General features: G+C 62.3%; 122 protein-coding genes (2 of these 122 running past the window's edge). 67 read left to right on the top strand and 55 right to left on the bottom strand.

Annotated elements, in window-relative coordinates:
* Positions 1-387 carry the 5' portion of a methyltransferase family protein gene (locus tag JQK88_RS01150; protein ID WP_192257882.1) on the bottom strand. 162 nt of this gene lie to the left of the window's left edge, so 387 of the gene's 549 nt are visible here — the first part of the coding sequence; the start codon lies at positions 385-387; its stop codon lies beyond the left edge, outside the window.
* A gap of 148 nt (positions 388-535) precedes the next feature.
* On the opposite strand from JQK88_RS01150, the gene JQK88_RS01145 reads away from it, so the two are divergent.
* From JQK88_RS01145 to JQK88_RS01135, 3 genes are all read left to right on the top strand, one after another.
* Positions 536-1,393 carry an alpha/beta fold hydrolase gene (locus JQK88_RS01145; RefSeq protein WP_203277236.1) on the top strand — a complete coding sequence of 286 codons (858 nt, stop codon included), beginning with the start codon at positions 536-538 and terminating at the stop codon, positions 1,391-1,393.
* Between the two features lie 254 nt (positions 1,394-1,647).
* On the top strand, positions 1,648-3,699 hold the full coding sequence (locus JQK88_RS01140; RefSeq protein WP_192257878.1) for an elongation factor G: 2,052 nt from the start codon (positions 1,648-1,650) through the stop codon (positions 3,697-3,699).
* Between the two features lie 729 nt (positions 3,700-4,428).
* Positions 4,429-4,926, top strand: coding sequence for a methyltransferase family protein (locus tag JQK88_RS01135; RefSeq protein WP_192257876.1), 498 nt, complete (start codon positions 4,429-4,431; stop codon positions 4,924-4,926).
* A 19-nt stretch (positions 4,927-4,945) separates the two neighbouring features.
* Here the strand turns inward: JQK88_RS01135 and JQK88_RS01130 are convergent, their stop codons facing one another.
* Together JQK88_RS01130 and trxB are read right to left on the bottom strand one after the other, a co-directional pair.
* Positions 4,946-5,842, bottom strand: a complete 897-nt coding sequence (locus JQK88_RS01130) for a LysR family transcriptional regulator (protein WP_181058731.1) — start codon at positions 5,840-5,842, stop codon at positions 4,946-4,948.
* 80 nt (positions 5,843-5,922) lie between these two features.
* Entirely contained in the window at positions 5,923-6,897 is a 975-nt protein-coding gene (gene trxB, locus JQK88_RS01125; protein ID WP_192257874.1) for a thioredoxin-disulfide reductase, read from the bottom strand.
* A 256-nt stretch (positions 6,898-7,153) separates the two neighbouring features.
* Between trxB and JQK88_RS01120 the strand changes: the two genes are divergently transcribed.
* The gene (locus tag JQK88_RS01120; RefSeq protein WP_192257872.1) at positions 7,154-7,630 is read left to right on the top strand and encodes an Lrp/AsnC family transcriptional regulator; all 477 of its coding nucleotides are present in this window, start codon (positions 7,154-7,156) and stop codon (positions 7,628-7,630) included.
* A gap of 35 nt (positions 7,631-7,665) precedes the next feature.
* Here JQK88_RS01120 and JQK88_RS01115 read toward each other — a convergent pair whose 3' ends face one another.
* From JQK88_RS01115 to JQK88_RS01090, 6 genes are all read right to left on the bottom strand, one after another.
* A complete protein-coding gene (locus JQK88_RS01115; protein ID WP_246749718.1) occupies positions 7,666-8,640 on the bottom strand; it encodes a phosphodiester glycosidase family protein in 975 nt (324 codons plus the stop codon).
* A 157-nt stretch (positions 8,641-8,797) separates the two neighbouring features.
* On the bottom strand, positions 8,798-9,451 hold the full coding sequence (locus JQK88_RS01110) for a D-glycero-alpha-D-manno-heptose-1,7-bisphosphate 7-phosphatase (RefSeq protein WP_203277235.1): 654 nt from the start codon (positions 9,449-9,451) through the stop codon (positions 8,798-8,800).
* Positions 9,444-10,016: a D-sedoheptulose-7-phosphate isomerase gene (locus JQK88_RS01105; RefSeq protein WP_203277234.1), complete on the bottom strand. Its 573-nt coding sequence runs from the start codon at positions 10,014-10,016 to the stop codon at positions 9,444-9,446. Before JQK88_RS01105 ends, JQK88_RS01110 begins: the two co-directional genes overlap by 8 nt.
* An 8-nt stretch (positions 10,017-10,024) precedes the next feature.
* Positions 10,025-11,518 carry a D-glycero-beta-D-manno-heptose-7-phosphate kinase gene (rfaE1, locus tag JQK88_RS01100; RefSeq protein WP_203277233.1) on the bottom strand — a complete coding sequence of 498 codons (1,494 nt, stop codon included), beginning with the start codon at positions 11,516-11,518 and terminating at the stop codon, positions 10,025-10,027.
* Positions 11,519-11,640: 122 nt separating this feature from the next.
* Positions 11,641-12,273, bottom strand: a complete 633-nt coding sequence (locus tag JQK88_RS01095; protein ID WP_203277232.1) for a LysE family translocator — start codon at positions 12,271-12,273, stop codon at positions 11,641-11,643.
* A gap of 359 nt (positions 12,274-12,632) precedes the next feature.
* Positions 12,633-12,869 (bottom strand): type II toxin-antitoxin system Phd/YefM family antitoxin, encoded by a 237-nt coding sequence (locus tag JQK88_RS01090; protein ID WP_192257862.1) that lies wholly within the window; start codon positions 12,867-12,869, stop codon positions 12,633-12,635.
* 143 nt (positions 12,870-13,012) lie between these two features.
* Here JQK88_RS01090 and rfaD point away from each other — a divergent pair, with 143 nt between their 5' ends.
* The 3 genes from rfaD to waaC are packed head-to-tail and all read left to right on the top strand — an operon-like array spanning position 13,013 to position 15,914.
* Entirely contained in the window at positions 13,013-13,963 is a 951-nt protein-coding gene (gene rfaD / locus JQK88_RS01085) for an ADP-glyceromanno-heptose 6-epimerase (RefSeq protein ID WP_192257860.1), read from the top strand.
* Positions 13,936-14,943 carry a lipopolysaccharide heptosyltransferase II gene (gene waaF / locus JQK88_RS01080; RefSeq protein ID WP_203277231.1) on the top strand — a complete coding sequence of 336 codons (1,008 nt, stop codon included), beginning with the start codon at positions 13,936-13,938 and terminating at the stop codon, positions 14,941-14,943. Before rfaD ends, waaF begins: the two co-directional genes overlap by 28 nt.
* A complete protein-coding gene (gene waaC, locus JQK88_RS01075) occupies positions 14,940-15,914 on the top strand; it encodes a lipopolysaccharide heptosyltransferase I (RefSeq protein ID WP_203277230.1) in 975 nt (324 codons plus the stop codon). Before waaF ends, waaC begins: the two co-directional genes overlap by 4 nt.
* Before the next feature lie 31 nt (positions 15,915-15,945).
* Here waaC and greA read toward each other — a convergent pair whose 3' ends face one another.
* Together greA and JQK88_RS01065 are read right to left on the bottom strand one after the other, a co-directional pair.
* Complete coding sequence (greA, locus tag JQK88_RS01070) at positions 15,946-16,419, bottom strand: transcription elongation factor GreA (RefSeq protein WP_112561000.1); 474 nt, start codon at positions 16,417-16,419, stop codon at positions 15,946-15,948.
* 286 nt (positions 16,420-16,705) lie between these two features.
* The gene (locus tag JQK88_RS01065; protein WP_192257854.1) at positions 16,706-17,254 is read right to left on the bottom strand and encodes a tetratricopeptide repeat protein; all 549 of its coding nucleotides are present in this window, start codon (positions 17,252-17,254) and stop codon (positions 16,706-16,708) included.
* Positions 17,255-17,471: 217 nt separating this feature from the next.
* Between JQK88_RS01065 and JQK88_RS01060 the strand changes: the two genes are divergently transcribed.
* From JQK88_RS01060 to JQK88_RS01045, 4 genes are all read left to right on the top strand, one after another.
* Positions 17,472-17,897: a DUF3775 domain-containing protein gene (locus JQK88_RS01060; RefSeq protein ID WP_112561002.1), complete on the top strand. Its 426-nt coding sequence runs from the start codon at positions 17,472-17,474 to the stop codon at positions 17,895-17,897.
* Positions 17,898-18,098: 201 nt separating this feature from the next.
* Positions 18,099-19,178: an extensin-like domain-containing protein gene (locus tag JQK88_RS01055; protein WP_246749749.1), complete on the top strand. Its 1,080-nt coding sequence runs from the start codon at positions 18,099-18,101 to the stop codon at positions 19,176-19,178.
* A 105-nt stretch (positions 19,179-19,283) separates the two neighbouring features.
* Complete coding sequence (locus JQK88_RS01050; protein ID WP_203277228.1) at positions 19,284-20,084, top strand: extensin-like domain-containing protein; 801 nt, start codon at positions 19,284-19,286, stop codon at positions 20,082-20,084.
* Positions 20,085-20,148: 64 nt separating this feature from the next.
* Positions 20,149-20,856, top strand: a complete 708-nt coding sequence (locus tag JQK88_RS01045; RefSeq protein ID WP_203277227.1) for an LssY C-terminal domain-containing protein — start codon at positions 20,149-20,151, stop codon at positions 20,854-20,856.
* An 18-nt stretch (positions 20,857-20,874) separates the two neighbouring features.
* On the opposite strand, the gene JQK88_RS01040 is transcribed toward JQK88_RS01045, so the two are convergent.
* Positions 20,875-21,897: a zinc-dependent alcohol dehydrogenase family protein gene (locus tag JQK88_RS01040; protein ID WP_192257846.1), complete on the bottom strand. Its 1,023-nt coding sequence runs from the start codon at positions 21,895-21,897 to the stop codon at positions 20,875-20,877.
* Positions 21,898-22,026: 129 nt separating this feature from the next.
* On the opposite strand from JQK88_RS01040, the gene JQK88_RS01035 reads away from it, so the two are divergent.
* Entirely contained in the window at positions 22,027-22,941 is a 915-nt protein-coding gene (locus JQK88_RS01035) for a LysR family transcriptional regulator (RefSeq protein WP_192257844.1), read from the top strand.
* A 76-nt stretch (positions 22,942-23,017) separates the two neighbouring features.
* Entirely contained in the window at positions 23,018-24,328 is a 1,311-nt protein-coding gene (locus JQK88_RS01030) for a hemolysin family protein (protein WP_192257842.1), read from the top strand.
* A 13-nt stretch (positions 24,329-24,341) separates the two neighbouring features.
* On the opposite strand, the gene JQK88_RS01025 is transcribed toward JQK88_RS01030, so the two are convergent.
* From JQK88_RS01025 to JQK88_RS01010, 4 genes are all read right to left on the bottom strand, one after another.
* Positions 24,342-25,220 carry a DMT family transporter gene (locus tag JQK88_RS01025; RefSeq protein WP_203277923.1) on the bottom strand — a complete coding sequence of 293 codons (879 nt, stop codon included), beginning with the start codon at positions 25,218-25,220 and terminating at the stop codon, positions 24,342-24,344.
* Between the two features lie 136 nt (positions 25,221-25,356).
* Positions 25,357-26,913, bottom strand: a complete 1,557-nt coding sequence (locus JQK88_RS01020; protein WP_192257909.1) for a DHA2 family efflux MFS transporter permease subunit — start codon at positions 26,911-26,913, stop codon at positions 25,357-25,359.
* A gap of 7 nt (positions 26,914-26,920) precedes the next feature.
* Positions 26,921-28,024 (bottom strand): HlyD family secretion protein, encoded by a 1,104-nt coding sequence (locus JQK88_RS01015; RefSeq protein ID WP_203277226.1) that lies wholly within the window; start codon positions 28,022-28,024, stop codon positions 26,921-26,923.
* Positions 28,021-28,575 carry a winged helix-turn-helix transcriptional regulator gene (locus JQK88_RS01010; RefSeq protein ID WP_203277922.1) on the bottom strand — a complete coding sequence of 185 codons (555 nt, stop codon included), beginning with the start codon at positions 28,573-28,575 and terminating at the stop codon, positions 28,021-28,023. Before JQK88_RS01010 ends, JQK88_RS01015 begins: the two co-directional genes overlap by 4 nt.
* 259 nt (positions 28,576-28,834) lie before the next feature.
* Between JQK88_RS01010 and JQK88_RS01005 the strand changes: the two genes are divergently transcribed.
* A complete protein-coding gene (locus JQK88_RS01005) occupies positions 28,835-30,136 on the top strand; it encodes a glucoamylase family protein (protein ID WP_203277225.1) in 1,302 nt (433 codons plus the stop codon).
* Positions 30,137-30,259: 123 nt separating this feature from the next.
* Here the strand turns inward: JQK88_RS01005 and JQK88_RS01000 are convergent, their stop codons facing one another.
* The gene (locus tag JQK88_RS01000; protein ID WP_192257837.1) at positions 30,260-30,865 is read right to left on the bottom strand and encodes an NADPH-dependent FMN reductase; all 606 of its coding nucleotides are present in this window, start codon (positions 30,863-30,865) and stop codon (positions 30,260-30,262) included.
* Between the two features lie 89 nt (positions 30,866-30,954).
* Between JQK88_RS01000 and JQK88_RS00995 the strand changes: the two genes are divergently transcribed.
* Positions 30,955-31,323, top strand: coding sequence for a winged helix-turn-helix transcriptional regulator (locus tag JQK88_RS00995; RefSeq protein ID WP_192257835.1), 369 nt, complete (start codon positions 30,955-30,957; stop codon positions 31,321-31,323).
* Between the two features lie 160 nt (positions 31,324-31,483).
* Here the strand turns inward: JQK88_RS00995 and JQK88_RS00990 are convergent, their stop codons facing one another.
* From JQK88_RS00990 to JQK88_RS00980, 3 genes are all read right to left on the bottom strand, one after another.
* A complete protein-coding gene (locus JQK88_RS00990; RefSeq protein WP_203277224.1) occupies positions 31,484-31,687 on the bottom strand; it encodes a hypothetical protein in 204 nt (67 codons plus the stop codon).
* A gap of 115 nt (positions 31,688-31,802) precedes the next feature.
* A complete protein-coding gene (locus tag JQK88_RS00985; protein WP_112561014.1) occupies positions 31,803-32,198 on the bottom strand; it encodes an acyl-CoA thioesterase in 396 nt (131 codons plus the stop codon).
* A 57-nt stretch (positions 32,199-32,255) separates the two neighbouring features.
* Entirely contained in the window at positions 32,256-33,494 is a 1,239-nt protein-coding gene (locus JQK88_RS00980) for an MFS transporter (RefSeq protein WP_203277223.1), read from the bottom strand.
* 457 nt (positions 33,495-33,951) lie between these two features.
* On the opposite strand from JQK88_RS00980, the gene JQK88_RS00975 reads away from it, so the two are divergent.
* The 3 genes from JQK88_RS00975 to JQK88_RS00965 are packed head-to-tail and all read left to right on the top strand — an operon-like array spanning position 33,952 to position 37,693.
* Positions 33,952-35,568, top strand: coding sequence for a GMC family oxidoreductase (locus JQK88_RS00975; RefSeq protein ID WP_203277222.1), 1,617 nt, complete (start codon positions 33,952-33,954; stop codon positions 35,566-35,568).
* Positions 35,565-36,779 (top strand): mandelate racemase/muconate lactonizing enzyme family protein, encoded by a 1,215-nt coding sequence (locus tag JQK88_RS00970; protein WP_203277221.1) that lies wholly within the window; start codon positions 35,565-35,567, stop codon positions 36,777-36,779. The genes JQK88_RS00975 and JQK88_RS00970 overlap by 4 nt, the downstream gene beginning before the upstream one ends.
* The gene (locus JQK88_RS00965; protein WP_192257827.1) at positions 36,776-37,693 is read left to right on the top strand and encodes an NAD(P)-dependent oxidoreductase; all 918 of its coding nucleotides are present in this window, start codon (positions 36,776-36,778) and stop codon (positions 37,691-37,693) included. The genes JQK88_RS00970 and JQK88_RS00965 overlap by 4 nt, the downstream gene beginning before the upstream one ends.
* A 72-nt stretch (positions 37,694-37,765) precedes the next feature.
* Here JQK88_RS00965 and JQK88_RS00960 read toward each other — a convergent pair whose 3' ends face one another.
* The 3 genes from JQK88_RS00960 to JQK88_RS00950 form a co-directional block, all read right to left on the bottom strand.
* Positions 37,766-38,704 (bottom strand): diacylglycerol/lipid kinase family protein, encoded by a 939-nt coding sequence (locus tag JQK88_RS00960; RefSeq protein WP_192257825.1) that lies wholly within the window; start codon positions 38,702-38,704, stop codon positions 37,766-37,768.
* A 536-nt stretch (positions 38,705-39,240) separates the two neighbouring features.
* Complete coding sequence (locus JQK88_RS00955) at positions 39,241-39,486, bottom strand: hypothetical protein (protein WP_192257823.1); 246 nt, start codon at positions 39,484-39,486, stop codon at positions 39,241-39,243.
* Between the two features lie 77 nt (positions 39,487-39,563).
* On the bottom strand, positions 39,564-40,241 hold the full coding sequence (locus JQK88_RS00950) for a hypothetical protein (protein WP_192257821.1): 678 nt from the start codon (positions 40,239-40,241) through the stop codon (positions 39,564-39,566).
* Positions 40,242-40,445: 204 nt separating this feature from the next.
* On the opposite strand from JQK88_RS00950, the gene JQK88_RS00945 reads away from it, so the two are divergent.
* Both JQK88_RS00945 and JQK88_RS00940 read left to right on the top strand, forming a co-directional pair.
* The gene (locus JQK88_RS00945) at positions 40,446-40,967 is read left to right on the top strand and encodes a hypothetical protein (RefSeq protein WP_192257819.1); all 522 of its coding nucleotides are present in this window, start codon (positions 40,446-40,448) and stop codon (positions 40,965-40,967) included.
* A gap of 102 nt (positions 40,968-41,069) precedes the next feature.
* Positions 41,070-41,558 carry a YegJ family protein gene (locus JQK88_RS00940; RefSeq protein WP_203277220.1) on the top strand — a complete coding sequence of 163 codons (489 nt, stop codon included), beginning with the start codon at positions 41,070-41,072 and terminating at the stop codon, positions 41,556-41,558.
* Between the two features lie 6 nt (positions 41,559-41,564).
* Here the strand turns inward: JQK88_RS00940 and JQK88_RS00935 are convergent, their stop codons facing one another.
* Positions 41,565-42,542 carry a DUF3137 domain-containing protein gene (locus tag JQK88_RS00935; protein WP_203277219.1) on the bottom strand — a complete coding sequence of 326 codons (978 nt, stop codon included), beginning with the start codon at positions 42,540-42,542 and terminating at the stop codon, positions 41,565-41,567.
* A 53-nt stretch (positions 42,543-42,595) separates the two neighbouring features.
* On the bottom strand, positions 42,596-43,642 hold the full coding sequence (locus tag JQK88_RS00930) for a CapA family protein (protein WP_203277218.1): 1,047 nt from the start codon (positions 43,640-43,642) through the stop codon (positions 42,596-42,598).
* 155 nt (positions 43,643-43,797) lie between these two features.
* Between JQK88_RS00930 and JQK88_RS00925 the strand changes: the two genes are divergently transcribed.
* The 5 genes from JQK88_RS00925 (at position 43,798) to JQK88_RS00905 (ending at position 51,132) form a co-directional block, all read left to right on the top strand.
* Positions 43,798-45,054 (top strand): hypothetical protein, encoded by a 1,257-nt coding sequence (locus tag JQK88_RS00925; protein ID WP_203277217.1) that lies wholly within the window; start codon positions 43,798-43,800, stop codon positions 45,052-45,054.
* A 122-nt stretch (positions 45,055-45,176) separates the two neighbouring features.
* Complete coding sequence (gene uvrB, locus JQK88_RS00920) at positions 45,177-48,350, top strand: excinuclease ABC subunit UvrB (RefSeq protein WP_281434848.1); 3,174 nt, start codon at positions 45,177-45,179, stop codon at positions 48,348-48,350.
* A 466-nt stretch (positions 48,351-48,816) separates the two neighbouring features.
* A complete protein-coding gene (locus JQK88_RS00915) occupies positions 48,817-50,343 on the top strand; it encodes an ABC-F family ATP-binding cassette domain-containing protein (protein WP_203277216.1) in 1,527 nt (508 codons plus the stop codon).
* Between the two features lie 136 nt (positions 50,344-50,479).
* Complete coding sequence (locus tag JQK88_RS00910) at positions 50,480-50,866, top strand: nuclear transport factor 2 family protein (protein WP_203277215.1); 387 nt, start codon at positions 50,480-50,482, stop codon at positions 50,864-50,866.
* Positions 50,867-50,958: 92 nt separating this feature from the next.
* Positions 50,959-51,132, top strand: a complete 174-nt coding sequence (locus JQK88_RS00905) for a hypothetical protein (RefSeq protein ID WP_185970417.1) — start codon at positions 50,959-50,961, stop codon at positions 51,130-51,132.
* Positions 51,133-51,181: 49 nt separating this feature from the next.
* Here JQK88_RS00905 and JQK88_RS00900 read toward each other — a convergent pair whose 3' ends face one another.
* Positions 51,182-51,796 (bottom strand): glutathione S-transferase family protein, encoded by a 615-nt coding sequence (locus JQK88_RS00900; protein WP_203277214.1) that lies wholly within the window; start codon positions 51,794-51,796, stop codon positions 51,182-51,184.
* 201 nt (positions 51,797-51,997) lie between these two features.
* On the opposite strand from JQK88_RS00900, the gene JQK88_RS00895 reads away from it, so the two are divergent.
* Positions 51,998-52,426: a VOC family protein gene (locus JQK88_RS00895; RefSeq protein ID WP_203277213.1), complete on the top strand. Its 429-nt coding sequence runs from the start codon at positions 51,998-52,000 to the stop codon at positions 52,424-52,426.
* Positions 52,427-52,616: 190 nt separating this feature from the next.
* Complete coding sequence (locus JQK88_RS00890; protein WP_112561032.1) at positions 52,617-52,970, top strand: DUF1428 domain-containing protein; 354 nt, start codon at positions 52,617-52,619, stop codon at positions 52,968-52,970.
* An 8-nt stretch (positions 52,971-52,978) separates the two neighbouring features.
* On the opposite strand, the gene JQK88_RS00885 is transcribed toward JQK88_RS00890, so the two are convergent.
* Positions 52,979-54,613: a tetratricopeptide repeat-containing sulfotransferase family protein gene (locus JQK88_RS00885; protein WP_203277212.1), complete on the bottom strand. Its 1,635-nt coding sequence runs from the start codon at positions 54,611-54,613 to the stop codon at positions 52,979-52,981.
* A gap of 248 nt (positions 54,614-54,861) precedes the next feature.
* Positions 54,862-55,371, bottom strand: coding sequence for a hypothetical protein (locus JQK88_RS35910; RefSeq protein ID WP_246501793.1), 510 nt, complete (start codon positions 55,369-55,371; stop codon positions 54,862-54,864).
* Here JQK88_RS35910 and JQK88_RS00875 point away from each other — a divergent pair.
* The 4 genes from JQK88_RS00875 (at position 55,371) to JQK88_RS00860 (ending at position 56,532) form a co-directional block, all read left to right on the top strand.
* Positions 55,371-55,640, top strand: a complete 270-nt coding sequence (locus JQK88_RS00875; RefSeq protein WP_192257805.1) for a hypothetical protein — start codon at positions 55,371-55,373, stop codon at positions 55,638-55,640. The genes JQK88_RS35910 and JQK88_RS00875 overlap by 1 nt on opposite strands.
* A complete protein-coding gene (locus tag JQK88_RS00870) occupies positions 55,637-55,921 on the top strand; it encodes a hypothetical protein (protein ID WP_112561036.1) in 285 nt (94 codons plus the stop codon). The genes JQK88_RS00875 and JQK88_RS00870 overlap by 4 nt, the downstream gene beginning before the upstream one ends.
* A gap of 41 nt (positions 55,922-55,962) precedes the next feature.
* Positions 55,963-56,100 carry a hypothetical protein gene (locus JQK88_RS00865; RefSeq protein ID WP_192257804.1) on the top strand — a complete coding sequence of 46 codons (138 nt, stop codon included), beginning with the start codon at positions 55,963-55,965 and terminating at the stop codon, positions 56,098-56,100.
* Between the two features lie 213 nt (positions 56,101-56,313).
* Entirely contained in the window at positions 56,314-56,532 is a 219-nt protein-coding gene (locus tag JQK88_RS00860; RefSeq protein ID WP_203277211.1) for a hypothetical protein, read from the top strand.
* 192 nt (positions 56,533-56,724) lie between these two features.
* Here the strand turns inward: JQK88_RS00860 and JQK88_RS00855 are convergent, their stop codons facing one another.
* The gene (locus JQK88_RS00855; RefSeq protein WP_192257802.1) at positions 56,725-57,135 is read right to left on the bottom strand and encodes a Kazal-type serine protease inhibitor domain-containing protein; all 411 of its coding nucleotides are present in this window, start codon (positions 57,133-57,135) and stop codon (positions 56,725-56,727) included.
* Positions 57,136-57,621: 486 nt separating this feature from the next.
* Here JQK88_RS00855 and JQK88_RS00850 point away from each other — a divergent pair, with 486 nt between their 5' ends.
* From JQK88_RS00850 to JQK88_RS00835, 4 genes are all read left to right on the top strand, one after another.
* Positions 57,622-57,834, top strand: coding sequence for a cold-shock protein (locus tag JQK88_RS00850; protein WP_006202520.1), 213 nt, complete (start codon positions 57,622-57,624; stop codon positions 57,832-57,834).
* 51 nt (positions 57,835-57,885) lie between these two features.
* On the top strand, positions 57,886-58,158 hold the full coding sequence (locus tag JQK88_RS00845) for a hypothetical protein (protein WP_203277210.1): 273 nt from the start codon (positions 57,886-57,888) through the stop codon (positions 58,156-58,158).
* Positions 58,159-58,184: 26 nt separating this feature from the next.
* Entirely contained in the window at positions 58,185-58,397 is a 213-nt protein-coding gene (locus tag JQK88_RS00840; RefSeq protein ID WP_112561038.1) for a cold-shock protein, read from the top strand.
* Between the two features lie 195 nt (positions 58,398-58,592).
* A complete protein-coding gene (locus tag JQK88_RS00835; protein WP_203277209.1) occupies positions 58,593-59,003 on the top strand; it encodes a BA14K family protein in 411 nt (136 codons plus the stop codon).
* 69 nt (positions 59,004-59,072) lie between these two features.
* Here the strand turns inward: JQK88_RS00835 and JQK88_RS00830 are convergent, their stop codons facing one another.
* The 3 genes from JQK88_RS00830 to JQK88_RS00820 all read right to left on the bottom strand — a co-directional run bounded on the left by JQK88_RS00830 (position 59,073) and on the right by JQK88_RS00820 (position 61,209).
* Positions 59,073-59,711 carry an MBL fold metallo-hydrolase gene (locus JQK88_RS00830; RefSeq protein ID WP_203277208.1) on the bottom strand — a complete coding sequence of 213 codons (639 nt, stop codon included), beginning with the start codon at positions 59,709-59,711 and terminating at the stop codon, positions 59,073-59,075.
* 141 nt (positions 59,712-59,852) lie between these two features.
* Positions 59,853-60,170 carry a hypothetical protein gene (locus JQK88_RS00825; protein WP_112561041.1) on the bottom strand — a complete coding sequence of 106 codons (318 nt, stop codon included), beginning with the start codon at positions 60,168-60,170 and terminating at the stop codon, positions 59,853-59,855.
* Positions 60,171-60,315: 145 nt separating this feature from the next.
* Positions 60,316-61,209, bottom strand: coding sequence for a branched-chain amino acid aminotransferase (locus JQK88_RS00820; RefSeq protein ID WP_112561042.1), 894 nt, complete (start codon positions 61,207-61,209; stop codon positions 60,316-60,318).
* Between the two features lie 251 nt (positions 61,210-61,460).
* Here JQK88_RS00820 and JQK88_RS00815 point away from each other — a divergent pair, with 251 nt between their 5' ends.
* Both JQK88_RS00815 and JQK88_RS00810 read left to right on the top strand, forming a co-directional pair.
* Positions 61,461-61,988 (top strand): MarR family winged helix-turn-helix transcriptional regulator, encoded by a 528-nt coding sequence (locus tag JQK88_RS00815; RefSeq protein ID WP_203277207.1) that lies wholly within the window; start codon positions 61,461-61,463, stop codon positions 61,986-61,988.
* A complete protein-coding gene (locus tag JQK88_RS00810; RefSeq protein WP_192257794.1) occupies positions 61,975-62,694 on the top strand; it encodes a response regulator in 720 nt (239 codons plus the stop codon). Before JQK88_RS00815 ends, JQK88_RS00810 begins: the two co-directional genes overlap by 14 nt.
* Before the next feature lie 65 nt (positions 62,695-62,759).
* Here JQK88_RS00810 and JQK88_RS00805 read toward each other — a convergent pair whose 3' ends face one another.
* Genes JQK88_RS00805 through JQK88_RS00785 form a run of 5 tightly spaced genes read right to left on the bottom strand, consistent with a single transcriptional unit; the run spans position 62,760 to position 67,240 of the window.
* Positions 62,760-63,299: a prepilin peptidase gene (locus JQK88_RS00805; RefSeq protein WP_203277206.1), complete on the bottom strand. Its 540-nt coding sequence runs from the start codon at positions 63,297-63,299 to the stop codon at positions 62,760-62,762.
* Positions 63,300-63,307: 8 nt separating this feature from the next.
* Positions 63,308-63,859: a tetratricopeptide repeat protein gene (locus tag JQK88_RS00800; RefSeq protein WP_203277205.1), complete on the bottom strand. Its 552-nt coding sequence runs from the start codon at positions 63,857-63,859 to the stop codon at positions 63,308-63,310.
* Positions 63,860-63,913: 54 nt separating this feature from the next.
* The gene (locus tag JQK88_RS00795; protein WP_203277204.1) at positions 63,914-64,864 is read right to left on the bottom strand and encodes a type II secretion system F family protein; all 951 of its coding nucleotides are present in this window, start codon (positions 64,862-64,864) and stop codon (positions 63,914-63,916) included.
* A gap of 19 nt (positions 64,865-64,883) precedes the next feature.
* Positions 64,884-65,852 (bottom strand): type II secretion system F family protein, encoded by a 969-nt coding sequence (locus tag JQK88_RS00790; RefSeq protein ID WP_203277203.1) that lies wholly within the window; start codon positions 65,850-65,852, stop codon positions 64,884-64,886.
* Entirely contained in the window at positions 65,852-67,240 is a 1,389-nt protein-coding gene (locus JQK88_RS00785) for a TadA family conjugal transfer-associated ATPase (RefSeq protein WP_203277202.1), read from the bottom strand. Before JQK88_RS00785 ends, JQK88_RS00790 begins: the two co-directional genes overlap by 1 nt.
* Positions 67,241-67,769: 529 nt before the next feature.
* On the opposite strand from JQK88_RS00785, the gene JQK88_RS00780 reads away from it, so the two are divergent.
* From JQK88_RS00780 to JQK88_RS00735, 10 genes are all read left to right on the top strand, one after another.
* Positions 67,770-67,988, top strand: a complete 219-nt coding sequence (locus tag JQK88_RS00780) for a Flp family type IVb pilin (RefSeq protein ID WP_203277201.1) — start codon at positions 67,770-67,772, stop codon at positions 67,986-67,988.
* Positions 67,989-68,083: 95 nt separating this feature from the next.
* Positions 68,084-69,106: a Flp pilus assembly protein CpaB gene (gene cpaB, locus JQK88_RS00775; protein ID WP_203277200.1), complete on the top strand. Its 1,023-nt coding sequence runs from the start codon at positions 68,084-68,086 to the stop codon at positions 69,104-69,106.
* A gap of 52 nt (positions 69,107-69,158) precedes the next feature.
* Positions 69,159-70,604, top strand: coding sequence for a type II and III secretion system protein family protein (locus JQK88_RS00770; RefSeq protein WP_203277199.1), 1,446 nt, complete (start codon positions 69,159-69,161; stop codon positions 70,602-70,604).
* A gap of 4 nt (positions 70,605-70,608) precedes the next feature.
* On the top strand, positions 70,609-70,890 hold the full coding sequence (locus tag JQK88_RS00765) for a hypothetical protein (RefSeq protein WP_246749716.1): 282 nt from the start codon (positions 70,609-70,611) through the stop codon (positions 70,888-70,890).
* A 69-nt stretch (positions 70,891-70,959) separates the two neighbouring features.
* Complete coding sequence (locus JQK88_RS00760) at positions 70,960-72,468, top strand: TadE/TadG family type IV pilus assembly protein (protein ID WP_203277197.1); 1,509 nt, start codon at positions 70,960-70,962, stop codon at positions 72,466-72,468.
* Between the two features lie 7 nt (positions 72,469-72,475).
* Positions 72,476-72,970 carry a TadE/TadG family type IV pilus assembly protein gene (locus tag JQK88_RS00755; RefSeq protein WP_203277196.1) on the top strand — a complete coding sequence of 165 codons (495 nt, stop codon included), beginning with the start codon at positions 72,476-72,478 and terminating at the stop codon, positions 72,968-72,970.
* On the top strand, positions 72,964-73,599 hold the full coding sequence (locus JQK88_RS00750) for a TadE/TadG family type IV pilus assembly protein (RefSeq protein ID WP_203277195.1): 636 nt from the start codon (positions 72,964-72,966) through the stop codon (positions 73,597-73,599). The genes JQK88_RS00755 and JQK88_RS00750 overlap by 7 nt, the downstream gene beginning before the upstream one ends.
* Positions 73,596-74,759 carry a CpaE/TadZ family protein gene (locus JQK88_RS00745; RefSeq protein ID WP_203277920.1) on the top strand — a complete coding sequence of 388 codons (1,164 nt, stop codon included), beginning with the start codon at positions 73,596-73,598 and terminating at the stop codon, positions 74,757-74,759. The genes JQK88_RS00750 and JQK88_RS00745 overlap by 4 nt, the downstream gene beginning before the upstream one ends.
* The gene (locus JQK88_RS00740; RefSeq protein WP_203277194.1) at positions 74,743-75,324 is read left to right on the top strand and encodes a L,D-transpeptidase; all 582 of its coding nucleotides are present in this window, start codon (positions 74,743-74,745) and stop codon (positions 75,322-75,324) included. The genes JQK88_RS00745 and JQK88_RS00740 overlap by 17 nt, the downstream gene beginning before the upstream one ends.
* Positions 75,321-75,914 (top strand): hypothetical protein, encoded by a 594-nt coding sequence (locus JQK88_RS00735; RefSeq protein ID WP_203277193.1) that lies wholly within the window; start codon positions 75,321-75,323, stop codon positions 75,912-75,914. The genes JQK88_RS00740 and JQK88_RS00735 overlap by 4 nt, the downstream gene beginning before the upstream one ends.
* Before the next feature lie 21 nt (positions 75,915-75,935).
* Here the strand turns inward: JQK88_RS00735 and JQK88_RS00730 are convergent, their stop codons facing one another.
* Positions 75,936-76,475, bottom strand: coding sequence for a hypothetical protein (locus tag JQK88_RS00730; RefSeq protein ID WP_192257762.1), 540 nt, complete (start codon positions 76,473-76,475; stop codon positions 75,936-75,938).
* 130 nt (positions 76,476-76,605) lie between these two features.
* Complete coding sequence (locus tag JQK88_RS00725) at positions 76,606-76,905, bottom strand: hypothetical protein (RefSeq protein WP_203277192.1); 300 nt, start codon at positions 76,903-76,905, stop codon at positions 76,606-76,608.
* 143 nt (positions 76,906-77,048) lie between these two features.
* Here JQK88_RS00725 and JQK88_RS00720 point away from each other — a divergent pair, with 143 nt between their 5' ends.
* Together JQK88_RS00720 and JQK88_RS00715 are read left to right on the top strand one after the other, a co-directional pair.
* The gene (locus JQK88_RS00720; protein ID WP_203277191.1) at positions 77,049-78,464 is read left to right on the top strand and encodes an ATP-binding protein; all 1,416 of its coding nucleotides are present in this window, start codon (positions 77,049-77,051) and stop codon (positions 78,462-78,464) included.
* Positions 78,465-78,692: 228 nt separating this feature from the next.
* On the top strand, positions 78,693-79,715 hold the full coding sequence (locus JQK88_RS00715; protein ID WP_203277190.1) for a glycosyltransferase family 4 protein: 1,023 nt from the start codon (positions 78,693-78,695) through the stop codon (positions 79,713-79,715).
* A gap of 6 nt (positions 79,716-79,721) precedes the next feature.
* Here the strand turns inward: JQK88_RS00715 and JQK88_RS00710 are convergent, their stop codons facing one another.
* From JQK88_RS00710 to JQK88_RS00700, 3 genes are all read right to left on the bottom strand, one after another.
* The gene (locus JQK88_RS00710) at positions 79,722-80,081 is read right to left on the bottom strand and encodes a tRNA-binding protein (protein WP_203277189.1); all 360 of its coding nucleotides are present in this window, start codon (positions 80,079-80,081) and stop codon (positions 79,722-79,724) included.
* Positions 80,082-80,100: 19 nt separating this feature from the next.
* Positions 80,101-80,601 carry a type III secretion system chaperone family protein gene (locus tag JQK88_RS00705; protein ID WP_006202532.1) on the bottom strand — a complete coding sequence of 167 codons (501 nt, stop codon included), beginning with the start codon at positions 80,599-80,601 and terminating at the stop codon, positions 80,101-80,103.
* Between the two features lie 316 nt (positions 80,602-80,917).
* Positions 80,918-81,220 (bottom strand): accessory factor UbiK family protein, encoded by a 303-nt coding sequence (locus JQK88_RS00700; protein WP_203277188.1) that lies wholly within the window; start codon positions 81,218-81,220, stop codon positions 80,918-80,920.
* Between the two features lie 177 nt (positions 81,221-81,397).
* On the opposite strand from JQK88_RS00700, the gene JQK88_RS00695 reads away from it, so the two are divergent.
* The 3 genes from JQK88_RS00695 (at position 81,398) to JQK88_RS00685 (ending at position 83,686) form a co-directional block, all read left to right on the top strand.
* Complete coding sequence (locus JQK88_RS00695) at positions 81,398-81,637, top strand: BrnA antitoxin family protein (protein WP_203277187.1); 240 nt, start codon at positions 81,398-81,400, stop codon at positions 81,635-81,637.
* 103 nt (positions 81,638-81,740) lie between these two features.
* On the top strand, positions 81,741-82,625 hold the full coding sequence (gene lgt, locus JQK88_RS00690; RefSeq protein ID WP_203277186.1) for a prolipoprotein diacylglyceryl transferase: 885 nt from the start codon (positions 81,741-81,743) through the stop codon (positions 82,623-82,625).
* Positions 82,622-83,686: a class I SAM-dependent methyltransferase gene (locus JQK88_RS00685; protein WP_192257746.1), complete on the top strand. Its 1,065-nt coding sequence runs from the start codon at positions 82,622-82,624 to the stop codon at positions 83,684-83,686. Before lgt ends, JQK88_RS00685 begins: the two co-directional genes overlap by 4 nt.
* 100 nt (positions 83,687-83,786) lie before the next feature.
* Here the strand turns inward: JQK88_RS00685 and JQK88_RS35905 are convergent, their stop codons facing one another.
* Together JQK88_RS35905 and JQK88_RS35900 are read right to left on the bottom strand one after the other, a co-directional pair.
* Positions 83,787-84,194, bottom strand: coding sequence for a hypothetical protein (locus tag JQK88_RS35905; protein ID WP_246749715.1), 408 nt, complete (start codon positions 84,192-84,194; stop codon positions 83,787-83,789).
* A complete protein-coding gene (locus tag JQK88_RS35900; RefSeq protein WP_246749714.1) occupies positions 84,142-84,675 on the bottom strand; it encodes a hypothetical protein in 534 nt (177 codons plus the stop codon). The genes JQK88_RS35905 and JQK88_RS35900 overlap by 53 nt, the downstream gene beginning before the upstream one ends.
* A gap of 151 nt (positions 84,676-84,826) precedes the next feature.
* On the opposite strand from JQK88_RS35900, the gene pgeF reads away from it, so the two are divergent.
* The 5 genes from pgeF (at position 84,827) to JQK88_RS00655 (ending at position 89,606) form a co-directional block, all read left to right on the top strand.
* Positions 84,827-85,621 carry a peptidoglycan editing factor PgeF gene (gene pgeF, locus JQK88_RS00675; protein ID WP_203277185.1) on the top strand — a complete coding sequence of 265 codons (795 nt, stop codon included), beginning with the start codon at positions 84,827-84,829 and terminating at the stop codon, positions 85,619-85,621.
* The gene (locus tag JQK88_RS00670; protein ID WP_203277184.1) at positions 85,621-86,772 is read left to right on the top strand and encodes a M24 family metallopeptidase; all 1,152 of its coding nucleotides are present in this window, start codon (positions 85,621-85,623) and stop codon (positions 86,770-86,772) included. The genes pgeF and JQK88_RS00670 overlap by 1 nt, the downstream gene beginning before the upstream one ends.
* Before the next feature lie 54 nt (positions 86,773-86,826).
* Positions 86,827-87,429 (top strand): hypothetical protein, encoded by a 603-nt coding sequence (locus tag JQK88_RS00665; RefSeq protein ID WP_203277183.1) that lies wholly within the window; start codon positions 86,827-86,829, stop codon positions 87,427-87,429.
* A gap of 159 nt (positions 87,430-87,588) precedes the next feature.
* Positions 87,589-88,524 carry a ribose-phosphate pyrophosphokinase gene (locus JQK88_RS00660; protein WP_142869247.1) on the top strand — a complete coding sequence of 312 codons (936 nt, stop codon included), beginning with the start codon at positions 87,589-87,591 and terminating at the stop codon, positions 88,522-88,524.
* Positions 88,525-88,634: 110 nt separating this feature from the next.
* The gene (locus JQK88_RS00655; protein WP_203277182.1) at positions 88,635-89,606 is read left to right on the top strand and encodes a Bug family tripartite tricarboxylate transporter substrate binding protein; all 972 of its coding nucleotides are present in this window, start codon (positions 88,635-88,637) and stop codon (positions 89,604-89,606) included.
* Positions 89,607-89,705: 99 nt separating this feature from the next.
* On the opposite strand, the gene JQK88_RS00650 is transcribed toward JQK88_RS00655, so the two are convergent.
* Entirely contained in the window at positions 89,706-90,584 is an 879-nt protein-coding gene (locus JQK88_RS00650; protein WP_203277181.1) for an AraC family transcriptional regulator, read from the bottom strand.
* A 181-nt stretch (positions 90,585-90,765) separates the two neighbouring features.
* Here JQK88_RS00650 and JQK88_RS00645 point away from each other — a divergent pair, with 181 nt between their 5' ends.
* Both JQK88_RS00645 and JQK88_RS00640 read left to right on the top strand, forming a co-directional pair.
* The gene (locus tag JQK88_RS00645) at positions 90,766-92,010 is read left to right on the top strand and encodes an MFS transporter (protein WP_203277180.1); all 1,245 of its coding nucleotides are present in this window, start codon (positions 90,766-90,768) and stop codon (positions 92,008-92,010) included.
* A gap of 151 nt (positions 92,011-92,161) precedes the next feature.
* Entirely contained in the window at positions 92,162-93,076 is a 915-nt protein-coding gene (locus JQK88_RS00640) for an alpha/beta fold hydrolase (protein ID WP_203277179.1), read from the top strand.
* A gap of 77 nt (positions 93,077-93,153) precedes the next feature.
* Here JQK88_RS00640 and JQK88_RS00635 read toward each other — a convergent pair whose 3' ends face one another.
* Positions 93,154-93,996: an alpha/beta fold hydrolase gene (locus tag JQK88_RS00635; RefSeq protein WP_203277178.1), complete on the bottom strand. Its 843-nt coding sequence runs from the start codon at positions 93,994-93,996 to the stop codon at positions 93,154-93,156.
* Between the two features lie 151 nt (positions 93,997-94,147).
* On the opposite strand from JQK88_RS00635, the gene JQK88_RS00630 reads away from it, so the two are divergent.
* A complete protein-coding gene (locus JQK88_RS00630) occupies positions 94,148-94,576 on the top strand; it encodes a MarR family winged helix-turn-helix transcriptional regulator (protein WP_203277177.1) in 429 nt (142 codons plus the stop codon).
* A gap of 16 nt (positions 94,577-94,592) precedes the next feature.
* Here JQK88_RS00630 and JQK88_RS00625 read toward each other — a convergent pair whose 3' ends face one another.
* The 7 genes from JQK88_RS00625 to JQK88_RS00595 form a co-directional block, all read right to left on the bottom strand.
* Entirely contained in the window at positions 94,593-95,405 is an 813-nt protein-coding gene (locus tag JQK88_RS00625) for a 3-methyl-2-oxobutanoate hydroxymethyltransferase (protein WP_203277176.1), read from the bottom strand.
* Between the two features lie 9 nt (positions 95,406-95,414).
* Positions 95,415-96,197 (bottom strand): TIM barrel protein, encoded by a 783-nt coding sequence (locus JQK88_RS00620; protein ID WP_203277175.1) that lies wholly within the window; start codon positions 96,195-96,197, stop codon positions 95,415-95,417.
* Between the two features lies 1 nt (position 96,198).
* Positions 96,199-96,510 carry a MocE family 2Fe-2S type ferredoxin gene (locus tag JQK88_RS00615; RefSeq protein ID WP_203277174.1) on the bottom strand — a complete coding sequence of 104 codons (312 nt, stop codon included), beginning with the start codon at positions 96,508-96,510 and terminating at the stop codon, positions 96,199-96,201.
* A gap of 100 nt (positions 96,511-96,610) precedes the next feature.
* Positions 96,611-97,402 (bottom strand): ATP-binding cassette domain-containing protein, encoded by a 792-nt coding sequence (locus JQK88_RS00610; RefSeq protein WP_203277173.1) that lies wholly within the window; start codon positions 97,400-97,402, stop codon positions 96,611-96,613.
* Positions 97,402-98,403 (bottom strand): ABC transporter permease, encoded by a 1,002-nt coding sequence (locus JQK88_RS00605; RefSeq protein ID WP_203277919.1) that lies wholly within the window; start codon positions 98,401-98,403, stop codon positions 97,402-97,404. Before JQK88_RS00605 ends, JQK88_RS00610 begins: the two co-directional genes overlap by 1 nt.
* Before the next feature lie 254 nt (positions 98,404-98,657).
* Complete coding sequence (locus JQK88_RS00600; RefSeq protein ID WP_203277172.1) at positions 98,658-99,638, bottom strand: sugar ABC transporter substrate-binding protein; 981 nt, start codon at positions 99,636-99,638, stop codon at positions 98,658-98,660.
* A gap of 97 nt (positions 99,639-99,735) precedes the next feature.
* Positions 99,736-100,755, bottom strand: a complete 1,020-nt coding sequence (locus tag JQK88_RS00595; protein ID WP_203277171.1) for a sterol desaturase family protein — start codon at positions 100,753-100,755, stop codon at positions 99,736-99,738.
* Between the two features lie 282 nt (positions 100,756-101,037).
* On the opposite strand from JQK88_RS00595, the gene JQK88_RS00590 reads away from it, so the two are divergent.
* The 7 genes from JQK88_RS00590 to JQK88_RS00560 all read left to right on the top strand — a co-directional run bounded on the left by JQK88_RS00590 (position 101,038) and on the right by JQK88_RS00560 (position 107,222).
* Positions 101,038-102,075, top strand: coding sequence for a LacI family DNA-binding transcriptional regulator (locus tag JQK88_RS00590; protein ID WP_203277170.1), 1,038 nt, complete (start codon positions 101,038-101,040; stop codon positions 102,073-102,075).
* Between the two features lie 336 nt (positions 102,076-102,411).
* On the top strand, positions 102,412-103,056 hold the full coding sequence (locus tag JQK88_RS00585; RefSeq protein ID WP_192257720.1) for a 50S ribosomal protein L25/general stress protein Ctc: 645 nt from the start codon (positions 102,412-102,414) through the stop codon (positions 103,054-103,056).
* Between the two features lie 21 nt (positions 103,057-103,077).
* Entirely contained in the window at positions 103,078-103,818 is a 741-nt protein-coding gene (pth, locus tag JQK88_RS00580) for an aminoacyl-tRNA hydrolase (RefSeq protein ID WP_203277169.1), read from the top strand.
* A gap of 95 nt (positions 103,819-103,913) precedes the next feature.
* Entirely contained in the window at positions 103,914-105,017 is a 1,104-nt protein-coding gene (gene ychF / locus JQK88_RS00575; protein WP_203277168.1) for a redox-regulated ATPase YchF, read from the top strand.
* A 213-nt stretch (positions 105,018-105,230) separates the two neighbouring features.
* A complete protein-coding gene (gene corA / locus JQK88_RS00570; RefSeq protein ID WP_203277167.1) occupies positions 105,231-106,205 on the top strand; it encodes a magnesium/cobalt transporter CorA in 975 nt (324 codons plus the stop codon).
* Positions 106,206-106,299: 94 nt separating this feature from the next.
* Positions 106,300-106,761 (top strand): MaoC family dehydratase, encoded by a 462-nt coding sequence (locus tag JQK88_RS00565; RefSeq protein ID WP_203277166.1) that lies wholly within the window; start codon positions 106,300-106,302, stop codon positions 106,759-106,761.
* A complete protein-coding gene (locus JQK88_RS00560) occupies positions 106,758-107,222 on the top strand; it encodes a MaoC family dehydratase (RefSeq protein ID WP_203277165.1) in 465 nt (154 codons plus the stop codon). The genes JQK88_RS00565 and JQK88_RS00560 overlap by 4 nt, the downstream gene beginning before the upstream one ends.
* Before the next feature lie 44 nt (positions 107,223-107,266).
* Here the strand turns inward: JQK88_RS00560 and JQK88_RS00555 are convergent, their stop codons facing one another.
* A complete protein-coding gene (locus tag JQK88_RS00555; RefSeq protein WP_203277164.1) occupies positions 107,267-107,812 on the bottom strand; it encodes an adenine phosphoribosyltransferase in 546 nt (181 codons plus the stop codon).
* 9 nt (positions 107,813-107,821) lie between these two features.
* Positions 107,822-108,800 carry the 3' portion of an alpha-hydroxy acid oxidase gene (locus JQK88_RS00550; protein ID WP_203277163.1) on the bottom strand. Its footprint extends 167 nt past the window's final position, so the window shows 979 of its 1,146 coding nt (coding positions 168-1,146); its start codon lies beyond the right edge, outside the window; its stop codon occupies positions 107,822-107,824.

The raw sequence follows: 108,800 nt of genomic DNA, 5'->3' as shown, positions 1-108,800 counted from the left end.
GATCCCCCATCCGATCCAGAAGATGATGTAGGACGTATAGAACGGGTGGCGGACATAGCCGTAAGGGCCGTCGGTCAGCAGGCTATGCGGATCGTCGGGCGCGAAGATGAAGCGTAGCCGCGCCTTGCGCGACGTGGCAATCGCCCACCAGAACAGGGCAGAGCTCGCCAGTTCGACGGCAAGTCCGGTGAGCTTTGCCGAAACCGGCTGCGATTGGATCCACAGTATGGCGAGAAAGAACAGCGCAGTGGCGATGACCGCCGCCGATATCGCCATGGCACCTGGAGACATGGCCTGCGGTTGGAAATGCGCCCGCATCGACCAAACATACTGGCCAATCGTCGCGATGCTGCAGATCGAGACAAGAAGATCGAGAACTGGTTCCATTGTCGGGATTCCGCGGTGGTTGCCATGGAGCCGGTGGGCACGCCGATGGTCGATTTCTAGAAATCCTTTCTTAACCACATGTTTAAAGAACATATAGAGCCCGCGATGCGATGTTGGCCTTCAGGCAAATCTGAAGGTCTAATCCAGCATGAGCATCACTGACCGCACCATCCGCACGCCGCAGGCCGATTTGCGCCTCAGCCAGTCGTCGGGATCCGGCATGCCCATCGTCATGATCCATGGCTCAGGCTCCTCGCGCGCCGTGTTTGCCCGTCAGTTCGACAGTCCGCTCGCCGATGCCCATCGGCTGATCGCCTTCGATCTTCCCGGCCATGGCGAGTCATCGGATGCCCGCGACCCGGCAACCGCCTACACGATTACCGGTCTCGCCCAGACCACAGCCCGCCTTCTCGATTCGCTGGGCATCGACCGCGCCATCATCTTCGGCTGGTCGCTCGGCGGCCATGTGGCGATCGAACTCGCCAGCTTTCACCACGCGGCGAACGGCCTGGTTCTGACCGGGGCGCCGCCGGTGTCGAGGGGACCGCTCGGCATGCTGCGCGGCTTTCACGCCAATTGGGAGATGCTGCTCACCTCCAAGAAGGTCTACTCCGAACGCGACATCGAGCGCTTTGAGGCGCTTTGCTTCGGCGACACCGCCAGTCCGTCGTTCCGTGAAGCCATAAGGCGCACCGACGGCAGGCTGCGCGCCGGCGTGGCGCGCAGCATGTTTGCCGGCAAGGGCGCCGACCAGAAACAGGTGGTCGAACACGCCCCGTTCCCGGTCGCGGTGATCAATGGAGAGCATGATCCGCTGGTGCGGCTGAGCTACTTCGAGACGGTGGCCTACGCCTCGCTGTGGGAACAGTGCCATGTCATCCCGGACGCCGGCCATGCACCTTTCTGGGAACGCCCAAACCTGTTCAACCCGCTGTTGTCGCGCTACGCCGAAACGGTGGTGAAGCAGAGTGCAGCCACGCCGGCGCGACGAAGCCAGGGCCGCTGAAAACTTCCCGACCAGTTTTCTAATCCCGCTTCCCGCCCTCTCCGCCTGACGGCGGAGCACGCAGATTTCTATTTTCCTTGCCCTGCCGCCTAACCCGTGGGACGATGGGTTTGGGCAGGTGGCTAAATGAAAACAACCCCGCCCGCGACGGTCGAACAGGCCGGCCGCCGCTCAAAACAGGGTGCGATCGGCGCAAAACCGTTTCCACTTTTGCTGATCGTACTCCAAGGCCAACGCCTGAGTGGAGGTCAGCCATGGGTACTCGCGCCGGAGGACGACGCACGGGACCGAAATGCATTGCCATAGTCGGTCCCTTTGCAAGCGGTAAGACGACACTTCTCGAAGCCATCCTCGCCCGTACGGGCGCCATCCCTCGCCAAAATCCCGTTTCATCGGGAAGCACCGTTTCCGATCATTCGCCAGAGGCGCGTGCTCATGCCATGAGCGTCGAGGCGACCTTTGCCACAACCGAATTCATGGGCGAGCAGCTCACCTTCGTCGACTGTCCCGGCTCGATCGAATTCTCCTTCGAGGCCGAGCCGGTGCTGGCCGCCTGCGACCTCGCCGTGGTTGTCGCCGAGGCCGACGAGAAGAAGATCCCGGCCTTGCAGCTCATCATGCGCAAGCTCGATGATCTCGGCGTGCCGCGCATCCTGTTCCTCAACAAAGTCGACAAGGCGATCGCCGGCGTGCGCGACACGCTGAAGATGCTGCAGCCGACGAGCGCGGCGCCACTGCTGCTGCGCCAGATTCCGCTGCGCAAGGACAATGTGGTGATCGGTTCGATCGACCTGGCGCTGGAGCGCGCCTACATCTACCGCGAATATGCCGAAAGCCAGGTCGCCGAGATTCCGGGCGACGAAAAGGCGCGCGAGCTGGAAGCCCGCTTCTCCATGCTGGAGACGCTCGCCGATCACGACGACCAGCTGATGGAACAGTTGCTGGAGGAGATCGAGCCTCCCAAGGACGCGGTGTTCGACGATCTGTCCGCCGACCTGCGCGCCGGCGCCATAACGCCGGTGCTGATCGGCACCGCCGAAAAGGGCAATGGCGTACTGCGTCTGCTGAAGGCGATCCGCCATGACGCGCCGGATGTCGAGGCGACCCGCAAGCGCCTCGGGGTGCCGGACGGCAATCAGACGGTGGTCCAGGTGATGAAGACCATCCACACCGCGCATGGCGGCAAGCTGTCTGTGTCACGCATCCTGTCGGGCCAGCTCGCCGACGCCACAGAGCTTTTCCTGTCGAACGGCGAGACGGCGAAAGTCTCCGGCATCTACAAGATGCTCGGCAAGGACCAGTCCAAGCTCACCGCCGCCAAGGCTGGCGACACGGTGGCGCTGGGCAAGCTGGACGAGGTCAAGACCGGCCAGACGTTGAGCTCCACGAAGGGCGGCATCAAGCCGCTGCTTACGCTGACGCCGCCGCAGCCGGTCTTTGCTTTTGCGCTACGGCCCAAGGAGCGCAAGGACGAGGTCAAGATGTCGGCGGCCATCCAGCGCCTGGCCGAGGAAGATCCCTCGCTCACCCTGCGCCACAACCAGGACTCGGCCGAAACGGTGCTGTCGGGCCATGGCGAGATGCATCTGCGGGTCGTGCGCGAGCGGCTGGAAGGCAAGAACCAGATCCCGGTCGAAGGCCACGCGCCTGCCGTCCCCTATCGCGAGACGATCCGCAAGACGGTGCAGCAGCGCGGCCGCCACAAGAAGCAGTCCGGCGGCCATGGCCAGTTCGGCGATGTGGTGATCGAGATCAAGCCGCTGCCGCGCGGTTCCGGCTTCCAGTTCTCGGACACCATCACCGGCGGCGTCGTGCCCAAGACCTACATCCAGTCGGTCGAAACCGGCGTGCGCGATTATCTGAAATCCGGCCCGCTCGGCTTCCCTGTGGTCGATGTCGCCGTCAACCTCTCCGACGGCTCCTACCATGCCGTCGATTCATCCGACATGGCCTTCCAGATGGCAGCCAAACTCGCGATGAAGGAAGGCATGGCGGCGTGCTCGCCGGTGCTGCTCGAGCCGGTAATGAAGGTCGAGATCGTCACCCCGTCCGAAGCCACTTCGAAGATCATCGCGCTGATCCCGCAGCGGCGCGGCCAGATCCTCGGCTACGACGCGCGGCCCGACTGGCCGGGATGGGATGTCGTCGAGGCGACCATGCCGCAGGCCGAGATCGGCGATCTGATCATCGAACTGCGCTCGGCGACCGCCGGCGTCGCCAGCTATCGCTGTGCCTTCGATCATATGGCTGAGCTTACGGGGCGGTTGGCCGACGAGGCGATGAACGCCAACGGCAAGGCTGCCTGACAGGCGGTGGCTGATCCGCACAAAAAACGGCGCCCGGATGATCCGGACGCCGCTCCTATTGCGGACCGTCTTCTTGGGAGGAAAACGGCAGGTCCGCCGCATGTATCCGCCGCGCCATACGGCACAGGCAGACGAATAGGTTCGGACGCGGTAGCCGCCTGAGCCCGGATCTTCCGAGTGATGCCCCCATCTCCCGGACGAACCACACCGCGTCCTATGATCTGCTTAAACGATGAATCGCGCCTGCGACATGTTACCTGAGGTTACATGTCACTGTTACGCGGCAATTCCGGTCGGTTTTTCGCCGGTTGCGGCAGGCCTGAAAACAAAAAAGCCGGATCAACGAAGATCCGGCTGAGTTTGATTGGAAGTGCCTGTTAAGGCTAACCTCCAGAGGGGAACACTCGAGGGCGCTAATGGGAGGAGAACGCGCCCAGGAGATGATCTATATATGTGCTCATCATGCCCAAGAAACAAGCATCTATTTTGCAACACACGCATGCAAAAAGGCGCAGGCTGTGGTCTAACCCATTTTTGGGCACGGTAGGACCAGAAAAAGACTTCAAATGGCCTGCGCGACCGGCCCATAGCTGTCACAGAACCGTAACCTGACCCGATTTTTGCGCCAAAGCGCAAAAACGCCAAATGACATAGAATCAGGCAGAGCGCGTTTATTTTTGCGGCAGCGGCCAGAATCGGAAGGCCAGGCGCCGGCAAGGAAGACCTGAAATGCGGACACCCCAGGCGATCGCCGGCAGCGCGGTCTTCTTCATCGCAGCGCCTTGCGTCGTCGCCGGTGTGGTGCCCTGGCTGCTGACGGACCACTACCATCTGCCGCTATCGACTGTGCCCGGTTTCGTTCCCCTCGGCTGGCTTCTGATCGTCGCGGCCATCGCCCTGCTCGTTCATTCTTTTGCCCGCTTTGCGCTCGAAGGCCTCGGCACACCGGCGCCGGTGGCGCCCACCGAGAGGCTGGTGATTGGCGGCATCTACCGCTATGTCCGCAACCCGATGTATGTCGCCGTGCTGTCGATCATCCTCGGCCAGGCGCTGCTGTTTTCGAGCTGGACCGTCGTCGCCTATGTCGTCATCGGCGCGATCGTCATGGGCTCCTTCGTGAAGCTCCACGAAGAGCCGACGCTGGCCCGCCGCTATGGCGCCGAATACGAGACCTACCGCCGCAACGTCCCCGGCTGGTTGCCGCGGCTGACGCCGTGGCGGGAATAGCTACAGAGCATCGTGAGGATCAAAACGACCAGCTACGCGCTTTCGCGATGATGAAATCGCGAAACACGTGCAGCTTGGCCTGGTTCTTCATCGCGTCGGGATAGGCGAAATAGGTGTCGAAGGACGGCACCTCGGTCTCTGGCAAAAGCTGCACCAGATCCGACTCCTTGGAGATCACATAGTCTGGCAGCATGGCGATGCCGGCGCCGCCCTGCACGGCGCGCTTGATCGACAATATGTCATTGATCTGCAGCGTCGGCACCCTCTGCCCGCCTTCGAAATCGCCGATCGTTTCCAGCCAGTTCAGTTCCGACAGATGCGACGGCACCGGCACGCCGAAGGTGACGATGCGGTGGTTCTTCAGATCGGCGACCGAAGTCGGCTTGCCGTGTTTGCCAACATAGGCCGGCGAGGCATAGAGGTGGAAATGCACGGTGAACAGGCGGCGCTGGATCAGATCGGGCTGCTGCGGCTGGCGCAGCCGGATCGCGCAATCGGCCTGGCGCATGGTGAGGTCGAGCTCTTCATTGGCCAGGATCAGTTGCAGGCTGATTTCGGGATAGAGTTCGATGAATTCCTGCACCCGCTCGGTCAGCCAGCCGGCGCCAAGCCCGACAGTGGTCGTCACCCTGAGCACGCCGGACGGCCGGTCCTTGGCTTCGGTCAGCCGCGACTTGATGGTCTCCAGCTTCATCAGCACGTCATGCGCCGTGCGAAACAGCATCTCGCCCTGCTCGGTCAACACCAGGCCGCGCGCATGGCGGTTGAACAGCGGCACCCCGACATCATGTTCGAGCGCGCTGACCTGACGCGAAATCGCCGATTGCGACAGATGCAATGTCTCGGCGGCATGGGTGAACGACCCAGCCTCCGCCGCAGCGTGAAACACGCGAAGCTTGTCCCAGTCCAACGCCATTGAGTTCCCCTCGTTCTGTTTTTGGCGTCTGAATGAAAAATCAGGCTTTTGAATGGCTTGCTCTGCCGTCTTGATAGATTTTATTCCGCCGCTTCGCGGAGCACCTCGATGCCGGCCAGGTACTTTTCCGCCTCGAGCGCGGCCATGCAGCCGAGCCCGGCGGCGGTCACCGCCTGACGGTAGATGTCGTCGGTCACGTCGCCGGCGGCAAACACGCCGGGCACGTCGGTGCGGGTCGAATTGGGCGCCGTCCACAGATAGCCGTTCGGCTTCTGCTTCAGCTTGCCGACAAACAGCTCCACCGCCGGCGCATGGCCGATCGCCACGAACACACCGTCGACCTTGAGATGGCTGATCTCGCCCGTCACCGCATTCCTAAGCTTCAGCCCTTCGACCGAAGGTGGCAGCGGCGTCTTGCCGGGCCGGCCGGTGATCTCGTCGACGATCGTGTCCCAGATGACGCGGACATTGTCCTTCTTCAACAGCCGCTCACGCAGGATGCGCTCGGCGCGGAAATCATTGCGCCGATGAATGACCGTCACGCTCTTCGCCAGATTGGAGAGGTAGAGCGCCTCCTCCACCGCCGAATTGCCGCCGCCGATCACCGCGACATCCTTGCCGCGGTAGAAAAAGCCGTCGCAGGTGGCGCAGGCCGACACGCCGAAGCCCATGAAGGTCTGCTCGGTCGGAATGCCCAGCCACTTCGCCTGCGCGCCGGTGGCGATGATCAGCGCGTCCGCCGTGTAGGTGGTGCCGGAATCGCCCTTGGCGCGGAACGGCCGCACGTTGAGATCGACCTCGGTGATGATGTCGTTGATGATGTCGGTGCCGACATGCTCGGCCTGCTTCAGCATCTGCTCCATCAGCCACGGACCCTGGATCGGATCGGCGAAGCCCGGATAGTTTTCGACATCGGTGGTGATCATCAACTGGCCGCCCTGCTGCAGGCCGGCGACGAGCATCGGCTTCAGCATGGCGCGCGCGGCATAGACCGCGGCGGTATAGCCGGCCGGGCCGGAACCGATGATAAGGACAGGCGCATGTTTGGTGGTCATCTAAAGCCTCTGCGGGGCAGACAATCGAGTGTGCCTTGGAAAAAGACGTGAAATGTCGCTGGTAATGTAAGGGTTGCCAACCACGCCAGCAAGACGAACGGGCCGTCGTCCCCGGAAAGCTTCGGCCCATAGGCATATTCGCGCAATCGCCGCTTTCGTTACCCCCCTAAAATCGCCTGACCAAGGGCTGGCATCGACACAAAAGTCGTTTAATGACGAGATCGCGAAAGATTCTTGCGCTTAAGCTGAGACAGCCATGCCCCTGAAAGCCGACCTCGACGCCATCGACTGGAAGATTTTGCGTGAGCTTCAGGCCGATGGGCGCATGACCAATGTCGAACTGTCGAGCCGCGTCGGCATTTCCGCGCCGCCTTGCCTGCGCCGTGTCCGGCGGCTGGAGGAAACCGGTATCATCAGAGGCTACCGCGCCTTGCTCAACGCGCCGGCGCTCGGCATGGACGTCGTCGCCTTCTGCCTGATCGGCCTGCATCACCAGGCCGATGCGGAGCTCAAAACCTTCGCCGAGCGTACGCGCGGCTGGCCGATCGTGCGCGACGCCTGGATGGTATCGGGCGAATCCGATTTTCTGCTGCATTGCGTGGCGAGCGACCTCGGCACCTTCCAGACCTTCGTCATCGAACAGCTGGCCTCGGCGCCGAATGTCGACACGGTGCGCACCGCACTCACCATCCGCCGCGTCAAGGATGAAGGGCTGGTGGCGTTCGGCGCTTGATCGGAAAATCCCACAGCCAGCCAGGACAGCATTTGCTATTTGCGTTCCACGGTGAGAACGACAGGCATTCCCCACGGCACGTCCAGCGGCGCCTGGAGAAGTGACACCTTGCCATCCAAGACCTGGGCTTCCCAGTTCGCATAATGCTTGAGGTGATAGTTTCCGGAGCGGACGCTCAAACCGGCAATCGGCCCGCCATCGAGATTCAAGGCGGTCTTGAGCTCGAGTTCCGACTCGAGCAGGAAATTTGCCAGCCTGTCCAATGAGAAGAAGGCATCTTTGGTCGAACCGACGATTATCCGGCCCTTACGGTCTTCCGCGATAAATGTCCGGTTCGCCAGCCAGTTGCTCCTGGCTCGGACATTGTTCCTTCCGTCCTCGCCAACAATCAGCGGATAGGACACCATGGCGTTTTCCGCGTTCTCCACGACAGCGCGCCAGCCGCGCCCAGTCAGGTCGACCACATGCGTGCCAGAGGCATTCGCGACCCATACCCCAGCCTTGGCGTCGTACTCACCAGGACCAAGCCTGGCACCCATGCTGACAAAGGGCGTATCGGCTTCGCCCTTCAGCCCGAAATAGCTACCGTTGACGATCAGAACCGTATCGCCCGCGCCCTTGAGTGCCGCTTCCCACTGGTCGATGTCCTTGGCACCACTGGGCTCGTTACGGGCAACGAAACGGAATTCGGCCGGATCAAAACGGTTGAGGTAGAGCCGGTCAACTTCACGATCGCCCGCCATAATAGGAATTTCTCTGACCTGGAATCCGGGCTCAGTTTCATTCCATGAGCTGGCGCCAGCGGTCACATCGGGAGTTCCCGGCTTCAAGGCAAGCTGCATGGCAGGCGAGAGACGCGCATCGTCGGGTTCAACGGCGACCCAGTAGCTTCCGCCGCGGCGAAGAAGAGCATTGAGCCCATACACGCCGTGTTTTTGCCAGACATATCCTACGGCTGAAAGCACAGCCAACGTCGACAAGACAGCGGCAAAAGAAAGCGCTTTCTTCAATGAATTCCCCCTCATTCTTCGATAGGATGACATCGGCAAATTCTTCGCCTGAATGATGTCTGATCTCTGCAGTTTTTCCGCAAAAAGCGCGTGGCGCTTTCCCTGGGGAATTGCGTCAGAAGCAAAGCAGTGGCGGAGCAGATCCGGAAGGGGTCGGCTAACTCAGTCTCGACCCGAGCGCCTCGATAGCCCCCACCAGCCCATCGAGCTCATCGAGGTTGCGCAGCGGCAGAACCCCAAATCCCGGTTGCTTGCTTCCCACGCCGTCAACCAGCCAGCCGCGCGGCAGGCCGGCACGTTGTCCGGCTTGCATATCCGCAGGCTTGTCGCCGACGATCAGCGAGCGCTTAAGGTCGAGGCCGAGGCGCTGCTGCGCCTCGAGCAGCATGCCAGGATTGGGCTTGCGCATCGGGTGGTCGGCGATTGCCAGCGGCCCGCTGCCCGCCTCGTGATAGGCGCAGGCCAGAACCATGTCGACGAAGGCATTGTCGTCGGCAAGCAGTTCGAGAACCCGGCCGTTGACGGCGGCAAATTCCTTCCAGCCGAAATAGCCGCGTGCGATGCCGGACTGGTTGCTGACGATCACGACCGGGATGTTGCCCCGGTTGGCTGCCGCAATAACCGGCACGATGCCGTCGCGGAGCACCATCTTGGTTGGATCATCGGGATAACCGGTATCGACATTGATGGTGCCGTCGCGGTCGAGGAACAGCGCCGGCGTGTTGGCCGGGAACGCCCGCGAACCGACGCGCTCGACCCACAGACCGGGCTCAGCCAGCGGGTATGGACCGGAGGCGCCGGTGTCAGCCATCGCTGAGACGCGCTTCGACCACTTCGCAGAGATAGTGATAGAGGCACAGATGCCCCTGCTGGATGATCGGCGTCGAGGTCGAGGGCACGTTGAGCAGGATGTCGGTGAGCGGCCTAAGCTTGCCGCCGGTGTCGCCGGTCAGGCTGATTACCGTCATGTCCATCATCCGCGCCTGCTCGGCAGCGGCAAGAATGCTCGGCGAATTGCCGCTGGTCGAGATCGCCAAAAGCACGCCACCTGCCGCGCCATGCGCCTCGACCTGGCGCGAAAACACCGTGTCGAAGCCGTAGTCATTGCCCCAGGCGGTCAGCACGGCGGCATTGGCTGGCAGCGCGATGACATTGTAGGCCTTGCGCTCCCTAAGGAAGCGGCCGACCAGTTCGCCGGCAATGTGGATGGCGTCGCTGGCCGAACCGCCATTGCCAGCGATCAGCAACGCCTTACCGGACGAAAGCGCCGTGACGATAGCCACTGCCGCCCGCTCCATCTCGCCGGTCAGGTCGCGCTCGACCATCGCGTTGATCGCAGCCGCCGAGCGGACAAGGTAATCGTTCAGTCCGGACATGAAATCCCTCAGTTGGTGGCGCCACCGGCGCGCAATTTGCCGATCGTGCCGGTGGTGCTCTTGCCGGCGACGAGATCGACCAGCACGACACGGCCGCCCGCCTTCTGCACCACATCGGCGCCGACCACGGTTTCGACGGTGTAGTCGGCGCCCTTGACCAGAATGTCGGGCAGCAGCGCCTCGATCAGCGCCAGCGGCGTGTCCTCCTCGAACACGACGACGGCGTCGACGGAAGCCAAAGCGGCGAGCACACAGGCGCGGTCATGCTGGTCGTTGACCGGGCGCCCCGGCCCTTTCAGCCGGCGCACCGAGGCATCGCTGTTGAGACCAAGCACCAGCCGGTCACACTGGCTGCGCGCAGCGTGCAGCAGGCTGACATGGCCAGCGTGCAATATGTCGAAGCAGCCATTGGTGAAGCCGACGGTCAAACCCTCATCCTTCCACGTCGCCACCATGCGCGCCGCCGATGCGGCATCGAGGATGGCGTCCTTGTGGGCGGTCGGGCCGTGTGAGCGAAACAGCGCGCCGGTCAGCTCCTCGACCGTCAACCGCGCCGTGCCGCGCTTGCCCACCACCACGCCACCGGCAGCATTGGCGATGGAGGCGGCCATGACGCGATCGGCGCCCGCGGCCAGAGCCAGCGCGAAGCTGGCGATCACCGTGTCGCCGGCGCCCGACACGTCGAACACTTCGCGCGCCTGGGTGGCGATGTGGCGCGCCTCATCTGCGCCGACGACGCTCATGCCCTTTTCGCTGCGCGTGGCGACGACAAAGTCGAAGCCGTGCGCCGCAATCAATTCGCGTGCGGCCGCGACGATCTCGTCATCGGCGAAAACCGGATGACCGACCGCTTCACCAAGCTCCTTGCGGTTGGGGGTGATGGCGGTCGCGCCGGCATAGCGTGCATAGTCGCGCCCCTTGGGGTCGACCAGCACCGGCTTCCCGGCCTCGCGGCAGATGGCGATCAGTTCGGCGGCCACGCCGTCGAGCAGGATGCCCTTGCCGTAATCGGACAGGATGACGATGTCGGCGCGAGAGAGCGCTTCCCGGAAATGCCGGATCAGGCCTGCCCGCTCGGCCACGTCGAGCGGCTTGATCTCTTCCTCGTCGAAGCGCAACACCTGCTGGTTGAGCGCGCTGAAGCGGCTCTTCGATGACGTCATGCGGCCGCGCTCCTGCGCGAGGCCCGCCGTATCGGCGCCGAGTTCGCGCAGCATGCGCATGAGATTGTCGCCGGCCACATCGGTGCCGATCACCGAGACCGGTATAGCGGCTGCACCCAGCGAAACGATGTTGGCGACGACATTGCCGGCGCCACCCATCGTCGAGGTCTCGCCGCGCCCGTGCAGCACCGGAATCGGCGCTTCCGGCGATATCCGCTCGATGACGCCATTGACGAAACGGTCGAGGATGAAGTCACCGACCACCAGCACGGCGACGTCGCCAAAGCGGGCAATGGCGCGGTGCAAAGGTTCGGGCGAAGGCGGATTGTGCTTGATCATGTCACTGGCAATGCGAGGGAAGGCCGATCTCAATCACGCTGAAAATTGTCAATTTACGGGCCGGATCGTTCATGGCGAAGCCGATATACCGCAAATCCACGCAGCGCAACGTCAGGCAGCCGTCAGCTCTTCTGCAGCGCAACGTGGACGCCCAGTCCAACCAGCACCGCCCCGCCCGCCCGCCGCATCATCCGCTGCGCCCGGCTGGAGCGCTTGAGCCGGCCGATGACCGCACCGGCCAAAAACACGCAGACGATATCGGCGGAAGAAAACATCAGATTGACGATGGTGCCCAAAACGACGAACTGCAGCCAGACTGGCAAAGCCGCCGATGCATCGATGAACTGCGGCAGGAACGCCATGAAGAAGATCGCCGTCTTCGGATTGAGCACCTCGACGGTGATGCTCTCGAAAAAGGCCCGTCGCGCCGATTTCCGTTCGATGGCCGGCAATGCCGCATCGCCCTCCCCGCGCTTGCGAAACAGCGAGACACCAAGCCAGATCAGGTAGAGCGCGCCGATCAGCTTGACCGCCATGTAGAGCGGCGGCACGGCGTGGAACAGCACCGACAGGCCGGCGGCCGCGGCAAAGACATGGACATAACCGCCAAGATGGATGCCGAGTGCCGCCGTCAGCCCCGACCAGCGCCCGCGCGCCATGGTCTGCGCGGCCGCGTAAAGCATGGCTGGACCCGGGATGTAGGCGAAGATCGCCGTGGTGACGAAAAACGCAATGAGCAGTTCGGTCGACGGCATTTTTTGTTCCTCAAGGATTGGGGTCTCTGACGGGCTGCGCCTCACTGCCCTCATTTCCATATTGGCGATACCACAGATATGGATATCTTCGAACTCGTCCAACTGTCTTGCCAGGCGTTTGCGCTGCCCCTCACCTGCCTGCCGGCATCCTCTCCCCGTATAGTGACGGGGAGAGGGGCGCTCCCATCGATGGTTCCGCCGACCACCGGCGTTGCAAGAAAGGCGGCATGTTGCGACAAGCCCCTTCTCCCCGTCACTATACGGGGAGAAGGTCCCGGCAGGCGGATGAGGGGCGGCGCTGCCTTAGCGCGATTATCGGCAACCAAACCACATCGACTGCGCTGTCGGCAGCAATCGGCCTAATCGCGATCTACGCCGGCCGCGTACTCCTCAAGCATCTCGACATGTTCGGGTGGAGCGTCCTTGGCCGCGTAAGCGCTGCGGCTGTCGTTGACGAAGCGAGCCTCGTAAGCCTCGATGCTCATCAGAACGTATCTCGGCTTGTTGTGACGGGTGATGGAGACGGGTTGCTGGCTGGCAGCTGCAAGCACGTCGCCGAGATTCTGTTTCAGATCGGTCGATGGATAGTGTTTCATCGCAAACTCCGTTTTGCACATAATAGACAAAACAGACAAAATGGACAAGCTTGACACAACAAGAGTAGGCAACCGCCTGCTTCATCGACAGCCCGGCTGGGCTCCCTTATAAGGACCGGAATCGCAAGCAACCAGAGGCCTTCATGATCATCGTCACGGGCGGCGCCGGCATGATCGGCTCCAACATAGTCGCCGCGCTCAATGCCGAAGGCCATGACGACATAATCGTCGTCGATGACCTCACCAATGGCCACAAGATCGCCAATCTGGCCGATCTCAAGATCGCCGACTATCTCGACAAGGACGAGTTCCTGCCGCGCATCGAGGCCGGCGATCTCGGCCGCATCGAGGCTGTGTTCCATCAGGGCGCCTGCTCGACCACCACCGAGTGGAACGGCAAGTACATGATGGATGTGAACTACGCCTATTCGAAGCGGCTGCTGCATGCCTGCCTGTCGCTGCGGGTCCCCTTCCTCTACGCCTCCTCGGCCTCCGTCTATGGCGGCGGTTCGGAGTTTCGCGAGGACCCGGCGCTCGAGCGGCCGCTCAACGTCTATGCCTATTCGAAGAAACTGTTCGACGACTATGTCAGGCGAACCGTTTTCGACACCGATCATTCGCCGGTGGCGGGCCTGCGCTACTTCAATGTTTATGGCCCGCGCGAGGCGCACAAGGGCGCTATGGCCTCGGTCGCCTTCCATCTGTTCAACCAGGTCGGGCGTGGCGAGAACCCGAAGCTGTTCGGCGCCTATGACGGTTTTGGCCCTGGCGAACAGAGCCGCGACTTCATTCATGTCGGCGATGTCGCTGACGTCAATCTGTGGCTGTGGAAGCGGGGCTCAAGCGGCATCTTCAATTGCGGCACCGGCCGCGCCCAGCCGTTCCGCGCCATTGCCGAGACGGTCATCGACACGCTGGGCAAGGGCGAGATCGAGTTCATAGAATTCCCCGACCACCTCAAGGGCAGCTACCAGAGTTTTACTCAGGCTGATATGTCCCGCTTGCGCGCAGCCGGCTATAACGGGCAATTCCGCAGCGTGGAAACCGGCGTCAGAGACTATGTCGAATGGCTGAAAGCCCAACGATCCTCGTGATCGGCCCACGCTGGGTGGGCGACATGGTCATGGCGCAGTGCCTGTTTTCGGCGCTGAAGGAACTCCATCCCAACGCCGGCATCGACGTGCTGGCTCCGGTCTGGGCAGCCCCCTTGGTCAAGCGCATGCCCGAACTGCGCCAGCAGATTGATTTCCCGCTGAAACCCGGCGCGCTCGAATTCACCATTCGCCGCCGCTTCGGCCGCCTGCTGCGCGGCCGCTACGACATGGCGTATGTCCTGCCGGGGAGTTGGAAATCGGCACTGATCCCGTTTTTTGCCCGCATCCCGCGCCGCTTCGGTCATCTCAGGGAAATGCGCTATGGCCTGCTGACCGACATCGTGCCACTGCCCGATGCCGTAAAGCGGCGCACCGCCCAGGCCTATTTCGGCCTCGCCCAAGGCGGGCATTTCCAACCGCCACACCTCGCCATCGATGCCGACAATCAGAAAGATCTTCTTATCCGCTTCGATCTGCAGCCGGGAAAATTCGTGGCCATGATGCCCGGCGCCGAATTCGGTCCGGCCAAACGCTGGCCGAGCGAAAGCTATGCCGGCCTCGCCCGCGAGATGATGGCGAAGGGGTTCAAAGTGGCGCTGATTGGCTCCAAGAACGATCGCGACGTCACCGCCGACATTTCGGCGCTCGCACCCGGTGTCGTCGATCTCGCTGGCAAAACGCGGCTGGAAGACGCCATCGACCTGATCGCAGCGGCCAGGCTGGCGGTGTCCAACGACAGCGGGCTGATGCATGTCGCGGCTGCCGTCGGAACGCCGATCGTCGCCGTCTACGGTTCGACCTCGCCTGAAAACACGCCGCCGCTCGCCGAGCAGCGCGAACTGATCTGGCTGCATTTGTCCTGCTCGCCCTGTCACCAAAAAGTCTGCCCGCTCGGCCATCTCAACTGCCTGAAGACGCTCGATGTCGCCAAGGTTGCGGCGGCGGCGGACCGTTTGCTGGAACTCCCGGCCGTCGCATGAAGGTACTGATCGTCAAGACGTCCTCAATGGGCGACGTCATCCACACCTTCCCCGCTGTCGAGGATGCGCGCCGCAACCGCCCTGACATTTCCTTCGACTGGTGTGTCGAGGAGGCCTTTGCAGGCATCGTCGCCCTGCATCCGGCGATCGCAACCATCCACAAGGTGGCGATCCGGCGCTGGCGCAAGCAGCTTTTCGACAGCGGTGCATGGCGCGAGATGGCCGGCCTGCGCCGGGAACTGCACGCGGCCCAGTACGATCTGGTCATCGATGCGCAAGGGTTGTTGAAGTCGGCCTTTGTCGCCATCCTGGCCGGCGCGCCGGTTGCCGGTTTCGACCAAGCAAGCGCGCGCGAACCCTCGGCAACATTGTTTTACAAGCGCAAATACGCCGTGCCGCGCGACCTGCACGCCATTGAACGCACGCGGCGGCTGTTCGGGCTGGCGCTTGGTTACGAGCCGGATTTATCGGCGCTGGTATCAGGGATTGTACCGCCGCCTGGCGGCCCGGCCGGCATCGATGGCAAAACGGCTTTCCTGCTCCACGGCACCAGCCGCGAGGACAAGAAATGGCCGGCCGAAGACTGGATCGGAACCGCTCGCCTGCTGGTTGGGCGGGGGATGACGCTGGTCACCACCTGGTCGAACGAGCGCGAGAAGGCCGTGGCCGAGGCGATCGCGCAAGCGGTGCCAGCAACAATCGTGGTGCCGAAATCGCCGCTATCCGACATCGCCGCGATCCTCGGCCGTTCGACGCTCGTCATCGGCGCCGACACCGGCCTGACCCACCTCGCCAGCGCCTTCGGCTTGCCGACTGTCGCGGTATTCCTGGCGACGGAGCCGGGGTTAACCGGCCCGCGCGGGCAATATGCCTCAACGCTGCTGGCCTCAGTTGGAGAGCGTGTGACGCCGGCGCAGGCGGTTGCGGAAGCTGAAAAGCTATTAGCCCTTAAGCTCCAAGCTCCAGCATAGGACGTTTTCAGAATTCGCTCTGGTCAGAGTCCTAGATGAACTGCACCTGGACAATCTCGTAGCCCCGTGCGCCGCCAGGCGCATTGACCTCGATGGCGTCGCCGACTTCCTTGCCGATGAGCGCACGCGCGATCGGCGACGAGATCGAGATGCGGCCCGATTTCACGTCCGCTTCCTGGTCGCCGACGATCTGGTAGGTCTTCTTTTCCTCGGTGTCCTCGTCGACCAGCACCACCGTGGCGCCGAACTTGACCTTGTCGCCGCTGAGCTTGGTGATGTCGATCACTTCGGCGCGCGCGATATAATCTTCGAGCTCGTTGACGCGGCCCTCATTGAGGCTCTGCGACTCCTTGGCAGCATGATATTCGGCATTTTCGGACAGGTCGCCATGCGAGCGCGCTTCGGAGATCGCCTCGATGATGCGCGGCCGCTCTTCCTGCTGGCGCCAACGCAGTTCTTCCTTCAATGACGCGAACCCCTCGCCTGTCATCGGGACCTTGTTCATGATGCCTAACCTTTCCTGCCGCCACCCCCGCGTTTCGGGGAAAGCCTTGTCGATGGGTACAAAAAGAAAACGGGTCCGGCAGCCTCGGGCTAACGGAACCGTTTCACCGCAATTTCCCCTAATATAGCGATCTTCGCGCGCTTTTCACGCTGAAAAAGCGGGCTTTTGAAAAATCATGAGCCGATTGTGGAGTTGCCGTCGACGAATGGGCGTTGTGTTGCGGCTAAGACAACAAAAAGCCGGCTGCGATTGCTCGCAACCGGCTTGAGAAGCCATTGGGGTGGGGTCAGCTTCTCATGAAATGGTAAATCTGTTCGGCCAGCATGCCGTATTCGCGCGAGCCTTTGCCGGTGCGCTTCTCGATCTCGGCCAGCTGCTCCTGGGCGCCGGCCAGGTCGCCGATCTGCAGATGCGCCTCGCCGAGATATTCGCGCACCAGCGTGTAATCGGGATTGATGCGCAGCGCTTCCTCGTAATAGCCGAGCCCGACCGTGACGCGGCCGGAATGGCGGTGCGAATAGCCGAGATAGTTGAGGATGCGCGGATCCTGCTTGTTGGCGGCCAGGCTGAGCACGGCGATCGCCTCGTCATAGCGCCCGGCCATCGCGAGATCATGGCCTGCCTCATAGATGTTGTCGTCGTCGAGCATGCCGTATTTCGGTGCGACGCACTTCTTGAGCTTCTTGTCCCAGACCTCGCCCTTCTTGCATTTCGTGCTCCCGCCGTCGCTGCCGCCTCCGCCACCACCCCCGCCTTCACCGGCGGTGAATGCGGGCGCCGCAAACAGCGGCAGGGCGACAACAGCTAGAACTTGAATCAGCAAACGTCTGCGCATCGAAGCCTCCTTGAGGGATAATGATGAAATGCTAACGCCAGGCGGACGCCATTTCATCCCGGAAAAGCCGCGCCGCCAACACTATTTGCCAAAACCACTTCAAAAGACAGGCGCGCGAGTCGGAATCCCGCCGGCGGTGAGCCGAGCAGGCCGAACGGACGTGACGCGCGCTGCAAATCCGCTATCATCCGGGAAATGACCAGCGGAGTGCGAGAGAGTGCAACAGCGCCGTGAACGGGAATGGGAGCTATCGATCGGCCCGGACACCGTGCGGCTGTTCATTCTCAAGGCAAAGGGTCTGAGCGCTGCCGTCAACGAAGACTATACCGACGGCGCCGAGCATGAGGTCGAGTTCGACGGCGACACGCACGACAATCACCACCATGACGGGCTTGCGGAGGAGAGCTCTGAAAACCTCACCGAGGAAGAGCTGCGCGAACTGATCAACGACCTCAATGTCGACGAGGCGGCCGAATTGATTGCGCTGGCCTGGGTCGGCCGCGGCGACTATGACGCGGCGGAATGGTCCGATGCGGTTGCCGCCGCGCGCGAGCGCGCCAACAAGCGCACGGCAAAATATCTGCTCGGCATGCCGCTGCTGGCCGACTGGCTGGAAGAAGGGCTGGAGGCGATCGGCGCGTAACGCCGGGGTAACCGATCGTGATCGGCCGCAGGCAACCTCCCGGCGCTTGCGCCGTTGAGGGCGATGGGGTCGTTTGTCTTTTCCAGAACATTCCGGATTGCACTGGTCATGGCCGTCACGGCCCTGCTGGTGACGTCCCTGCTGCTGACGCAAGCCGACGCCAAACAGCGTCGCAAGCATCACACGCCACTGTCACAACGGTTGGAACAGCTGTTTTCACCGCGGGCCGACCAGCCGGTGAAGCCACGCAGCAAGCACCGCCAGAAGCCCAGGGCCAAGCGGCATAGCACGCTAAACCAGGTGCAACAGACGAAGCCGGATCCAAAACCCTCACCCGCCGATATTCCGGTACAACCCTCGCGCGTTGTTCCGGTGCCCAAGGCGCGTCCCGCGGAGGCGCAGAAGACCGGCGCCGCAAAAACCGAAGAGCAAAAGACCAGCGGTGCGCCCAACCGGTCCGATGACGATCGGTTCAATGAAGAAAAATCCCGATACAAAAAACAGGCGCGGCCCGAACCGTCAGCCCCAGAGCCGTCAGGCTCGGAGCCGTCAACCAATACCGAGAGTAGGTCTGAGCCGCCGGCAGTGGTGCCCGTTCCGACACAAAGGCCCGACGTCACAAAGCCGGAGGTCGAGCCGCCGGTCGTCGCCCCGCAACCGTCTGAAAAACCCGCGGATGCCGGCGACAAGAAGATGCTCCCCGACCCTCGCTCGGGCGATTTGCCCGATGCAAAAATGCCGGCGGAGGAAGTTGCCTGTCGCGAGCGGCTGACGGTGCTTGGCGTCGAATTCGAGGAGCACAAGGCGGAAAGCAATCCCGATATCGGCTGCTCGATCCCCTATCCCATCGTGCTGAAGACGCTCGGAAAATCCATCGCCATCGGCCCCGCCACCGAGCTCAACTGCCCGATGGCCGAAGTGGCCGCCCGCTTTGCCGCCAATGTCATTCAGCCGACGGCAAAGGCTGAATTCGGCGCCGACCTGAAATCGATCAACCCGGCATCGGCCTTCGTCTGCCGGCCACGCCATGGTACGCGCAAACTGTCGGAACACGCCTTCGGCAACGCCCTCGATATCGCCAGCTTCACCTTGGCTGACGGCCGGAAGATCGAAGTCGGTCCAACGCCGCCCGAAAAGGACGGCAAATTCCTCAACGCGGTGCGCAAGGCTGCCTGCGGACCGTTCAAGACCGTGCTCGGACCGGGCGCGGACTCTGATCACGCCCTGCATTTCCATCTCGATCTCGAACCGCGTCGGCACGGCGGCACCTTCTGCCAATGATCGTCCGCCTGCCGCATTTCAGCCGCAGGCGTGAATGCGGCCGCTGAGTTTTCCTTTACCCTTGATCGTTAAACTGCCGGACATCTAGGGACAGGGATTCCGCCCATGGCCGGAATATTTCGCGCCGCCGCGATGGTCGCGCGCCAATCGAAACGCGCAGCGATGGTGACCGCCGGCCTTGCGCTGGCCGCCGTTTCTGCCTGCAACACCGGCAGCGTGCTGTCGCTGCAGCCGGCCGTCGATGTCGGCGCCCAGACTGCTGCCGTGCCGCAGTATGAAGGCATGCAGAAGCTCGTCCCGTCCAATCCCTACATGACCGCCGCCTATCCGCGCATGGACGAGCCGATGTCGGAGGCCGAGCAGATGCCGGCCAGCGAAACCGACTGCCGTGGAGAATTGCGGCGCCTCGGCGTCGTCTACACCGATGTCCAGCCGATCCATGAGGGACAGTGCGGCATCGACTATCCGGTCAAGGTTTCGGCCATTGGCGGCATCCAGATGAAACCGGCGGCGACATTGACCTGTGACATGGCCGCCAGCTTCGCCGCCTGGACCCGGAACGAACTGGTTCCCTCGGCCCGCTGGCGCTATTTCTCCGGCGTCAAGACCATTCACCAGGGCTCGAGCTATTCCTGCCGCAACATCGCTGGCGAGGGCGTCCTGTCCGAGCACGGCAAGGGCAACGCACTCGACGTCATGAGCATCGAGCTCAACAATGGCGACGACATCGACGTGCGCAAGCCCGGCCTGTTCGCCTTCCGCACCCGTGGCTTCCTCAACAATGTGCGCGCCGACGGCTGCCAGTATTTCACCACCGTGCTCGGCCCCGGCTACAATTACGACCACCGCAACCATTTCCATTTCGACATCAAGAACCGCAAGAGCGGCTACCGCGCCTGCCGCTAGCCGGGTCTTTGCCAAAGCCCCGTCACGCCGCATAAGGTGACGCCTCGCAGGCAGGCGGCGACAGGTGGGACAAAAAAGCCTCAGACGACGTGCAACGATCTGGCTTGCGGCTTTCGTGGCCGCCTGGCTGGCGCTCGCCTATGTCGCCGCACCTGAATTCTGGACATTCAGGGATCGCGGCTTTCGCAAGCAGACCTTCGAGATGGTGACGCACACGCCGCAAGGCATTCCTGGCGACCCGATCAATGTCGGCCTTGTCGGCAGCGAAAAGGAGCTTGTGCATGCCTTCGCCGTGGCCGGCTGGGACACGGCAGACGGCGTGACGCTGAAGACCGCGATCGAAATCGGGGAAAGCGTGCTGTTCGACCATCCCTATCCCGACGCACCGGTCAGCCGGCTGCTGTTCGAAGGCCGCGCCCAGGACCTCGCCTTTGAAAAACCGGTCGGCGACAGCGCCGACCGACGTCATCATGTCCGCTTCTGGCACACCGACGCGACCGGCGACGATGGCCGCCCGCTCTGGCTGGGCTCGGCCAGCTTCGATCGTGGCGTTGGGCTGAGCCACGACACCGGCGCCATTACCCACCATATCGGCCCCGACATCGACGCCGAGCGCGATCTCGTGATCCACGACCTGTCGGCTGCCGGCATGTTGATCTCGGTAAGCGATATCCCTGGCATCGGCGCCATCAAAGCCGGACGCAATGGCGGCGGCGATCCCTATTTCACCGACGGCAAGGCCATCGTCGGCGTCTTGAAGCGGTTGCCATAGCAAAAAGATTGCAAAGGGTCAGGTCATGGTGATCACGATCTTGCCGAACGGCCCTTTCTCCAGATGCTTCAATGCCTGCGGCACCTGATCGAAGCCAAAAACCTTGTCGATCACCGGCTTGAGCGCCAGCGCTTCGATTGCCTGGTTCATCCGCTCGAAAGCACGGCGGTGGCCGACCGACAGGCCTTGCACGGTGATGCGGTTGCGCATGAACGGCAGGATCGGAAAGCTGAGTTCAGTGTCGCCGAGGATGCCGATGATCGACAGGCGGCCATCCGCGGCCAGCGCATGGAGCGAACGCCGCGCATTGTCGCCGCCGACCATTTCCAGCACATGGTTGACGCCAATGCCCTCTGTCAGGTCGCGCGCGGCTTTGTCCCATGCAGGCTGGGTCCGGTAGTTGATCACCTGCCAGGCACCGAGTTGCCTCGCCCGCTCGAGCTTCTCGTCGCTGCTCGACGTAACGATGGGGCGCAGACCGAAGGCGTTGGCAAACTGCAACGCAAACAGCGACACACCCCCGGTGCCCTGGATGAGAAGGGTCTGGCCCGGCACCGGCTTGGTCGCCTCGACCAACGCGAACCACGCTGTCAGCGCCGCGATCGGCAGCGTCGCGGCCTCGACATCGCTGAGCGATGGTGGCGCCAACACTGCGGCATCCTCGCCAAGGACGACGTGATCGGAAAGCATGCCCGAGAGCGACGACCCCAGCGTGTGCTTGTGCAGCACCGGTGGAGCGTCGCCATCCGGCCAGTCGGCGATCACCTGGCCGAGCACGCGTTGCCCGACGCGAAAACGGCTGACCTCCTTGCCGACGGCCACCACCTCGCCCAGTGCGTCGGATGTCGGCACAAAGGGAAAGACAAGGTCCGGGATCAGCGTGCCGTCGATGATCATCTTGTCCTTGTAGTTCAGGGATACGGCTTTGGTTCGCACCAGAAGCTCGCGCGGGCCTGGCTCGGGAACCTTGTCTTCAACCCTTTCCAGCCTGGACAGGCCAAAGCCGGTCATCTGCCAGGATCTGTTGACTTGGGTGCTCATCTTGTTTCGCGCTCCGTGATTGACGTCACGGGAGAGACATCTATGCGATTTCACTATGGAAAATAGGGCTTCGATGCGGCATATTCGGCAACAGATTGAATATCTGAACTCTACAATAGGAAATGACCAATGGAATCGGCTAACCTGCAAGGCATCGTCGCCTTCGTCCAGGTGGTGGAGGCCGGCAGCTTCACCGGTGCCGGCGAACGTATGCATGTGACGAAATCGGCGGTCGGCAAGACGATTGCGCAGTTGGAGCAGCGCCTCGGCGTTCGCCTGCTCAACCGCACCACTCGCAGCCTCAGCCCAACCAGCGAAGGCGTCAGCTACTATGAAGCCTGTGTCAGGGCGCTGGCTGAGATCGAGGCCGCCCACTCGTTGATTGCCTTGCGTCGCCAGGTGCCTTCCGGCCGGCTTCGTGTCGACGTGCCTCTGGCCTTCGGCCGCCGCTGTGTCGCCCCTGTTCTGTTCGATCTTTCCAGGCAGTTCCCGGATCTGACCGTAGAAATCTCCTTCAATGACCGGCGCGTCGACTTGATAGAGGAAGGCATCGATCTCGCCATCCGCATGGGCGATCTCGACGATAGCATGTCGCTCGCCGCGCGTCGCATCTATGCTCAGCGCTCGGCAATCTGCGCCGCCCCTGCCTATCTCGAAAACCACGGCAGGCCGCGATCGATCGAGGATCTTGCCGCCCATAGCGTCATCGGTTACGGCCGCGACGGCGTCGTCCGGCCCTGGACCGTAAGGCATAGCGACGGACATCTCGGAAAATTCGTGCCCAAAGCGCGGCTCGTCCTCGGTCATGGCGAACCGATGCTGGATGCAGCGCTTGCGGGCTGCGGTATTGCCTTTCTGCCAACCTGGCTGGCGGCCGACTGCCTCAAAAGCGGCGAACTCGAGATGGTTCTGTCGGATTGTCTGCTCGAAAACGTCGCCGTGCATGCCATCTGGCCGGTGACACGCAACCTGGCGCCGAAAATTCGCGTCGTCGTCGATGCCCTGGTCGAGCGTTTTTCGTCGCCGCCTTGGGATGCCGCTTGAAAGACCCGCGCCCATCGTCTTGAAAAATCGCGGCCATCTATTTTCGAAAACCGCGCGGCAATGCTATTGACCCCTGATGCTATACGTCGAAATCGCTACCGTGGCCGTCCTCATCTGCGTGAACGGCCTTCTGGCAATGTCCGAGCTTGCCATCGTCTCGTCGCGCCCAGCCCGCCTCAAGACGATGATAGACCGCAACGTCAGAGGCGCCGGCCGCGCGCTGGCGCTCGGCTCCAACCCCGGCAAATTCCTGTCCTCAGTGCAGATCGGCATCACTTTGGTCGGCGTCTTGTCAGGCGCCTTCTCCGGCGCCACGCTGGGCGACAGGCTGTCGGTGTACCTGGCCTCCACCGGCATCCGCGAAAACATCGCCGACCCGCTCGGCGTCGGCATCGTCGTTGCCCTCATCACCTATTTCTCGCTGATCGTCGGCGAACTGGTGCCCAAGCAGATCGCGCTGAGAGACCCCGAGCGGGTCGCCGTCAGGGCAGCCCCGGCAATGACCATCCTTGCCACCGTCTCGGCGCCGGTCGTCTTCCTGCTCGACATTTCCGGCCGCGCCGTCCTTTGGCTGCTTGGCCAGCGCGGCGAAAGCGAGGAGAAGGTCACCGACGAGGAGATCAAGATGCTGGTCGCCGAGGCCGAGCATCACGGCACCATCGAATCCGACGAGCGGCGCATGATTGCCGGCGTCATGCGGCTCGGCGACCGCGCCGTGCGCGCGGTGATGACGCCGCGCACCGAGGTCGACTGGATCAATCTGCAGGCCGATGAGAGCGCCATCCGCAAGCTGTTGATGGACACCCAGCATTCGCGCCTGCCGGCGGGCGATGGCGGCGTCGATGTCATGGTCGGCGTCGTCCAGACCCGCGACGTGCTGGCGGCGATCCTTGCCGGCCGCCCGCTCGACCCACGCAAGCATGTGCGCGCCGCCCCCATCGTCTATGACCAGGCCGACGCGTTGGACGTGCTGCAGAAGCTGAAGGATTCCGACGTGCCGATGGCCCTGGTGCATGACGAATACGGCCATTTCGAAGGCATCGTCACCCCCGCCGACATTCTGGAAGCCATCACCGGCGTCTTCCGCGCCGACCTCGACGCCGGCGAGGAGGAAAACGCCGTCAAGCGCGAGGACGGCTCATGGCTGCTCGCCGGCTACATGCAGGCCGACGAGATGGCGGAAGTTCTCGGCATCGACCTGCCGGAAAACCGGGACTACGAGACCGTCGCCGGCTATGTGCTGTCGCACATGCACCATCTGCCGGCGACCGGCGAATGCGTCGACGCGCAAGGCTGGCGCTTCGAGGTCGTCGACCTCGACGGCCGCCGCATCGACAAGCTGATCGCCACCCGCCTGCCGAGCGGCCATCGCGAAGTGGTGCGCTGACAACAGCGCCGCTTCAGACCGCAGCTTCGATCGGTTCGGCAAGTCTTGGATTGGAACGCGAGGCGATCAGGCAACTGGCAACGATCAGGGCGGCGCCAGCCAGCGTGGTCCAGGTCGCCGCCTCGTCGAAGAACAGCCAGCCAAACACGATCGCCCAGATGAAGGCCGAGTACTCCGTCGGGATCAGATATTGCGCTTCGGCGCGCGCATAGGACCAACTCATCAGGTATTGGCCGGAGAGCGACAGTGCCGTCACGCCGGCCAAGGGAAGCCAGAGATTGCCCGGCAGGCAAACCGCCAGCCAGGGCGCGGCGGGGAGAAGGACAGCGGCAACGCACAGGTTCTGGAACAGCATGATCTCGACTGGTTTGGCCACCAGCGCCTGCCGCCGCGAGAGGATCAGATTGTAGGCGTAGAACACCGTCGATGCGAGCACAGCCACCGTGCCAAGCAGAGCATCCCCGGTATAGTTCCCTTGCCCGAACTGTCCGGCCATGATGATGACGACACCGGCAATGCCCGCCAGCGACGCCCAGATCGCCTGCCGCTGTATGCGTTCGCCCAAGAGCAGCGCGGCCAGCAGAAGAGCAAACAGCGGCGCGACGAAACTAAGCCCGATCCCATCCGCCAGCGGCAGCCTAGCAAGCCCCCAGAAGAACGACAGAAGGACGATACCGACGACGATGGCACGCAGCGCATGCAGCTTGAGCACGGAAGGCTTGGGAAGCGTGCGCGGCCCCGCCGCCCAGGCCGTGCCCGCGACCACGGTCGCAAGCATGCTTCGCCACAGCACCGTGTTGTAGACGCCGACGGCGATGACCAGCACCTTCATCGCCGCATCCATGGCCGACAGAAGGAAGATCGCAAGCGCGCAGACCAGCACCGGGATCATGGGGGAAACGACGCCTGTCAGGCTGGATGATTTCACGGGGACCGCTCATGTGATGGATCGCGGCCGATATATCAGGGCAAAACGGCAGGGCCAGATGGCAGCCCTGTCCCATATGCCGGTCCAAGGCAAGTTTGCCTCAGTGCGCGTCCGGCGGCGGCGCCTTCGGCGTGACGTTGCGCAGGAAGGGAACCAGCGCGGTGGCGATGACGAAGGCAACCATGATGACCAGGAACGCATCGGCATAAGCCATGGTGGAGGCCTCGCGATAGGCAAGTTGCCAGAGCTGCTTCAGCGCCGCGGCATGACCATCGTCGACAGCACCCGGCAACTGCCCATAGCGCTGCCCGACATTGTCGAGGAGCCGCATCGCCGCCTCGTTTTGCGGCGTCAGATGCGAGGCGATGGTCAGAAAATGGAAGTTGGTGCGGTCGTTCAGGATCGCGCCACAAATGGCGATGCCCACCGCGCCGCCCAGATTGCGCATCGTATTGAACAGGCCACTGGCATATTTCAGCCGCTCCGGCGGCAGGCTGCCGAGGCCGAGATTGACGCTTGGCGCCACGGCGAAGACCTGCGGAAAACCACGAAAGATCTGCGGCAGAAGCAGTTGCGCGGCGCCCCACTGGCTGGTGATGGCGCTGAAGCTCCACATCGAGGCGCCGAAGGATGCCAGCCCGAACATCATCAGCCAGCGCGTGTCGAAGCGCTTGGCGAGGAAGATGTAGACGGGCACGCCGACCATCGAGGCGACGCCGGTGGAAAACACCGCCACCCCGGTCTGGAAGGCGTCGTAGCCGCGGACATAGCCGAGGAACAGCGGCGTCAGATAGATCGTGGCAAAGATGCCGATGCCGGTGACGAAGGAGAGGAAGCAGCCGATGGCAAAGTTGCGGTTGCCGAAGGCGCGAAAGTCGACCACCGGCTGCGAATAGGTCAGGCTGCGGATGACGAACAGAACCAGGGTAACGCTGGCAATGATGGCGCCGTTGCGGATCGTTGCGTCGTCGAACCAGTTCCAGCGCGTGCCCTCCTCCAGCACATATTCGGCCGTGCCGAGGCTGACCGCCATCAGCACCATGCCTATATAGTCAGCGCCCTTCAGCAGCGACGGATCGGCCTTGTCGATCTTGACCAGCAGCGCGACGAGGATGGTGATGATGGTGCCGGGAATGACGTTGACATAAAACAGCCAATGCCAGCTCAGCGTGTCGGTGATCCAGCCGCCGATCACCGGGCCGAGCGTTGGCGCGACCGACGCGATGCTGCCGACCACCGCCGCCGCATAGACCCGCCTCGGCCCCTGGAAATAGTGGAACGACGAGGTGAACACCGTCGGGATCATCGACGCGCCGAGCAGCCCCTGCAGCGCGCGGAACACGATCATGCTTTCGATGCTCCAGGCGAAGCCGCACAGCATGCTGGCCAGCGTGAAGCCGGCTGCCGAGAAGGTGAAAAGCCAGCGTGTCGAGAACACGCGGGTCAGCCAGCCCGACAGCGGGATGACGATGATTTCCGCCACGAGGTAAGAGGTCTGCACCCAGCCGATCTGGTCCTGTGCCGCCGACAGACCACCACCGATGTCCTGCAGCGAAGACGCCACGATCTGGATGTCGAGCAGCGCGATGAACATCCCCACGCACATCACCATGAACGGCAGGATGCTGGTGATGAAGGATTCCTGGCGCTCCGGCATGGCGTCCTCAGCGTGACGCGGTATCGACGGTGACCGTTGTCGACAGACCCGGCCGCAGCGCGACTTTCTGCGCCTGGTCCGGATCGATCGTGATCCGGACCGGAACGCGCTGGACGATCTTGGTGAAATTGCCGGTCGCGTTCTGCGGCGGGATCACGCTGAAGATCGCCCCGGTCGCGGGCCCCAGGCTGGTGACGTGACCTTTGAGCGGCGCATCGGGCGCAATGTCGGTGTAGACCGTCGCAGCCTGGCCGTCGGTCATGTCGCGCAGCTGGTCTTCCTTGAAATTGGCGTCGACCCACAGGCCGGAGGCCGGAACGATGGTCAGGAGATAGCTGCCCGGCGAGACATAGCTGCCGACTTGCGCCAGCCTATTGCCGACGACGCCGTCGATGGGTGAGCGTATCTCAGTGAAGCCGAGATCGAGCTCGGCCGTATCGACGTCGGCCTTGGCCGCCGCGACAGCTGCGGTCGCTTCCGCGATCTGGGTGTTGAGCACGTCGAGCTGCTGTCTGGCGGCGGCAAGCCCGGCGCGCGAGGCGGCAACGGTAGCCTTGGCCTGACCGTCGGCGGCGAGGCTTCTCTGCGCATCCTGCTGCGTTCCGGCCCGGGTGCTGGCCAGCACTTCATAGCGCTTGGCATCCTGGGCGGTGAAAGTCGCGGCAGCGCTCTTGGCTTCGAGATCGGCCTCGGCCTGCTCGATCACCGAATTCTGCAACGATATCTGGGCGCGCAGATTGTCGAGGGCAGACTGCTGCTGCTGGACGGACGCCTGAGCATGCTCCAGCGCCGCCTTGAACGGCCGGTCGTCGATGCGGATGATGAGCTGTCCGGCGGCGACGTGCCGGTTGTCCTCGACAAGGATCTGATCAATGTGGCCGGCAACCCGCGGCGCCAGCGGCGTGACGTTGCCGCCGACATAGGCATCGTCGGTAGAGACGAGGAAGCGGCCGGCCTGCCACCAGTCGAAGCCATACCATCCGGCGGCACCGACGACGATCACGGCTGCCAGCGTTAGCCACGGCTTGCGGCGCTTTTTGGCGGGTGCGGGAATTTGCACGACCGGGGGCTGCGCCGGCTGCAGCTCGGCGGCGGAAAGAACCTTGTTCATTGGCGGCGCGCCTCATCCGACCTGTGCTCAATCACCGTATTCTCTATAAGCGGAAGGCCTGAGCCCGCGCTGCTGAAGCGATATCGCTGCCGCATACGGTTGGTGGCAGTCGGCCCAGTCGCCAGGGTGAAGCCCTCGCTGTCGAGTTCGCTGCCGGTTTGGCGGTCGACCAGAACCGGATCGGCCCAGCGTCCATCCGCCCTGTCCACCACCACCAGGCTCGGGCCTTCGGGGGCCAGATGCTTGTTGCCCCAGGCGAGCAGCGAGAGGAGAACCGGGCGAAAATCGCGCGCCTTGGCGGTCAGCACATATTCATGGCGAAGCGGCCGTTCGTAGTAGACGCGCTTTTCGAACAGGCCGCGCTCGACAAGGCTGTTCAGCCGCCGCGTCAGAATATTGGGCGCAATGTCCAGGCTCTTTTGAAACTGGTCGAAGCGCGCCAGACCCTGGAATGCGTCCCTGAGCAACAGGATGCTCCACCACTCACCGACAGCATCGAGGCTGCGCGCAATCGGACATGGGCGATTTTCGAAGCTTGTCTTTGCAACCATGACAACGGTCTCTTTCATAATGAAAGCTACAGATAGCGGTGTGAGTTGCATTATGCAATTCACTCGGACGTGATCGAGCAAGGGACACGAGCGTGGCGGCTCAAGATCGGCAAGCAATGCCCGCGACGTGGCGTCAGAAGGGCTTTGTCAGATGCTCGCTTGCATGGCGAAAGTACGGACTCCGAAAGCAGCCTGCCTCACCCATGATTGATCCACTGAGAGATTGGGAAACGCAGCCAAAGCCTCTATATCGATAGCCATGGATGCATCGAACGAACACGCGCTAAACGACGAGCTTCTCCAAGATATCCAGCGTCTGTCCTTCGAGTATTTTCTCAACGAGGCCAACCCTGCCAACGGCCTGGTCGCCGACCGCAACACGCCAACGTCACCCGCTAGCATAGCCGCCGTCGGGCTCGCTCTGTCGTCCTATCCCGTCGGTGTCGAACGCGGTTTCATGACGCGCGCGGCCGCAATCGAGCGGACGCTCGCCACGCTCCGTTTCTTCTGGAACGCTCCGCATGGGCCAGAGCCCGATGCCACCGGTTACAAGGGTTTCTACTATCATTTCCTCGACATGCAGACCGGCCGCCGCGTCTGGAAGTGCGAGCTGTCCACGGTCGATACCGCGCTCCTGCTTGCGGGCGTTCTGTCCGCCGGCGCCTATTTTGACCAGGACGATGGATCCGAACTGGAAATCCGCCAGCTCGCCGATGCGCTCTACCGCCGCGCCGACTGGCGCTGGGCGCAGAATGGCGGCGCCACCTTTACCCATGGCTGGCGGCCTGAAAAAGGCTTCCTGCGCTATCGCTGGGAAGGATTTGACGAAGCGCTGATCCTGTACGTGCTGGGTTTGGGCTCGCCGACCCATCCGCTGCCGCCCGAGAGCTACGCGGCCTGGCTGTCCAGCTACAAGTGGAAGACAATCTACGGCCGCGAACTGGTCTATGCCGGCCCGCTCTTCATCCACCAGTTCTCGCATATCTGGATCGATTTTCGCGGCATCCGCGATGCCTTCATGCGCGATCACGACAGCGACTATTTCCAGAACAGCCGCCAGGCGACCTATCTGCATCGCGACTACGCCATCCGCAATCCGAAGGGGCTAAGCGGCTACGGCGAGAATTGCTGGGGCGTCACCGCCAGCGATGGCCCAGGTCCAATCAAAGGGGAAATGACGATCGATGGCCGCCGCTTCTTCGGCTATCTCGCGCGCGGCGCGCCTTTCGGCCCCGATGACGGCACGCTGTCGCCATGGGCGGCGATTACCTCCCTGCCCTTTGCGCCGGAAATCGTGCTGCCGGCGTTGCGCCATTTTCACGAGATGGACCTGCACGTGGGCAATCCTTACGGCTTCGTCGCAAGCTTCAATCCGACGATCGCCGCAGCCGACGGCCGCGCCTGTGGCTGGGTATCATCGGACCACGTCGGCATCAATCAGGGGCCGATCGCCCTGATGATCGAGAATTACCGGTCGGACTTCCTGTGGCAGCTGATGCGCGGCGTGCCGGCCGTCGCCACCGGACTGCGCCGAGCCGGATTTTCCGGCGGTTGGCTGTGACGGGCGGCCGGCGCGATTAATCGAGCAAGATACTCAAGGCACCAACGAATTCGCGGAACTGAAAAAGGGCGGCGCAAGCGCCGCCCCCTTGGGAAGATGATTTGATCCTTGGGAGGATAAGGCTCAGGCCGCCTGGGCTTCACCGGCAATCGCGTCGGCCTGACGCGCAGCCTTGAGCACCCGGGCCCACCAGGCGACATCGTTGACCAGCGCGGCAGCAGCCTGGTTCAGATGCTCGATCTCCTCAAGCTTCTTTTCGCCCTGGCGTACCGCCAGGAAATCGCCCCAGGCGATGTGGACGGCGGACTTGACCGGCGCCATCTGCAGCTCAACGGCGGCAAGGCGCAGGTGCTCGACAGCACGCGAGCCGCCGACGCTGCCATAGCCGACGAAGCCGGCCGGCTTCTTGTTCCATTCATTGGCGGCATAGTCGATAGCGTTCTTCAGCACAGCGGTCGGGCCGTGATTGTATTCGGCGGCAGTGAAGATGAAGCCGTCGAACTCGGCGACCTTCTTCTGCCAACGCTGCGCAACTTCGTTCTGCGACGGTGCCCAGGCGGACGAAGCAACTTCGTCGAAGAAGGGCAGCGGCCAGTCGCGCAGGTCGACGATCTCGACGTCGATGTCGGCATGCGATTTTGCGATCTTGGCGATCCACTGGGCGGGCACATCGGCGAAACGCGCGGCGCGTGTCGAACCGACGACAATGGCGATTTTGGGCTTGGACATGGGGCTCTCCATATATGTAAAAGCTGGTATCGTTTGGATACCGGCGCTATATGAGATACTGTCAAACCACTGCGCAAGGAGGCACCGTTTTGTTACTGAGGCACCCGCACAACACCGAAGACTGCCGCGCGGTCTCGGAAATCCTGCAGCGCGTCGGCGACAAATGGACGGTGCTGGTCGTCGGCAAGCTCGGCGGCGGACCGCTGCGTTTCAATGAATTGCGCGCCGCCGTCGGCGGCATTTCGCAAAAGATGCTGACCACCACTTTGCGTGGCCTGGAGCGCGACGGTTTCGTCACCCGAACCGTGTTCCCGACCATCCCGCCACGCGTCGATTATGAGCTGACCGAGCTAGGCCATGAGCTGCTGGTCCCCGTCGGTGCGCTGGGCGAATGGGCGCGTAAAAACACCGTACGCGTCCAGGCAGCGCGTGAAAAATTCGACGGCGTGCACGCCTGAACCCCTTGCAGCGCAAGGACTTCGTCCTCGAAGACACGCAGTTCAGATTTGGCTGGGTCCGCCTGGCATCCTCGGCCACGCCGTCGCGATCCAGCTGCCGCATCTCGTTCGCCGGCGCACCATCATTTTGAGGCGAATAAGCGTCTTCGCCGAGAGGCCTTCAGGCCTTTGACGCAGGGTTGCTGCAGCACATCGTGCTGCACGTATCGGCCCTTGTAGTTCGCTGGTTGTCGACTGTCCGGTCGTGCTTGCAGGCGACGCTTGGAAGCTCTTTCCTGATCTCGGTATAGGCAGTGGTGCCAAGCAGACAGATCACCGCGACAAGGGCCGCCACGAGCCAGCCGTTCAGCATGTGTTGACGCATTGTCTTCCCTCCGCCATCCGTAGAATCGGATGGAAAGGCAACCATTGGATGTCGCGCAGCGCATCGCCCGCGCGGGAGATGTTACATAAGCGCAAGCCTGGCAGAATCGACTGCTTCAGCTTTCCGCTGGAATCGGCTTCGGCTTGCCGTCGCTATCCAGCGCTACCATGACGAAATCGGCGTGAGTGACCTTCTCCATCAGATCGGAGAGGTAGCGCTGCGCCCAAGCCTCGACCTTGAGCGTCATCGACGTGCGGCCGACGCGCTCGACATGGGTGTAGATGCACAGCGTGTCGCCGATCTTCATCGCCTTGGCGAAGGACATCTCCTTGACCGCCGCCGTCACCACGCGGCCCTTGGCGCGTTCGGCGGCGCGGATGCCGCAGGCAAGGTCCATTTGCGCCATCACCCAGCCGCCAAAGATATCGCCGGCCGCATTGGCATCGGCCGGCATGGCCAGCGTGCGCAAGGTCAGATCGCCGATCGGCTGTCCGTCCGCGTAATGCACCATGCGCCAAATCCCCCGAAACGATTGCCCTCGATCCCGTAGCGTCACGGCGCCGGGAGGTCAACGCGATGTGAGAGCGCGCCGATCGAGACGAGCAGCTTGCAATGCCGCCAACAAGGCGAATGCTGCCGATATCAGCATCATGACGAAAAGCGCAGGGATCGAACTGGCCAGGAACAGACCGGCGATAGAGGCGATGACTGCCCCACCCCCGATCCTCATCGCGGCAGCCAGTCCTGCCGCGGTGCCAGCCATATCCGGCCGTATCGACAATGCACCGCTGTTGGCGGCGGGCATGGTCAATCCGTTGCCCACGCCGATGAACACGCAAGGACCGAAGAAAGCCAGAATGTGAGTGACGCCGAAGCTCGACAGGATCAGCCCGACCAACAGACCGCCGCACGTCAGCAGGCGTGCAAAGACAAGGACGGCGCCCAGCGAACTCTTCGAGGCGTAACGCCCGGCCAGATAGCTGCCGAGAATGAAGCCGGTCGGAACCAACCCCATGTAAAGGCCGAGTTTCGTGCTTGATCCGCCGAGCGCGTCACCGACGACCAATGGTGCTCCTCCCAGGAACACGTAAAGCACTCCCATCGAGCAGGCCATACACAGCGTGTAGGCCCAAAACCGCGCTGAGCTGAGGAACAGCCTGTAGGAGGCAATGTAGCTGGTCGATCTTGGCCGTAGCCCGGCTGCCCTTTTGATCTCACGCATGGATAGAGCGAGCGCGGCTGCCCCGAGGATAGCGAAGACCACGAAGCTTGACCGCCATCCGAACAGCTCGTCCAGTGACCCGCCAAGCAAAGGACCGACCATGGGTGCCAGCGCCCACCCCATGGCGAGATAACCAAATTTGCTGGCCGCCTCGCGCTCTTCGGATGTCTCCTTGATGATGACCAGAGCGACGGAATAGCAGGGGCCTATGCATGCCTGCAGCGCGCGGAACACAAGGAAAGTGCCGATATTGGGGGCCAGGATACAACCAACAGACGCGACAATGAAGATCGAGAGGGACATCAAGACGACCGGCCTGCGTCCAAATCGATCCGATAGTGCGCCGCCGATGGCCTCAATTACGGCTGTGATAATGGCGAAGCCGGCAACGGAGAGATTGACCAATGCGAAATCGGCTTGGAATGTTGCAGCGATGTTCGGCAGCGACGGCAAAATCATATTCACCGGCAACACGGCGAGAGCCGAAAGCAAGATGAGGGTCATCAGCCGGGGTGGGGCTGCGGGTTCGGTGATGACCGTTTGCCCGAATGTGCCGGGATGCCGGGTGGAGTTATCGCTCGTCATGATCGCGTTCGCCTGTCCAGGAGACAAGTTGAATCTGACGAGGCGGCCCATTCCAGGCACAAAAAAAGGCCCCGTCAGGAGCCTGCTTACCGCGCATGGGTGCTTTCGCCGGACGGTTACACCGTCCCGCCCATGCGCTCCCCTACCACGACGAAAACCATTGTGATGTTCATGGCGATAGAGCTAGGCGGATAGTCGCCTGCCGTCAAGGCAGCTTCCTTGGCGTCGACAGCGTGGAGACTTCGCGGCCGATTTCTGTGGGGCTGCAGGACGGATCTTTCGTTGCGCTCGGACAGATGTCCAGGATGGGCCGGCAACTGGATTGCTGGTCGCTTTCTTCACAAACGGTCGGTGAGAACCAGTCGCTTTTTTCACAACGCATGCCGGAAGGCGCGGCGACGCGGCGAGCCTGCCGCGTCTAGGCTGCGGCCAGTTTTCCGGAGCCGTCCAAATTCACATGCAGACCTATGATTTCATCATCGTCGGCTCCGGCTCGGCCGGCTCGGTTCTCGCCGACAAACTGTCGGCTTCCGGCCGCTACTCCGTGCTGGTGCTGGAAGCTGGCGGCACCGACCGCCGTTTTTACGTCCAGATGCCGCTCGGCTACGGCAAGACCTTCTTCGACCCGGCGGTCAACTGGAACTACAAGCCCGAACCGGACCCCGGTCTCGGCGGCAATGTCGACCATTGGCCGCGCGGCAAGCTGCTCGGCGGCTCGAGCTCGATCAATGCCATGGTCTGGATCAGGGGTGCGCGCGAGGACTTTGACGACTGGCGCGATGCCGGCAATCCCGGCTGGGGCTATGACGATTTGCTGCCGGGCTTCAAGGCGCTCGAGGACAATGAGGCCGGCGCCGATGCATGGCGCGGCACCGGCGGCCCGCTGCACATCACCGACACGACGAACGCCGTGCATCCGCTGACCAAACGCTACCTTGCTGCCGGCCAGCAGGCGGGCCTGCCGCTCAATCCCGACTTCAACGGCGCCGCCCAGGAAGGCGTCGGCGTCTACCAGATCTCGACCAAAAATGGCGGCCGCATGTCGGCCGCGCGCGCCTTCCTGCGCCCGGCGATGAAACGCGCGAATGTGCGCGTCGAAACCAATGCACTGGCGAGCAAAATTCTGTTCGAAGGCAAGCGCGCCGTCGGTATCGAGTACCAGCAGAACGGCGAGACCAAGATCGCCCGCGCCGGTCGCGAGGTCATCCTCTCCGCCGGCTCGATCAACTCGCCACAGCTGCTGCAGTTGTCCGGCGTCGGCCCCGCCGCTTTGCTCGGCGGCCTCGGCATTCCGGTCATCCACGCCAACGAGAATGTCGGGGCGCATCTGCAGGATCATGTCGGCATCAACTACACCTTCAAGGGCAAGGTGCCGACGCTGAACCAGATCCTGCGCCCCTGGTGGGGCAAACTGCTGGTCGGCATGCAATACATCCTGACGCGCTCGGGTCCGCTGTCGCTGTCGATGAACCATGGCGGCGGCTTCTTCCGCACCGACCCGGCGTTCTCGCGCCCCAACATGCAACTTTATTTCCAGGCCTTCTCGACCGTCATTCCGAAGAGCGGCGAGCGGCCTATCCTGACGCCGGACCCATGGCCGGGGTTCTCCATCGGCCTGTCCAACTGCCGCCCGTCGAGCCGCGGCGAGATCATGATCCGCTCCAGCAATCCGCTGGACTATCCCAAGATCGTGGCCAACGCCTACTCCACCAATGCCGATGTCGACGAGATGCTGGCGGCGGTGAAGTTCGTGCGCAAGATCGCCTCGATGCCGGCCATGGCCGAGATCATCGCCGAAGAGGTTTTGCCGGGGCCATCGATCCAGTCGGATGCCGACCTGATCACGGATTTCAGGAAACGCTCGGGCACCGTCTATCACCCGGTCTCGACCTGCCGGATGGGTCCTGATGCCGGGCAGGCGGTCGTCGATCCGCGCCTGAAGGTGCACGGGCTCGAAGGCTTGCGCGTCATCGACGCCTCGATCTTTCCCGCCAACATCACCGGCAACACCAACGCCGCCACCATCATGACCGGATGGAAGGGCGCCGAACTGGTTCTGGAGGACCAAAAATGAAGATCACCGACGTCAAGACCTGGGTTGTCGGCAATCCGCCGCCAGGCATCGGCGGCAAGTATTTCATCTTCGTCAAGCTGACCACCGATGGCGGTGTCGTCGGCTATGGCGAGGCCTACAACGCTACCTTCTCGGCCCACACGACCGCGAAAATGGTCGAGGACATGGCCGAGCGCTATCTCGTCGGGCGCGACCCGCACGACATCGAGAACTTTTTCCGCCGCGCCTATTCCTCCGGCTTCACCCAGCGCCCGGATGTTTCCGGCATGGGCTGTTTTTCCGCACTCGAAATGGCCTGTTGGGACATCATCGGCAAGGAAGCCAACAAGCCGGTCTACAAATTGCTCGGCGGCCAGGTGCACGAGACGCTGCGCTCCTACACCTATCTCTATCCGCACACCGGCAGTGTCCATTCCGAGGACGCGCCGGACGGCAGGAATGTCTACAACGATCCCGAATTGGCGGCAGCCTGCGCGCTCGAATATGTCGAGCAGGGTTTCAATGCCGTGAAGCTCGACCCGGCGGGGCCTTACACCGCTTTCGACGGCCACCAGCCGCGCCTCATCGACATCGATGTCTCCACCCGCATGATCAAGGCGATCCGCGAGGCGGTCGGCACCCGCGCCGATATTCTGTTCGGCACGCATGGCCAGTTCACGGCATCGGGCGCGCTGCGCATGGCGCGCGCCATCGAACCTTACGATCCGCTGTGGTTCGAAGAGCCGGTGCCGCCCGATATGCCCGAAGTGATGGCGCAGGTTGCCCGCGGCACGTCGATCCCGATCGCCACCGGCGAAAGGCTGACGACGAAATTCGAATTCGCCCGCGTCATCGAGAACCGCGCCGCGACCATCCTGCAGCCGGACCTCGGCCGTTCAGGCGGTATTCTCGAAACCAAGAAGATCGCCGCCATGGCCGAGGCCTACCACATCCAGGTCGCGCCGCACTGCTATTGCGGGCCGATCGTCGGCGCCGCCAACATCCAGCTGGCGGTGACGCTGCCCAACTTCCTCATCCTGGAATCGCTCAAGCAGTGGGACGGTTTCCACGCCACGCTGTTGAAAAAGAAGATCGAGTGGCAGGACGGAAATGTCATCCCGTCGAAAGAGCCGGGCCTTGGCGTCGAGCTCAACGAAGCGGACTGCGATGCGCACCCTTACACCGGCAAGGATTTGCATTTGCAGATGATGCAGACACCGCTGATGCCGTGAGCGAGCGCTACGCATTCATCGGCCTTGGCCATCTCGGCGGCAACCTTGCCGCCAGCCTTCTGCGCAACGGTTTTGCCGTCATCGTCTTCGATCGTGACCCCACGGCCGTCGAGCGGTTGGTTGCGCTCGGCGCGACAGCAGCAGCTAGTCCTGCCGAAGCGGCGGCGCACGCGGGCAACGCCATCACTTGCCTGCCTTCGCCAAAGGTCAGCGAGATGGTGCTCGCAGGCTCAGACGGATTGCTCGAAGGCCTGCCCAAGGCTGGCACCTGGATCGAGATGTCGACCAACGGCCGCGATGAGGTGCTGCGCCTCGCAGCCCTCGCCTCGTCCAAGGGCGTCGAGACGCTGGAGTGTCCGGTCACCGGCGGCGTGCACCTCGCAGCGGTCGGCAAGATCACAGCGCTGGTCGGCGGCGATGCAGCCCTCTACGAACGGCATCGGCCGGCCTTCGAAGCGATGTGCGCAAAATCGTTCCTGATGGGACCGGTCGGCTCGGCGGCGGTGATCAAGGTCATCACCAACATGCTGGCCTTCATCCATCTCGTCGCCGCCGGCGAAGCGCTGATGCTGGCCAAGCAGGGTGGGCTCGACCTCGCCCAATCCTACCACGCCATCGTGGCCTCCTCGGGCAACAGCTTCGTCCACGAGACCGAAAGTCAGCTTATCCTCAACGGCTCCTACGACATCGGCTTCACCATGGACCTGGCGTTGAAGGACCTCGGCTTCGCGCTCGCCATGGCCGAACAATCGGGCGTACCGCTCGACCTTGCCACGCGCGTCAACGCGATTTTCGAGCAGGGCAAAGCGGCCTATGGCGGCAGCGCCTGGTCGACCCAGATCGTCAAACTGCTAGAGGATGCGGTCGGAGCCGACCTGCGCGCGCCCGGCTTCCCGGCCAAACTTGAGACCTAGCCGGCAAAGCATTTAGCCAATGTCTTCAGTGGCTTGGTCGGGCCTTCAGAATCAGCACCTAAGGCACTTGATTCAATATCTCAGCGTCAGCGCTCCGGGCAAAATCTCGAACGTCGCGGGAATACGCCCCGGCGACTCGCCGTCTATGTCGACCAGGGCGCCATTTTTCTCGACATCGCCGAGCGGTTCGACCACCACTTTCCGGCCGCGCAATATGGTGATGGCCGGATGATTGCGATGCCGTCCGCCATAGAGCAGCCGGATGTCCCAGATCAGCTTCAGCTTGCCCGCCGCCCGCAGGATGACGATGTCGAACTGACCATCGGCCAGCTCAGCGTCGGGCGCAATCATCATGCCGCCGCCGAAGAATTTGCCGTTGGCCACCGCCACCAGCGCCATGCGCGCTTCGACCGGCATGCCGTCGTCGACGGTGATCCGGACGTCCTGGAAACGGTAGCGGATGAACTCGACCACGGTGCGCCACAGGAACAGCGCCCTGGCCGACATCTTGCCCTTGCGCTTGTCGGCATTGACGGCGCGGTCGGTGGCGCCCGACAGACCGAGGCTCGCGATGTTGATGAAGTGCCGGCTGGCCAGCGCGCCGTGATCATCGATGTAGCAGATGCGCCCAGCATCGACCTTGCGGGCCTTGGCCTCGGCGATCCGCTTCAGCACCGCGTCCACCTCTTTCGGCATGCCAAGCCCGCGAGCGAAGTCGATCCCTGTGCCGCAAGGCAGCAACCCAAGTTCGGTTGTCCGGCCGTTCTCATCGAATGCCTGCAGCAACCCATCCGCCACTTCGCTGGCGGTACCGTCGCCGCCGGCTGCGATCACCAGATCGAAACCGCTGGCCGCGAGGTCAAGCGCCAACCTTTCGGCGTCGCCCTCGGCTTGCGTCTCGCGCAGCTCGAAGTCGCCGAAATGGGTTTTCAGAGACGCGGCGACCTCCGGCCAATGCCGTTTCAGCCGGCCGCCACCGGCAATCGGATTGAGCACCACCCCGACTTTCAAAGCGCACCCTCCCCGCACCGAGCCGATGGGCGCGATGCTTTGCCGGCATTGAAACCCGCGCCTGCGTGCGGAGCAAGGGGGACAACCGGCTGGGCGTCAAAAAGCGGGCAGGCTGTCTAAGGCAGACGACGCCGAGATTCCGAGGTTTGTGGCAAACCGTCCCCGATAATCCCGTTATCCACAGGCTCGCCCCCATTCCCCGAAACCCTTACCCGGCGTAAGTTCAACCCATCTCAGGCGGCTACCGATCGCCACGTCGAAAGGCAAAGCGAAAAGGCGGATTTCCTGAGGCCCGTACGGCCCGAAGCGAGAGCAGGCTTGCCTGTTCGAGGGACGGTAGCCGAGACCTACGGGGCCGCGGAAAGCGTGCGAACGCCAACGGCGGACCGATGCTGCCATGAAGGACGGCAAAAACCTTCGATGGCACGCTGAGCAAAGCTCGCAAGAGTGGAGAACGGCGTGGCCTGGAACGGGCATCGCCCTCGGGTGGTGACTGGCAGGGCCGTCAAAATCAAGGCCGGCATGGCGCGACATCTCTAGGGAAGTTGCTGCCCGACCGTGTCCTGATCTGACAGGGAGGCGCTGGGAGAAATCCCGGCGCCGACTGTCTTTCGGGCCTCCCACATATTTTTCCAGCTGGGGCTGCAACCCTCGGCAAAATCGGCCAACATCCTGTCGGCGGCCGAGCTTGCGCCGCCCGAAGGCGCCCGCGCGCTGTTCAGCCAGTCGATACCGGTCGATCCGGCCACCCACCGCACCGGGCTGATCGTCGCCGTGCGCAAGCTGCACCTTGTGCTGCCGGCGCTGCACTACTGAAGCGGCGACTGCCCTACCGCGACGAGGCCGGCCTCCACGCGGCCTACTTCTTTGGCCCGATGCCCGGGATCAAATTGAGACCAGCGTTTATATATTCCGGCCGGATGGCGCCGCTGATGATCGTGAAGGTGGCCAGCATGATGCTGGCCAGCGCCCCGTCATGCCATGGCCTGAAGGCCAGCGCGTCGACGGCATAAGCCCAGAACGGGAAAGCGAGCATCGACATGACGATGTTGGCGCCGGGAGCCTCCGCATTGTCGGCGGCATCGCTCACCGATTTCAGGTACACTGGCGTCATTGCCAGCGCGACGAACAACACGGCCCATGAAATGGTCCAGATGCTGATGCCGGCCATTTTTTCGAGATCTATTGCCTCCCGCACCTTACCGGAAATGGCTTCATCATTCGATGCCGCCGCCATTGCCTTGGCGACGGGCTTCTCGACCGCATTGGCGAGGATGGAGTTGACGAAGATGAAGAAGGCCACGATTTCGGCCGGTACATATTTCGCTACCCGGTCAAGATAACCATCGCCGTCTTTCGAGTCCGTTTCGCCCTGACCGTTCTGCCCGCCTTCGTCGTCTGCAACGCCCTCAAGATTGCCTTTCGACACCACGGCCGACCGGACAATTCTTCCCATGGCAAACCCCTCCGATGTTGTTGTATCACCCCGCCAGTATTGTAATAGAAAACCGCACCAAGAAACAGTTTTTGCTGTCATAGAAGGCAATATTTATTTTGCCCTTCTTTCGCAAACGCACCATGGTCGCCGCCCTATCTGCTCCCGAGCATCTCGAAATCCACCTATAGTGAGTCTTTCCCGAAACCGCATCGCCTGGCTCATTGCGCGATCGTGGCCAAAATACCGCCTTGTTCGCGCGCGATGGAAAGGCGGGCTGCCGGGGGGCAATCCGAGGACAAGACCGTGATCAAGACCGCCCTTGTCGCCATGACCATCGTCGGTTGCGACTGCGACGCCAAGCTTTGCGAATATATCGGCGAGACGCCGGCGAAGTGGGCAACCATCGCCGACTGCGAAGCGGCGATGAAAAGCCAGATGCTGCACCAGAAGAATTTCAACTATCCGCTGGTCTCCGGCATCTGCCGCACCAAGGGGTCGGCATCCTCTTCGCAACTGGCGGCGACCGCATCCGGCCCGGAACTGAAGCCGGCCAGCCGGAGTGTTCAATCCGAAAGCCCATTGCCGCCGGAACTGAGCCATCGGCCGAGCGTGCCCGTCGGCTCGCCGACGACGGCCATGGAAGCAGCAGCGGCCCGGCCCGTCGCCTACGAGCAAATGGTCGATGGCGGAACCGGCGTGCTCTACCGCACCAGGAACGGCTATGCCGTGGTCAAGACCGATCTCGGCCGTGCCGCATCGGCAACGGTCGGCATAGCCAAGCGATCCGCGAACTGGCTGGCAGGGCTGGTGCCGGGCGGGTTGTGAGCGGCGCGCCGTTCGGGCCAATACCTCAGCGTCGCACTGCCGTTGAAAACTCCAGATAGATGCATGATGGCGTCAGGGATCAGAACGAAGGAGTGCCCTTTCATGAAGCGCGCTGTTCGGACCATGCTGTCCCTGATGCTGGCGTTGGCTCCGATCCCTGCCGGGGCGCAAAGTCAGGGCGACGACAAGGTCGTCAACGTCGCCAGGGACGATCCGGACATGGCGGCGGCCATTGCGCAGGCGCGCGCCAGCCTCGATCAATTCCTGGCCTTGTCGGACGCACCGCCGGCCGGAACCGCCGACTACAAGCTGAAGGTCGCGGTCAAGGACGGCGACACTTCGGAACACTTCTGGATCATCCCCTTCCACAAGACCGCGACCGGCTTTGCCGGAACATTGGCGAATGAGCCGCAGGCCGTGCACAATGTGACTGCCGGCCAGGAACTCGAATTCACCCGGGACGATATTTCCGACTGGGGATACACCAGGAACGGCCGTCAGGTCGGCAGCTTCACCGTCTGTGTGCTGTTCAAGACGATATCGAAGGAAGAAGCCGACTATTATCGCGAGAATTACGGCTTCAACTGCTAACGCGAGTCAGCTGGGCTGAACCTCCCCATCCGTCGCGCCGATCTTGCGCACCAGCGCCGCCGTCGCCAGGATCGACCCCATATCGGCGATCATCGGCGCTATATGGCTGGTGTAGTTGAGCGGCACGGAAATGGCGGGCAGCTCGAAAAAGTTCTTCGGCTGCGGCAAAAGCAGGAAACCGTCGCTGCCGCTGAGTGCCACCCGCGCCGGATCGTCGCGCCGTGTCTCATGCAGCCATTTCAGCGCCTGCGCCAGCCTGCCGGTGACCAGCGGCTGGGCGGCGGCGACATTGTCGGTGCGGAATTCATAGTCACCATCGAGCAGCGGATCACCGCTCGACAGCTCCTGCATCTTGCCGGCGAAGATGCCACGGAAGAAGCCGACGACCGCATTGCTGCGCCGCGTCGCCACCAATGTGCCGGGGAATGGCGCGATCGTCTCGAAGGCGACGATGACGCCCTTGAAGACCGTCGACGAGCCTTTGCCCGAGCCTTGGCGCAACTCCGCCTCGTAAAGCTCGAACGGAAACTCCTCGTAGCGGCCTGACACGATGTCGTCGAAGCTCTGCCGGTTGAAGGCGCCGACCACGGCCCGCGGCAGCCGGTCGAAGGAATTCGGCGTCACGCTGTGCTGATAGCGCACATCCCTGATGAAGCCGAAAATGATCGGCAGCAGCGTGTCGCGGAACGATTGCTGCAGCCGCGTCGCCGGTCTCATCGCCAGGAAATAGAGCAGCAGCGCCGCGAAGAAACCAACGACATAGAGGAACACATGCGGTGTCGAGAACCACTGCTCGTTCAAGTCGGCGACCTTGTTGAACAGCCAGGCCACCAGCGCGACGAAGACCAGCAGCAGCCCGAGAAACACCGGCACCCGCCAGCGCGCCTGGCGATAGGCCGAGGCGCGTCCGGCCTCATAGGCTTCGATGTTCTTCCTGATGCCGGCGATGACCGTTTCATCAGGCATGAAATCCGCTGTTTCCATCGCACCCTCGCAAGCCGCATTTCACCTATCATACCGTCTTTTGCGGAGAGTCGTCAGTCGCCGAAAATCGCCTTCAGCCGCGCCTCGACCTTGCCCTTTATCAGGTCGGTGAGCGCCTCGACCGGGACCAACCGCTCATGCCCGCCGGCGCGGAGCCGCATGAAGGGATACATCCTGTAGCCGGCGATGGCGCCGCGCTTGCCAAGATCGGCGCTGACATCGACGACGAAAATGCCGCCGATGCGGCCGGGCCATGGCTGGCGCGCCAAGGCGGTACCGAGGAAGTCGCCGAGCCCATAGGCGACAAGCGTCTTGCCGACCCACTGCACCGGCTGCACGACATGGGCGTGGTGCCCGGCAATCAGCCCAACACCATGTCCGGCAAGCAGCCGGGCCAGGGCCTGCGTTTGCGGATGCGGAAAATGCCGGAACTCCCAGTCCCAGTGCGGCACGGCGCAGCGCAGATCGATCCTCTTGTCCGTCGCGTCTTTTGCCCATGCCGCCGGGTCGCTCTGCATCGACACCCGCTCGGTGAACGGCGCGGCCTCGGCATTGCGCCACAGCGTGAATGCCGCAAAGCCGATCGTCAGCGGCCCGGCCTTGACCTGCTCTACAGGTCCTTTTTTCGCGGTGCCGATGGTGCGGATGCCGAGCCGTTCCAGCGCCGCAACGGTCTCGTCGAAACCGGCGATACCCTGGTCGAGCACATGGTTGTTGGCCAGGGACAGCACCAGTCTTTCGCGCGCGATGCCGAGGGCGGTAAGTGCGTCGGCGAGAAACCGTTCGCTCATCGCATGGTGCGTGCCGAGTCGCGTGCCGAGTGCCACGCTCGGCCGCTCAACGACCGGACTCTCGCAATTGCCGATCACCAGATCGGCCGATGCCAGCAGCTTTGCGATACCGGGATCGCACTCCGGCGCACTGCGGTTGGCCACCGCCGAAATGTCGCCAACGAAAGCCAGCCGCACCTTCCGCGCCGGCGGCGGATCGATGATGGTTGTCGCCGCAATCGGCGCAAAGTCCCTGACATCGCCGCCGAGCGACGGCTTCAGGAATCGCGGCAGCCATGACAGTTTGTAGGAAAGCGGATAGTTCGACACGCGACGCCCAATCGTTTGCCCAATCGGTTGGCTTGTGTAGACGGTCTGCCCGGGAAGTGTCGACCGTCAGCCTCGAAACACTGCCGCTCGTGATGGGCAGACGCGGCGCACTGAATACGTGTATGGTCCGCGCAATGGCATAGTGGAGGAATGAGATGACACGTGTAGCAAGGTTGTTGGCGTCCGCCTTCCTTCTTATGCTGCCCTTGTCTTCGGCATCCGCCGCGTCGCCCGAAGCGGCCTCCGCCCTGTTCGAGGCCAAAGCCGTGGCCGACCGCAACGCCGCGCTTGCCACGCTCGAGGCTGCGGCACCAGGCGATCCGGCGTCGGCCTACGCCGCCGGCGCCGGCGAATTCTTCACCGCGCTGGAAATCCTCGCCGGCGGCCTGCACCGCCACGGCTTCGACAGCCCGCAATCCTTCATGCTGCCGCTGATGCGGCTGCCGGTTCCCGACAATCCCAATCCCGAACCGCTGACCTATGACCAATTCCGCGCCATCCTGGTCGCCTTCCGCGACCGGCTGGAGAAATCCGCCGCCACGCTGGGCTCGGTGCCGACCGACGCCGATATCGGCATGGTCATCGACCTCACCCATGTCGGCATCGATCTCAACGAGGACGGCACCATTGCGCCCGACGAAAGCATGGCCGCCATCATGGCCTCGCTGGCGCGCGGTGGCATCGCCCCGGACGATACCGCGCCATCGCTCGCCTTTCGCTTCGACCGCGCCGACGGTTACTGGCTGCAGGGCTATGCCGAATTCCTCATGGCTCAAGCCGATTTCTGGCTGGCGCATGATTTCAGGAACATGTTCGACGGCTCGTTCCACATGCTGTTCCCGCACGCCAAACTACCACTGCAGGACATTCTCGTGCCGCTGGACGGCGGCACCAGCGGCGGCATGCTGGCCTCCGAATGGCGCATTGCCGACTTCATATCGCTGGTGCATCTCGTCAACTGGCCGGTGGTCGAGCCGGAACGCCGGCAGGCGGCGCGCCGCCACCTTCTGGAAATGATCCGGCTGTCGCGCGAGGACTGGAAGGCGATCCGCACTGAGACCGACAATGACCGCGAATGGCTGCCTGGCCCGCAGCAGAAGGGCGCCAACCTGCTGACCGGGCTCGAGGTCGGCGAGGAGCAGGTGCAGGCCTGGCTCGCCACCTTGACCATGGCCGAGGACCTTTTGGAAGGCCGCAAGCTGCTGCCGCATTTCCGCATCGCCGACAAGGGCATCAACATGAAGCGCTTCTTCGAAGAACCCAAACCGTTCGACCTGGTACTGTCGATCACCGGCCCGGCCATCGCGCCTTATCTCGAGAGCGGCAAGATTCTGACCAGCGACGAATTCGACCAGATCCAGCGCCAGTTCGGCGGCGCCGGGTTTTTGACCTTCGCGCTGTGGTTCAACTGAGGGCAATCGCCAGGCACTCGCGCCACAGCTCCTGACACCCTTGTGTCAGCAGCTTCGGTTCGCCCAATGCCCCGCGCCACTGCACCCTTTCCATTTTGGCGGACTCTGCCCATATTCGGGGCATGGCCAAACTCCCCGACAAAAAGACGCTCACGACGGCGGGTGACAACAGCGCTTCGCCGCCCAAGCGGCGCAGCCCGCTGACCGATTTCCTCGATGCCTCGGAGCCACTGCACAAGGGCGGCTTCGCCGAGGCGCCGCAAGCCGACTTCACCGGCACGCCGCTGAGCGGCTCGATTGCCGACTGGGCCGAGCAGATCGAGCAGGAGGCAGAGAAGGAAGGCCGCCTCGCCGGCAAGGACAGTAAATCGCCAAAGGCCGCGAAGAAAATTCCGGAGCGTTCCGCCGCGCCCGGCCGCAGTTCGCGCGGCACCTCGATGGGCGGCGCGGCCACGGCCCGCGAACGCACGGCAGCCGGCCTCAACCCGGTCGCCGGTCTCGACATCTCCCTGGAAGATGCCGAGACGATGGCCTCCGGCAGTGTCACCGCAACGGTTGCGGCGCTGTCGGCGCTGATCGAATCCGGCAATCCGCTGCACAAGGACGGCGTGCTGTGGACGCCGCACCGCCCTGCCCGCCCGGAAAAATCCGAAGGCGGTATCGCCATCAAGATGGTGTCGGATTTCGAGCCGGCCGGCGACCAGCCGACCGCCATCAAGGATCTGGTCGAAGGCGTCGAAAACAATGACCGCACCCAGGTGCTGCTCGGCGTCACCGGTTCGGGAAAAACCTTCACCATGGCCAAGGTGATCGAGGAGACGCAGCGCCCTGCCTTGATCCTGGCGCCCAACAAGACGCTGGCCGCGCAGCTCTATTCCGAATTCAAGAAATTCTTCCCGGACAATGCGGTCGAGTATTTCGTCTCCTACTACGACTATTACCAGCCGGAGGCCTACGTTCCGCGCACCGACACCTTCATCGAGAAGGAATCCTCGATCAACGAGCAGATCGACCGCATGCGCCATTCGGCGACGCGCTCCCTGCTTGAGCGCGACGACGTCATCATCGTCGCCTCGGTGTCCTGCATCTACGGTATCGGCTCGGTCGAGACCTATACGGCAATGACCTTCCAGATGCAGATCGGCGATCGGCTCGACCAGCGCGCTCTGCTCGCCGACCTGGTCGCCCAGCAATACAAGCGCCAGGACATCAACTTCGTCCGCGGCTCGTTTCGCGTCCGCGGCGACACGATCGAGATCTTCCCGGCCCACCTTGAGGATCGCGCCTGGCGCATCTCGATGTTCGGCGACGAGATCGAGGCGATCACCGAATTCGATCCGCTGACCGGCCAGAAGACCGGCGAACTGAAGAGCGTCAAGATCTACGCCAATTCGCACTATGTGACGCCGCGCCCGACCTTGAATCAAGCTATCAAGTCGATCAAGGAAGAACTCAAGCAGCGCCTGCAAGAGCTTGAAAAGGCTGGACGCCTGCTGGAGGCGCAGCGACTGGAGCAGCGCACCCGCTTCGACCTGGAAATGCTGGAAGCGACCGGTTCCTGCGCCGGCATCGAGAACTACTCGCGCTATCTCACCGGGCGCCAGCCGGGCGATCCGCCACCGACCTTGTTCGAATATATCCCTGATAACGCGCTGGTCTTCGTCGACGAAAGCCATGTCACCGTGCCGCAGATCGGCGGCATGTATCGCGGCGACTTTCGCCGCAAGGCGACGCTGGCGGAGTATGGATTCCGCCTGCCGTCCTGCATGGACAACCGGCCGCTGCGCTTCGAGGAATGGGACGCGATGCGCCCGCTCTCGGTCGCGGTTTCGGCGACACCCGGCAGCTGGGAGATGGAACAGGCCGGCGGCGTCTTTGCCGAGCAGGTCATTCGTCCGACCGGCCTGATCGATCCGCCAGTCGAGGTACGCCCAGCCAAGAGCCAGGTCGATGACGTCGTCGGCGAGATCCGCGACACCACGGCCGCCGGCTACCGCACGCTGGTGACGGTGCTGACCAAGCGAATGGCCGAAGACCTGACCGAATATTTGCATGAGCAAGGCATCCGCGTGCGCTACATGCATTCCGACATCGACACGCTGGAGCGCATCGAGATCCTGCGCGACCTGCGGCTCGGCGCCTTCGACGTGCTGGTCGGCATCAACCTGTTGCGCGAAGGTCTCGACATTCCCGAATGCGGCTTCGTCGCCATCCTCGATGCCGACAAGGAAGGCTTCCTGCGTTCCGAAACGTCGCTGATCCAGACCATCGGCCGCGCCGCTCGCAACGTCGACGGCAAAGTCATCCTCTATGCCGACCAGATCACCGGCTCGATGGAGCGGGCGATGGCCGAGACCAACCGCCGCCGCGAAAAGCAGATGGAGTGGAACGCGGCCAACGGCATCACCCCGGAATCGGTCAAGTCGCGCATCTCCGACATTCTGGATTCGGTCTACGAGAAGGACCATGTCCGCGCCGACATCTCGCAGTTCACCGACGGCGCCGGCGCGATGATGGGCAACAATCTCAAGGCTCATCTCGACGCCATGGAAAAGCAGATGCGCGACGCCGCAGCCAATCTCGACTTCGAAAAGGCCGCCCGCATCCGCGACGAGATCAAGCGGCTGCGCGAGATGGAACTGTCGATCTCGGAAGACCCGCTGGCCAAATATGCCGACATGGAAAGCCCGGTCTCCGGCCGCGAGAAGGGCAAGCACAACAAGGGCGTGGCCAAACACCGTACGGCTGAGGAGCAGGAGCGTTTCCGCAAGTTCGACGAGGCACGTGCCGCCGAAGAGGCGGCCAGGGCTGCCCGGTCCAACCTCTTCCGCAAGCCGGCGCTCGACGAAATGGGCGCCGACGGCGCCGTTCCGGTGAAGAAGCCGCTGTTTGCCAAGCCGTCGCTGGACGATATGGGGCCTGGCACCGACATGCCGACGCCGTCAGGCGCGGTATCTCGTTCGCTGTTCAAGAAACAGTCGGCGCAGGAAGCACACGGTTCTGACTTCGGCATTCCGGGCGACGCCACCAAGCCGCTGTTCAAGAAAAACTCGCTGGACGAGATGACTGTGCGCCGCACGGAGAAGCCGGTCGAGGGAAGAGTGCCGGCCAAGCCACAGCCAATCTCCCCGCTTGTGGGGGAGATGTCCGGCAGGACAGAGGGGGACGCGAAGGATCGCAGCGATTCAGCCAAGCCCATCGTCCGCCAGCGCCCCGGTATTGGTTCCTACGAAGACCCAGGCGACGCCCGTCGCGAAAAGCGCCGGCCCGGCAAGACCGGCAGGCCGGGGAAGTAGCGTCTCTCTTCCTTCTCCCCCGGTGGGAGAAGGTGGATCGGCGCGATAGCGCCGAGACGGTTGAGGGGTGTTCCAGCGGAGTGAGACGTCGGCGTTCCCTGGAACACCACTCATCCGACCGAGCTTCGCTCGGCCACCTTCTCCCACAAGGGGAGAAGGTAAGCGCTTCACCGCCCCGGCACTCCCCCACCCACTTGCCTCCACCCCCGCCTTTGGTGTAATCGCTCCCGCACACTCAACGTCTGTCTTGAAAGGAGGGCTGCGTGTTTATCGATCACCATCGTCAGCGTGGCCCGATTTCTGCCCTGCGAGTTCGCTTGCAGGGCTGACCAGGGACATCACGGGTTTTTTTCCCGCTTCGATTTTTTGGTCTGCCCTTCGTGGTGCGCAACACTGAGCCTGATGGCCGGCATGCGCACCGTCAAAGTGCACCCGGAGTTGTCTCCGGCTAGACCAGAGAAATCAAATGGCCCTGATCAGCCTCAAATCCCTCGGCGTCACCATGAGTGCGCCGCTGTTTTCCAATCTCGACCTCACCATCGGCACCGGCGACCGGCTTGGCATTGTTGCCGCCAACGGCCGCGGCAAGTCGACCTTGCTCAAATGCCTGACCGGCGAGATGGAGCCGAGTTCCGGCGACATCAGCCGCACGCGCGGCCTGCGCGTCGGCCATGTCGAACAGTCGGTTCCCCCTGCCCTTCTCACCCGCACTTTCCATCATGTGGTGGCTGATGCGTTGCCGGCCGAGCAGGCCGACAGCGAGCTGTGGCGGGTCGACGTGGTGCTGGATTCGCTCGACGTGCCGGAGCCGATGCGCGAGCGGCCAATGCAGGCGTTGAGCGGCGGCTGGCAGAGGCTGGCGCTGATCGCCCGTGTCTGGGTCACCGATCCCGACGTTCTGCTGCTCGACGAGCCGACCAATCATCTCGACCTCGCCAAGATCAGCCAGCTGGAGAGCTGGCTGAACGCGCTGCCGCGCGAGGTGCCGGTGGTGATCGCCAGCCATGACCGCGCCTTCCTCGACGCCGTCACCAACCGCACGCTGTTCCTGCGTCCTGAGGAAACGCCGGTGTTTGCACTGCCCTATTCGCGCGCGCGGCAGGCCCTCGACGAGCTCGACGCCTCGATGGCGCGCCGGTTCGAGCGCGACATGAAGGTGGCGCAGCAGCTGCGCAAACAGGCGGCCAAGCTCAACAACATCGGCATCAATTCCGGCAGTGACCTTTTGACGGTGAAGACCAAGCAGTTGAGAGAACGGGCGGAGAAGCTGGAAGACGCGGCCGTGCAGGCGCATCGCGAGAAATCGGCCGGCGCGATCCGGCTGGCGAACCGCGGCACGCATGCCAAGGTGCTGATCACGATCGAGGACTCGGCGGTGGAAACACCCGACGGTACGCTGCTGTTCAAGACCGGTAAGCGCCACATCTGCCAGGGCGACCGCATCGTGCTGCTCGGCCGCAACGGCGTCGGCAAATCGCGTTTCGTCAATCTGATCCGCAACGCCATCGCCGAGCCGGACAACGTGCCCCACGTGAAGGTGACGCCGTCGACGGTGCTCGGCTACAGCGACCAGGCGCTGGCCGGCATCAGCGGCGACGACACGCCGCTGGCCATGGTCTCGCGCCGCTACGATGTCGGCGAGCAGCGCGCCCGCTCGCTGCTTGCCGGCGCCGGCGTGGTCATCGAGATGCAGGAGAAAAAGATCGGCATGCTGTCAGGAGGCCAGAAGGCGCGGCTGATGATGCTGGCGCTCAGGCTCGCCGACCCCAACTTCTACCTGCTGGACGAGCCGACCAACCATCTCGATATCGATGGCCAGGAGGCGCTGGAGGATGAGTTGTTGAAGCACCAGGCAAGCTGCATGCTCGCCTCGCACGACCGCTCCTTCATCCGCGCCATCGGCAACCGCTTCTGGCTGATCGACAAACGGCGACTGACCGAAGTTGAAGATCCCGAGGACTTCTTCCGTTCGGTCGCCGAGACACACAATTGAGTGGCGACTACATAGGCCGGGCCGGCATCTGGAAGTACTGCCGGCCCGTCAAAAGTATTGGCGACATAACCATACTTCCCCATCGGCCGGAAAAGGCGCATTCTGAAGCTTCCGCAAACCGAGGGAGGAAACGGTCATGGGTGGGGTGGACGTCGTCAAGAGCCTTTATGATGCCTATGCAAAACGCGACATTAAAGGTGCGCTGGATCACTGCGCCGACGATGTCGTCTTCCGCTGGGTCGCCGAACCGGGGGCCCCGTATGTCAGGGCAGGCACCGGCAAGGAGGAGTTCCTTGCCCGCCTGATGTCACTGGACAATGACTTCGAATACCGGAGCTTTCGTCCTGTCTACTTCATCCATAGCGGCGACAGAATTGCTGCGCAGGTCGAAATCCATCTGACGCGCAGAACCAACGGCCAGGAGCTTGTCATGCGTACCGCTGATTTCTGGACGGTACGCGACGGCAAGGTGGTCGAGATGGTGGAATATTACGACACTGCCCTCGCCGCGTCGGTTCTCTAAAATAATTTCGGCGCTCTGTCGGATCGCCTGAACCTGCTGCGTCCTTGGGATGCCGACACGATGATGCCGGCTTCATCTGAGGAGAAAGCATCATGTCCATTCTGTCATCCATAGGCCGCGTCGCCACCCGTTACGCACAGAACCGCGCCCGCCATCGCAGCGAGCGCGAGCTGCTCGCCCTGCCGATCGAACTGCGCAAGGATATCGGCTGGCCTGAAATCGTCATCGACGCGCAAAACGGCCCGCGGATCTGCAGGGCGCCCTGACCATGCGGTTGGGAAGTATCGATGCAGGCCGCCGCGGGGCGACCATTGCTCAGTCATGTGTGTCGCCTGACAGCGGCGTCGCCTGCATCGATGCGCGCTTTTCGAACGCCTCGAACCAGCGCGTCAGCCCCACCCGCGCGCGAAACGACGGCAGCTGGCGGAACGCCATCCAGGACAACGTGGTGGCAAGCGCTATGTGGCCAACATGGAGCGGCGCCTCATCATCCAGCGTGCTGTCGATCCAGTCGTAGCTCGCCTCGATCTTGTCCCGGTATCCCTGGGCGAGCGTGGCATAGCGCAATTGTTCGGGCCTCCTTTCCGTCTCCCAGCGCAAGCCTATCCCCGTCTGCGCCAAGCCTTGGGCGACCGCCTGCAGCCGCAACGCCTGCCAACGCGCCTCGCCATCCTGCGGCAGCAATTTGCGGCCGTCATGCAGCGTGTCGAGATAGGCGCAGATGATATCGGAATCGAAGAGCGGCGACGCATCCGGCCGCAGCAGCACCGGCACCTTGCCGAGCGGATTTTCGGCGTAGACACGGGCGTTGCGCAAGGTCGGGCTGGTCTCGTGGTGAATGATCTCGAGCCGATCGGCAAGGCCGACCTCATGGGCGAAGACGAGCGCCTTGCGCGCGAAGGGCGAATGGGTCTGGTAGTAGAGGATCATTGTCGTCTCAACGGGTTGAAGAAGCGGTCCCTTTTCTAGCCCGCAGGCCGCGAGGATTGCGCTCTGATTGGGCGCCGCCGGCGCAAGTTCCTTTCACGCCAAAAAATCGCAGCGGCCATGTAGGATTGCCGCCGCCTCGTTCGTCCTAGGATTCGCAAGACCAGATCAAGCGCCCAGACCAAACGCAAAGAGGAGCAAGATATGACCGACCAGACCCCCGTTCAGCCGGCCGCGAAAGTTCTCGGTGGATTGACCCCCTATCTGCAACTGGACGGCGCCTTCAAGGCAGCCGAATTCTACAAGAAGGCCTTCGCCGCCGAGCAGGTGTTCTTCTATCCGCCCGACGACCAGGGCCGCACCATGCACATCCATCTCCACATCAACGGCTCGACGCTGATGATCTCCGATTTCTACCCCGAAAACGGCATGCCCGCCGTCAAGCCGCAGGGCTACACTATGCAGCTCCATCTCGGCGCCGACGACATCGACGCCTGGTGGAAGCGCGCTGTCGATGCCGGCTGCGAAGTCGCTGTGCCGCTCCAGCTGATGTTCTGGGGCGACCAGTGGGGCAACATGCGCGACCCCTTCGGTGTCGAGTGGGCGATGAACGCACCGGCGAAGAAAGGCTGACGCTTCTTACCTCTCCCCCTGTGGGAGAGGTCGGATTGCCCCGAATTGCTCTTCGCAATTCGGCTGGCAATCCGGGTGAGGGTAACTTGGCGCCAAGCTGGAACACCCCTCAACCGTCTCGGCGCTGCGCGCCGATCCACCTTCTCCCACAAGGGGAGAAGGAAGAACGCCACCAACCAGGGAGAACCCCATGTCCTACGTCGATGGTTTCGTGCTCGCCGTGCCCAAGGCAAATCTCGATGACTACAAGAGACTGGCCAACCTCGCGGGCCCGATATGGATGGAGCACGGCGCGCTCGCCTATGTCGAATGTATCGGCGACGACGTGCCCAATGGCGAGGTCACTTCGTTTCCGCGTGCAGTTCAGGCCAAGGACGATGAGATCGTCGTCTTCGCCTGGGTGGTTTATGAATCCAGGGAAAGCCGCGACACGGTGATGCCCAAGGTGATGGCCGATCCGCGTTTCACGCCCGATTGGGGACCTATGCCCTTCGATATGAAGCGCATGATCTACGGCGGCTTCCAACCGTTCGTGGAGCTGTAGCCGCTGCCTCAGGCCAGCTTGTCGAGGAGAGGCTTCAGCCTGTCTCCATAGCGCTTCCACAGATCGACCGAGCCCTGATACATCGGCTGGCGCACCTGCGCGGCCGAGGCCGTGCGCACCGGACGATCGGTCTCGTGGAACGACAGCACCTTGTCGTCCCAGGGCAGGCCGAGATGCGAGATCAGCGCCCGCGTCTGCCCCTCCTGGTCGGCGACGAAATCCTCGTAACGCACGTCATGGACAACGCCGGGCAGCACGCTGCGCCAATGCGCCATGATGTCGGTGTAGAGATTGTGGAAGTCGGCGAGTTCGCCGAGATCATAGCCGTAGCGGTGACTGTCGCCGCGGAAGTGCACCTTGAAGATTGAAAGGCACGTCGCCGCCGCATCGCGCGCGCAATGGATGATTTTCGCCTTCGGCAGTATCATATGGATGAAGCCGATGAGCAGGAAGTTGCCGGGCATCTTGTCGGTGACATGCCTGAAGTCGGGATAGCGGGCATGCAGCATGTCGAGATAGGCTTGGCCCGCCTCGGCAAACTCCGTGTCGGATACATCAACCAGTCCCCAGGGGAAGCCGCCGGGCATATTTGTCGGGAACTGCTTGCCGACCGCGGTCTTCAAAATGCTGAGCTCGCCCGCACCGTAGACCTCAGGATGGCTGGCGATGATCTGCTCGACCAGCGTGGTGCCCGAACGCGGCATGCCGACGACGAAGATCGGCGTGTCGTCCGATATCACGGCTGGCTTGTGCTTTTCGAAAAAGCCGGTGTCGAACACCGTCTTCATCGCCTCGAATTCGTCGCGTGTCCTGGCGGAATCGTAGTCGATGCCCTTGCGGCGAATAGCATTGCCTTCGGCGAAATAGTCGAAGGCCCTGCTGTAATCCTTCAAATCGTCATTGGCCTTGCCGAGGCCGAAGGAGAGCTGCATGCGCGCCAGGCTGTCGGCCGGCGCCTTGGCGTGCTGTGCCTCCATCCCCGCGAGTTCGGCGTCGCGCTCCTTCTGGCGCTTGACCTGCGTCAGCATAAGCCAGGCTTTGGCCATGCCGGGCGTGATCGCCAGCGCCTGTCGGAACAGGTCGGCAGCTTCATCGAGCTTGCCTTTTTCCATCAGCCCGACGCCGAGCCCGTGCAACAGGTCGGCATCCTTCGGCCGGATCGTCAACGCCTCGCGGAAGGTCGCCAGCGCCTCGTCCAGACGCCCGGCCTCCTGCAGCGTTTCGGCAAGCCCGATGCGGGCACGGACATGGAAGGGATTGCGCCCGACCGTGCCACGATAAATGTCCTCCGCAGCCTCGAACTGGCCGAGCTGTTTCAACGCGGACCCCAGATTATCGCGTGCCGCGAGCTGGTCGGGCTTGAGATCGACCGCACCGCGAAAGAAATCGGCCGCCGCTGCAACGCGACCGAGATCGCGCATCACCGTGCCGAGATTGTTGAGGAAATCGGGATTCTTCGGCTGCAGACGCACCGACTGCTCGATCAGCTCCAGCCCTTCGGCGCTGCGCCCGGTCTGGTGCAGCAGCAGGCCCAGGAAATGCGCCGCCGCCGCGTGATTGGCCTTTCGCGCCAGAACCTGCCGGTAGAGCGTCTCGGCCTCCTGCCGGCGCCCGGCCTGGTGCAGCTGCAGCGCCTGCTGCACATATTGGTCGAGGCCCAGCGGTGGCTGTCCGCCCGAACCTGCGCCTGCCGCTCTTCTCTGATCTCTGTTGATGGGAAACCTGCCGTGTTTGTCCGCTAGCCGGACCTAAGGCATGGAAGAGACAGATTCAAGGGCAGATCGAAGCCGGGTATCGTCTTCGATCAGGGCAACAACCGTGCGTAAATCAAAGTGCGGCGGGGGTGTCCAGCGAGCGCGCAGCGCTGCAGGTCATGACCAAGCTCGCCCGGTCAAATTAGCCGGTTGCTTTCGGCAAGCTGGCGCTTCCGCCGCAGCGTTCCGTCGGTGTCGGCGACCTTGCGCCGTGCCGCTTCGTCGCTCCTTATCGTCAGGCGCACAGAGAGGGCTTTCGGGAACGCGACGATTGGCGCGATGGCAATCGCTGGGCCGTCTGGTGTTTTCATGATTCTCATAGATTTCGCCTTTTCAGCAAAAATAAAATCAGGCGACAGGACAATTATTCCGGCGCGCCGTCGATAATCGATTTGTTGATATAAATACGTCATAGCAGTTTTATCCAAGATTATAGGAATTAAATTTTTAGGATGGTGAATCGAGATGAAATTATCTTGAACATACCGCTGTTTAGGGCTATGAGTTGTAAGGTCGTTTTTGGGCCAAGCTTGGCATATCGCGGCGTCAGAAGTTCTCGACCCGCCAAACTCATTCCAAATCGCCGATATCTGAATTGCCGGCACAGTGGCGTGCAGCGCGTCCAGGCGGAACCAGAGCCAAGCCAATGTCGGAGCGCACCACCCATTCCATCGCCCATTTCGCGGCACCCTTCGTGCTCGGCGGACTGGAAGGGCAACTGCCGGCCGGCGACTATGACATCGATCACGATGAAGAGCTGATCGAGGGCATGTCGCGGCTTGCCTGGCGTCGCATCGCCACCTTCATCCATTTGCCGGCAAGGGCGGTGAAGAACCCGACCACCAGCCAGCTTGTCGCCATAGACTACCTCGAACTCGAAACAGCGCTGAGGCGCGACCAGGAGAACGCAGCATGATCCGCTTCCAGCAGAATGCGCGTCCGCGCACCGACACGCCCTCGCACCGCTTCGCCGTCGGCCAGACGGTGCGCATGAAGAGCCGCATCGGGATGCTCCAGAAGCCCGTGGAATTGTTTGAGATCAAGAGCAGGTTGCCGGTCAAGGACGGCTCGCCGCAATACCGCATCCGCAGCGAGCAGGAGACCTATGAGCGGGTCACCACGGAAGACAATCTCGAAGTGGCCGACGATCCGGTTGCTGCCAACAACCCGGTTGTTTCCAACAACCCGGCCGCCTGAAACGCCGGCAAAGCCAGGCCAACACGCACCAGGAGCAGTCCATGTCCAAGGGTCAACAGCGAAGCAACCGCGAAACGCGCAAGCCGAAGAAGGATAAAGTCGTGGCCAAGCCGGCTGCCCCCTTCGGCTCGTCGGTCAAGCAGGCCGAGAGCGGCCTGAAGCCGAAGTCCAAAAACTGACCGGCAAGGGGCGCTTCGTGCGCCCCTCCGTCGCCTTAGAGCAATTCCAGGAAAAGTGTGAGCGGTTTTCCCGGGAAAAGCGCGTAGCGCTTTCCCTAGGGAATTGCGAAAAAACAGAGATAGAGCGGTTCGCTGTTTCCGGGAAACGGTGAAACGCTCTAGGTGCAAGGTGACGGCAACAAGCTCGCGCAACGCTCTGCCACGGAGACTTGCTTGAACTTCTTTATCGAGTTCTACCGTTCGCGCGCCGCCGACGAAGCCACGCTCGACAGAGTGTCGCTGGAAGCGCCCAACCTGCGCGCCGCCCTGCAGGGCGCAACCGCGCTGTTCCATACGCTGGCCATGCCGCAGATCCCCGATCGCTTGCGTATCTGCGACGAGAACGGCGCAGAGCTCTACGCCGGCCCCGCCGACGGGGCGTATCCGGTGTAGGCAGCCATTCCGATTTGATCCGCGACCTTGCCTTCCCCCTCTGGGAGAAGGTGGCCGAGCGAAGCTCGGTCGGATGAGGGGTGTTCCAGAAGACACCAACGCCTCATTCCGTCCAACACCCCTCAACCGTCTCGGCGCTAACGCGCCGATCCACCTTCTCCCACAACAAGGGGAGAAGGTAAAGGCGCCTTCTCAGCACGGCCCGTTGTCGACGACGCGATAGTCGGCGGCACGGGCCTCGCAGGCATTGGGGAAGGTGCGCAGTTCGCCATGACGGCGGGCGCAGACGGGCGCATATTCGCGCGTGCAGAATGTCGGTTCCTCACCGCCGCCGCCGCCACCGCCTTCACGGCAAGGGCCGTCTCGCACGATGCGGTAGCCCGAGCGCTCTGCGAGGCAGGCATTGGCAAAGGTCTGGCGGTCACCGCCGCGCCGCGCGCAGACCGGCTCATATTCCCTGGTGCAGAATTCCGGTTCCGGCCGTGGCGGCCGCGGACGGGGTCCCGGCCCGTCGTCGACGACGACGGTGCAGGCCGCAAGAAGACCCGACAGGAAGAGAATGGTAAGACCCTGGCGCGAGAAGATCGTCGCAAGAAATCTCATGAATATGCCTCCCTCGAGAACCCCCGTCCCGGCGCAAAACGCGCCTGTCGATCCTCGCCAATCCCTTGCCAAATGCAACCCCTGTTTGCGGCGCGGCGCAGCCATGCGATACCCCTTCCCGCATTGTTTTAACCTTGGACTATCGCAACTGGACCATGCGTGGCCGGGCTCTGGCTGATGACCGCCAACGGGGCCGGGTTTATCGAAGCGCCTGCGTTGGGATGCGTCGATGGTCGCGGCCCGCGGCGCTATCTTGCAACTATCACGTTTCCGTGCGATAAATTTTGTGTTCGGGCATTTGCGACCCGGAGAGCGGAACGTTTTGGACGACCTTTCCCCGATACTGTGAATCTCTGACGGCCCCGTTTTCGGCGGGGGGTTTTACCATGCGCAAATGCAGGACTGCCGAAGCAACCACCGGGACTTGCCCACGATGCCAGGCGGCGGGCAAACCACAAGACTGACACGGGTGAAGGAGTTTCCCCAATGGCCCAGACCGGCACCGTTAAATTCTTCAACGCGACCAAAGGCTTCGGCTTCATCACGCCCGACGGCGGCGCCAAGGATGTGTTCGTCCACATTTCCGCGATCGAGGCTTCGGGCCTGCGTACGCTCGTCGACGGCCAGAAGGTCACCTTCGACGTTGAACCCGACCGCATGGGCAAGGGCCCGAAGGCGGTCAATCTCCGCGCGGCCTGAACCGGCGGTGCCCGCGCGCCCGTCAGGGCGCGCGAAGGAAGCACTGAAAGCGTGCTTGAACCGGCATTGTCAGCCGTCCCAGAGTTTCGAAGGCGCGACGTTTCCCGTCGCGCCTTTTTCATGTCCGCCGGTGATGGGCAAAGGACGCTCGGCCCGTTCATCGAATGGCTAATCGCCGGCGCGATCGTCTGGCGCGAATTGCCTTGCCTGCAACGATCTATTTCACCCCCTCGACCGTTGCCGGCCTCGCCAAAACTTTCTCTTGCCGATAGCGCTAAAATAAAGGACAAATTTCCCTTCGGGCATTTGCCGGCCCGAAACTGACTTTATGGGATCAAAGGGAGCTTCCCATGCCGCAGACCGGCACCGTCAAATTCTTCAATCATGCCAAAGGCTTCGGCTTCATCACGCCGGACGACGGCCAGAAGGATGTCTTCGTCCACATTTCCGCCGTGCAGGCGTCGGGTCTTCCCGGTCTGGAAGATGGGCAGAAAGTGACATTCGACACCGAGCCGGACAAGCGCGGCAAGGGTCCGAAGGCCGTCAATCTGTCGGTCGGCTGAGCCGGCTCAAGACAGTCTGGACGGAGATTGATGAGGCGGAGCGCCTTCCGCACGCGCTTGGTTTTTGCCGCATGGCCTGAATTCAGAGGTGTAAATTCCGTTCAGCCCCCGTTCAGCCACGGTCTCCTATTAATCGTCCCCAAGGCCGGACCGCATCCCCCTAGAACTACCCGGGCCGGCACGAAGGAGACCAAAATGAATCGCATTTTCAAGACCGCCATCCTGGGCGCCGCACTCGCCGCGACCACGCTCGCCGCTCTGCCCGCCGCCAACGCCGACGAATGGCGCCATCGCCATCATGGTCACCACAATGGTGACGCGCTTGCAGCCGGTGTGGTCGGCCTTGCGGCCGGCGCCCTGATCGCCGGAGCGCTGAGCAATCCGCAGCCGCGCTACAGCAGCTATGACGACGACTACGACTATCGCGAAGTGCGGCCGGTGCGCCGTTACTATGCCGAGCCGAGGGTTGTCTATGCCGACCGCTATGCCGAGCCGTGGACCCGCGACTGGTACGAATACTGCTCGGACCGCTACCGGACCTTCAACGCCCGCAGCGGCACGTTCACCGGCAATGACGGTGAGCAGCATTTCTGCACCGCTAATTGAGGCTTCCCTGCCCCAAACAAAAAGCGCTGACTGCAAGGTCGGCGCTTTTTTGTTGGCAGAAAGACATCGCTAAGTAAGGAACGGATTGGTCCGCCTCTCCTCGCCAAAACGGCCGCCCGGGCCATGGCCGCAGATGAAGCCGATGTCGTCGCCGAGCGGCAAGAGCTTGTCCTTGATCGAGGCGATCAACGTCGCATGATCGCCGCCCGGCAGATCGGTGCGCCCCACCGACCCGCGAAACAGCACATCGCCGACATGGGCGAACTTCGCCGCGCGGTTATAGTAAACGACATGGCCGGGCGCATGGCCTGGGCAATGCAGCACCTCGAACACATGCGAACCGAACGACACGGTTTCGCCTTCGCTGAGGAACCGGTCGGGAACGCAGTTGCGCACCCCTGCAATGCCGTAGAGCCGGCCCTGCTTTTCCAGGTTGTCGAGCAGCGGCTTGTCGGCTTCATGCGGGCCGATGATCTCGACGCCGAGCGCCTCTTTCAGTTCCATGGCGCCACCGGCATGGTCGATATGGCCATGGGTGATCCAGATCGCGCCGGCCGAGATCGCATTGTCCTTCAGCACCGCCAGCACCTTGTCGATGTCGCCGCCCGGATCGACGACGACGCCATGCTTGTCATCCATGTCGAACAGGATGGTGCAGTTCTGCTGGAAGGGCGTTACCGGCACGATGCCGGCATTGAGCTGACCCATGATTGTCCTTTCGCTGTGTCTCGCGTGATGTAGAGGCACAGGCCGGCAACGTCCACAGGTGCGCGACAATCTTGACAGACCCGAAAACAGAAATGGGCGGCCCAACGGCCGCCCATATGACGAAGCCCGAGATGTCGAGGCTTATTTCTTCATCGCGCCCATGACCGCACCGATGATGCCGGTCAGGATCGCGCCGCCGCCCGCGCCGCCGACGAGGTTTTCGATGTTCAACGCGCTGCCCAAGCCGCCGGTTGCCGCCGCAGCCGCTGCCGGATCGACCGTGCCGCCGCCGAGCAGGCTGCCGAGGATCGCCGCGCCGCCGACGCCGCCAATGGCGCCGCCCAGGATTTTGGTCAACTGGCCCATCGCCGCATTCTTCAGCGCAACGCCGATTGCCTGACCACCGACAACACCCGCTATTACCTGCACAACGATCGCAATGAGCGTGTTCGTATCCATGTACCTAGTCCCTCCATAGCTGCCAGCCTCCCGGGCCGACACCATCATGAGACGCCGAATTAGACGAAAGTCAAATGCGTAAATGCTGAAATAAAAGGGGCGGCCCTAAAACCGCCCCTGCTTGCGAAAAAAGCTGTGATTTCCGTTATTCTGCAGCTATCGCATGCTTAGGCTGCACTGCGGCAGAATAGTCGTTCATCAAAGTCTTGGCGATCTCGCCGACCTCGAATCGGTAGGGACCGATCTCGGAAACCGGCGTCACTTCCGCGGCCGTTCCGGTGAGGAAGCACTGTTCGAAGCCTTCGAGTTCCTCAGGCATGATGGCGCGCTCGATCACCTCAAGGCCGCGGTCCTTGGCCAGGCCAATGACGGTGCGGCGGGTGATGCCGTCGAGGAAGCAATCGGGCTTGGGCGTGTGGATCTTGCCGTCCTTGACGAAGAAGATGTTGGCGCCCGTGGCTTCCGCGACTTGGCCGCGCCAGTCGAGCATCATGGCATCCGCATAGCCCTTGGCCTCGGCGGCATGCTTGGACATGGTGCAGATCATGTAGAGGCCGGCGGCCTTCGACTTCGACGGCGCCGTGCGCGGGTCGGGCCGGCGCCATTCCGCCAGATCGAGACGGATGCCCTTGAGCTTCTGCGCCGGGTCGAAATAGCTCGGCCACTGCCAGATGGCGATGGCGCAGTTGATGCGGCTGTTCTGCGCCGACACGCCCATCTGTTCGCTGCCGCGCCAGGCGATCGGCCTGACATAGGCATCCTGGAAACCCTGCTTCTTCAGAAGCGTGGTCGAGGCGTCGTTGAGCTCGGCCACAGAATAGGGAATCTTGAAGCCGAGTAGGCGCGCCGATTCATGCAGGCGCTCGGTATGCTCGTTCAGCTTGAAAATCGCGCCGCCATAGGCGCGCTCGCCCTCGAAGACGGCGCTGGCATAGTGCAGGCCGTGGGTCAGCACGTGGATCTTGGCGTCGGCCCATTTGACGAACTCGCCGTTCATCCAGATGAAGCCTTCAAGCTGGTCGAAGGGAACGGATGCCATGGAAACCTCCCGCGGGCGGCGGCCCGCACATCATTGGTGTTGTTGTTTGTTTCGCGACAGCCGCATCGGGCGGCCGTATATCTTGAAGCGTAAGCGGATAATCGAACTCTGGCAAACTCAGGAAGTTCCGGAAAAACCGCGCTCCCTTGCCTTTTCGTTCGCAATCCGCCCAAAAGCTTGTCAAAAATTACCATTGCAGGGAAACTACGTCAATAGTACTGACATAATTTTCCTCTATGGATGGAGAAATGATGACGGATCGAAGCGCAGCAAAACCGATCAAGACGGCGATCACCGACGAGGACGGCATCGACTTCGCCATCATCGAACTGTTCTTCTTTGCCTATCGTGATTTCACCTCCGACCCCGACCAGATCCTGGCCGATTACGGCTTCGGCCGCGCCCATCACCGTGTGCTGCATTTCGTCAACCGCCGGCCTGGGCTGACGGTCGCCGAACTGCTCGACGTGCTCAAGATCACCAAGCAGAGCCTGGCGCGGGTGCTGAAGCAGCTGATCGACACCGACCATATCGTGCAGTTGCAGGGCCCGCGCGACCGCCGCCAGCGCGAACTCTACCCGACGGCCAAGGGCCGCGCCCTGGCGCTGGCCCTGGCGCGGCCACAGTCACGCCGCATCCGTGCTGCATTGGAAGATTCCGGAGCCGGCGAGCGCCCCTTGATCGAAAGATTCCTGGAAGCCATGGTCAATCCGGAACTAAGGGCGCAGATCGACATTGTGCCTGCAAACATGTCAGGGAAAAGCCATGGAGACCATTGAGAGGGTGGACCAGCCGGCGGCGCCGGACGATGACGCGCCGCATCTGCTTGTGGTCGACGACGACACCCGCATCCGCAATTTGCTCAAGCAGTATCTGACCGAGAACGGCTTTCGCGTCACAGTCGCCGGAAATGCCGGCGAGGCCAGGCGCAAGCTCGCCGGGCTCGACTTCGACCTCCTTGTCCTCGACGTCATGATGCCCGGTGAAACCGGCGTCGACCTCACCAAGGCGCTGCGGGAGGAGAAGAACGTACCGATCCTGATGCTCACCGCGCTATCGGAGACCGACAGCCGCATCACCGGGCTCGAGGCCGGCGCCGATGACTATCTGCCCAAGCCCTTCGATCCGCGCGAGCTGATCCTGCGCATCAACAACATCCTGCGCCGCGGCGGCCCGACGACCACGCCCAAGGTCGAGCAGCTGGTCTTCGGCCCCTACACCTTCCAGATCGCCAGGCGCGAGCTGAAGCGTGGCGGCGAGGCGCTGAAGCTGACAGACCGCGAGCAGGAGATCCTGGCGATCTTCGCCGCACGCGCCGGCGAAACCATACCGCGCCATGAGCTGGTCGGCGACGATTCGGAAGTCGGCGAGCGCACCATCGACGTCCAGATCAATCGGCTGCGCCGCAAGATCGAGCGCGATCCGTCCAATCCGGTCTGGCTGCAGACGGTGCGCGGCATTGGCTATCGGCTCAGCGTGGAATAGCCGTTCCTCGGCCGGGCGGTCCAGGCGGTTGCGCGGATCGCGACGTCCGAACAGATTGCTGAGGTTCAGTGCAGCTGGTCCAGGATTCCAGAGCTGTTCGCCACCACCCAGCTCCCGTAAATCTGGAAGGCGATAGCGCCAATCGCAGCTGCCGAAATCGGCACGCCAAAGGGCACGACGCCCTTCCGGTCCATATGCTGGACATAGACGCGAAACGCACCCGCTGGCAGCAGAAACGGATTTACCGCCACCACGGCCATTGCCACGGCGAACACCATTAGCAGGAGAGAAAACACAACAAGGCCGGTGCCACCAACCAGAAACGGCACCACCGCTATGAGCTTGACGTCTCCGGCGCCAACCTTGCGCAAAACCCAGAAGGGTAAGAGCACGACAAACAGGACAAAGCCGACAATGACGCTCAGACCCATGTCCCACCATGACCCGGCCTGAATCGACATAAACTGCATCGATCCGATCCCCAGGCACAACAGCAGCAGCACATCACGATTGGATATTTTCTGTGTCACGAAGTCCAGCCAGGCAATTCTCGCGAAAAGGGGGATGGCGAGGATCTTCAGCAGCAGTGACGCGGCAAGCAACATGCTGGGCTCTACCGCTCGATGTTCTGCACGCTGGACGACAGGAGCTTCAGATTGTTGACCACGGTCGGATCGTTGGGCGCCAGTTCATAGGCCTTGAGGAAATTCGCGCGTGCGTCCTGCAGCTTGCCGCGCAGCAGATAGGAATAGCCGACATTGTTGTAATATTCCGGCGACGCCCCCATCAGCTTGAAAGCCCGGGCGTAAGCCTTGTCGGCAAGGTCGAAGCGATGGATACGATCACATGAGGCGGCCAGTCCCATCCAGGCGCCACCATCATTGGGGGCCAGTTGCGTCGCCTTGAAGAACAAGGCGCCGGCATTTCCGTAATTTTCGGCACGGAACTGGTTCTTGGCCTCCGCGACGGCCTGGTCCGAGGCGTAGTATTCAACATCGCCGACCGTCTTCAACCCGTCGAACGCATCGCCAAAGGACGTTACGTCGCCTTTCGACGGCTCGTTGGTGCGGACGACCCCGTTGGTGTCGGCACTATTTGTCTGGCAGCCGGCAAGCACGACAGCCAGCGCGCTGGCTGCGAGTGCGAGGCGCATTGGCCTTGTCATTTTCTTGTCCCCAGAATCCCTCGACGCATCATTAGGACCAAACCATATACACAACTAGAAGAACATCCCCTTCATACGAATGATGACCGGCAACATGATGACCATCATAACCACAGGGAATATGCATAGCCCTAATGGAATCATCATCTTCACCGGCAGAGAGTTGGCGCGTTCCTCTGCACTCAGAATCCTTTGCCCACGCATCTCGGCGCTATAAACACGCAAGGCATCGGTGAGGCTAGTGCCGAGTTCTTCTGATTGACGGAACAGGACAGCCAGTGCCCGCGCCTCGTCAAGTCCGATGCGATCTGAAAGTTCACGTAGCGCTTCCCGCAACGGCTTGCCAGCACGCAATTGCAAATTCATGATCGACAGCTGTATTCCCAGCCACTTGTGGGTGGCGGCCATTTCATGGCTGACGCGTTCGACTGCGCCCTCCAGGCTCATGCCAGCATCGGCGCAGGTGATCATCATGTCCATGAAGTCGGGGAAGGCTCGACGATAGATCTGTTTCTGGCTGTTCTCGAAACGGTCGAGCAGAATGGCGGGAATCACCATGCAGGCGAGGCCGAACAGGGCAGAACCAGCAAGGGTGATGAAACCTGGCAGGTGCGGCGGCAGAACCCGCGACAGGAGTGCGTACATTGCCAGAAAACCGACGCAGACCGCGACAAGGCGGGATAGCGTATAAATCAGCGGTGCGCTTGATTGATAAAAGCCGGCGCGAAACAGCTTCGCTTCCAAGGCGTTTGGCTCTTCTCGCTCCCTCTCGATCGACTTGAAGTAGGCATCGACCGGCCGTTGCGCGGCAATCTTGGCAAGCTGGTCTTGTCCGAGCATCGATCGGCGGTCCGTAATTCCTTCGCCCATCAGGCTCTGCACGACCAGCTTTCGTGTCTGCAGAGCGGGCAAGAAGACAAGCGCACCGAACAGAAAGAGGGACACCGCCGCCACAAAGACGGCGATAGACACCAAGAAGCCCAGGTCCTGAATGTTCGAAAACAATTTTGTTCGTCGCTCCCAGTCAAAAATCGAAAGTAACCATCCGGTACATGATGTAGTCGCCAAGCAGCGCCCACAACCCAAAAAGCAGAAATATCGGGAAGATAAGCGGGTTGCCCCAAACGGCGCCGTAGTAGGCTGGGGAAAGGACTTGAAGTGTGAAGAACATCACAATAGGAAACAAGGAAATGATCCACGCGGAGACGCGACCTTCAGCCGAAAGCGCCCTGATTTTCATTCGCAATTTCTGCCGTTCACGCAGAACCGAGGAAAGATTGGCCAGAATTTCGGTCAAATTGCCGCCCGTTTTGCCCTGGATCGACAGTGATACCGACAGCAGTTGAAGGCCCTCGAAGCCGACACGCTGCGACAGTTTCCGCACCGCTTGCTCGATGCTGAGGCCAAAGGTGATTTCATCGGAGACGATGCCGAACTCGGTGCCGAGCGGATCGGGCATTTCGCGCGCGACCAGACCGATCGCGACCGAAGCAGGGTGTCCGGCCCGCAGCGAACGAACGATCATGTCGAGCGCATCCGGCAGCTGTTTGGCAAATTTCCGGATTCGTTTGTTGCGGGCGCGCCGGAGGACGAGAAGCGGCAGGACAAGCCCTACGATCAGAAAGATAAGAAGCGACGCCGAAGCGGAAAAATTGAAGAGTACCAGCAGCACCGCCATCGCCAGCCCTGCAAGCAGAAATGTTGCGGCGAAGGTCAACGGATTTCCGGTGATGCCGGACTGGGTATAGAGCCTGTTCATCCAGACCAGTCCAAAAAGAAAGTCGCCGGAGTCCGTGAGGCCGCGTTCTCGCAGCAACCCTTGCAACGTTTGTTCGGCCGGAACCTCGCCGGCGAGCCGCTTCAATCGGCGATTAACTGCTAGAGACCGGGAGCGGCGGCCAGCAAATGAAAGATAAAGAGCTTCGCCGGCGAGAATGACCGACGCTGCCGCCAGCATATAGATGAAATACAGCAGAGCTTGACCCGTCGGCATCAGAGGGCAACCTGCGGATTGAAGGCGTCCTTGCCAAAATGATGTCCGAGCGTCGCCGCCTCCGCTGAGAAGCGCGGACGGACACCAGTTGCTCGAAAATCGCCGATGATCGCGCCTTCCGCGGTGACGTCGCGTCGGACGAACTGATAGATTTCCTGAAGCTGGACGACATTGCCTTCCATGCCGGTCAGTTCCGATATCGAAATGACCCGCCTGCCCCCATCCGAAAGACGCTGCGTCTGCACAATGATGTCGATGGCCGAGGCAATCTGAGCTCTGATGGATTCGTGCGTCATCGGCATGCCGGCCATGCCCACCATCTGCTCCAGGCGCGAGATGGCGTCTCGCGGCGTGTTGGCATGGATGGTGGTCATCGAGCCTTCATGGCCCGTGTTCATGGCCTGCAGCATGTCGAAGGCTTCCTCGCCGCGAACCTCGCCGACGATGATGCGGTCGGGCCGCATGCGCAGCGCGTTCTTGACCAACTCACGCTGACGGACCTCGCCCTTGCCCTCGACATTGGGCGGGCGTGTCTCCAGCCGACCGACATGCGGCTGCTGCAATTGCAGCTCCGCCGCGTCCTCGATGGTGATCAGGCGTTCCCTGGACGGGATGTAGCTCGACAGCGCGTTGAGCAAGGTCGTCTTGCCGCTGCCGGTGCCACCCGAAACCAGGATCGACTTGCGCGCCTGAACGGCAATTCGCAGCAGATCGATCATCGGCTGCTTGATTGAATTGAGCGCCATCAGTCGTTCGAGCGAATAGGGATTCTTCGAGAATTTGCGGATCGAGACCAGCGGGCCGTCAACCGATATCGGCCGAACCGCGATGTTGACGCGGGAGCCGTCCTCCAGCCGCGCATCGACCATCGGCGACGATTCGTCGACGCGCCTGCCAATCGCCGAAACGATCTTGTTGATGACGCGCAGCAGGTGCGCCTCGTCACGAAACCGGATGGCCGTCTCCTCAACCAGGCCACGCCGTTCAATGAAGACACGCTTGTGGGTGTTGATCAGGATATCGGTAATGGAGTCGTCCTTGAGCAGCGGCTCGATCGGCCCGAGCCCGAGCATTTCGTCAGCCGTATCACTGGTCAGTTGATCGAGCTCGCGGGCGTTCAGCGGCACACTTCGATTTCGAACGAACTCGCGAACGATCGGACGGATCTCATTCAGAATCTCGTCCTTGGTGGCATTTTCAAGAGCGGTCAGATTGAACCGATCGATGAGGTGCCGATGAAGTTCGACCTTGAGTGTCAGAAAATCGTCGCCGCGCGATTCAATATCAGCGGCCGGCGAAAGGGCCGGAGCGGCAGGCAGCACAGTCGGCTGCTCGACCCTTGTCGCGGCCTGCTGCTCGCTTGGTCCCTTGATAAACCGCCCCAGCATAATCCCCTATACCCCAATTAGCCCTTATTAGCGGAAACTAAACGTTAACCAAGCGAGACACAAGCGCCGGAGGGCCTCACGTGAGGCCAATGCTTTCAACATAGTTAAGAAGGACGCCAGAAAAATATCGTTTTTATTTCGACGCCGCGCCTTGCTCTCTTCCCAACTCCCCGCCTCACGGGACCTTTCATACCGAAACAAATGAGATGCGGATGAAAAATCTCCGTAAACCCTTAGATATAAAGGAATATGCCGTTTTGCTAATGTGGCTATCCTTTTGCCTTAGCTGTGGCCAAATTGTGAATGAATGGTTAAGGACGGTTGAAAATTGAGCCGAATCAAGCTCTTGTCAGAATTCAAATCGCTTTTTAGCTCGCAAGTTCAGGTATTGGAAGGTTAAGGAACTGTTAATCCGTTTGACTCTGCTTTTTCGTGAGACCTAGGATTGAGGTGACGGGGGATGCTTGGGTATGGGGTTCATCCTTGGCTCTGTCTCGTCGGGTTCAAACCTCCAGAGGGAGAAATTGACATGAAAAAGCTCATGACGATGACCCGGCAGTTCCGCGACGATGAGAACGGCGCTGCTATGGTCGAATATTCCATCCTTATCGGTATCATCGCGGTCGCCGCGATCATGACGGTCATCGCCATCGGTGCATGGGTGAACGCCAGGTTCACTGGCCTCTGCGCTGCTATGGAGGCCAGCTCTGTCGGCACGTGCAATGCCGCCGCCGGTACCGGCAGCTGATCGCCTGACTATTACACTCAGGCCCGGATCGTTCGAGCCGGGCCTGAGTCCGATCGCAGCGGGCGAATCCCGCATTGGGGCTGGGGGCTTGGGGCATGCGCGCCAATACGCTTATCATGATCGTTCTCGCCGGCGTATTCGGCGTTCTGGCAGTTGTGCTGGTCAATATCTGGCTGGCCAACCAGCGTAGCGCCATGGCGCAAACCGGCCTCGTTCAACGCAGCACAGTCGTCGTAGCGGCAATGCCGCTGAAGTTCGGCGACACGCTGAGCGCCGACAAGCTACAGGAAATCGCATGGCCTGCGGGCGCAATCCCGGCGGGCGCTTTCAAGACAACCAAAGATCTTCTCGCGGGCGAAGGCACGAAGCAGGCGCTGCAGTCAATCGGCACCAATGAGCCTGTCCTCGCTACCAAGATCACCGGCCCCGGCCAGCGCGCCACACTTTCGGCAGTGCTTGGCGAAGGGATGAAGGCAGTCTCCATTCGCGTCAACGACGTGCTTGGCGTCGCCGGCTTCGTCTTCCCGGGTGACCGGGTCGATGTCTTGCTGACGCGCACGGTGCGTGGCGATGATGGCACGGACAAGAGCTTTGTTGACGTGCTGCTGCAAAGCATAAAGGTGCTCGCCGTAGACCAGGTCGCCGACGAGAGCAAGGATAGCCCGACCGTAGTGAAAGCGGTGACGGTCGAAGTCAGCACCAAGGATGCGCAGAAGCTTACGCTGGCTGCCGGTGCCGGCCAATTGTCGCTGGCGCTTCGCCAGGCTGCCGCCAGCAAAGGCGAAACAACCGAGCGCATCACAACTTCGGACCTTAACGGCGAAACGCCAGCCGACGTTGCCGCCAGGCAGGCCGAACTGGATAAGCAGGCAGCCGCCGAAGCGGAGGCCGCAGCTGAGCGCAAGCGCGCCGAGGACAAGATTGCCGGATTGACCCAGGCGGTGGAGAGAGTGGGAAGCCGCCTCGACGAGTTGGGCAAAGTGAAGCCGGCCGTGGCGTCGGCTCCGGAAATTAAGGAAGTGGTCAAATACGTGCAGCCGGAACCGGCGAAGAATGTTACAGTGGGTGTGTTTCGTGGCGTGAAGCTCGAATCCTATGACGTGCCGCGACAACCATAAAGAGGCGCGGCGAAGCAGGGGGCTGCCGGCGGCAGCAGTTTGGGAGATGGGGATGCAGGGGTCTTGGATGAGGGTAGCGGCGGCCGCGCTGTCTTGTTTGGCTGCACTTCTGTCGTCGATTGCCGTGGCTGAAGCGGCCGACCGCTTCATCGACGTATCGAACCCGAGCGTCCATCGCATCTTCCTGCCGATGTCACAGTCGGTGACGCTCCAGGTGAGCGCCAATCTCGGCGATATCGTCGTTGGCGACGAGAAGATCGCCGATGCCCAGCCTATGACCGATCGTACGCTCTATGTCATCGGCAAGAGCGCCGGCACCACGACGGTCAATCTCTTCTCCCCGGAAAAGCGCTCGCTCGGCGTCATCCAGATCGAAGTTGGTGTCGATGTCAGCGACATGGCGCAGGCGATCCGCCAGGTTGCGCCCAGGGCGCGCATCGAGATCGGTTCGATCAACGGCAAGGTCAGGCTTGGCGGTCACGTCAAGGATGGCGCGACGCTGGCATCGATCCTGGAAGTGGCGCAGCAATATGGCCCCGATGCCATCATAAATTCCGTCATCGTCGACGACAGCCAGCAGGTGAATCTCGAAGTCCGCGTGCTGGAGGCCAAGCGCAATACCGGGCGCGACCTCGGTGTGTCGATCAGGAGCACAAATGGCAGCGGCACTACCCGTACAGGCACGGGCGTTGCGGCCGTCGACGAAGACGATGTGGTGCTTGGACCGGGCGGTCTGCTTAGCGGCCTCTTGTCGGGCAGCAATCCATTTGCGGCTTTGATCACCCGGGTTATCGACAGCAACATCAAGGTCGACCTGATCATCGAAGCGCTTGAGGCCAAGGGGGCTGTGCGCACGCTGGCTGAGCCCAATCTCACCACCTTGTCCGGTGAGCCGGCCAGCTTCAACGCCGGCGGCGAAGTGCCTATCCGTGTCGTCGGCGCCGATGGCGAGGTAACCATCACGTACAAGCAATTCGGCGTTAATCTGCTGTTCACGCCGGTCGTACTCGACGACGGCAAGATCCATATGAAGCTGGCGCCGGAGGTGAGCGACCTGACCGGCTTTACCACCGCCGGCGATCCGATCTTCACCAACCGCAAGCTGGCAACCGTTGTCGAATTGCGCGACGGCCAGAGCTTCGCGGTCGGCGGGCTGCTGTCGAGCAAGACCACCAAGCTGCAGAACCAGGTGCCGTGGCTCGGCCAGGTGCCGGTCATCGGGACGCTGTTTCGCAATTCGAGCAACCAGAAGGAAGAGACCGAGCTGGTCGTCATCGTTACGCCGCACGTCGTGCGGCCGGTGAAGCCCGGCGAACAACTGGCGACGCCGTTCGACAAGACACGGCCGGCCAACGATCCGGAATTCTTCGTGCTCGGTCAGCTCGAGGTGAACAAGGACATGATCCGAAAATATGAAACGGGCGACGGCGTCACCGGCCCCTATGGCCACATGCTGGACTTCAAATCGAAGGACAAGATGCTCTATGTCAAGAAATAGCGCCTTGATCCTTATTCTGTGCGCCGGTGCCCTTTCGGGCTGCGCCGCCGACTATCTGAACCACTACGATTCGGTGACGCTGGCCGCCGGCGACACCCAGAAATTCAATTCGCTGGCGCAGACGGTCGATCCGTTCAATCCGAACGCGAAGAACACGCATATCGAAGGCGTCGGCACGCGGGCTGCCGCTGTTGCCCAGGGCTACAAATTTCCACCGCCACCACCGCCACCGCCTGCGATAACGGTCAATGTCGGCGGGTCGGGTGTGACCAACGGAGCGAATTGAACAGAAGGATGCGGTCGCATTGCGCCGGGTGAGCGAGGGGCCCGGTGCAAGGAAGCAGAGAGTAAGGTCATGTTGGGGACCATTAGGGCGTTCTGGAACGATCAACGCGGCGTAGCGATGATCCTTGTCGCAATCATGCTGCCTGTGCTGGTTGGCTTCGCATTGCTGGCGATCGACATGAGCCGGGCAAACAGCCTTCACAACGACCTTCAGAAGGGTGTAGACGCCCTTGCGCTTGCGACAGCCGCGGAACTGGATGGCAGATCGGATTCGATCATCCGAGCCAACCTGGCGAAGACGACCCTTGTCACCAACAAAACCAAGTTTTCGACGTCAGGAGATCACACACTCGCCCTGTCTGATGTAACGGTAACCTACCTGACCGGCATTCCCGCCAGCGACACCATCAGGTTGAGCGCTGCCGGCGTCGACTCGAACGGCGTCAACTGGGCCAGCACTGATCCTAAAGCGGTGTCATTCTCATTGGTGACGGTCAATGCTTCCGGCCTGACCGATGGCGCCGGCGCCTTCGCAACGATCTTTCCGGCAAGCTTTATCGGCGGCAACGACACTATGGACATCCAGCCCCAGGCCGTGGCCGGGTTCAAGCAATCGATCTGCGAAACCGTGCCTATCTTCATGTGCAACCCGTTCGAGACGACTGATCCGTCGACCAGTAAGACGATCCAGCAGGCGTTTGCCGCCGGCCTCACCTACAGCCGCGAATACCGCATCCTCAAGGTTGACTCGAATCCTGGTCCCGGCAACTTCGGACTGATCGACAACAATCTGGCCTCGCTGCGAGATGCCATGGCGATGGGCACCGCAGGCACATGCTATAGCCGCGATGCTCTCACCACGAAAACGGGCGTCACCTTGGGCCAGGTCAACGCGGGGCTCAATGTCCGCTTCGATATCTACAGTTCCTCGCTCAAGTCGCATGATAATGACTGGTCATATCGGCCGGCAAGCAATGTGCGCAAGGGAGTGGACAAGACCTCCAACTGCAACAAATACACGCCCAACACAGACGGGACAGCCATGGCGCTACCACCCGGCGATAGCTTCGATTCCACGACCGGGATGACGAACTCGACATGGGATCGGACAAACTATTGGCTGATCAACCACGGCGCGGCCTACCCCAGCGTGCCTAGCACCACCAACCCGACCGGCACTGCTGTGCCGGCTTCCAGATATGACGTCTATAAATACGAGATTGCGAACGGGCTTGTCGGTGACAAGTCCAAGGCGCCGACAAAGGAAACCGGCGTTCCAGCCTGCTTCAAAGGTACGACCCCGACTGCGGATCCCGACCGGCGACTGCTCAACATGGCGATCGTCGACTGCATCGCCAACCAGGCCAAGATCAATGGCCATACCCAGCTCAAGCCTGATGGCTATGCCAGCGTCTTCATAAACAGCCCCATCCAGAAGCAGGATAACAGTAAGAACGATGAGGACACCACGGCCGGTGAGAAGCCTATCAGCCTGGAGATCGTCGACGTCGATGGAGGGTTTGCCAACAATACTCTTTTAGACAAAGCATTCCGCAACGAAGCCCAGTTGTACCGGTAGAGCCGACATGACCAAGCTTAGGCAAATCATCCGGCGGTTCCAGGGCGACGAAAGTGGCGCCGCGTTGGTGGAAGCCGCGCTCACTATACCACTGGTGTTGCTGTTATCGGCTGGTGTGTTTGAGTTCTCCAACATCCTGAACACGCGCCTGCTTCTCGAAGCCGGCGTTGAGGATGCGGGGCGCTACATGGCACGGTGCAGCAGTGACTGGGAGACCTGCAAGGGGCGGGCTCAAAACCTTGCTGCCAATGGGGCGGTCGCCAACGGCAGCGCCAGGGTGACCGGATGGCTGCCGACGGCAGTTGCGATCACCAAGGCGGTCTCGCTGGACGCGGTTGATGTGGCCACGGGCACGCAGCTTTATCTTAGCAGCAAGAGCACTGTCGATGTCGTGGACGTCAGTACATCCTATTCTTACCCGGACCTCGGATTCTTGTCGTATCTCGGCTTTGGTGCTCTTACCCTTAGTGTCTCCCATCAAGAACGAGTTATCGGATGGTGATGGGAAACCGAAAGTTTTGCGCCGAGCAGTCGGGCACTGCGATGGTCGAAATGGCCATCGTTCTGCCATTACTATTGACGGTTCTGCTTGGCTTCGTCGATTTCGGCTATGCCTTTTACCAATGGAACGCTGGAAATAAAGCGGTGCAAGCCGGCGCAAGACTGGCGCAGATTTCTACCCCTGTAGCACTCGGCCTTCCATCTGAGACGCTAACGCAGAGCGATGTAACCAAAGTCGGAACCGCAGTGCCGGCCGGCACCTATGATTATGTCTGCACTGCAAGCGCAGCAGGCGTCGCTTGCTGCAGTATCGGAGGAGGCGCGTGCCTACCCGCGAATGCCAGCCAAACCTCGTTCGACGCGATCTATGACGGCACCGCCAACCGTGCCGGAATGCATGACTTCCTGCCGATGCTGAAAAAGTCAGAGGTGCGGATCGAATACGCCGCCTCCGGTCTCGGTTACTGGACGCGGCCCAGTGGGCCGGTGCCGACCATCACCGTCAGCATCACCAACCATCCCTTTCAGTTTTTCTTCCTGGCCGGACTGCTCGGGTTCGGAAACATCACCATGCCCTCCATGCTGAGCACGGTTACGGGCGAAGACATGAAGAGCACGTGGACACCATGAACGCCATCAACACCAAGGTTACTCCGACCAAGCGAAAGCAGGTGGCGCTGTTCTCGTCGGATGCGAATTTCAAGCGCGATGTGGCGACGCGGCTCGACGCGCTGGCGATCTACGACGTCAGGGTTTCCGAGACCGGCGACTTCCTTAGGGGTCCGCCCGCCGACACGCGCCCCGGCATCGTCATCCTCGACCTTGGCAATGGCGAGTTGCTCGGCAGGCCGGACATCGTCGAAGCGCGCGCCCTTTGGGCGGCCGTGCCGCTGATCGCAGTCTCCGACGAACTGTCGTCGGAACAGACGCGCGTGCTGGTGCGCATGAACGCTTCGGACTGGCTGCACAAGCCGCTCGACGGCAAGGAATTGCTGAACGCAGTGACCTTCCACGACACCGGCAACCAGGGCACCAAGAGCCGCATAATCACCTTCATCAGCGCCAGCGGCGGCGCCGGCGCCACGACGCTCGCCCTGTCGGCCGCCGAACACCTGGCGTCGAAATCGCCAGAACGCGGGGCTTCGACCTGCCTGGTCGACCTCGATTTCCAGAGCGCCAATTGCGGCGCCTATCTCAACCAGTTCAACCAGTTCGACCTCGGCGGCATCATCGGCCAACCGGAGAGGCTCGACGTCGAGCTGATGGATGTCATCAAGCTCTCGCGTCCGTCCGGGCTGACACTCTATTCCTTCGAGAGGCCGCAATTGCCTTTCGAGCCGAAGGGTGCCGATTTCGTGTTTCGTCTGCTGGACCTCGTCGCCTACCGGTTCGACGACATCGTCATCGACCTGCCGAACATCGAGACGCGCTGGCACAGTTCCGTGCTGTCGACGAGCGATGAGATCTTCATCGTCTTCGAACTCAACGTCGCCTCGCTGCGGCAAGGCAAGCGGCTCTACAAGAAGATCCGTGAGTTGCGTGGCAATGCGGTAAGCATCACGCTGGTAGCCAACAAGCACAAGCGCAAATGGTTCGGGAACCACTTTTCGCGCAGCGAACTCGAAAAGATTTTCAAGGCGCCGCACATCAAATCGGTCGCGCTGGACAATGCGCTTCTGGCCGATGCCTTGAACCGTGCTATCCTGCCTGCCGAGGTGGATGGGCGTGCGCGCTTCAACAAGGACCTGAAGCGGATGTTCAAAGAGCGGCTCGATGACGCTGCAAAGTAGGTACCGGATCCCGGGATTGGCCTGCGTCATGGGCATGGCGCTGGCGATCTCCGTCCAGGACTTCGCCAGCGCGCGATCGGCACTTTCGGATCGGCCGCCGCTGCCGGCAATGGGCCCCAGCCTGCGCAAGACTGTCGCCTTCGAGACCACGGAACAACCCGGAACGATCGTTATCCGCAAGGGCGAGAAAGCGCTTTATCTGGTGACCCGACAAGGCCAGGCGCTTCGCTATCAGATCAGCGTCGGCCGCGACGGATTTGGCTGGACCGGGGTCGTCAAGGTGGGGGCCAAGACCGAGTGGCCGGAATGGCGCCCACCCCGCGAAATGCGCGCCCGCCAGCCGGAGCTGCCGCAAATGGTACCTGCCGGTCCCTACAATCCACTCGGCGCCAGGGCGCTCTATCTGCTTCGGGACGGGCGTGACACGCTCTATCGAATACACGGAACCAACGATCCGTCAGGGGTTGGCTTCGACGGAACATCGGGGTGTTTTCGCCTTACCAACACCGATGTGATCGATCTCTTCAAACGCGTCGCGATCGGCGCAAAGGTGGTGGTTCAATGACGATGATCAGCGAACCGGACATGCCGGCTATCGAGATTGGGACAGCAACCCCCATTGGAGAGCAGGCTGCCGTTGGGAAACCGAGCGACAAAAGCATTATCGGCGCGGTCATCATCGGCACATCCCTGATCACCCTGGTGAATATAATAGCTGCGGTTTATCTCTACCGCGGCATCAGCGATATGCGCTTTTTGGAAGGGCGCCTGGAACAGCTCGGGACGTTCGAACAACGAATCGGGGGCCGGCTGGACACGGTCAACAACGGTTTTCAGAGCCGATTTGAAAAACTCGACAGTCAACTGCAGAGCAGCTTCGGTGAGATCAACAGGAGCATAGCCCGGCTGGAACAGAACCAGCCCCTTGCCCATGACGACGTCATGTCGAGCGCAGCGGAACCTTCGATGGTCGCGGCCAACGCCGTGGCGGAGGCACCTGTCACTGTCGATGGTGAAGATGCGACCGAGCCCAGCCTGGTCGATGCGCCGCGTGCTCCGAAAAAGAGGATCGTCGCTACAGCGCCTGCCCCAAGCCCAAACTACCAGCGCATAGAACAGGCCGACGGCAAGGTTTACTACAGAAAGATCAACTAGGGCTGGAAGACGTGGGCTGCCCTACAGATCCCGCTGCAGAGCAACAAGCCTCATGGCCAGCGCTTCTGACCGCTGTCGGGTTTCGCTGAGGAAGGCAACATGACAATAGGCGCATGCTGTCACACCCAGAAACAGCACTAGGCTGTTCTTCGGGGTGAAATCGACCATTAGCGAGAATGGAAGACCCCCGGGTACCGTGAACGAGGCGATCGCGCTCGCTGTTTCGGAATGGCTGGTGACGGCGATCATCAACCCGGCAAAAAGCAGGGCGACGTGATTTGCAAGGAAGTAGAAGGCAGCCGACTTTCTTGTGCGGCACGCCATCCAGCAAACGATCGACGCGGCGGCCAGGATAGAGGCATCAACGACCATCGACGCTCCCAGATAGAGATCGATCTGTTGCCAGAACATCGTCGACAGCGGCCTTAGTTCAAGCCAGATCCACCACATTGTGGGACTGGCCGGATAGGCTCCCAGCAAGAAGGCCGCCATGCGCTCCCCTGCCAGGATCAGCAGGATCAGAGCTGGGAAGGCAAAGAGCATTACCGACTTGCGCTTCATGTCACCCTCGACAATCTGGCATTCAAGATAGATTGCAGAGATTGACCGAGGCTTAACGGAGCGTTGGTGGTCCTGCGGCAGCGCGGCCAGTTGCGCATGGCACCTGCATGTCAGAAAGAGCCATTCGCCATCAGTTGTTTTGGCTGAGCACGAGCGTCACCACCTTCGGCTCGACTCGTTGCAGGCAACGTTGCGGAATATTGGGCCACATCGCCTTGGCGCATCCCTCGTTTTCGCCTGGCGCCGGCACCAGCGAGAGTTCTGAGCTACGGGCTTCCTCGGCGGTCGACAGGAATACCTGTGTAGCCAGCGCAGTCGCCATGGATACCTGGACGAAGATAAGGGCGTAGGCAAATCGTCTGATCATCCGCTCGTAACGCTCGATCCGCGAAGTGGTTCCAACGCAACGCACCGGTGAACCCTTGATCACGATACTTGCGATTCCGTACCTGCTGGTCGTCGGCCGCCACGCCACGGCTGTTCCAGAACGGCCCGGCGTGGAATAGAATGCCGCCAACGGTCGCCGTTTGGCCATAGACGGGTGCCATCGACGAGCGACCGGCGGAAGGATACATGGCGACCACACAACTGGAACGGCCCGAACATGGCGGCTTTGGCGCGCGCATAGCACGCGCGCTGAAAGCCATGCCGCGCGCCTGGAACCGGTTCTGGCGGCTGGTCGCGCTCTATATGCCGAAGCGGCTTTATGCCCGCTCGCTGATCATCGTCATCGCGCCGATGATCCTTCTGCAATCGGTTGTCGCCTTCGACTTTATGGAACGCCACTGGGCAACGGTGACGCGGCGCTTGTCGCAGGCCACCGTGAGCGACATCGCCGCGATCATCGACATGATCGAGACCTATCCGCACGACGGCGACTACGCCAACATCATCCGCATCGCGCAGGACCGCATGCAGTTGAAAGTCGACCTCCTGCCGCCCGACCCGCTGCCCGCGCCCGGACCCAAGCCCTTCTTCTCGATCCTGGACGACGTCCTTTCCACCGAGATCACCCGCCAGATCAACCGCCCGTTCTGGATCGACACCGTCGGCAACTCCAACATCGTCGAGGTGCGCATCCAGCTCGAGGGCAAGGTGCTGCGCGTCTTCGTGCGCCGCAGCCAGGCCTATGCCTCCAACACCCACATCTTCCTGATCTGGATGGTCGGCACCTCGCTGGTGCTTTTGACGATCGCCATCCCCTTCCTGCGCAATCAGATCCGGCCGATCCTGATGCTGGCCGAGGCCGCCGAAAGCTTCGGCAAGGGCCGGCCGATGCCGCGCGATTTCCGCCCCCGCGGCGCCGAGGAGGTTCGCCGCGCCGGCTTTGCCTTCATCCAGATGCGCGAGCGCATCGAACGGCAGCTCGAACAGCGCACCGCCATGCTGACCGGCGTCAGCCACGATCTCAGGACCATCCTCACTCGCTTCAAGCTGCAGCTGGCGCTGGCTGGCGGCAAGCCCGAGACCAAGGCGGCGCTCAACCAGGACATCGACGACATGCAGTCGATGCTGGAAGGCTATATCGCCTTTGCCCGCGGCGAAGCGTCGGAAGATGCCGGCCATTTCGATCTCGAGGCCTATTTCCAAAAGCTCGGCGAGGAGGCGTCGCTGCACAAGCGCAAGCTGTCGACCGTGCTCGCCGGCGATCCGGACGTGCATGTGCGCCCGCACGCTTTTGCCCGGCTGTTGTCCAATGTCGCCGGCAATGCCTTGCGCTATGCCAAAACGGTGGAGATCAGCGCCAATCACGGCCGCGGCTCGCTGGTCGTCACCATCGATGATGACGGTCCGGGCATTCCGCCGGAAAAGCGCGAGGACGTGTTCAAACCGTTTGTGCGGCTCGACGAGGCGCGCAACCTCGACGCCAGCGGCACCGGCCTTGGCCTTTCCATCGCCCGCGACATTGCCCGCAGCCATGGCGGCGACATCATGCTGGACGACAGCCCGCTTGGCGGCCTGCGGGCGGTGATCAAGGTGCCTGCCTGATCAGAGCAGGATCCCGGAAGGCGCCTCGGCCATAAGCCACCTTCATCCGCCCGTCATGAAATCATGGTCAAGAGCGCGCATGAAGCGCGCGACCTCAGTTGATTCGGCTCAGCCGCCTTACTTCGACCTCGTGCCTGCCCGGGTACGCTGGAGCGAAGCGAGGGCAGTCGCGTGGATGCCGTTCCGCCATCGCATCAAGGCAACCGACGATCCGAGCAAAGGACCGCCATGCGCATCCTGATGGTCACCGACGCCTGGCGCCCACAAGTCAACGGCGTCGTCCACACGCTGGAGCGGCTCACCGAAACGCTGAAATCCTTCGACGTTGCGGTCGACTTCCTGACCCCGAACATCTTTCGCACCTTGCCCTTGCCGACCTACCCCGACATAAGGCTGGCGCTGACCACGCCCGGCCATGTCGCGCGGCTGATCGAGGCACGCAAGGCCGACCACATCCACATCGTCACCGAGGGACCGCTCGGCATCATGGCGCGGCGCTATTGCCGCAACGCCGGCCGTCCCTTCACCACCAGCTATCACACCCGCTTTCCCGAATATCTCAGCGCCCGCCTGCCGGTGCCGGAGAGCTGGGCCTACCGCTGGCTGCGCGATTTCCACAATTCCGGACAAGGCACGCTGGTTGCCACACAGTCGCTGGCCGACGATCTCGCCGCGCGCGGCTTCAACAAGCTCAGGCCGTGGACGCGCGGCGTCGACACCGACCATTTCCGCCCGGACAAGAAGAAGGACCTCGGCTTTCCCGGCCCGGTGTTCCTGTGCGTCGGCCGTGTCGCCATTGAAAAGAACCTGAGCGCCTTCCTCGATCTCGATCTCCCCGGCAGCAAGGTCATCGTCGGCGAAGGGCCGGAGCTGGCCAGGCTCAAGGCAAAATACCCGCAGGCGCATTTCCTCGGCCACCGTCCGAACGATGAACTGGCCGAAATCTACGCCTCGGCCGATGTCTTCGTTTTCCCGAGCCGCACCGACACGTTCGGCAACGTCATCATCGAGGCGCTGGCCAGCGGCACGCCGGTCGCCGCCTATCCGGTCACCGGGCCGATCGACATTGTCGGCGACGGCATCGGCGGGGCGGTGTCGACCGATCTGCGCGAGGCCGCGCTCGCCGCGCTGAACGTCGACCGCGCCGAGGCGCGCGAACGCGCCATGCGTTACAGCTGGAAAGCCTGCGCCGAAATGTTCATGGACACGGTCGAAGAGGCGCTTGGCACCAAGCGGAAGCTTGCCGCCTAGCGGCAGTTAGAACAAGCGCCCGCCGTCCGGCACCTTGCGCTCGATGGCGCCCAGCACCACGGCGCCCTCTTCGTCGGGAAATCCCAACGTCAGTACTTCAGACATGAACGGACCGATCTGGCGCGGCGGAAAATTCACGACCGCAAACACCTGCCGTCCCACAAGCGTTCCCGGCGCATAATATTTGGTGATCTGCGCCGAGGATTTCTTCACGCCAATATCGGGGCCGAAATCGATCTTCAGCTTGAACGCGGGCTTGCGCGCTTCAGGGAAAGGCTCAGCCTCGACAATGGTGCCGGCACGGATGTCGACACGATCGAAATCGGCAAAGCTGATCTCGGGCTTGCGTGCGCTGCTCGAACTCATCTTCTTTTCTTAGCGACGATCAGGCGTTACCGTAGGTCTCGAACAGGACGCCGGCCAGCGCATCCTTGGCCGAGGTTCCCGACCAGACGACGAACTGGAAGGCCTGAAAATAACATTCGCAGGCTTCCAGCGCCGACGACAAAAGCACCTCGACCTGCTGGCTCGACGGCTCGACCCCGCCGGCGAGCAGCAGCGACTGGCGAAACATGATCGCGCCCTCCTGCTCCCACAGGTCGAAATGGCCAAACAGCATCTGCTCGTTGATCAGCGACAACAGCCGCATCACTTCCAACGCACGGGCTTCCGGCACCTTGATGTCGAACGCGCAGGCCAGATGCAGCGCCTCGAAATCCTCCATCCACGAGAAAGAGACGTGATAGTCGGTCCAGCTGCCGGCGACCGAGATCGAGATTTCGTCATCGCCGGCCCGCTCAAAGGACCAGTCATTGTTATGGGCCACCTGCTCGATGACATCCACCGGATGGATTTCGCGGGAGAATTCGAGTTCGAGAAGTTCCATGGAATGCTTCCTGTGTTCAGGGGAGCGCCACACGCTCCGTGGGGCACACACGACGAACAATCTTGTCTAGAACTCGGACGGCCAGGACTTCACGACACAAAGACCCCGGACCGGACCCCACCGCCCGGCCGCATGACCCTGCTCCGAATCATGCAACAAATTCAGTCTATTGATCGGGAGTCGCGTGAACAGCCTAATTTTTCGCACTGCGTCATCCGCATGTGGAAAGGCGCTGTCACAAAGATTCATGCATCGCCGGTAAACGATTCACGGCAAAGCACTTTTTCGGATTGGGCTTTGTGGAAAAGTTTAAAGATTATTTTTTTGCTTTGGGCTTTGCCGCCGCCGCTGGTGCGGCCTGTCCGGTCAATTCGGCAAGCCTGGCCTCGAGCACATCGATGCGCGCGGCTAGCTTTGTGTTTTCTTCCCGGGCCTTGGCGGCCATGTCGCGGGCAGCCTCGAACTCTTCGCGCTGCACCACATCCATGGTGTTGAGGATGCGCTCGGCTTGGCCCTTGAAGGCAGTTTCCACCTCACGGCGCACGCCTTGCGCAGCACCCGCAGCATCGGTCATCAGCTTGGCGAATTCATCGAGAATGCGGTTCGGTCCGGTCGACATGGCAAATCCTCGCTTGGTCGAATTGAGGTAATGGCGCCGTGCGCGGAATGCAAGAACGTTGCGATGGCTGCGGCATCGCACCTCGGCTGCCCAGCCCTGTACGTGATGGCGCGACGTCGCCTATTGTAGTGCTTTCAAGTCGACCTGCGTCAAGTCGCTCTGATCAAGGATCAACCAATGGCAACGCCTCCGCGCCGACCGACAAATCCGATGGAAGCCGCTGAAGCTGCCTTCAAGCCAATCAAAAAGCCGGCGCCACCAATTCGCGAGCCCGCGGGTGCACCGAATGTCAGGGAGCTTGTTTCGATCAGGATCGATCGAGCCGTGCTCGACCATTTCCAGGAAGATGGTCCCGGCTGGCAGGACAGGATCAACGACGCGCTCAGGCATTTGGTCGCCGGCAAGCCGCAGGGTTGAGCCCTCCATCTGCGACGTCAAGGCAACCACCACCTTGCCTTGACCCCGCCAAAACCCTGCCGCATGGTCCGCGCCCAAACGCGAGCCCTTCCGGGAGACCCTGTTGAACGACTATTTCCTGCTGCCGATGGCGTCGCTGCCTTTCCCCAACATTGACCCGATCCTGGTCCAGATCGGCCCGCTGGCGGTGCACTGGTACGGCATTGGCTACATCGTCGGCATCCTCTTCGCCTGGTGGTATGCCAAGCGGCTCGTCACCAACACCAGGCTGTGGCCGGACGGCGTCTTGCCGATGAAACCCATCGATCTCGATGATTTCATCGTCTGGGCCGCCGTCGGCGTCGTGCTTGGCGGGCGCACCGGCTACGTGCTGTTCTACGATCTCAGGCGCTATATCGACCATCCGCTCGACATCTTCGCCATCTGGCAGGGCGGCATGTCGTTCCATGGCGGTTTGCTCGGCGTCATCCTCGCCATGACGCTGTTTTCCATCAAGCGCGGCATTCGCACCTGGTCGCTGTTCGATGTCGTGGCGGCCGGCGTGCCGGTCGGTCTCGGTCTCGTCCGCATTGCCAACTTCGTCAATGCGGAACTGTGGGGTCGCGTGACCGATGTGTCGTGGGGCGTCGTCTTTTGCAACGAGCGCCTCCAGCAGACGGTGGCGGGCTGCGTCGCTGGCCTCGAACCGCGCCATCCGAGCCAGCTCTACGAGGCCTTGCTTGAGGGCCTGGTGCTGTTCCTGGTCCTGCGCTTCCTCACCCATTCGCGGCTGAAGCTGAAGACACCGCGCTTCGTCGGCGGCGCCTTCATCTGCGGCTACGGGCTGTCGCGCATCTTCGTCGAGTTCTTCCGCGAGCCCGACCAGCAACTCGGCTATCTCTTCGGCGGCTGGCTCACCATGGGCATGGTGCTGTCGCTGCCGATGGTGCTCGCCGGCATCTGGGCGATGGCCACGGCCAAGCCGGTGCCGCAGCCACAGCCGGCATGACACGGCTGAAAACCCGCATCGTCGACCTGATCGGTGCGCTCGGCCCCCTCCCCGTCAACGAATACATGGCGCTCTGCCTGTTCGACCCCAGCGACGGCTACTACACGACGCGCGAACCGTTCGGCGCCGAGGGCGACTTCGTCACCGCGCCGGAGATCAGCCAGATGTTCGGCGAACTCGTCGCCGTCTGGCTGTATCAGGCATGGTCGGCGATCGGCCGGCCGCTGCCGGTCACCATCGCCGAAATCGGCCCCGGCCGCGGCACGCTGATGAAGGACATACTGCGTACCCTGGCGCGGCTGGATCCCACACTCGCAGCCGGTGCGTCCTTCGCCCTGATCGAGACCAGCCCGCGCCTGACCGAAATCCAGAAACGGACGCTTGCCGGGAGTTCAGCTGAGGTGAGCTGGCACGAAACCATCGCCACGCTGCCGCAGGCGCCGCTGCTGATCGTCGGCAACGAATTGTTCGACGCGGTGCCGATCCGCCAATTCATTCGCGCCCGCACCGGATGGCGCGAACGGATGATCGGCCTCGATGTGTCAGATGAACTGAGCTTCTTCGCCGGCGCCGGCTCGGTCGACGCGACGCTGCTGCCGGACAATGCCGCCGAGGCGCCGCAAGGTTCTATTTTCGAAGCAGCACCGGCCCGCGCGGCGCTGATGGCGGCCATTGCCGAACGCATAGCCGGCCACGGCGGCGCCGGGCTATTCCCTGACTACGGCCATCTCCAGCCCGGTTTCGGCGACACATTGCAGGCCGTGCGCAGGCACGCCCCCGAAGATGTGCTGGCCAATCCCGGTGGAGCCGATCTCACCGCGCATGTCGACTTCGCAGCACTGGCCGCTGTCGTGCGGGCGCATGGCCTCGATGTGGAATTGACGACGCAGGGCGACTTCCTGCTTTCCATGGGTTTGCTCGAACGGGCGGGCCTGCTGGGTAGCCAGGCAAGCGACGAGGCAAAACAAACCATTACCGACGCCGTCGAGCGCCTGGCCGGCCCCGACGCCATGGGCACGCTGTTCAAGGTTCTTAAAATCCTGCCGCACCAGCCGGGCTGACAAGAGCATTCCAGGAAAAGTGTGAGCGGTTTTTCGTCCGGAATTGCGTCAACACAAAGAGATAGAGCGGTTCGCCGTTTCCGTGAAACGGTGAAACGCTCTAGAGGTCGTTTACAAGCCGCTCCGCCACACCGCCAAGGTAGGTCTCCCAGACATGGTCGCACATCAGCCGGCGATAGTGCCGCGTGCTGATCAGGCCGCGATACGAAGCGCCGCCGACATGAAAGAAGCTCTTGTCCAGCATGCGATGGTCGGCCTCGATGCCGCCGAGCTTCAGGCTGATCGTGGTCTTCTCGGCATTGACGATATTGCTGTCGTCCAGCCTGTCGCGCAGCATCGGCCAGTTGCCGCCGCCAGTATCGAGCCCGGTGTCGAAGCGCGGCGTGAAATCGAGCTCAAGGTCCTCGACGACGGAAAAGCGAAAGCAGCAAAGCCCCGCCCAGAAATACCAACCGTCATGGCCTCTTTTGGCGGGGTATTTGGGGCCGTAGGCGTCCGTGCCCGCCATGCGCGTGGGCAACCACCGGAAAGCAGTCATGGTCGAGAAAACCGAACAGGTCGGGCCGCAGCGGGCGCACGATGTTATGAAAAACCCAGTTCATCGAAATGCCATGCGACCGGTTCGGATTCCATTCGGGATTTCGCGGCAAGCCGAAATAAGCAATGCCGCGCCGCCGGCAGATGGCCTCGATCGCCTGCCGCGCCGCGGGCTTGGACGAATTGTCGATGACCACCAGCGTCATCCCGCTCGAATAGGTCAGCCATGCCTTGGTCAGCGCATCGATGACCCAGGGCGTGTTGTAGGCGATGGAGAAGCAAAAATGCCGGGCGCCGGTTCGCCGCAACTCTTCGGCAAATTCCGCCCCCGACGCTGGATTGCGTGAGCGGAAATAGCCTTTCACCAGCGCGTTGCGAAAATCCTTCGCCTTGCGCACCTGCCGGTTCTGATGGATCTTTCGGATCAGGCTTTTGACTGGATTCCAGCCCATGCACTTTCGCCCGCCCCGGAAATTGTCTGGCCATTGCCTATAGTCGAATGCCCGCTTTTCGCCAACTCGGAGCCAATGCGGCATGGCTGCCGCAAATGCTTGGCCGAACTTCGCCTTGACGAAAGCGCTGGCGCGGACAACAAACCCATCCATGCTGAATCAGACCAAACCGGATCCTGTTCGCTCGCCGCTTCTGGAAGCGGCGAAGCCGCGAGGCATCCGCCATGGCTACTTCACCCGTATCGGCGGTGTCTCCAGCGGCATCTACCAAGGGCTCAACATCGGCACCGGCTCGGATGACGACCAGACGCTGGTCGCCGAGAACCGCCGCCGCGTCGCTGCCTGGATGGGCGTGCCGGCCAGCCATCTCTTGACTGCGCATCAGGTTCACTCGCCCGACGTCGTCATCGTGAACGAACCCTTCCCCGGTCCACGGCCCAAGGCCGACGCCGTCGTCACCGGCCGGCCGGGCATCGCCATCGGCGCCTCGACGGCCGATTGCGGCCCGGTACTGTTTGCCGATGCAGAGGCGCGCGTCATCGGCGCGGCGCATGCCGGCTGGAAGGGCGCTTTCACCGGCGTGCTTGAAAACACCATTGCCGCGATGGAAAGCCTCGGCGCCCGCCGCGAGCGCATCGTTGCGGTTCTCGGCCCTTCCATCGGTCCTGAAAACTACGAAGTCGGGCCGGAATTCGTCGCCCGTTTTGTCGAAGCCGATGCCGAAAACATCAGCTATTTCATCCCTTCGGCCAATCCGGGGCATTCGATGTTCGACCTCAACCTCTATACGGTCGACCGGCTGAAAAAGGCTGGCGTGATCGCCGAGGGGCTCGGCCGCTGTACTTATGCCGAGGAGGATCTCTTCTATTCCTACCGGCGCACCACGCATCGCAAGGAACCGGACTACGGTCGGCAGGTTTCGGCAATTGTTTTGGAGAATGAATAATGGCGCTGCATTTCGAACGTTCGGAGTTTGACGCCCGGCGTGACCGGCTGATGATCGAGATGACCGAGAAGAAGCTCGACGCAGTGCTGCTCTTCGCCCAGGAGAGCATGTACTGGCTGACCGGCTACGACACGTTCGGCTTCTGCTTCTTCCAGTGCCTGGTGGTAAAGGCCGATGGCTCGATGGTGCTTTTGACCCGGTCGGCCGATCTGCGCCAGGCGCGCCACACCTCGATCATCGACAAGATCGTCCTGTGGACCGACCGCGACGGCGCCAACCCGGCGATCGACCTGCGCAACCTGCTCAACGACCTCAATCTGCTCGGCGCCCGCATCGGCGTCGAATACGACACCCATGGCCTGACCGCCTTCAATGGCCGCCGCGTCGACGAGCAGTTGCAGACCTTTGGCCAGATCGCCGACGCCTCCGGCATTGTCGGCCGTCTGCGCCTGTTCAAGAGCCCTGCCGAAATCGCCAAGGCCGAAAAGGCCGCCAATCTATCCGATGACGCGCTCGACGCGGCCCTGCCGCTGATCAAGCAGGGCAGCGATGAGGCGCTGATCCTTGCCGCCATGCAGGGCGCAGTCTTTGCCGGCGGCGGCGACTACCCGGCCAATGAATTCATCATCGGCTCGGGCATCGACGCACTGCTCTGCCGTTACAAGGCCGGGCGCCGCAAACTCACCAAGAACGACCAGCTGACGCTCGAATGGGCCGGCGTCTTCCACCACTATCACGCACCTATGATGCGCACCGTGCTGACCGGCAAGGTGTCGAAGCGCCATCAGGAGCTGTTCGACGCCGCCCGCGCCGCCCTGCTGGCGGTCGAGAAGGCGATGACGCCGGGCAACACCTTCGGCGACGTCTTCGACGCCCATGCCCGCACGCTGGAAGCGCATAATTTGACCAAGCACCGGCTCAACGCCTGCGGCTACTCGGTCGGCGCCCGCTTCACCCCGTCCTGGATGGACATGCCGATGTTCTACCAGGGCAATCCAGAGCCGATCGCGCCCAACATGACGCTGTTCGCGCACATGATCATCATGGACTCCGAAACCGAGACGGCAATGACGCTTGGCCGCACCTACCTGACCACCGAATCCCAGCCGAAGCCGCTTTCGCGCCATGATCTCGACTTGATCGTACAGTGAATCCATAATGGTTGGTCCACGCGGCGGCGTTCACGGCTAAGGAGTTTCGGGCAGATGAGACGATCGCGTGTGACGACCGTGTCATTGCTCGCGGCGCTTGTGCTGGCCGGTTGCACCAACGCCAAGGACGTCCTCGAACCGTCCGCCATCACGCCGCCGGCAGCCTCTGCCCAACCGGCCCAGCCTCCGTCGGCAACCCCAGGCACCGCCACTGCCACGCCGGCGCCATCGTCGCCGGCTGCACCCACGACACCCGCCAACCCTGCGCAGGCCGCCGCCGCCCTGTCGAAGACGCGGCTGCAGATCGCGCCGATCGTCGGCGCCTCGGTGGAAGCGGCAACGCCGCTGACAGCCGAACTCCAGACCCGCGCCAGGCAGCGCGGCATCACCCTTGCCGGCAGCACCGATCAGACAGCCACCCATGTGCTGAAGGGCTACTTCTCGACCATGACGGAAGGCAAGGACACCACCGTCATCTATGTCTGGGACGTCTATGACCCCGCCGGCAACCGGCTGCACCGCATCAACGGCCAGCAGAAGGCGGCCTCAGTCAGTGGCGCCGAAGGCTGGCCCGCCGTCGCCCCCGCCACCATGCAGGCAATCGCCGACCAGACGATCGACCAGTTCTCGGCCTGGCTCGGCAGCAGCGCCGGTTGATCCGCCTGTTGCCGGCATCCGTCATGCGTTGACGTTTTTGAGATTAGCCGGCGGATTCCGGTTGACGAGGCTTGCAATACCGGCACGGCTCGCTAAAAGCCCGGTTAAGAGGCTTTCGAGAGTCTGTCGGGCCTCTCTATCCTTCGCCAGGAACGGTGCATGAAGCTTTTCGCGGGCAATTCCAACCGGGTGCTGGCCGAAGCGGTCGCCCGCTATCTCAACGTCCCGCTGGGCAAGGCCAGCGTCAGACGTTTCGCCGATCAGGAAATCTTCGTCGAAATCCAGGAAAACGTGCGCGGCGAGGATGTCTTCATCCTGCAGTCGACCTCATTTCCGACCAACGATCATCTGATGGAACTGCTCATCATGATCGACGCCTTCATGCGCTCCTCGGCCAAGCGCATCACCGCGGTCATCCCCTATTTCGGCTACGCCAGGCAGGATCGCCGCGCCTCGGGCCGCACGCCCATTTCGGCCAAGTTGGTCGCCAACATGATCACCCGCGCCGGTGTCGACCGCGTTTTGACGCTCGATCTCCATGCCGGCCAGATCCAGGGCTTTTTCGACATTCCGACCGACAATCTGTTCTCGGTGCCGGTGATGGCACGCGACGTGAAGGCGAAATACAAGCAGCTTGCCAATGTCGTCGTCGTCTCGCCCGATATCGGTGGCGTGGTCCGCGCCCGTGCGCTGGCCAAGCGTTTCGACGCCCAACTGGCCATCGTCGACAAGCGCCGCGAACGCCCCGGCGAATCCGAAGTGATGAACATCATCGGCGCGGTCGCCGGCAAGGATTGCCTCTTGATCGACGACATCGTCGATTCCGGCGGCACGCTGTGCAACGCCGCCGATGCTCTGCTCGCCAACGGCGCCACCAGCGTCACTGCCTACATCACCCATGGCGTGCTGTCGGGCGGCGCGGTGGCCCGTATCGCCGGCTCGAAGCTGCAGGAATTGGTGATCACCGATTCCATCCAGCCGACGCAGGGCGTGCTCGACGCGCCGAACATCCGCGTCATCTCCATCGCCGACCTGATGGGCGAGGCGATCTCGCGCACGGCGACCGAAGAGTCCGTGTCGAGCCTGTTCGACTAAGCGGACGCACACATTAGCGGCCCGTAATCTGCACTGTTGCGGGAAGCAGACGTTTCTCCTGACGCGCTTAGCATGGCATACTGCCCCTCCAAACAATGGAGGAGTAGCAGATGCGGCGTAGGACTTTGCTCGGACTTGCGGTTTCCATCGCGGCCGCCTTTTCGGCACCGGCGGCCTGGGCCGCCGATTTTCCGGATCGGACCATCACAATGGTCGTCCCCTTTTCCGCCGGCGGCTCCACGGATCTGGTCGCGCGCCTCGTCGCCAACAAGATGTCCGAAAAACTCGGCCAGCAGATTGTCGTCGAAAATGTCGGCGGAGCCGGCGGCAGCATTGGTGCTGCCCAGGTCGCTCGGGCCGAACCCGACGGCTACACAATCCTCATGGGCACAGTTGCCACACACGCGCTCAACCCTCTGATCCTGAAGACAAAGCCCTATGACGCGGAGAAGGATTTCGCGCCGATATCGCTGCTTGTCCTGGTGCCGAACGTCCTCGTCGTGAACCCCGAGTTCCCCGCCAAGGACGTCAAGGAACTGATCGAGATGCTGAAGAAGGACCCGGACAAATACGCCTACGCCTCATCAGGCAATGGCACCCCGCTCCATCTCTCCGGCGAGCTTTTCAAGACGATGGCCGGCGTCAGCATGCAGCACATTCCCTACAAGGGCGCCGGACCGGCCTTGAACGACGTCATCGGGAATCAGGTGCCGATGATGTTCGACAACCTTCCGTCCTCGTCAGGGCATATCAAGAGCGGAACGCTGAGAGCGCTCGGCGTTACCACCAAGGAGCGCGTTCCCTCCTTCCCTGACATACCGGCCATTGCCGAGACCATCCCCGGCTATGAAACCTACAGCTGGAACGCTCTGTTCGCACCTGCGGGCACGCCAACGGAAGTGATCGCCGTGCTTCAGAAAGCGGCAATTGAATCCCTGAAAGATCCGGACGTGGTTGCCCGCATGGCCCAGTTCAGCGCCTCGATCGTGGCCTCCACCCCGGAAGAGCTTGGCGCGCATGTGAAAGCCGAGCTCGCCAAATGGGAGCCGATCGTCAAGGCCAGCGGCGTCCAGATGGACTAAAAGCAATTCCAGGAAAAGTGTGAAGCGGTTTTCCCTCCGGAATTGCGTAAAACCAAAGAGATAGAGCGGGTCATCGTTTCCGTGAAACGGTGACCCGCTCTATGGTGCCGGAGCCTCAAGCCGAGGCGGGGCTCGCCGCAAAGCTTCGCCACTGTCGCGCGCGCCGCGCATATAGCCGCGCGGCGAGGCGCCGAGCATGCGCTTGAACATGGTGATGAAGGCCGGCACGCTGTCATAGCCGAGGTCGAGCGCCACCCTGGTGATCGGCTCGCCGTCAGCGAGCCTGGGCAGCGCCGCGAACAGACAGGCCTGTTGGCGCCATGTCGACAGTGACAGCCCGGTCTGGCGATGGAAGGCCCGGGTGAAAGAGCGCCGGCTCATCCCGGCGGCATCGGCCCACTCGTCGATCGTGGCATGCGGAGACGGTGCGGCGACAAAGCGCCGGCAGAGCGCTGCCAGCCTTGGATCGGACGGGAACGGCAGCCCGAGCGGCCGCTCCGGCAAGATCGGGATTTCATGCAACAGCAGGTTCATGATCAGCCCGCCGCGTCCTTCCAGTTCGCCGCCTTGAGGCAGCTTTTCTGATTCGACGATCAGGCTGTGCATCAGTTCGGTGACGCCGACGACGCGCAAACCTTCCGGCAGCCCGGGGATCGCGCCCGGCATGACATAGACGGAGCGCATCGAAACATCACCCAGCATTTCGACGGAATGCTCGGTGCCGGCCGGTATCCACATTGCGTGGTCGGGCGGCACCATCCAGCGCCCGTACCGGGTCGTCACCAGCACGACACCGACCAGCGCATGCAGCAACTGGCTGCGGCTGTGGCGGTGTTGCGGCACATGATAACCGTCGGGATATTCGGTCGGCAAAGCCACCGCCGGCCCGGAAACTTCCTCGAGCCATTGCCAGCGGCTTTCGTGCAATCGGCCGAGATCGGCATTACCGGCGCGGAAGACGTCCCTGCCATGTGGCATTGGCTATGGCCCACTTGCGAAACTATTGGACCAAACCACGAAAGAAGTCGCCTCGCAAGCGGCTTATAAGGCAGTCGTCCCCCAAGGCGCTTCAGACGAGCGTCCTTAAGACGGTCCGCAAGATGCGGCCGCCAAGCCTGCCTGCGGGCAAACGCCCGCCAAAAAGACCTCGGAGCCTGCCTTGACCGATACGACAGCCGCCAGCATTGCGCCGCAGCCGAGCGCCAGCCTCCCTTCAGTCCAGGCAACCGCCTTCACCGTCATCCTTGCGGTGAGCTTTTGCCACGGCATCAACGACATCATGCAGTCGCTGCTGCCGGCGATCTATCCGCTGCTGAAAGAGAATTACGGTCTCGATTTCTGGCAAATCGGTCTTTTGACCTTCACCTTCCAGGTCACGGCGTCGCTGCTGCAGCCGATCATCGGCATGATCACCGACAAGCGGCCAATGCCCTATTCCCTGCCCTATGGCATGGCGTCCTCGCTGATCGGCCTGATCGTGCTCGCCTATGCCGGCCACTATGCGCTGCTTCTGGTCGGCGCCTCGCTAATCGGCATCGGCTCGGCGATCTTCCATCCGGAATCCTCGCGCATTGCCCGTTTCGCCTCGGGCGGCCGCTTTGGCCTGGCGCAATCGCTGTTCCAGGTCGGCGGCAATTTCGGCCAGTCGATGGGGCCGCTGCTCGCTGCCTTCATCGTCGTGCCCTTCGGCCAGACCAGCATCTCCTGGTTCGCCGTTGGCTCGCTGATCGGCATCATCGTTCTGTCGCGGGTCGGCGGCTGGTACAGCCGGATGCGCGCCGCGCAGGGTAGCCGCAAGGCGGCAAGCTTCGTCTCGCCCTTCCCGCGTAAAAAGGTCATGGGAGCGCTGGCGGTGCTGACGCTGCTGGTGCTGACCAAGAACGCCTACATCGCATCGCTCTCCAGCTACTACACCTTCTATTCCATCCATAAGTTCGGCCTTTCGGTGCAGATGAGCCAGGTCATGTTGTTCCTGTTCCTCGGCGCCTCGGCGCTGGGCATCCTGCTCGGCGGCCCGTTCGGCGACCGCTATGGCCAGAAGGCGATGATCTGGTTCTCGATCGTCGGCGTGCTGCCGTTCACGCTGGCGCTGCCTTACGCCAATTTCGAATGGACGATGGTACTGACGGTGCTGATCGGCCTGATCCTGTCCTCGGCCTTCTCCAACATCGTTGTGTTTGCACAGGAACTGGTGCCGGGGCGCGTCGGCACGATCGCCGGCATCTTCTTCGGCTTCGCCTTCGGTATGGGCGGCATCGCGGCCGCCGTGCTCGGCGTCGTTGCCGACATGAAGGGCATCGATTTCGTCTTCCAGGTCTGCTCGTATCTCCCGCTGCTCGGCCTGCTGACGGTGTTCCTGCCCAACATGAAGGAAGCCAGGAAGGCGCAGGCGATAGCCAGCTAAGACACCGATCTCCAGGACTCGACATAAGGGCGTGGCAGCTGCCACGCCCTTATTGATTCTTTCCCATGCGCCAGGTGAAAAGCCTGTTAGTGTTCGAAACGTGTGCGCGGGGCGACGCTGCCACAGATCCTCAACGTCTCTGGAGAATGATATGCGCAAGATCGTGTTGGCCGTGTTGGGCGTGCTTCTTGTTACCGTGCAGGCTACGGCACGCATCGTTCCTTTTCCGCCAGGTTTCAAGACGCAGTCCGTCGAAACCAACGGCACCAAACTCTATGTGCGCGTCGGCGGAAAGGGTCCCGCTGTCGTGCTGCTGCACGGCTTCGCCGATACCGGAGACATGTGGGGCGCTGCGGCGGTGGCGCTTGCGAAGGACCACACCGTCATCGTGCCGGACCTGCGCGGCATGGGTCTGTCTGCCCACCCGGAAGCCGGCTACACCAAGAAGAACCAGGCCGTCGACATCGCCGGGGTGATGGACGCGCTTAAGATCGACAAGGCAGACCTGGTCACCCACGACATCGGCAACATGGTCGGCTATGCGCTTGCCGCGCAATATCCCAAGCGCATCACCAAATGGGTCATCATCGATGCGCCGCTGCCCGGCATCGGCGACTGGGAAAAGATCAAGCAAAGCCCGCTGCTTTGGCACTTCAACTTCCGCGGCCCGGATATGGAGCGGCTGGTCGCAGGGCGCGAGCGCATCTATCTCGATCGCTTCTACAACGAGCTGTCGGCCGACCCCAAGAAGATCGACGAGGCAACGCGCAAGCACTACGCCAAACTCTATGCCCGCCCGCATGCGATGCATGACGCGTTCGAGCAGTTCAAGGCCTTTGACCAGGACGCGATCGACAACCAGGCGATGCTCGCCGCTGGTGGCAAACTGACCATGCCGGTGCTGGCTGTTGGCGGGGAAAAATCCGCCGGCACCACGCAGGCCGATATCCTGCGGCTTGTTGCGACCGATGTCGCGGGTGGCATCGTGCCCGACTCCGGTCACTGGATCATGGAGGAAAACCCCGACGCCACCGTCAAGTTGATCACGGGTTTTCTCGCCAAATAAGGCCTCGCGGACATTTCGATGAAAGCACAAGGCACCCGCCTGATGGCGGGTGCCTTGCCTATTCCGAGTCGAAAGTATTAGGCCTTGATGAAGGCCAGGAGGTCGGCGTTGATGACGTCGGCGTGGGTGGTGGCCATGCCATGCGGGAAGCCCTTGTAGACCTTGAGCTCACCCTTCTTGAGCAGCTTGACCGACAGCAGCGCCGAGTCCGCGATCGGAACGATCTGGTCGTCGTCGCCATGCATGACCAGCACCGGCACGTCGATGGCCTTCAGATCGTCGGTGAAGTCGGTTTCCGAGAACGCCTTGATGCAATCATAATGCGCCTTGGTGCCGCCCATCATGCCCTGGCGCCACCAATTTTCGACCACAGCCTGCGAGACTTGGGCGCCGGGACGGTTGAAGCCGTAGAACGGGCCAGCCGCAACATCGTGGAAGAACTGGGCGCGGTTGGCGGCCTGTGCGGAGCGGAAACCGTCGAAGACCTCGATCGGCAGGCCGCCGGGATTGGCCGGCGTCTTCAGCATGATCGGCGGCACAGCGCCAATCAGGACAGCCTTGGCCACACGGCCGCCTGAGCCGTACTTCGCGACATAGCGCGCCACTTCGCCGCCACCGGTGGAATGGCCGACATGGATGGCGCCCTTGAGGTCGAGATGCGCCGCAAGTTCGGCGACATCGGCGGCATAAGTGTCCATCTCGTTGCCCGTATCGGTCTGCGTCGAGCGGCCATGGCCGCGCCGGTCATGGGCAATGACGCGGTAACCCTTCGACAGGAAGAACAGCATCTGGGCGTCCCAGTCGTCGCTGCTCAGCGGCCAGCCGTGATGGAAAACGATGGGCTGGCCGGTCCCCCAATCCTTGTAGAAAATCTCGGTACCGTCCTTCGTGGTGATCGTGCTGCTGCCGGGTTTGGTCATCTCAATCTCCGTTTATTACGTTTCGCGATAATCAATATCGCGATAAAGATATGAGTATCGCAGACTGAAACCCTTGTCTACAGAAAATATGTATCGCGATATTATTTTTCGTGGTACATATCGAAACGCTCAGTCGGCAAAGGAATGTGTCGTGCCTCTCCCATTGGACAACCAGCTCTGTTTCACCCTCTACGCCACCAGCATGGCGATCAACCGCACCTACAAACCGATGCTGGACGAGATGGGCATCACCTATCCGCAATACCTCGTGCTCAACGCGCTTGCCGAGGCCGACGGCATGTCGGTCGGCTCTATTGCGCACAGGCTTGCGTTGGAATCGAGCACGATCACGCCGCTGGTCAAGCGCATGGAGCAGGCAGGTCTCGTCACCCGCCAGCGCAGGCACACCGATGAGCGCCAGGTGCAGGTCGACCTGACCCCAGCCGGCCGCACCCTGCTCGTCCAGTGCAATTGCCTCAACGAGACCCTGATTGAGCGCTCGGGCATGACGCTGGCAGAGCTGGATGCCCTGAACCGGCAAATTCAGGCCCTGCGCGACACGTTGAGCGGCGACCGCTAGGCCGGCCTGAAAATCGCTACAGCCCCAGAGCTGCCTTGAAAGTGGACAGCTCCGTATCGGTGATAGGGACCACGTGCTGCTGTTCGGGATAGGCGCCCGTCTGCACGTCGGAGATGAACTCGCGATAGGCGGCGACACGCTCGCGCTGCAGCCGTTCATACTCGGCGGCGAAGTTGCGGTAGGTCTTGGCGTGGCGCGGTCTGTGGCCGGTGGTGTGGCCGAGCACGTCCTCGCTGAAAAGATACTGCGCGTCGGCATGTGGCCCGGCGCCCATGCCAAGCATGATCATCGGCGTATTCCTGGTGATCAGCTCGCCAATCCGGTCGGGCACCACCTCCAGCTCCGCGCCAAAGCAGCCAATGACCTCCAGGCGCTTGACATGATCCCACACCGCACGCGCGCTCTCGGCGGTCCTGCCGACGGCCTTGAAGCCGCCAGTCCAGGTGCATTGCGACGGGATCAGACCGACATGGGCGACAACCGGTACAGCGTTGTCGCAGAGCGCCTTCTGGATATCGAGCGAGGCGGCACAGTAGAAGCAGTCGCCACCGATGCGCATGAAGTGGTAGGCGGTTTTGAGATAATCCTCTGCGGTGACCAGATCGCCGGCGGGGCCGTAGGGCAGCCCGACCTGCACGAAACAGCGGCCGGCCGCCTCGCGCATCGCTGGTGAGAAGAAGCGGCCCTCGATCGACAGTATGTCGACGCCGGCCGCATCCGCTGCCGCCGCCTCTTCGAGCGTCGTGACGTAAAGCATGGTGATTTTTTGTCCGCGGCTCTTCATGGCGCGGATGTCGGCGACGGTGGGGCGACTACTCTTGGTGACCATGCTCGTTCCTCAGATGGTGAAAGCTTCGCGGAAGGCCTGCAGGGCTGCCTCGGGATCACCGGAGGCAAACGCCTCCATGCCCACGGGTCCGCGATAGCCCATGTCCTTCAGCGCACGGGCGATGCCGCGGTAGTTGATCTCGCCGGTGCCGGGCTCCATGCGTCCCGGGACATCGGCGACCTGGACCTCGCCGATCCATGGCAGGCAGGCGCGGCAGAGCTCGATCAAATTCCCTTCGCCGATCTGCGCATGGTAGAGGTCGAGATTGAGGCGCAGTCCCGGCCGGTTCACGCTCGACACCAGCGCCAGCGTGTCTTCCGCGCGCCCAAACGGCACGCCGGGATGGTCGACCGGAAGGTTCAAATTCTCCAGCGTGAAGGTCACGCCCTCGGCCTCGGCGAGGTCCGCCACGCGGTTCAGCGTGTCGCGCGCCTTGAGCCACATCGCGCCGGTGACGGCCTCGCAAGGTGTGACCGGCAGGCCGCCCTCGCCCAGTCCGGTGCCGTGCAGATTGAGCCGTGCGACGCCGAGGCGCTTGCCGACCGCCGCCGTCTCCTTTGCCGTCTTCAACAGTTCGGCGGCGCCCTCGTCATCGGCCAGCCGGCCGCGCAGATAGCCGTTCATGATCGAGAAGGTGGCGCCGGATTTCTCCAGCATTGCGAGGTCATGCTCGGGCCAGTTCCACAGGCCGACCTGGAAGCCCATTTCGGTGAGGCGCTTGACGCGGAATTCCATCGGCCGGTCGCGCCAAAGCATTTCGGCGCAAGCCGCAAGCGTAAAACTGTCGGACATGTCAGACCTCGATGTACACGCGGCCGTCCTCGACCTTCGTGTTGTAGGTTTTAAGGTTCACGCAGACCGGCGCGCGCACCGCTTCGCCGGTCCGGTAATCGAACACGCCGTTGTGCTTCGGGCACTCGATCCTGTATTCCATAACCAGCCCGTCGCAGAGATGCACCTTCTCATGCGTGCACAGCCCGTCGGTGCAGAAGAATGCATCGTCCGGACTACGGAAGATGGCGAAGGTCCGGCCTTCGTGATCGAAGCGGATGACATCCTCTTCCTCGATATCGTCCGTCGCACACGCATCAATCCACTTTGCCATTGCCGGTTCCTGCAAGCTTGTCTCTGGTTGGTTGAAAAGGCGGCCGGCGGAATTCCGCCGGCCGCACGGGAAGATGCCCGGGAGGAGGAGATGGGCGTCTTCACTGTGTTGCGCTGAAGCTCTCGATCTCGGCTTCAAGCTCTGCCATCTGCTCGCCGCCGGCCATCAGATCGGTGATCGCTTCGCGGCTTTTCTCGCCCTTGCGGAAATCGGCGGCCTTGGAGCCCCTGATCAGCACGGCGAAGTGGTCGCCGACAGTCAACGCATGGACGACATTGTGGGTGATGAAGATGACCGCGATGCCCTTGCGGCGTGCCTGCAGCACGATGCGCAGCACGTGCGCCGCCTCCTTGACGCCAAGGGCCGCGGTCGGCTCGTCGAGGATCAGCACGCTGGCGCCGAAATGCACGGCGCGCGCGATGGCCAGCGCCTGGCGTTCACCCCCGGACAGCCCACCGACCAGGCGGTCACCGTCGTCGATGCGGGTAATGCCAAGCTGCCGCATCTCGGTGACGGCGATCTCGTTGGCCCGCTTGCGGTCATAGATGGTGAGCGGCCCCCAGCGCCGTGTCGGCTCGGCGCCGACGAAGAAGGAGCGGCCGATGCTCATCAGTGCGAACGTCCCGCCAAACTGGTGGACGGTGGCGATGCCATGGTCGCTGGCATCGCGCGGGCTGGCGAATTCGACCGCCTTGCCGTCCATTTCCATTGTCCCCGATGTCGGCTTGTGGACGCCGGAGAGGATCTTGATCAGCGTGGATTTGCCGGCGCCATTGTCGCCGAGCAGGCACAGCACCTCGCCTGCGTTGACCTCCAGCGAAATGTCGTGGAGGACGTCGATCGGACCGAACGACTTGTTGATTGCGGTCAACTTGAGCAAGGGCGTTGTCATCAGCGGACCCTCTGTCTGGTGCGCGGCGCGTAGGTCAACGCCATGGTGCGGAAGGTGTTGTTCATCAGCACGGCGGCGAGCAGCAGGACACCGATGATCAGGCTTGCCCAGTTGGCGTCGAAACCGGTGTAGAAAATGCCCTGGTTGACGATTGAGAAGGTCAGCGTGCCGAGGACGATGCCGACCACCGAACCGTAGCCGCCGGTCAGCAGCACGCCGCCGATGACCACCGCGATGATCGAGTTGAAGATGAAAGACTGCCCCGCCGCCACCTGAGCGCTGTTGTAGAGGATCGCCTGCGACATGCCGACGAAGGCTGCGCACAGGCCGCTGCTCATGAACAGCGCGATGGTCACCCGGTCCGTCGGGATGCCGGCATTGCGGGCGCTGACGGCGTCGCCGCCCATGGCCAGAATCCAGTTGCCGAAGCGCGAGAAATTCAGGATGAACCCGACGATCAGGATGATGGCGATCCACCAGAACAAGGTGACCTGGAACTTGCCGCCGAGATAGTCGCCGAACAAAAGCTTGGCGGTCGGCCCGCTCTTCAGCGCCACACTCGTGCTGCCGGACAGGATGACCGAGAGGCCGAGCGTCAGGCCGGCCAGCGCGAACAGCGTTGCCAGCGTAACGACGAAGGACGGCACCTTGGTGCGGATCACCAGGACGCCGTTGATGAAGCCGACAGCCAGCCCGAGGCCGAGCGCCGCGAGGATGCCGACGATGATCGGCAACCCGTAATGGCCCGAGAGGATGGCAATGGTCATTGAGCTGGCCGGGATCATCGACCCGATGGAGAGATCGAGGTGTCCGGCAATCATCAGCAGCCCCACCGGGAGGGCGATGATGCCGAGTTCCGAAGCGACGTTGAGCCAGCTGGCGGACCCGCCGGCCGACAGGAAATTGGAGCCGCCGAAGATCGAGAAGAAGACCAGCACTGCGATCATGCCGATCAGCGAGCCGACTTCGGGCCGGCGCACGAGGCTGCCGATCGAGGGCATCGAAGAGTGCGGGGGCGCTGTCGCTGCCATTGCGGGTTGGTGATGGGCTTGGGATGTCATCGACGCGGTCCCTGGCGTTGTGGCTTGAAATATGGCTCCCCCTTCTCCCCTTGTGGGAGAAGGTGTCGCCGCAGGCGACGGATGAGGGGTGTTCCAGCTTGGCAAGGACGGCGATCCGTCACGCACCCCTCAACCGTCTCGGCGCTGCGCGCCGATCCACCTTCTCCCACAAGGGGAGAAGGCAAGGCGGAGCGTTACCGGGCGCCGGCCGCCGCGCCACCCATCGTCGCGGCGACATTGGCTGCGTCGACGATCCCCGGCCCTGTCAGCACCGGTTTCGTCGGCAGGTCCAGCCCATAATTGACGAAGCCGTTCAGCAGCGACACAGCGAGATAGCCTTGCAAATAGGGCTGCTGGTCGACAGCGAACAATTGTGTGCCATCCTTGATGCGCTGCAGACCGGTTTCATCCAAGTCGAACGACGCAAGCTTGACCTTGTCGCCGACACTGGCCTGGCTGATGGCGTTGGCCGCGCTGTTGGCGTCGCCGGCGCTGATTGTGATGACACCGTCGAGCGTATTGTCTTTCAACACGGCGGCCTTGATCGCTTCGGCGACCGCGGTCGGGTTGCCGAAGCTGGATGAAGGCAGCGGCAGCTGGCTCGATTTGCCGCCGCTCTTGCCGATGGCGTCGGCGATGCCCTTGCAGCGGTCTTCGGTGTTGGTGGAGCCCGGCAAGGTGTTGACGCACAGCACGTTCTTGGCGCCGTGGTTGCCGAAATAGGCGCCACCGCCCAGACCGGCCGTGTATTCTTCATTGCCGACATAGTTCATGGCGCCGAGCCGCTTGGCTGCATCCATGCCACCGGAATTGTAGATGATGAGCGGCACGCCCGCGGCGACGACTTCCTTGAAGGCGTCATCCATGGCCTCGGGCACCCAGTCGGGACCGACGATCGCACTCGGCTTCTGGCTGAGCGCGGTGCGGATCAGCTTGGCCGCGTCAGGGCCGAGATTGTCGTAGTTCTGCGGACCGAGCCAGGTCACCGAGCCGCCGGTCAGTTCGGCGACCTTGCCGGCGTCGTCGGCGCCCTTCTTGACCTTCGACCAGAACGGGTCGTCCGCCTTGCCGCCGATGACGAAGATCTTCGCCCCGTCGGCCATCGCGGCCGTGGCGCCTGTCGCCAGCACGGCGGCTGTCATCATCGCCGTCAAGAGTTTCGTTGTACGCTTCATGTCGTCTCCTCCCAGTTGCCGTCGTTCGACGGATTTAGAAAAACAGTGAATTCATCTGCTGGCGCGCACCCTCTCCCGTTGCGCGTGCGTCAGGCGATCAATGGTTCGCCGCGGCCTTGGCGTTCATGCGTTCCTTCTTTCTCTGGAAGCGGGCGTCCATCATGGCGTCGCCCTCTCTGGTGCCGTCGTGCCAGGTGCCGAACCAGCGATCGAGCGGGATCAGCCCGTCGCCGCCGTAGTTCACCTCGAAATATTTGTGGTGCAGGTAATGCGCGTAGGCATGGCTATCGACAGCCGTGTCGTCGCCCACTTCCAGCTTGTCGAAACCAAGATGACCGTTGACGGCGCCGAAGCCCGCAACATGCAGTTGGAACAGCGCAACGATCGGATTTGACGGGATGACAAGGTGCCAGAAGGCCACCGCGTGATAGAGGAACCCTTCCACCGGATGCATCGACAGCGACGACCAGGGCGAGGGATTGATCGAATTGTGATGGACCGAATGGATCCAGCGATATAGCGGCCCCCAGTGGATCAGGCGGTGGATGAAGAAGAAGTGCACCTCGTGGATGGCCGGCGCGATCAGCACCAGTGCGGCGAGGTAGACTGGATGATCCGACCAGCTGACCCATGGTGCGTAACCATTGGCAAAGCACCACAGGAAAATGACTTCGACCACGGTCCACAACGGGATGGTGATGAAGAACGAGCGCAGGAAGTTGTCGAGGTTCTGGCTCTGGAACCAGAACACATCCGATGGCGCATCGCCTGGAAATTTGTGGTTGTATTTGAACCGCGTCGCCTGGGCGCGCTTGATGTAATAGCGCAACTCGAAGATGCCGTAGAAGACCAGGATCGCCACGGCGTTGACGGCATAGAGCCACAGGGCCCAGCCCCAACTGATCGTCTTCATCGTCTCGACGCCCGGAACGACATAGAACCAGTAGATCAGCGCCGTGGCCATATGGAACGCATTCCACGGCCAGATATAGCCGGGCAGCCATGCCAGGATTTTCGGCAGCCTAGGTGGCCAGTTCCACAACGGCGCGCCCTCGATGCGCCCGTTCGGCTTCCAGTCGCCGCGCTTGTCGCGCGCGCCGTATTTGAGATCGTCCATGCCAATCCTCCACCCGCAATGCCGCACCCGCAACGCCTGACATGGCCCGCACGCGCACGCTGCCTGACACCGCCGGGGGCGGTGGGCGAAAACCCGTCTCCGCTGCTGCTGCTATCCCTGGGCCGGCGGTGCGTCCGCCTTGCTTGCTTTTGCTGAGATAAACATCTTGATCCAAAATGAATCAAGAATAGAATGTTTATTCCAAATTGATTGTGTCATTCATATCAATCGTGCGCGAAAAATGATATCTTCGTATCAATTGCTACAGACGGATGAGACGAAATGGATCAGAACAAGCGGCCGACGATCAGGGATGTCGCCGCCGAGGCCAATGTCTCGGTGGCGACCGTCAACCGGGTGCTGAGCGGCGCCGGCGCTGTCCGCCAGGGCACGCGCGAGCGCGTCAGGCTGGCGGCCGAGCAGATCGGCTTCTATGGCATGGGCGCGCTGCGCAGCCGCATAGCGGCCGCCAGGCCGCGCTACCGCTTCGGCTTCCTGCTGCACCAGCCCGGCCGCGCCTTCTATCGCAACATCGCCGAGGCGCTGCGCGCGGTGGCGCCGACCATGCCTGACTGCGAGATAGAGCTGCGCACCGAGTTTCTCGACGATCTGTCACCGCAGAACGTCGCCGCCCGCCTGCTGGCGCTCGGCGCCGAGTGCGACGCCGTCGGCGTCGTCGCCGCGGTGCATCCTCTCGTCACCCAGGCGGTCGATGCGTTGCAGGCCCGCAACGTGCCGGTCTTCGCGCTGATCTCACAGATCTCGGCGACAGGCCATGCCAACTATATCGGCCTCGACAACTGGAAGGTCGGGCGCACCGCCGCCTGGGTGTTCGAGCATGTCTGCAAGGCGCCCGGCAAGCTCGGCATCCTCGTCGGCAATCATCGCTATCGCTGCCAGGAGATGAACGAAAGCGGTTTCCGCTCCCATTTCCGCGAGCACGCGCCTGATTTCACGCTGCTGGAGCCGCTGCTGACCTTCGAATCGAGCGCGATCGCGCAGGAAATGACCGAAAAGCTGCTCAACGAAAATCCGGATCTGTCCGGCCTTTATGTCGCCGGCGGCGGCATCACCGGCGCCATTGCTGCGCTCCGCTCCACCGGCCGCGCCGGCAGTATCGTCGTCGTCGGCTACGAACTGATGGACTCGACCCGCCCGGCACTGCTCGACGGCACGCTGACCTTCGTCATCTCGCACCCGCTCGCCCGCATCGCGCAGGAAGCACTGGCCGGCATGGTCAGCGCCGTCTCGGCGCCCGACGAAAGCGGCAACGTCACCACCATCCTGCCCTTCGAGATCTACACACGCGAGAATATCTAGGCGGTGGATATCTCCGACGGGGTTCACAACGCGACCGGAATGGCCTAGCTCTGGCGCCAACGGCAGCTTTGGACTTGGAAATGTCCGATCAAGGTGCAAAGCAGACGATTGCCAGCGACTTGCACCCTTTCCCGCCTTCCGCTATAGAGCCGCCACCCGCGTAGACACCCTTGGAGGCAACGCGGCGGAAGGCTGCCTTCCCCCGGTGATCCCGAACAAAGCTCCGTGTCAAAGCGGCTGCGTTCTCTGGGATATCCAGGCATGGCGGCTTTCGACGTTTACGGTCCAGGCAATTTGCCCGCCGCAAACGCTCCATAACACGCGAAAGGAAATGCCATGAGCCACGATACTTACGAGCTCAAGGCCGAAGCGCGCGAACAGGTCGGTAAGGGGTCCGCCCGTGCAGTTCGCCGCAACGGTAAAGTGCCTGCAGTTATTTATGGCGACAAGCAGCCTCCCCTGGCGATTGCGCTGAACTACAAGGACGTCTTCTACAAAATCCATGGCGGCGGGTTTTTGACCACGATCGCCACGATCGATGTCGACGGCAAGAAAATCCAGGTTCTGCCCAAGGATTTCCAGCTCGATCCGGTCAAGGATTTCCCGGTCCATGTCGACTTCCTGCGCATCGGCAAGGACACCGAGGTCAATGTCGACGTGCCTGTCCACTTCATCAATGAAGACAAGTCGCCCGGCATCAAGCGCGGCGGCGTGCTCAACATCGTGCGTCACGAGGTCGAGTTCCACTGCCCGGCCAATGCGATCCCGGAATTCATCACCATCGATCTCACCGGCGCCGACATTGGCGATTCGATCCACATCTCGGCGGTGACCCTGCCGGCCGGCGTCAAGCCGGTGATCTCCGACCGCGACTTCACCATCGCGACCATTGCCGGTTCCTCGGCGATGAAGCCGGAGGCGGAAGAGACGGCGGAAGCGGCAGCCCCCGAAGCGGCGGCTCCTGCTGCCGAAGAGAAGTAATTTTCGGGCCCGGAGCGCACGATGCTTGTCTTTGCAGGCCTCGGCAATCCGGGTGCGAAATACGCTGATAACCGGCACAATGTCGGCTTCATGGCGGCGGACGCTATCGCCCGCCGCCATTCCTTTTCGCCCTGGTCGAAGAAATTCCAGGGCCTGATCGCCGAAGGCACGATTGCCGGCGAAAAGATTCTCCTGATCAAGCCGCAGACCTTCATGAACCTGTCGGGACAGGCGGTTGGCGAAGCTTTGCGCTTCTACAAGCTCGGCCCCGAGGCGCTGACGGTCTTTTACGACGAGATCGACCTGCCGGCCGGCAAATTGCGGGTCAAGGTCGGCGGCGGCGCCGGCGGCCATAACGGCATCCGCTCGCTCGACCAGCACATCGGCAAGAATTATCGCCGCGTGCGCATCGGTGTCGGCCATCCCGGCGTGAGGGAAATGGTGCATGGCCATGTACTCGGCGATTTCGCCAAGGCCGACCGCGAATGGCTGAACGTGCTGCTCGATACCATTGCCGACGATGCCGGGCTGCTGGCCAAGGGCGACGACAATTCCTTCATGAACCGCATCACGCTGGCTCTGCGCGACAAGCTCGTGCCGACCGGCGATGACGACCGCCCGCCGGCCAAGGCGCCGAAGGCGCAAGGCCCGAAAGCCCAGAGCCACATCCGCCAGGCAAGGCCGCAGCAGGCGCCGGCCAAGCTGCCCGAAAGCGGCCCGATGGCCGCCATGCTGAAGAAACTGTTCGGCAAGAAAGACTGAGCCTCGATAGGATCGGGACCGCAGGGCTTGACGTTCCTCACCCCTATCGCCCATAGCCCTCATCAAATTTCTATTTTCCCGATAGGACCGGACACATGGGTTTCAAATGCGGCATCGTTGGCTTGCCCAACGTCGGCAAGTCGACGCTTTTCAATGCGTTGACCAGGACGGCGGCGGCGCAGGCCGCCAACTATCCGTTCTGCACCATCGAACCGAACACCGGCGAGGTCGCGGTGCCAGATCCGCGCCTGCAGAAGATCGCCGCGATCGCCAAGTCGAAGGAGATCATCCCGACCCGCATCTCGTTCGTCGATATTGCCGGCCTGGTGCGAGGCGCCTCCAAGGGCGAAGGGCTGGGCAACCAGTTCCTCGCCAACATCCGCGAGGTCGACGCCATCGTGCACGTGCTGCGCTGCTTCGAGGATGACGACATCACCCATGTCGAGGGCCGCATCGACCCTGTCGCCGACGCCGAGACCGTCGAGACCGAACTGATGCTTGCCGACCTCGACAGCCTCCTGCGCCGCATCGTGCAGATCCGCAAGCGCGCCGGCAGCAAGGACAAGGAAGCCACCACCGTTTTGCCGATGATGGAGGCTGCACTCGAATTGCTGCAGGCCGGCAAGCCGACCCGCATCCTGCTCAAGGGCATTTCAGCCGAGGATCTGCGCATTCTGCAGGGGCTGAACCTCTTGACCTCGCATCCCGTGCTCTATGTTTGCAACGTCGCCGAAGCCGACGCCGCCACCGGCAACGAGCACAGCCAGGCCGTGGAAAAGATGGCGACCGCGCAGGGCGCTGGCACCGTGGTAATCTCGGCCGCGATCGAGGCCGAAGTCGCCCAGCTCTCGGACGAGGAAGAGATGGAATTCCTGTCCTCGCTCGGACTCGACGAACCGGGCCTCAACAAGGTCATCCGCGCCGGCTACGATCTGTTGCACCTGATCACCTATTTCACCGCCGGGCCGAAGGAGACGCGCGCCTGGACCATCCACAAGGGCGACAAGGCCCCGCAAGCAGCCGGCGTCATCCACACCGATTTCGAGCGCGGCTTCATCCGCGCCCAGACCATCGCCTATAACGACTACATCACGCTGGGCGGCGAAGTGGCGGCCAAGGAAGCCGGCAAGGCGCGCGACGAAGGCAAGGAATATGTCGTCCAGGACGGCGACGTGCTGCTGTTCAAGTTCAATACTTGAGGCGCCAAGGTATCTCGCGGCCGGCGGGCTGACCGCGGCCGATCACAGCTGCGTCAAGTGGAAGAGCCCGCATGCTGCTTCGCTTGACTGCCCTTGGCACCGGGTCTAAGGCCGTCTGCATGCGACCTGCCCGTCTCCGTGGGAAATGGCTGCGTGCGCAAGACCCATCGCTATCGAACGAAACCTCTTGGGCTTAACCAACGGAGACCGGCGATGATCAAGGCCTTCGTCGTCGACAACGACCGCCTGCGCCTCGCCGACGATCTCGGGGCCAATGGCGATCAGGTCGTCTGGGCCGACCTTCTCAACCCGACCAAGGAAGAGGAAGCCACGATCGAGACCTGGCTCGGCGTTGCCATTCCGACGCGCGAAGAGATGGAGGAGATCGAGATTTCGAGCCGCCTCTATATCGAGGACGGCGCCTATTTCATGACCGCCACTTTGCCAGCGCAGACCGAGATCGATGATCCGCTGATGTCGCCGGTCACCTTCGTGCTTGCCGGACCGAGACTGGTCACCATCCGCTATCATGAGCCGAAGGCGTTCAAGACCTTTCCGCTGCGCGCCGAGAAGGTGGCGACAGGCTGCACCACCGGCAACACCATCCTGATCGGTCTGCTGGAGGCGATCGTCGATCGGCTCGCCGATATTCTCGAACGCGCCGGCCGCGACATCGAGACGATTTCGCGCGACATCTTCGAGGCGCGCTCGACCAAGGTGAACAAGCGCAACCGCGATTTCCAGGAGCTGCTCAAGGCCATCGGCCGCAAGGAAGACATCGCCTCATCGATCCGCGACAGCCTGATCTCGCTGCAGCGCCTCTCCGGCTTCCTCGCCCATGTCGCCACCCAGATCAAGATGAGCAAGGACGTCCGCGCCCGCATCAAGACCGTATCGCGCGACGTGCTGTCGCTCGCCGACCACGCCACCTTCCTGTCGCAGAAGATCTCGTTCCTGCTCGACGCGACGCTGGGCATGATCTCGATCGAGCAGAACGCCATCATCAAGATCTTCTCCGTCGCCGCCGTCATCTTCCTGCCGCCGACGCTGGTGGCTTCGATCTACGGCATGAATTTCGACGTCATCCCGGAGCTGAAATGGCAGCTCGGCTACCCCTTCGCCATCGGCCTGATGATCCTGTCGGCGATCCTCCCCTTCTGGTATTTCCGCCGTCGCGGCTGGCTCTGACCGGGTCTGGATCACCAGAATTCACTTGACCCAACGCCCTCCGGACGGCATCCGGATGCCCGGTGATCGTACAATCTTGAACTGGATTAGGATCATGACTGGAAAGACCTGGGCCTATGAGGATTTCACCGAGGGCGCATCGATCGACCTCGGCGCCAAGCAGGTGAGTGCGGCCGAAATCGTCGAATTCGCCACCGAGTTCGACCCGCAGCCGATGCATCTCGACGAGGAGGCCGGCAAAGCCAGCATCCTTGGCGGGCTCGCCGCCTCCGGCTGGCACACCTGCGCGATCTTCATGCGCATGCTGTGCGACGCCTTCCTGCTCGACTCGACCGCGCAAGGTGCGCCGGGCATCGACCAAGTCAAATGGAAGAAGCCGGTGCTGGCCGGCGACACGCTCAGCGGCAGGACTGGTGTGGTCGCCAGGCGCCTTTCGAAGTCACGACCCCAACTCGGTCTGGTCACCTTTCGCAGCGAAATGGTCAACCAGCGTGGCGAGCGCGTCTTCGAACTCGAAAACACCGTCATGTTCCTGACCCGCGAGGCCGGCGCATGAGCCTCGACGCGTTCTTCCGCATTGGCGAAACCATCGATCTCGGCTCGCACACATTCGACGCCGAGGCGATCAAGGCGTTTGCCCGCAAATACGATCCACAACCGTTTCATGTCGACGAGGAGGCGGCGAAGAAAAGCGTTTTCGGCGGCCTCTGCGCCTCAGGCTGGCACACCGCCGCCACCTGGATGAAACTCAATCTCGAAAGCAGGCTGGACGCCACGCGATGGAGCGGTCCCGGCTCGGTGCCCGAATTCGGCCCCTCGCCCGGCTTCAAGAACCTGAAATGGCCAAAGCCGGTCTATGCAGGTGAAACCGTCACCTTCATGCGCACGGCCGTCTCCCACCGCCCCCTCGCCACCCGCCCCGGCTGGCGGCTGCTCGCGCTGCGCTCGGAGGGGTTCGACTCGACGGACGACAAGGTGCTGGAATTCGACAGCGCCGTGCTGGTGAAGGCAGGGTAGCCTCTTCCTTGTCCCACAGGGGGAGAAGGGAAAAAGTGCCCTGCCTAATGTCCTTCAAACCCGATCAACGTCCGCACCGGCACACCCAGCGCCTCAAGCTTCGCCCGCCCGCCAAGGTCCGGAAGGTCGATGACAAAGCATGCAGCAAGAATGTCGGCGCCGATCTGTCTGAGCAGCCTGATCGCTGCTTCCGCCGTGCCGCCGGTGGCGATCAGGTCGTCGACCAGGATCACCTTCTCGCCCGGCGCAACGCCGTCCTTGTGCATCTCCATCTCGTCCAGCCCGTATTCCAGGCTATAGGCGACGCGCACCGTCTCGTAGGGCAGCTTGCCCTTCTTGCGGATCGGCACGAAGCCGGCGGAAAGCTGGTGCGCGACGGCGCCGCCGAGGATGAAGCCGCGCGCCTCGATGCCGGCGATCTTGTCGACCTTCTGGCCGGCATAGGGATGCACCAGCTCGTCGATGGCGCGGCGGAAAGCGCGCGCATTGCCGAGCAAAGTGGTGATGTCGCGAAACAGGATGCCGGGTTTGGGATAGTCCGGAATGGTGCGGATCGCGGCGAGCAGCGTGTCTTCGAGCGAGGATTTCATGAGCCGAGATTACCTGAAACGGAGATTCGTGCGCGACAATTGTTCGATCGAACTGCAGCCCATCAGCTTCATGCCGCGCTCGATCTCAACCCGCATCTGCTCCAGCGCCCGCTCGACGCCCGGCTGGCCGGCGGCCGCCAACGGGAACAGATAGTAGCGCCCAACGCCGACAGCCTTGGCGCCGAGCGACAGCGCCTTCAGCACATGCGTGCCGCGCTGCACGCCGCCATCCATGATGACGTCTATTCTGTCGCCGACGGCGTCGACGATCTCGGCCAGCTGGTCGAAGGCCGCCCGCGAGCCGTCCAGCTGCCGGCCGCCATGGTTTGAAAGCACAATGCCGCTGCAGCCGATCTCGACAGCGCGTTTGGCATCCTCCACCGACATGACGCCCTTGAGGCAGAACGGACCACCCCACAGCCTGACCATCTCGGCGACATCGTCCCAGGTCATCGACGGATCGAGCATCTCGGTAAAATAGCGGCTGATCGACATCGTGCCGCCGCCCATGTCGACATGCTCGTCGAGCTGCGGCAGCTTGAAACCCTCATGGGTGAAATAGTTGATCGCCCAGCCCGGTTTGAGCGCAAACTGCAGCATGCCGGCAAGGTTGAGCTTGAAGGGAATGGCAAAGCCGGTGCGCTTGTCGCGCTCGCGGTTACCGCCAGTGATGCTGTCGACGGTCAGCATCATCACCTCGACGCCGACCGCTTTGGCCCGCTGCATCATCGCCCGGTTGAGGCCGCGATCCCGGTGGAAATAGAACTGGTAGACCTGCGGGCTGCTGCTGATCTTGCGCGCTTCCTCGAGGCTCACCGTGCCGAGCGAGGACACGCCGAACATCGTGCCGAACTTGGCCGAAGCCTTGGCCACCGCGCGCTCGCCCTGATGATGGAACAGCCGCTGCAAGGCGGTCGGCGAGCAGTAGACGGGCATGGCCAGTTTCTGGCCCATCACTGTCACCGACATGTCGATCTCGCTGACACCG

The organism is Mesorhizobium caraganae (genome assembly GCF_016836705.1).
In the GTDB taxonomy this organism is placed as follows: Bacteria; Pseudomonadota; Alphaproteobacteria; order Rhizobiales; family Rhizobiaceae; genus Mesorhizobium; species Mesorhizobium caraganae.
This window is presented reverse-complemented; position numbering and strand designations above follow the sequence as displayed.

Bases quoted from the DNA above. Each gene is read 5' to 3' on its own strand.
- JQK88_RS01105 (WP_203277234.1), bottom strand. From the start codon at position 10,016: ATGTCCGGACTGAACGATTACCTTGTCCGCTCGGCGGCTGCGATCAAC.
- JQK88_RS00700 (WP_203277188.1), bottom strand. From the start codon at position 81,220: ATGTCGACCGGACCGAACCGCATTCTCGATGAATTCGCCAAGCTGATG.
- JQK88_RS00850 (WP_006202520.1), top strand. From the start codon at position 57,622: ATGGCCCAGACCGGCACCGTTAAATTCTTCAACGCGACCAAAGGCTTC.
- JQK88_RS00705 (WP_006202532.1), bottom strand. From the start codon at position 80,601: ATGGAACTTCTCGAACTCGAATTCTCCCGCGAAATCCATCCGGTGGAT.
- JQK88_RS00785 (WP_203277202.1), bottom strand. From the start codon at position 67,240: ATGCTGGGGCGGTTTATCAAGGGACCAAGCGAGCAGCAGGCCGCGACA.
- JQK88_RS00990 (WP_203277224.1), bottom strand. From the start codon at position 31,687: ATGCGTCAACACATGCTGAACGGCTGGCTCGTGGCGGCCCTTGTCGCG.
- JQK88_RS00585 (WP_192257720.1), top strand. From the start codon at position 102,412: ATGAGCCACGATACTTACGAGCTCAAGGCCGAAGCGCGCGAACAGGTC.
- JQK88_RS00600 (WP_203277172.1), bottom strand. From the start codon at position 99,638: ATGAAGCGTACAACGAAACTCTTGACGGCGATGATGACAGCCGCCGTG.
- JQK88_RS00735 (WP_203277193.1), top strand. From the start codon at position 75,321: ATGACGATGATCAGCGAACCGGACATGCCGGCTATCGAGATTGGGACA.
- JQK88_RS00720 (WP_203277191.1), top strand. From the start codon at position 77,049: ATGGCGACCACACAACTGGAACGGCCCGAACATGGCGGCTTTGGCGCG.
- JQK88_RS00665 (WP_203277183.1), top strand. From the start codon at position 86,827: ATGAGACGATCGCGTGTGACGACCGTGTCATTGCTCGCGGCGCTTGTG.
- JQK88_RS01090 (WP_192257862.1), bottom strand. From the start codon at position 12,869: ATGAAACACTATCCATCGACCGATCTGAAACAGAATCTCGGCGACGTG.
- JQK88_RS01065 (WP_192257854.1), bottom strand. From the start codon at position 17,254: ATGCGCAGACGTTTGCTGATTCAAGTTCTAGCTGTTGTCGCCCTGCCG.
- JQK88_RS00625 (WP_203277176.1), bottom strand. From the start codon at position 95,405: ATGGTCACCAAGAGTAGTCGCCCCACCGTCGCCGACATCCGCGCCATG.
- waaC (WP_203277230.1), top strand. From the start codon at position 14,940: ATGAAGGTACTGATCGTCAAGACGTCCTCAATGGGCGACGTCATCCAC.
- JQK88_RS01005 (WP_203277225.1), top strand. From the start codon at position 28,835: ATGGATGCATCGAACGAACACGCGCTAAACGACGAGCTTCTCCAAGAT.
- JQK88_RS00685 (WP_192257746.1), top strand. From the start codon at position 82,622: ATGACACGGCTGAAAACCCGCATCGTCGACCTGATCGGTGCGCTCGGC.
- JQK88_RS01040 (WP_192257846.1), bottom strand. From the start codon at position 21,897: ATGAGCACCCAAGTCAACAGATCCTGGCAGATGACCGGCTTTGGCCTG.
- JQK88_RS01025 (WP_203277923.1), bottom strand. From the start codon at position 25,220: ATGATCCCGGTGCTGGTCTGCGCGCTTGCGATCTTCCTTCTGTCGGCC.
- JQK88_RS00555 (WP_203277164.1), bottom strand. From the start codon at position 107,812: ATGAAATCCTCGCTCGAAGACACGCTGCTCGCCGCGATCCGCACCATT.
- JQK88_RS01010 (WP_203277922.1), bottom strand. From the start codon at position 28,575: ATGGTTGCAAAGACAAGCTTCGAAAATCGCCCATGTCCGATTGCGCGC.
- JQK88_RS00760 (WP_203277197.1), top strand. From the start codon at position 70,960: ATGTTGGGGACCATTAGGGCGTTCTGGAACGATCAACGCGGCGTAGCG.
- JQK88_RS00590 (WP_203277170.1), top strand. From the start codon at position 101,038: ATGGATCAGAACAAGCGGCCGACGATCAGGGATGTCGCCGCCGAGGCC.
- JQK88_RS00610 (WP_203277173.1), bottom strand. From the start codon at position 97,402: ATGACAACGCCCTTGCTCAAGTTGACCGCAATCAACAAGTCGTTCGGT.
- JQK88_RS00565 (WP_203277166.1), top strand. From the start codon at position 106,300: ATGACTGGAAAGACCTGGGCCTATGAGGATTTCACCGAGGGCGCATCG.
- JQK88_RS00780 (WP_203277201.1), top strand. From the start codon at position 67,770: ATGAAAAAGCTCATGACGATGACCCGGCAGTTCCGCGACGATGAGAAC.
- JQK88_RS00715 (WP_203277190.1), top strand. From the start codon at position 78,693: ATGCGCATCCTGATGGTCACCGACGCCTGGCGCCCACAAGTCAACGGC.
- JQK88_RS00740 (WP_203277194.1), top strand. From the start codon at position 74,743: ATGACGCTGCAAAGTAGGTACCGGATCCCGGGATTGGCCTGCGTCATG.
- JQK88_RS00865 (WP_192257804.1), top strand. From the start codon at position 55,963: ATGTCCAAGGGTCAACAGCGAAGCAACCGCGAAACGCGCAAGCCGAAG.
- JQK88_RS01035 (WP_192257844.1), top strand. From the start codon at position 22,027: ATGGAATCGGCTAACCTGCAAGGCATCGTCGCCTTCGTCCAGGTGGTG.
- JQK88_RS00745 (WP_203277920.1), top strand. From the start codon at position 73,596: ATGAACGCCATCAACACCAAGGTTACTCCGACCAAGCGAAAGCAGGTG.
- JQK88_RS00750 (WP_203277195.1), top strand. From the start codon at position 72,964: ATGGTGATGGGAAACCGAAAGTTTTGCGCCGAGCAGTCGGGCACTGCG.
- JQK88_RS00830 (WP_203277208.1), bottom strand. From the start codon at position 59,711: ATGGGTCAGCTCAATGCCGGCATCGTGCCGGTAACGCCCTTCCAGCAG.
- JQK88_RS00815 (WP_203277207.1), top strand. From the start codon at position 61,461: ATGACGGATCGAAGCGCAGCAAAACCGATCAAGACGGCGATCACCGAC.
- pth (WP_203277169.1), top strand. From the start codon at position 103,078: ATGCTTGTCTTTGCAGGCCTCGGCAATCCGGGTGCGAAATACGCTGAT.
- JQK88_RS00670 (WP_203277184.1), top strand. From the start codon at position 85,621: ATGGCGCTGCATTTCGAACGTTCGGAGTTTGACGCCCGGCGTGACCGG.
- JQK88_RS00825 (WP_112561041.1), bottom strand. From the start codon at position 60,170: ATGGATACGAACACGCTCATTGCGATCGTTGTGCAGGTAATAGCGGGT.
- JQK88_RS00800 (WP_203277205.1), bottom strand. From the start codon at position 63,859: ATGACAAGGCCAATGCGCCTCGCACTCGCAGCCAGCGCGCTGGCTGTC.
- JQK88_RS01120 (WP_192257872.1), top strand. From the start codon at position 7,154: ATGCCCCTGAAAGCCGACCTCGACGCCATCGACTGGAAGATTTTGCGT.
- JQK88_RS00910 (WP_203277215.1), top strand. From the start codon at position 50,480: ATGGGTGGGGTGGACGTCGTCAAGAGCCTTTATGATGCCTATGCAAAA.
- rfaD (WP_192257860.1), top strand. From the start codon at position 13,013: ATGATCATCGTCACGGGCGGCGCCGGCATGATCGGCTCCAACATAGTC.
- pgeF (WP_203277185.1), top strand. From the start codon at position 84,827: ATGCTGAATCAGACCAAACCGGATCCTGTTCGCTCGCCGCTTCTGGAA.
- JQK88_RS00855 (WP_192257802.1), bottom strand. From the start codon at position 57,135: ATGAGATTTCTTGCGACGATCTTCTCGCGCCAGGGTCTTACCATTCTC.
- JQK88_RS01130 (WP_181058731.1), bottom strand. From the start codon at position 5,842: ATGGCGTTGGACTGGGACAAGCTTCGCGTGTTTCACGCTGCGGCGGAG.
- JQK88_RS00620 (WP_203277175.1), bottom strand. From the start codon at position 96,197: ATGTCCGACAGTTTTACGCTTGCGGCTTGCGCCGAAATGCTTTGGCGC.
- JQK88_RS00605 (WP_203277919.1), bottom strand. From the start codon at position 98,403: ATGCCCTCGATCGGCAGCCTCGTGCGCCGGCCCGAAGTCGGCTCGCTG.
- JQK88_RS00660 (WP_142869247.1), top strand. From the start codon at position 87,589: ATGAAGCTTTTCGCGGGCAATTCCAACCGGGTGCTGGCCGAAGCGGTC.
- JQK88_RS01135 (WP_192257876.1), top strand. From the start codon at position 4,429: ATGCGGACACCCCAGGCGATCGCCGGCAGCGCGGTCTTCTTCATCGCA.
- JQK88_RS00770 (WP_203277199.1), top strand. From the start codon at position 69,159: ATGCAGGGGTCTTGGATGAGGGTAGCGGCGGCCGCGCTGTCTTGTTTG.
- JQK88_RS00730 (WP_192257762.1), bottom strand. From the start codon at position 76,475: ATGAAGCGCAAGTCGGTAATGCTCTTTGCCTTCCCAGCTCTGATCCTG.
- JQK88_RS00640 (WP_203277179.1), top strand. From the start codon at position 92,162: ATGCGCAAGATCGTGTTGGCCGTGTTGGGCGTGCTTCTTGTTACCGTG.
- JQK88_RS00635 (WP_203277178.1), bottom strand. From the start codon at position 93,996: ATGACCAAACCCGGCAGCAGCACGATCACCACGAAGGACGGTACCGAG.
- JQK88_RS00755 (WP_203277196.1), top strand. From the start codon at position 72,476: ATGACCAAGCTTAGGCAAATCATCCGGCGGTTCCAGGGCGACGAAAGT.
- JQK88_RS35900 (WP_246749714.1), bottom strand. From the start codon at position 84,675: ATGGGCTGGAATCCAGTCAAAAGCCTGATCCGAAAGATCCATCAGAAC.
- JQK88_RS00595 (WP_203277171.1), bottom strand. From the start codon at position 100,755: ATGGACGATCTCAAATACGGCGCGCGCGACAAGCGCGGCGACTGGAAG.
- JQK88_RS01145 (WP_203277236.1), top strand. From the start codon at position 536: ATGAGCATCACTGACCGCACCATCCGCACGCCGCAGGCCGATTTGCGC.
- JQK88_RS00985 (WP_112561014.1), bottom strand. From the start codon at position 32,198: ATGGTGCATTACGCGGACGGACAGCCGATCGGCGATCTGACCTTGCGC.
- JQK88_RS01095 (WP_203277232.1), bottom strand. From the start codon at position 12,273: ATGCCGTCGACCGAACTGCTCATTGCGTTTTTCGTCACCACGGCGATC.
- corA (WP_203277167.1), top strand. From the start codon at position 105,231: ATGATCAAGGCCTTCGTCGTCGACAACGACCGCCTGCGCCTCGCCGAC.
- JQK88_RS00970 (WP_203277221.1), top strand. From the start codon at position 35,565: ATGAAGATCACCGACGTCAAGACCTGGGTTGTCGGCAATCCGCCGCCA.
- JQK88_RS00975 (WP_203277222.1), top strand. From the start codon at position 33,952: ATGCAGACCTATGATTTCATCATCGTCGGCTCCGGCTCGGCCGGCTCG.
- ychF (WP_203277168.1), top strand. From the start codon at position 103,914: ATGGGTTTCAAATGCGGCATCGTTGGCTTGCCCAACGTCGGCAAGTCG.
- JQK88_RS00695 (WP_203277187.1), top strand. From the start codon at position 81,398: ATGGCAACGCCTCCGCGCCGACCGACAAATCCGATGGAAGCCGCTGAA.
- cpaB (WP_203277200.1), top strand. From the start codon at position 68,084: ATGCGCGCCAATACGCTTATCATGATCGTTCTCGCCGGCGTATTCGGC.
- JQK88_RS00710 (WP_203277189.1), bottom strand. From the start codon at position 80,081: ATGAGTTCGAGCAGCGCACGCAAGCCCGAGATCAGCTTTGCCGATTTC.
- JQK88_RS00820 (WP_112561042.1), bottom strand. From the start codon at position 61,209: ATGGCATCCGTTCCCTTCGACCAGCTTGAAGGCTTCATCTGGATGAAC.
- JQK88_RS00950 (WP_192257821.1), bottom strand. From the start codon at position 40,241: ATGACAGCAAAAACTGTTTCTTGGTGCGGTTTTCTATTACAATACTGG.
- JQK88_RS00835 (WP_203277209.1), top strand. From the start codon at position 58,593: ATGAATCGCATTTTCAAGACCGCCATCCTGGGCGCCGCACTCGCCGCG.
- JQK88_RS01110 (WP_203277235.1), bottom strand. From the start codon at position 9,451: ATGGCTGACACCGGCGCCTCCGGTCCATACCCGCTGGCTGAGCCCGGT.
- JQK88_RS00790 (WP_203277203.1), bottom strand. From the start codon at position 65,852: ATGCCGACGGGTCAAGCTCTGCTGTATTTCATCTATATGCTGGCGGCA.
- JQK88_RS00840 (WP_112561038.1), top strand. From the start codon at position 58,185: ATGCCGCAGACCGGCACCGTCAAATTCTTCAATCATGCCAAAGGCTTC.
- JQK88_RS00875 (WP_192257805.1), top strand. From the start codon at position 55,371: ATGTCGGAGCGCACCACCCATTCCATCGCCCATTTCGCGGCACCCTTC.
- JQK88_RS00895 (WP_203277213.1), top strand. From the start codon at position 51,998: ATGACCGACCAGACCCCCGTTCAGCCGGCCGCGAAAGTTCTCGGTGGA.
- JQK88_RS00890 (WP_112561032.1), top strand. From the start codon at position 52,617: ATGTCCTACGTCGATGGTTTCGTGCTCGCCGTGCCCAAGGCAAATCTC.
- JQK88_RS01140 (WP_192257878.1), top strand. From the start codon at position 1,648: ATGGGTACTCGCGCCGGAGGACGACGCACGGGACCGAAATGCATTGCC.
- rfaE1 (WP_203277233.1), bottom strand. From the start codon at position 11,518: ATGATCAAGCACAATCCGCCTTCGCCCGAACCTTTGCACCGCGCCATT.
- JQK88_RS00925 (WP_203277217.1), top strand. From the start codon at position 43,798: ATGACACGTGTAGCAAGGTTGTTGGCGTCCGCCTTCCTTCTTATGCTG.
- JQK88_RS00940 (WP_203277220.1), top strand. From the start codon at position 41,070: ATGAAGCGCGCTGTTCGGACCATGCTGTCCCTGATGCTGGCGTTGGCT.
- JQK88_RS00560 (WP_203277165.1), top strand. From the start codon at position 106,758: ATGAGCCTCGACGCGTTCTTCCGCATTGGCGAAACCATCGATCTCGGC.
- JQK88_RS00650 (WP_203277181.1), bottom strand. From the start codon at position 90,584: ATGCCACATGGCAGGGACGTCTTCCGCGCCGGTAATGCCGATCTCGGC.
- JQK88_RS01015 (WP_203277226.1), bottom strand. From the start codon at position 28,024: ATGAACAAGGTTCTTTCCGCCGCCGAGCTGCAGCCGGCGCAGCCCCCG.
- JQK88_RS00810 (WP_192257794.1), top strand. From the start codon at position 61,975: ATGGAGACCATTGAGAGGGTGGACCAGCCGGCGGCGCCGGACGATGAC.
- JQK88_RS00915 (WP_203277216.1), top strand. From the start codon at position 48,817: ATGGCCCTGATCAGCCTCAAATCCCTCGGCGTCACCATGAGTGCGCCG.
- waaF (WP_203277231.1), top strand. From the start codon at position 13,936: ATGGCTGAAAGCCCAACGATCCTCGTGATCGGCCCACGCTGGGTGGGC.
- trxB (WP_192257874.1), bottom strand. From the start codon at position 6,897: ATGACCACCAAACATGCGCCTGTCCTTATCATCGGTTCCGGCCCGGCC.
- greA (WP_112561000.1), bottom strand. From the start codon at position 16,419: ATGAACAAGGTCCCGATGACAGGCGAGGGGTTCGCGTCATTGAAGGAA.
- JQK88_RS00615 (WP_203277174.1), bottom strand. From the start codon at position 96,510: ATGGCAAAGTGGATTGATGCGTGTGCGACGGACGATATCGAGGAAGAG.
- JQK88_RS00870 (WP_112561036.1), top strand. From the start codon at position 55,637: ATGATCCGCTTCCAGCAGAATGCGCGTCCGCGCACCGACACGCCCTCG.
- JQK88_RS01000 (WP_192257837.1), bottom strand. From the start codon at position 30,865: ATGTCCAAGCCCAAAATCGCCATTGTCGTCGGTTCGACACGCGCCGCG.
- JQK88_RS01050 (WP_203277228.1), top strand. From the start codon at position 19,284: ATGGCCGGAATATTTCGCGCCGCCGCGATGGTCGCGCGCCAATCGAAA.
- uvrB (WP_281434848.1), top strand. From the start codon at position 45,177: ATGGCCAAACTCCCCGACAAAAAGACGCTCACGACGGCGGGTGACAAC.
- JQK88_RS00935 (WP_203277219.1), bottom strand. From the start codon at position 42,542: ATGGAAACAGCGGATTTCATGCCTGATGAAACGGTCATCGCCGGCATC.
- JQK88_RS00655 (WP_203277182.1), top strand. From the start codon at position 88,635: ATGCGGCGTAGGACTTTGCTCGGACTTGCGGTTTCCATCGCGGCCGCC.
- JQK88_RS00980 (WP_203277223.1), bottom strand. From the start codon at position 33,494: ATGACGAGCGATAACTCCACCCGGCATCCCGGCACATTCGGGCAAACG.
- JQK88_RS35905 (WP_246749715.1), bottom strand. From the start codon at position 84,194: ATGGCGGGCACGGACGCCTACGGCCCCAAATACCCCGCCAAAAGAGGC.
- JQK88_RS01020 (WP_192257909.1), bottom strand. From the start codon at position 26,913: ATGCCGGAGCGCCAGGAATCCTTCATCACCAGCATCCTGCCGTTCATG.
- JQK88_RS01030 (WP_192257842.1), top strand. From the start codon at position 23,018: ATGCTATACGTCGAAATCGCTACCGTGGCCGTCCTCATCTGCGTGAAC.
- JQK88_RS00805 (WP_203277206.1), bottom strand. From the start codon at position 63,299: ATGTTGCTTGCCGCGTCACTGCTGCTGAAGATCCTCGCCATCCCCCTT.
- JQK88_RS00900 (WP_203277214.1), bottom strand. From the start codon at position 51,796: ATGATCCTCTACTACCAGACCCATTCGCCCTTCGCGCGCAAGGCGCTC.
- JQK88_RS00905 (WP_185970417.1), top strand. From the start codon at position 50,959: ATGTCCATTCTGTCATCCATAGGCCGCGTCGCCACCCGTTACGCACAG.